This window comes from Streptomyces sp. V4I2, assembly GCF_030817655.1.
GTDB classification, from domain to species: domain Bacteria; phylum Actinomycetota; class Actinomycetes; order Streptomycetales; family Streptomycetaceae; genus Streptomyces; species Streptomyces plumbiresistens.
The window spans coordinates 10,375,651-10,488,393 of sequence record NZ_JAUSZM010000003.1 but is presented as its reverse complement, the minus strand read 5'-3'; the positions used below and the strand labels follow the sequence as shown (position 1 = coordinate 10,488,393).

Genomic DNA, 112,743 nt, shown 5'->3' with positions numbered 1-112,743 from the left:
GACGATCTTGTCCCGCCGTACGAAGTGACGGAGCAGGACAAGCAGAAGCGCAGGCTGCAGGACGGCGCAGCGCGGCAGAGTGCGGCAGTGACGTCCGGGCCGGACGGGGCTGCTTCGTGACATCACTGCCCGGCAGCGGGGGCATTTCCTCGATCTCCCGCTTCGCGCTTCCCGCTTTGGGGTTCGGGGTCGGTCTGCGGGCTCCGCATCACGGGTGGGTCCTGGATCACCTGGACGGCGGGCTGGGTGTGGACTGGCTGGAGGTGATCAGCGAGAACTACCTGGACTCCGGCGGCTTTCCGCGTCATGTGCTGGACGGGGTGGCTGAGCGGTACCCGGTGGTGCTGCACGGGGTGTCGATGTCCATCGGCAGTGTCGATCCACTGGATCTCGACTATCTGGCCCGGTTGCGGCGTCTGGCGAACGCTGTCGGTGCCGCGTGGGTGTCTGATCACATCTGCTGGACCGGGGTGGCCGGGGTCAACACCCACGACCTGCTGCCGGTCCCTTTCACCGAGGAGGCCCTGGCCCATATGGCCGAGCGGGTGCGGATGGTCCAGGACGTCCTGGAGCGCCCGCTGGTGCTGGAGAACCCCAGCTCGTATGTGGGCTTCACCGCCTCCACGATGCCGGAGGAGGAGTTCGTCGCACGGCTGGTCACCGAGGCGGACTGCGCGCTGCTGCTCGATGTGAACAACCTCTACGTCTCGGCGGTCAATCACGGCACCGACCCGCACGCCTACCTGGCGGCGCTGCCGCTGGACCGCGTGGTGCAGATCCACCTGGCCGGTCACACCGACGCCGGCACCCACCTGGTGGACACCCACGACGGGCCCGTCACGCCTCCCGTGTGGGACCTGTACGCCGCGGTGCTGGCGCGCAGCGGTCCGGTCTCCACCCTGCTGGAGTGGGACGACCGGCTGCCTTCCTTCCCTGACCTGGTGCGCCACCTCGGCCCGGCAAGGCAGCTGGCCGAGCGCGCAGAACCGGCTGCCAGGGCTGTGGTGGCGGCAGCAGCGGCGGGAGGGTGAATGCCCACCACCTCGCCCCTGGCCCCGCACCACAGTGCCGCCGATGCGGCAGGGCCCGCGGACCTGGCCGGTCTTCAACGCTGGTTCCAGACCGCGATCCTGCACCCGCACGCAGCGGAGGGCGAAGGCGCGGACCGGGTCGCAGCCGTCCTCACGAACTCCTCGCGGCAGGCCGCCCACGAGCGCCTGGCGGTCTACCAGCGCGGCTACCGGCTGCGTCTGCTGGGCAGCCTGCACTCCTGCTTCCCGGCGCTGCGCCACCTGCTGGGCCCCGAGGCGTTCGACGTCCTCGCCACGGAGTACCTTGACGCCCTCCCCCCGCGTGGCTACACCCTCGACCGCTACATGCAGGGCTTTCCCGCCCACTTGATCCAGGGCAGACCCGACGCGGGGCGACCTGCCGAGGAACGTGACCCGTGGGTCGACCTCGTCGTCGACCTGGCCCGCTTCGAGCGGGCCTTCGCCGAGGTGTACGACGCCTCTGAACCGAACCCCCACCGCTTGCTGGCCTGCCGGCATCCCGTGCACACCTACGCCACCGCCATCGCCCGCGGCCAAGACCCCGCGCTACCCCCGGCCCGTCCCGTCCTGCTGACACTGCGCCGCCGCGGCCACACCGTGGTCGTCACCGAGACAGCCCCGCAGGCCAGCAGCCGTGGCGCCATCCAGCCCCGCCACACCGCACAGGCGCATACGCCCGCGTGAGCAGTAAGCCCCCACCCCGTCCCTGTCCGGGTCGCCAGCGCCCGGAAACCAAACTGGAGCCATCATGACAACCCGCACCACTGCCGGCCTGCCCTTCACGATCGAGCCCCTGGTTCCCGTGAATCCGAATGAACCGATCCAGGACTACGAAACCCTGGTCAACCATCTCCACCAGGCAGCGCAGGTGGAGATGTCAACCATCCCGATGTACCTGTACGCGGCCTATTCCATCCAGACGAAGGGCCACAACCAGTGGCTGCCCGGCATCTCCGCCTTCCGCACCATCGTGGCGATCGCGATCGAGGAAATGCTGCACCTGTGCCTGGTCCGCAACCTCTTGGTCGCCCTCGGAGCGGGAGACCGGATCACCTTCAACGACAAGCACTTCATCCCCAGCTATCCCAGCAAGATGCTGCACCGGGTCCCCGACCTCGAACTGCACCTGCAACCGTGCTCACCCGAGCTGATGAAGGACGTCTTCCTGCCACTGGAGCTGCCCGCCGAGCACCATGCGCCGGCGCAGCCCGACCAGTACCAGACCCTCGGCCAGTTCTACCGGGCCATCGAGGACGGCCTGGTCCGCGTGGACCGCGCCGAGGGCAGCAGGCTGTGGCAGTACGCCAAGGACAGCACCGCCTGGCAGTACCAGCGCGCCTACTGGAACCGCGACGGCGGTGGCGAACCAATCCTCATCACCGACCTCACCACCGCCCGCGAAGCCCTGCAGATCGTCGTCGAACAAGGGGAGGGCGTCGACCCCGCCAAGGCCACCGTCCCCATCGACCCGGTCAACCCCACCCCCGGCTTGGACGAACTCTCCCACTACGCCCGCTTCCTGCGCATCCAGCAAGGCATCGAGCCCATCGGAAACGTGCGCAACGTTCCTGTCGACCCCAAAGTCCGCGACTTCGACGAGCCCGCCGCGAGCCTGGCCCAGCTCTTCAACGCCGCCTACTTCTACACCCTCGCCATGCTCGACAAGCTCTACAACCTGCCCGCGACCTTCGCGGCCGAGACGGCCAACCCCCGCTACCACCTCGAGCGGACCTTCGTCTCCGCCATGAGCGGCCTGCTTTACCCCATCGCCGACCTGCTCATGCAAACCCCCGCCACGAAACTGCACCCCGAGCCGGCGACCGTGCCCGTCTTCGCCGCCCCGACCTTCGAGTTCTACGACTTCCCCGCCGAGATCAAAAAGTCCGGCGGCACCCACACCATGAAGCAACACCTCATGGGGCTCTGCAACCAAGCCATCGCACACTTCCCTGAACTCGGCGGAGACAACAGCGTCCACTGGCTGATCGACAAAATGCCCGACATCGACCAGATCTCCTCGCAGCCCCCCGCCAGCCGCCCCCAACCGAAGTGACGCCACACCGCACCCGGGCCCCGATCCGCAGGTTCGACTCGCATGGGCGGCGAAGACGACCATGCTCGACGGACGCGTCCTGCGCTCGCGCAGCCTGCCCGGTATCGACCAGGAGATCTACGCCCTGCTCACCACCTACCAGGCCCTGAATCCACGCGGCCGCCGACACCGCCTGCAGCCGGCCGGGCCTGGACACGGACCGCATCAGCTTCACCATCCTGCTGGACGCCGCTGCAGACACGGTCGTCACCGCGACCGGAATCCTGCCCACGTCAGCGCCCGTCGATCTCGTCGGCAACATCGGCCGGGCGCCCCCGCATGCCCGGGGAGGATGTCGCACCGTGTAAGCGCCGTGTGGGCGGTGCGGGTCTGCCCCAGATCCAAGGTCGGGCGCGGGCGTTGAGCTGGGCTGTGGCCACTTCGGTGGCGTGGGTGATGTGGTCGCGGTCGCCGAAGGAGCGTCCGGCCAGGGCGGTCTTGCGGAAGATGCGCCACCAGCCCTCTTGGAGGTTCAGCCAGCAGGCGCCGACCGGGATGAACACGTGCCTGATGCGGGGGTGGTCCTCGAGCCAGGTTCGGGTGGACACGCTGTTGTGCGAGGACAGATTGTCGGTGATCACATAGATGTCCCCGACGGGGTTGGCGTCCTCGACCAGCTGAAGGAACTGCTGGTAGAAGGCGCTGTCGCGGGAGGTGGCGGTCATCGTGAGCTCCTGGCCGTCGCGGACGCGTAAGGCGCCGTAGACCCAGGTTTTCTCCGGTCCGCGGGAGTAGTCGATCTCGTTCTTGATGCGGTGTCCGTCCGGTGACCAGCCCGGTGCCGGCGGGAAGGCGCGTGGGATCACCGGGCCGAGCTCGTCGGCGCAGACGACCGTCGCACCGGCGGGCGGGCTGGTGTAGAGCTCGACGATCCGCGTCCTTTTCCCTCGAAGTCTGCATCTCTCGGGCGCGTCCACGAGCGTGTGCGCCGCCAGCGCACGCCCTCGGCCAGCAGGATGCGGCGCACCTGGGAGCGGCTTACCTCGATTCCCAGGTCCCGGGCCGCGGCAGCCAGTGCGTCCAAGGTCCATTCCGAGGGTCCCGACTCGTCCGCGGCCCACATCTCGTTCGACGGCTGCACCTCAAGCCGACCGGGCGGGGTCTGCTTGACCATCGCGATGATCCGGGAGCGTTCGGCCTCGGTGATCCTTCGCTTGCGGCCCTGCCCGCCCAGATCTTCCAGGCCCTCAAGCCCCAAGCGGTTGAACCGGTGCAGCCAGCGGCGCACCGTCTTCTGACTGCACCTCAGCTCGTCGGCGATCTGCGGGACCAGCCAGCCGTCCCAGCTCAGCTCCACCATCCGGCACCGCTCCACCAGAACCTTCGGCGCCTTCCTGGCAGCCGCCAGGCGGTGGACCACCGCTTGCTCGCCCTCGTCACGGCCCGGCCGTACCCGTAACACCATCGTCCAGCACCCGCCCCCGAGTACCCGCAACCACCCCGATACCAGCAGCTATACCCACTGAAAGCGGAATTCAGCAGTAGGAGTTCTTAGCCCGCCCGGGCGGCGGCGAGGTGGGCGTCCACGGCGACGACACCGTCGACGCCCTGGCAGAGGCCCACGACCACCGGAACGAGGCGTGGTTCCGGGACGTGACCCCGAAGGGTGACGACCCCGTCCCGGACCTCGACCGCGACGGTGCCCTCGTCCAGGCCGAGGATGCGCCCCAGGACGTCCTGCTCGACCTCGCCGCGGATCTCGACATCGGAGCGGATGAACGCGTCGAGCAGGTCACTGCGGGTAACGATGCCGGTGAGCAGCCCGTCGTCGCCGACCACCGGCAGCTGCTTAACGTGCCGCCTGCGGAGTTCCCGTGCGGCCCGGGGGATCGTCCAGTCGGCGCGGGCGGTGAAGACGGGGCTGCTCATGAGCGCGCCCGCGGTCCGGGCCCGGGCCTTGCCCCAGGCACGCTCGTCGTTCCCGTCCTGACTCTGCGGCTCGGGCATGCCGGCCTCGTGCCGCAGCACGTCGGACGCGGACACGACACCGACGGGAGCACCGTCGTCGTCGACGACCGGGGCCGCGACGATGTCGTTCGCGTCCAGCAGGGCGGCGACCTCCTGGAACGGTGTGCTGGGGCGGACGGTGACGACATCCTCGGTCATCACGTCACCGACCGTGCGGCGGTACAGCATGGCATCGGCCTCCTCCGCTGTGCGACGGGGCGGCCGCGATCGGTCCGCCCGGGCGGACCACGCGCGGCGCGCCAGCCTCCGCGCCCCTGCCGGCTCGCCCACGCCGTCTTCCCTACCCATGACAACACCGCGCCGCTCCGGCGGCCAGTGACGTTCGGCCTGGCGGGGAGGGCCGGCGGTCCCACGGCCAGGAGTGCGACCGAGTGCGCGGTAGACGCTGGGCGCCCTTGCGCTTGTCGATGGGGACGATCAGGTCACCCCCCTGACCGCTCACTCAGCGTCAACTGCTCGTCGCCACGGCGATGGTCTGTCCGGAGGGCGAGAAGCCGGCTGTGCGGAATGTGGAGTAATCCGAGTGGAAGATGTGCCACCACTGATCTCCGTGCGGACCCGCGTGGGGCAACCCACCGTCGCAAGCAGGACACGCTCGTTCGGCCAGGCCGGGGTGACGACCTCCAGGGTCCAGCCGTCCGTGGTGGTGGTGTGCAGCCCTCCGCCGAAGAGCCCCGCGATGCGCACGCGGCTTCCGGTGATCGGCCCCAGTCCGGGGCAGGAGAGGTCGGCAACCGCGTCGGGGGTGCTGTCCTCGGGGGCGGGGTCGCGGTCCCTGGCGATCTTCTCGCCGGTGACGGCATCGAAGAGACCGTGACCGTCGTGGGAGACGACCATCACCAGATCGTGGCCGCTGGCGGGATGCGTCGCGAAGCCGATTCCGAGCAGTCCGCCGACAGGAACGCCGTATGCGTACTCGAAGACGGGCTGCCAGGGTTCAGGAGCGGGCACCACGGGGGCCGCGAGAAGCCGGTTCCGCATCGCCCGCTGGTACGCCGAGAGCTCGGGCTCACGCTCCGACTGCTCGACAGGAGCCGCCTTCTTCGTCCACTTCATCACGGCTCCATGATCCACATTCCGGCAGGCTCGCCCAACGGAGTTGATGCAGCCCAGCGCTCAAGCACGTGCCCTTGCCGCAAGAACGACCAACTCGCGGCCGTGACCAGCACCGTCAGCAGCAGGCCGAGGGTGTCGACGACGATGCTCCGCTTGCGGCCCACGATCTTCTTGCCCGCGTCGACACCCTGGCCGGCTGCGGGGACGTTGGCGGAGGTCTTGATGCTCTGTGAGTCGATGACGCAGGCACTGGGTTCGGCCTCTCGGCCTTCCTGCCTGCGGACTTGTCGGCGCAGGAGGCTGTTGAGCTGGTCGAAGACGCCTTCCTCCTGCCAGCGGGCGAAGTAGGCGTAGACGGTGTTCCAGTGCGGGTAGTCGTGTGGGAGGTAGCGCCAGGGGATCCCGGTGCGGTTCACGTAGAGGACCGCGTCGAGCAGGCTGCGCAGGTCGTGGTTCGGTGGACGGCCGATGTCCAGTCCGCGGCCGCGGCGTTGCCCGCCAGGCGGTCAGGACCGGCTCGACCAACTCCCAGCGGGCATCGGACAGATCGCTCGGATAACGACGGCGTTCAGGCACGATCCCGGACTACCCGCAGAGCCCAGGCGCGCGTGCCAGCGCTCGAAGCGCACGGCGCGTAATCCGGCGCCCTGGGATGAAACAGGAGCAGCCAGACCAAGACGCCCTCTTAATCAACCCTCCCGCAACGCAGATCGCATCAACCCCATCGCCTCCACCAGATCAGGCACGGATATCTATCTAAAGCACCTTAATGATGACTAAAACGCCCTCTCAGGAACTGCCAGGCCCGCGGTCGTCGGTGACTCACCCAAGGCGCTGGGTGATGCGTGACCACACACTGGGCGAGCCGGAGGGCATGGGGGCGGGCCGACGGTCGCGGAGCTGCTTCCACGTCGGCTTCGGGCAGCGTCCCTTGGGCCGGGCACCGGTGAACTTCTCGTAGGGCACCCGGCGCGGGAGAAGACCGATCTCGACCCAGTGGGCCTTACCGGAGGTGAAGTCCCAGCCGTCGTTGGGGATGCGGATGTGGTCCGCGCGGTCGTCCTTGTTCCGGCTGGTGATCTGGAGCACCTCGACGTGGCGGAGGCGGGGTCTCATGACCACGCAGTAGTGGGGCAGTTCGCCGTCCGAAGCCCGGAAGGGGACCAGAGCGTGCCAGATCTCGCCCGCGGCCGGGCGGCGCCGGCCGCCGTTGAGGCCGCCGTCCTCCCACCAGCGCGCCGCGCGGTGGCCGAGGAGAGCGGCGAGGCCGGCCGCCCCGCTCTGGGCCAGGGAGCGCGAGCTCCAGTCGGGTGAGTCGAACCAGGCCCCGGCCCAGGCGACGGCCGCCTGACTCAGGGCGACAACGGCCGCCGTCCGGGCAAGGAAGACCCACGGTGGGCAGGGGCGGGTCCGGCACGTGAACGCCGTCACGGCCGTGGCGGCCACGACGGGAATCCCGTACAGGACGGCGTACTGGTCGAGGCCGTGCACCTCCTGCGGAGGCTTCTGAGCGGCCATCAGGTCGGGCACAGTGGCCGGAAGCGCCAGGGCGTAGCCGACCAGAACCCACAGGTTCAGCTGCAGGTAGACCTTGACGGCGATGCCCAGGCAGGACGAGTTCGTACGACGGGACACGGATTCCTTCCGCTTCGTTCCCCGGCGGCCGGGTCAGGGCGCCTTCCAGAGGGTCAGTTCCGTGACGTAGTCGCGTGCCTTGTAGCCCGCGTCGTCCTTCTGGACGACGACGTCCTTGATGTTGAGCATCGCGAGGTTGTCCTCGTCGGTGACGGTGCACAGCACCGTGCCCGGGGTCAGCAGTTCGCCCTGGGCGTCGCCGTCGAGCTCGGAGGGCAGCGCGTTGGCCGCCGCGCCCTCGGCACACTCCTCGGGGGTGGTGCCCGCGCTCTTTCCCATGGTCGTCAGAAAGCGCAGGGTGTAGCTGCCGCCGAACTCCTCGTACTGCAGCTCGTTTCCCTTCCCCTCGCTGAGGGCGTTCGTGTCGATCTTCGGCGCGTCCAGGTCGACGGTGGTGTACGAGAAGCGGGTGTCGGTGAACTGGGCGCGCAGGGTGAGCGGCTTGTTCTTGAAGATCTCCGTGTAGTCGTTCGACGCCGCGTTCGCTGTGGGCGACGCGTCGGTGCTCGGCGTGGCGGTGGCGGTGGCCTGGGATCCGTCGGACGCCGACGAGGCCGCCCCGCCGCCGCTGCCCTTGGCGTCCTTGTCGGTGTCGTTGTCCTGGGTGAAGATCCAGGCGCCCGCCGCGACCACCACCACGGCCAGCGCGACCGCGCCGACGCTCAGCGGGGTCCGGCTGCGGGCTGGTGCCGGCACCGTTGGCGGGCCGGAGGGGTGCGGTGCTCCCTGCGGGGGCGGGGCGGCGGATCTGGTGGGCGGCACCGGGGGCGCCGGGGCATGGTGCGGCTGCTCGCCGGGCCGGGAAGCAGCTGTGGGTGTGTACCCGCCGGACGCCGCAACACCCGGCGGTGCAGTATCGGCCGCCGCCACGAAACCGGGAGGCGCGGTCGCGGCCGCCGCCACGGAACCGGGAGCCATGGTCGCGGCCCCCGCCGCGTCCTCGGAGTCCGGTCCGGGCTCCGTCTCGGTCTGCTGCCGGGCGAGTCTCTCCCGGTGGGCGATGTCCGCCGCGACGGGCGCGGGCAGCCAGCCGGTGAAGTCCCGCAGTGGCCGTCCACTCAACTTCTGGCAGAGTTCGGCCAGTTCGGCGGGCGTGGGCCGGGCGGCCGGGTCGGCGGCCAGCGCGCGTTCCAGGACGGTACGCAGCGGCTCGGGATACGCCGTCAGATCCGGCGGGCGGAACTCGGTGTTGGCGATCTTGGTGGCCAGGGTGATGGCCCCGGAGTCGCCGTAGGGGTGGCGGCCGGTCGCGGCGACGGCGGCGATCAGGCCGAGCGAGAAGACGTCGGTCGCCGGGGTGAGATCATCGCCGTTGGCGTGTTCCGGTGACATGAACTGGGGCGTGCCGATGAGCCCGCCGCTGCGGGTGAGCTGGGTGGCGTCGGCGGCCCGGGCGATGCCGAAGTCGATGATCCAGGGGCCTTCGGAGCCGATGAGGATGTTGCTCGGCTTCATGTCGCGGTGGATCACGCCCGCCTTGTGCACGGCGTGCAGCGCCTCCGCCGCGCAGCCGGTCAGCTGCAGCACCGCGGGCAGCGGGAGCGTTCCGTGCCCGGTGAGGATCTGGTCCAGGGCGAGGCCGGGGACATAGGTGGTGGCCAGCCAGGGCTGAGGGCCAGTGGTGTCGTGGTCGACGACGGGGACGATGTGGTAGCCCTGCACCCGGCGGGCGGAGGTCGCCTCCTGCTCGAAGCGGCGGCGGAACTCCTCGTCCTGGGCGTATTCCCGGCGGATCACCTTCAGGGCGACCGGCTGTTTGCCGCGCGTACGAGAGAGGTAGACGGATCCCATGCCGCCCTCGCCGATCCGGGCGAGCAGGCGGTAACCGGCCACCTCGCGCGGGTCGTCGGGGCCCAGCGGGCTCAACCGACCACCGATTTCAGCACTGTTCAAGGATTCAACCTTCCCGTCGCAGGCGTGATCATAGTGGCGCGACGCCGCCAGCGGTACACATCTGTGGAGATCAAGGAAAAACAGACAAGATCAAAGGGAATCAGTGAGGTTGGCGGGATTCATCCTGATGGCGGGGTGCCGACGGGCGGCCGTACAGTGACACCCTCTGCCATCGGACAGCGAGGCGTTCATGGAACATCACCTGGCCACGTCGGCGGAGCGAGCCGACTATCTGGTGGAGCTCTCCAACGTCGCCCGCGATACCTCCATCGGCCCACGCGGGCCGCGCTCCCTGCGCCGCCTCGGGCTGGTCCTGCGGGCCCTTATGGAGCTCACCAGGGATCCCGACGTCTCCGTCTACTTGGTCGCCGACAACAGCCTTCTGGGCGGGCACCGGGAGTTCGGCGACCAGGCCGAGGTCCGGCGGCTGCGGGGCTGGGTGGCCGACGGGCTGGTCGAGGAGGTCGACGACGCCGACGAACGCGTCCTCGAACTGGCCCGCATGACCGCGACCCCGGTCATCACCGGCGACCAGTACGTCGACCACCGCGCCGGACACCCGTGGATCCAGGGCAACACCTGGCAGTTCCTCAGACCCGAAGCCCGCCCCGACGGATCCGTCACCCTCGTCGCAATGGACATGGGCGTGCGCTCGGCGGCCGAGATCTCCCGCAAAATGGAACTGTCCGCGCTGAAGAAACAGGGCCTCCTCGGGCCCTCCAGGACCCCGCTGACCGACGTGATCATGCAGAGCTGGCGCTGCCCGGAGCCCCGCTGCTCCCTCTACGACATCCGCCGCGGCAACCGGATCCTGCTGCCCCGCATGCGGCGCGGCGTCCCCACCTGCGAGCTCCACGGCACGCCCTTGGAGAACGATGGCCCGCGCCTGGGCACCACCCAGCTCAAAGCCGTCATCGACGGCACCTGCGTGGCCCGCTACACCCTCGACGAGGGCTCCGAAGCATACGTCGGCCGACTGCCGGGTCCGGCGGGCATCGCCCTGCACAGCCTGCTGTCCCCACAGGTCGCCCAGCAGGTCAGCCGCAGGCATCTGGCAGTCTCCGCCCGGAACGGAACGGTCCTGATCCGCGACATCAGCACCTACGGCACCCGGATGCGCCGCACCGGCAAGCGCGGCGGGTTCGGCCCCTGGGAGGCGCTGCCCCCGCAGACCGACCGTCCCTTCCGCCCCGGCGACGAGGTCGAACTCGCACCCGGCGTCGTCCTCACGCGCAGCGGCCGACGCTTCCCCGCCGAACTCGCCGACGCCTGGCGCACCCAAGCCGCCCACACCCCGATGACGACCATCGCGGCAGCGCCCACCCGCCGGGCCTGACCACCGCGATCGACTGATGGGTGATCCGCCGAGGAGCGAAACGGCCGCGGAGGCAGGGGTGTTCACGCCTCCTCGGTGATGAGCAGCTGGGCCCGTTCCACAACCACCTCGGCGAGGACCACCCGCACTCCAGGAATGTCCCGGTGAGCGGGCCGCGGAGCGAGGAGTGCGGTAAGGGCTCGGCACAGGCCGTCCTCGTCGCCCTTGAACGGGTTGGTGAGCGGCGACTACTCGTTGCTGACTGCAGATGAGAAGCTGCGCGAGGTCCAGAAGCTGTCCCACCGGCTGAACTTCCCTCTCCGGGGTGGATTAGCGGGCGTCGGCGAACTGCGGCCTGCGGGCCGGTCGTCGGGCTGGGCATGGAACCCATCGACGAACAGCACATGGTGCAACCCGGCCTGGTAATCCTCGATATCACCGCCGCCGACGAAGCAACCGCGCTCGCCGCGGTTGCCGAGCTGGACCGGCTGTGGGCGACCTCCGGCATCGGGGTGGTGCGGCGGGTACCCGGTGGACTGGGGGTGAAGGCGCGGCTGTACGCGCATTTACGGCGGTGTCCCGCGGCGCCGCCGCGTGGTGATGACGCTGTACCGTACGCGGCCCTGCTCGGGGCTTACTGGCTCGAGCAGGGCCGGGAGGACCCAGACGTCGCCATGCGGGAAGGCGGGTAGAGCCCAGATGGTGATGGTCGTGCGCGCGGCGGTGACCGTTTCCTCGTCACACTCTTCGCCGCAAGGGCGCGGGCCGGGCGGACAGTGGCCGCCGCCGCAGACACCAGGCGTGCACCGGCCGGCCGGAACCGCCCGACGTGTCCTGCAGTCCGCCGGCCCCGGACACCGCCACTCCCCCGCCATCGCGCACCCGCGTACGCCGGACGGCGCGCCCGGCCCGTGAAAGGGCCGGGCGCGCCGCCGCGTCACAGTGTGCGGGCGCCGTCCTCAGCAGTCGCCGGCACGTGGGCTTGAGCGTCAGTGCTGGCGGCGCTCACCGCGGTCACCCCAGTCACCGCGGTCCCGCGGTCACCGCGGTCACCGCGGTCACCGCGGTCACTGCGGTCGCCGCGGTCACTGCGGTCGTTGCGGTCGTTGCCCCAGGAGGCCTCGTCGACGAAACGGTCGCGGTCGTTGCGCAGGGTGGCGGTGTCGGAGCGGTTGTCCCACACGTAGTTGCGGCGGTCCTGGAAGAGGTCGGTGCGGGTGTCGCGGCCTTCGCCGGTGTGGATACGGACGGTCGCGCGGCCGGCCAGGCGGTAGGAGTCGAAGGTGTAGGTGTGGCCGTCCTCGTCCGACAGCGTCCATCCGTCCAGGTTCACGCTGCGGCGGGCGGTGTTGGTGACCTCCACCCACTCCCTGTTCAAGGAGCGGTTGGAGCGGTCGTCACGGCCCGGGGAGTCGTACTGCACGTCGCTGATCTGGACACGCGGCTGGTACATGCGTGCGTCGGCAGCGGACGCCGGCAGCGCCACCGCCCCGACGACAGCGGCGGCCACGAGCGCGGCGGAGGCCAGACGGCGGGTGGTTACCTTCACGGAAACGGACACAGAGTCCCCCTCATGTGCGGGCACGTCCCGCACACAGACGAAAGGGCTGTGCGCGGGGGTAGTGCGGGTGCGGGCGGCGGCCGGCTGGCCGCACACCCACACCTTGACCACCAGGCCGGGCCAAGTGAACGCGACGTGAACCGTGTTACAGATCGTCCATATTCCTGTGACTCTCACCTGCAACATCCATCTATGCCCCACAAGCGCCCAATTGACGCTTCGTCGGGCCGGGCGCCGTTGCGGCGACCGGCCCGTAGCCTGCGTCCGCCACGATGCGCCACCCGGCACCACCCACGCCATCACCCGAAAGTGAGTAACAACCACCTCATTCCGGGAGAAAGCGAATCCTGGAAACGGTCGGAACGGTCACGGCCTCGCCGCTCGGCGGGTTGCCGAACATCGGGAAGTGGCCGGGCCGGCCAAACCGCCAAGGGAAGTCACCACTCTGGGTACGTAAAGCGCCCTGCCGCCCTACCCGTAGCGGCATGCCTCCGCCGGCAACGCCTGACCTTCGTGTGGTTCGCACCGGCTGGCTGGTACCTGCCATCCCGCTGTTTACGGACCACACCCCGTTCCGGCGCAGCGTCCGGTTTCCCCTCCGCTCGGGTCCCCTACTACGCCGTACGAGTGACTGTCCCCGCGCGGCGCCGTCTTTCGGCCGCGTTGGTCGGGAAAACGGATGAGCCGCCGATGACGCCGTCGGCGTGACGTCTCCTCGCAGCCGCAACCAAGCCGGGCCATGCGCGGCTCTCCTCCCGCATACCCATCCGCTGCCGGTGAGGAGACCGACATGACCGTCACCCTTGGACATCACACGCCGCAGACCTTCGCAGACCCCTACGCCGCCGATCCGGCCGAGACCGCCTGGCCCGCCCCGGCCGCACACGGGCAGGACATGGACTACCTGCTGCCGCCGCCCAACCCCGCGGAACGTCTCAGCGTCCTTATCGACCCGCGCGACCAGCGCCGCCTCGATCTGCACGCCGTTCTGACCGCGGCCGGCATCCCGCCCCGTCCCGGAGACCGCGAAGCCATCGACCAGCTCAGCGCCCTGCCCGCAAGCATCAACACCACCCTGCAGCGCTGGCTGCACCACACGACATGAGGCATCCAACAGCGCGAGGGCCCGTCCACGCTGTGCACCGGCGATCAACGAAGCACAGGTGGCAGTACCAGAGCTGGCCGTGGTGGACGTCGCAGCCGCCGATGACGCATCCACGTTCGCGGTCCAGGAGCTGCTCGCCGCACGGTGGGCCACCGCGCCGGCGGACCGTACGACCCGGGAGGCCGGCGAGCCCGGCGTGCGACGTCGCTGCTTCCTGGACCTGCGCCAGGAGCCCGATTCGTAGGATCGGAGAAGCAGCTGCCCAGCGGCCGTGGACCAGGTGAACGTTCCTCGATCCGGGCCACAAGACGGCCGCCGTGGTCAGGCACTGCGCGATCGGCGTCCCGACGTCTTCTTCGCCACCGTCTTCCTGGTGGTCTTCTTCGCGGCGGCCTTCTTGGCCGGCTGCTTCTTCGTGGTCTCCTTCGCCGGCAGGTCGTGCACTGCGGCTTCCGCGCCTTCGCCGCGGGAGGCCTTGACCTGCTGCACGGACTGGGTCAGGGCGGCCATGAGGTCCAATACCTTGCCCGGCTCCCCGGGCTCCGGCGCCTCGGGCAGCTCACGGTCCTCCCGCTTCGCTTCGATGATCTTCGCCATGGCGTCGGTGTATTCGTCCTGGAACTCCGGCCCGTCGAGATCCTCACGGCTCATGCTCTCCATCAGAGCGAGCGCGCCCTCGATCTCGTCCTCCGTCAGCTCCACGGGCGGCGGCAGCAGCTCAAAAGGGTGTGCTCGGCGCGGGGCTGCTCATGCCCTCGATCAACGGCGTCGGCCTGCGTTCACTCAAGGCGCCAGGCACGGCGTACGACGATGAAGTACTCGGCAAGGATCCGCAACCGGACCACATGCGGGACTACGTCCACACCGAGCGCGACAACGGCGGCGTCCACATCAGTGACTCCACCCACGACTGAAGTCGCGGGCTTCCTGCGTCGGTGGCTAAGCACCGTCGCAGAGGACCAGCCCGGCCCTGTAGAGCACGTTCAGTGCGCCCACGCGGTCGGCGTTCTCCACCAGGCCGCACTTGACGCACTCGAACTTCGCTTGGGTGACGCGGTTCTCCTTCGCCACGTGCCCGCATCCGCCGATCTCGGGTGGGCACGTGCGGGAGGTGTTGCGGGCGTTCACCGGGATCACGCGGCGAGCGGCACTCTCAGCCTTCTGCGCCAGGATTCCCAGGAAGATGCCCCAACCAGCGTCCAGGATACTGCGGTTGAGTCCGGCCTTCGCAGCGGCTCCGTTCGGGAGGAACGCGCCTTCCTGCTCGGGGTCGGGCTTGGGCGCCGGGGCCTTGGTCATCCCGGCTGTGTTCAGCCTCTCATGCCCGATCACGTCGTGTTCGCGGACCAGGGCGAGGGCTGTCTTGTGGTGGTGGTCGAGTCGTTGACGCCGGATCTTCGCGTGCAGCTTCGCGACCTTTCGCGCTGCGGCGCGGTGCTTCTTCGTCCGGCGCCGGGTGCGCTTGGGGAACGTCGAAAGGTGCTGCTGCGCGGCCGTCAGTTCTTCGGCCATCGCCTCCAGGAACTTCGGGTTCTCCTGGTGGACTCCGCCCGAGTCGGTGAAGAAGTGCACGGTGCCCATGTCGATGCCGACGATGCTGCCGGTTGCGGGCAGAGGCTCGGGCGGAACCTCGTCGCAGACCAGCACGACGTACCAGCGTTTACCTTCGCGCTTGATGCTGATCGTCTTGACCCGGCCGCGCACGGGCCGGTGCTGGTGCACGCGGACGTGACCGACTCCTTGGAGACGCACGCGGGTCTGCGGATCGTGCGGGGTGGAGTCCCAGCGGCAGCCGTCGCCGTCCTTCGCAAACGTGACGGTGTCGAAGTGGCCAACGCCCTTGAACCTGGGGTAGCCGGGTGTCAGACCGGCCTTCACGCGCCGGAAGAAGGCTTGGAACGCCTTGTCCAGGCGCCGCAAGGTTGCCTGCTGGCTGGAGAAGGACCAGCATCCATGACGCTCCGGATCGAACGCCCGGATCTCCTTGAGCTGCGCGGACTGGTCGCCGTACTTGACGCTCGTCTTCGAACTGTGCCGGTAGGCATCCCGGCGTTCCTGCAACGCACCGTTGTAGAGCGAGCAGTGATCACGAAGCATGTCCCGAAGGGCCGCTTCCTGCCCGACTGTCGGCCTGAGAAGGAACTTGTAGGCCCGCATCAAGAGCGGGCCTCCTTCTTCCAGGGGCGTTCCCACTGGGTGTTGATGTACTTCTCCACGGTGGCCGCGCTGACCGCGCCAACCGAGGCGGCGAAGTACGACGACGACCACAAAGTGGGCATCCGCGACTTCAGGTGCGGGAACTCCGCTCGCAGTACGCGGGAAGTGAAGCCCTTGAACTGGTTCGCAACGTACGAGGCGGACGATTTCGGGTCGTGCTTGACGAACAGGTGCACGTGGTCCGGCATCACCTCAAGGGCGATGATCTCCCACCCGCGCTCGTCTGCCTTGTCCCGGATCAGTTCGTCCAGACGTTCCGCGACCCGGCCGCCGAGGACCGGGCGGCGGTACTTCGGGCACCACACCACGTGGAGGCCGAGGTCGTACACGCCGCCGGAGAATCGGCGAACATTCCTGGTCACAGTCACACGATCACTATACACATGCCGCAGGTCTAGCGCGGCAGAAGGGCGGTACAGGTGAACAGTGCAGATCCGTGCACAGAGTTGAGGTCAGAGCAGCCCAGAGAAGCCATTCCCCACCCCGCTAAAGCGGGGCGTCCCCTGGCTAGATCCTGATGGCGGCATCCCAACCGAGCCTTCTACCTCGTTGCCGCAGCCCTGGGTGGCAAGGCATGGGAGCGTGCCGGCCGCATCTGGTGGGACGCGCTCATCTCCGGCGAGGTCGGGCAGACCCCCCTCTTCACTGACTGGGCCCACCTCACCGTCCAGACCGCCGTCGCCCGCTACGGCGAGGACAGCGAAGAACACGAGGCCGTCCTCACTGCGTGGGATGCCGTAGGCGTGTCCAACTGAAGTCCGGCCACGTCATGGACAGCAACCCGCCGCCTCTGGACGCCTGGCCCAATGCTCGTTGTTACGGTGCCCGTGGTTGCCCTCGCCGTGGCGTCGACTCCTTCGGCGCGGATTTCGCCAGCCGTCGAGTAATCCGTATGGCGGCGGTCGTGCGGCGGCGGTCGTGGGGCAGGAGGAGGATCGGTTGGCAGGGGGAGCCTCGCTGTGACACTTACGGAAAGGCGGAACCCATGCCGAAGTACCTCTTCAGGGCCAAGCTGACCGTGGACGGACTGAAAGGCCTGCGCGCGGAGGGTGCCATCGCTCGCCGCGAGGTCATCGAGCGGATGGTGCAAAGCGTGGGCGGCCGGCTGGAGTCGGTCTACTGGGCTTTCGGCGAGGACGATGTCTACGTCACGGCGGACCTGCCGGGCAACACCGCCGCCGCTGCCATTGGGATGGCCACAACGGCGGCGGGCGGGGTCCGCACGAGCACGGTGGTGCTTTTGACGGCCGATGAGGTCGATGAGGCCACCCGACAGCAGGTGGAGTACCGGGCGCTCGGCGCCTGATGGGCCAGCGCTTGCGTGGATGTGGAGGCGGCCGCCGCGCTTGCGAGGCTGGCCGGACTGGCGGCGTTGCGTGGAACGGCACCCGGCAAGACTCGAAACCAGGGGTATGTACTGGTAGGAGCCGTTGTTCGATTGGTCTGTATCCGTGCCACGCACTCTCGGATCCGTCACGGTCCGTAGCGGTCAAGCCGGTGGGAATGGAAAACCCAGTCGCTGTTGACACAAGGTTCCTGAAACCCTGACTGGCATGACTCCGGACCCCGTCGACCAGGCTCGACGTCTTGCGTGTGACCGTTTTCCCGATGCCCTCGTCGTGATCCTCGCCGGGTCGACGGCTGCGGGGCGGGCCACTGCGAGCAGTGACCTGGACATCGCGGTGCTCGTCGGGGACGGTGGCGAGACCTGCCGGGAGACGATCCGGTTCGAGGGACGTGTCGTGGAGCTCTTTATCCACACCCGTGCCGGTCTCGTGGACCTCTTCGCAGCGGACTTTGCCTCACGTCGTGCTGTCCTGCAGAGCATGTATGCCACCGGTCTCGTCCTGGTAGATGCGAATGGTGAGGCCGGGCGTGCCCGTGCCCTGGCCGATGCGGACCTCCGTGATGGTCCGCCGGCGCTGGAAGCGGAGACGGTCGAGACGAAGAGGTATGGACTGACGGATGCGCTGGATGATCTCGCCGACGCTGGCGACCAGATCGAGCGCCTTGCGGTGGCCGGGTTCGTTCTCAACACCGCGGCCGATCTACTCTGCGACTACCACCACGCATGGATCGGCGGCGGGAAGTGGCTGCCGCGGCGTCTTTTGGAGGCGGACGCAGAGCGTGGGACCGCCCTGCTCAAAGGGCACCTGCACCTGTGTAAGTCGGGAGACCCAGGACTCATGATCGACGCGGCTTCCGGGATCCTCGACCTGGTCGGCGGGCCTCTTCGCGAGGGCTATCGCAGGACCTGGCGCGGTGTTATCGAATCGGTTGCTGCTGTCTCCGGGCGTTGACGGGTTGAGGCCGGTGACGGCATCGGTGGCTATCGAGTGTGGTCACCGGGGGCGTACTTTTTCCAAGTGCCTCCGGCTTGGGCTGCGACGGCCTCGGCGTGAACGGTGTGGTAACCGAGCATCCCCGCGACGACCGACGGCGGTGCCTGAAGGACGAGTTGCCGCAGGGTGGCGGTCCGGCCGTTGAGGGTGGGGACGCCTGCGGCGGTGAGTCGCTTGCCGAGGGTGGCGGGGTCCACGGGCTGTCCAGCCCGGCGTCCGGGGAAGAGCCAGTCGCTGGCGGGAAGCGTGCCGCCTGGCCGGTTCGGGCGTCCGTCACGTATGTAGCCGAACAGTAGGTCGGCGAAGGGTTCGGGAACCGGTGTGGGTGGATCACCCAGGAGGAGTGCGACCTGGTCACCGTCGCGCTGGACGTCGTGGACGGTGAGCCGGACGAGCCGACGGACGGGCTGGGCATAGAGGAGGATCAGGGCAGCCGCGATCCGTTCCATGAGCGGGAGATCGTCGCTGGTCATGATCTTGCGGATCAGGGCGATGCGATGGTGCTGGCTGATCGGGGCCGGGTTCTCCGTGCGGATCGTGGGGGCCTTCAACCGGGGCATGACCTGGTGGTCCATGCTCCAGCGCAGGAACGCTTGGACGACGCGGCGGGCGGTGGCGTCCTTGGCGAACCAGGCGTCGAGGTCGGTCTGGGTGCACTCGCCGACGACGCGGTCCCGTTCGGCGAGCCAGACGAGGAAGGCGGCTGCCTGGATGAGCTGGGTGCGGGCGGTTTTGACGGCTCCGGGTCCGAGGAGCCGCTTGGCGGCGGTGGCCCGGAGCTTGCGCAGGAGGTGCCAGGTGGCGAAGCGGTTCAGGAGCTGGCGGTGTTCGGCGTCCTCGATGGTATTGAGCCATTCGGGCAGTCGGCGTTCGAACAGCAGGAGGTGCCGGTCGCGGTGCGGCAGGACGCCGGTGTGCATGAGCAGGTCACGGACGTGGGCGACCGACCGCCAGGGCGAGAGCGTGCTCAATCCCTCGTGGGTTAGGGGGACTTCGCCGTGGGCGAGGGCGCGCAGGATCTTCTGGACGTGTGGCTTGCCAACCCAGGTCAGACATCCCTTGGGACGGGGCGCGGACCTGACCTCGTCGAAGAACGGTACGAGTTCGGGCCGGACGCGGCCGGCGCCGTCGTCCAGGAGTTCTTCCAGCCGCTCGGCCAGGACGCAGTTTCCGCATACTCCGAGCAGGTAGCGGCGGGCCTCTCGGCCGCAGCATTCGCAGTGGAATTCGCCCAGGCCGCCCGCGCAATCGGTGCACCACCGGCCGCCGTGCGGTGCGATGCCCGGGGTGAGCCGGTCGACACCGCAGCCGACGCACTGCCCATAGGTCTCCAGCGCGTGGTCGTAGCAGGCGGAGCACAGGTAGCCCTCGGGCCAGTGGGCGGCTCCGAGACGGACGGTCCGGTGACAGCGCGCGCAGAACAGGTCTTCGGGCCGGACCCGAGTGCGGCTCATTTCTCCGGGCGGACGCGGGCCCGCTTGGGCCGGACCGTGGCCGCGAGGTCGACCACGTCGGCGCCGCCGGAGGCGGCGGTGCGGCGCGGGGCCGCGTTCTCCGCCTTGGTGGCGATCAACTCGGCGGGAGTGACGTCGAGGATGTCGCAGAGAGCGGCGAGGACGGGCAGGGACAGCCGCTCGGGTGTCTGGGTGACCAGCCGCCAGACCTGGACCGAGGACAGCTCGATGCCGCGGTCGGCCAGTAGCGGCGACAGGTCGGAGGCGACAAAGATGCCACGCGTGGCCATTACCTCGCGCAGCCGCCACTGGTAGCTGACCTGGCGCTTCATCAGGCTCTCCTTGCCGGCCGCAGCGCGGCCTCCATCGTCGCGTCCAACGCTCTGCGTAGGGTGCGGGTGCGGAAGTCGGAGGATACGCAGGTGTAGATCGCGGTCGTGGACGCGTAGTCGTGACCGACTTGCTCCTGGACGAACCGGGCGTCCCAGCCGTCCTCGATCAGGTGGGTCACGTACGACCTTCGAAAGGAGTGGAAGTCCAGTCCCTTGTCCAGGCCGAGCGCGTCCCGGTAGGCGGCGAAGCGGGTGTTCATCTGGGAGAAGCCGATGCGGGCCGAGCGTTCCGAGGGCCACAGAGCCCCGGCGTCGGAAGTGGCGAACAGTGGCCGGACCTCCTCGTTCCACTGCTGGAGGATCTCCGCCGACCAGTCCCAGACTGTCAGCACGCTGCGGCGCTTCGGGGGCGATCCCTTCTTCGCCTTGCCGTGGCGGATGTAGCAGACGCCGTAGTCGCCGAACTCCGAGCCCTCGGGGTTGCGGCCGAAGTCGACCGTATCCAGCATCCGGGTCTCGTTGCGGCGCAGGCCGAAGGCGTACGCGGTCTTGAAGAGCACTGCGTCACGGAACGCGGGCAGCCAGCCCTTGCGGCCCCGGCCGCGAACCTTGGTGACCTGGTCGTCGGCGTAGTCGAAGAACGCCTGCAACTCGTCCTGGGTGAAGGGCCTCTTCGCCGCGTCGGCTTCGGCGTCCTCCACGTGCACCGCGGCGTTCCACTCGTGCACGACCTGTATGGGATGGGTACCGAAACGGTCTTCGCAGGTCGCAGCCCAGCTGTAGGCGGGGTCGACGGCGAACTCGCAGAACGAGCGCACGGCGCCTTGATTGTTGCGCAGCGTGGAGCGCTTCAACCCGCGGACCGCCCGAAGATCGCCCATCCACTCGTCGAGCATCTGCGGCGACCAAGTCCATGGGAAGGCGTCGGCGTGCCGAGCGAAGGCCTGCACCGTCTTCTCCCGGCCCTCGATCGTGGAGAAAGCCAAGTTGCGCGCCAACTGCTGGTTGCGCCAGCCATCCAGCATCGCGGTGAAGACCTGCTCGTCGGGCCGCAGCAGCGGCAGATCGCTGACCAGATGCAGCCCCGCTGCCCCCGGTGCGAGGCTGTTCCTGCTCATCAAAAGCACTCTCCGTCACTTACATCAGACGAAGGGGTCTTTCATCAGATGTAAGTCGATCGCAAACGTGCAGGTAGGAAGCCTGTCCGTGGCGGCGTCAAGGGCTACGGGAGCGATCTGCCCGATTGAAGGGACCGCATAAACTGAGGCCCTGGCCTGCGTCGATGGTCGGCAGAACCTCCGATGTGCTGCCCGACTGCAGTGCTGCATCAGATGAAATTGCGGCCGCTTAAACTGGATACGTCAAAGGGACAATGAGTTGATCTCGAAGTCCTGAGTGGGCGTTCACATAGCGTTTTTTCGGTATGCGAGTTTTGCCCATGTCCTGCTTTGGGTGTATTCACCAGGTAGGAGCTATTCGCACTCTGCAGGGCCGAGCACGCGACTGTCCGTCTCCTGCGGCTTCATACCCGAAAACCCGTCTGATTTGAAAACACCACAGAATCGCCCGAGTTCCAGCGGAACCCACCCCTCCGCCGTACTCATGATCACGCTACGCCGTGAGCGAGCGCAAGCCGTACCCAGCGACCTGTCCGACGCCCGATGGGCCCTGATTGAGCCGACGTTGACGGCCTGGAGAAAGGCCCGCCTCGAACGCCGACGGGACAGCCGGCCAAAGTCGAACTGCGCGACGTATTCGACGCACTCCTCTACATCAACCGCACCGGAATCCCCTGGAAGTACCTCCCGCACGACTTCCCGGGCCACGGCACCGTCTACTTCTACTACGCCGCCTGGCGCGACGAGGGAATCCTCGCCCAGCTCAACTACGACCTGACCGGCCTGGCCCGCGTCAAGGACGGCCGCAAGCCCGAACCGACCGCCTCCGTGATCGACACCCAGAGCGTGAAGACCTCCACCAACGTACCCCTGACCAGCCAGGGAACCGACGCCGCCAAGAAGATCGTCAGCAGGAAACGCGGCATCCTCACCGACACCATCGGCCTCATCCTCGCCGTGACCGTCACCGCCGCCAGCCTCTCGGAAAACGCCCTGGGAATACGCCTCCTCGACCAGGCGAAGGAGAAGTACCCAACCATCTCCAAGAGTTGGGTCGGCACCGGCTTCAAAAATGCCGTCATCGAACACGGCGCCCGCCTCGGAATCGACGTCGAAGTAGTCAACAGAAACCCGGATAAGCGCGGATTTCACGTCGTGAAGAGACGCTGGGTAAGAGCTGTCCCGTAATGATCGTGCGGAACCGCACTGCAGACTCTGTCGATTGGTCCTGGAATCAGTCCAGGCCGGTCGCCCATGCCGTCAGCGCGGCGAAGTCGTTGTTGGCAAGGCCGGATCGGGGGTCGACCCGGTGCAGTAGCGCGGGACCGTCGTGGTGCTCGTTCACCCAGGCACGATCCGCCTCTGTGATCTCGTCGTCGATCCAAGCGAACGCCCGGCCTTTGGCCCACGCGACGATCTCCGGCGTCTTCCAGAACACACCGCCGCCGGGCTCGGCGCGCGGCGAGGACCAGGCGATGAAGGGCAGCTCGGGCAATCCCAGTACCGGTGCGACGAAGGCGTTGGCTTCTTCCTCCCACGTCGTCGCCCACACCAGGTCGAAGGGAAGCGCGTCCAACGCCGGGCCGTGATTCGGGTTGAGCCACACACGCAGCGGTTTCACCGGCTTGTTCGGCAGCCCCCACTCTGTCAGCCGACGCCGCTCGGCGGTCTCCCAGCGCGGCGTCAGCAGCCGGTGCGTCTCGTATCCCTCGGGACGTCGATGCGGCTTCGCGGCATACGGATTCAGCGGTCCGTCCACATCCACCAACAGCACTGGACGCACCAGCCCACCTCCTGATCCTGACCCGCACGGTACCGGCCGATGAGGAGACCGCCCAGCGAGATTCCGGCAGGCAGCGATCTCCAGTACGTCGGGGCTCCGGGCGGATGGGACGATCTTGCGGTGTCTGGTGTCATCACGGCGTCAAAGCCGTCCTGGATAGCCCCGTTCACCGGCCTGAGCCCGCGTCAGTTCGGCAAGCTGATCACCGCGCTCCGGCGCGAGGGGGCAGATCCGATACGCAGGGGCCGGCCGTGGAGCCTGCCGCTGGAGGACCGAGTGCTGCTGGTCGCCGCGTACTGGCGGACGAACCTGACCCTGCGCCAACTGGCGCCGCTGTTCGGGGTGTCCAAGTCCGCAGCCGACCGGATCATCGACCACCTCGGACCCGCGCTCGCCCTCCAGCAACGCAAGCGGTTCCGCAAGGACACCGTGCTGATCGTGGACGGCACCCTGGTCCCCACCCGCGACCATCAGGTCGCCGAGCAGTCGAAGAACTACCGATACTCCACCAACCACCAGGTCGTCATCGACGCCGACACCCGGCTGATCGTCACGGTCGGCCGCCCGCTGCCCGGCAACCGCAACGACTGCAAGGCGTGGGAGCTGTCCGGCGCCAAGGACGCAGTCGGCCGCACCACGGTCATCGCGGACGGTGGCTACCGCGGCACCGGACTGGTCATTCCGCACCGCCGCGAACCCGGCCAGGGCGAATTGCGGCCTGGAAAGAGGAGCACAACGCCTCCCACCGAAAGGTCCGCGCCCGCGTCGAGCACGTCTTCGCCCGCATGAAGACCTGGAAGATCCTCCGCGACTGCCGTCTCAAAGGCGACGGCGTCCACCACGCCATGCTCGGCATCGCACGGATGCACAACCTCGCACTTGCCGGGTGACACAGGAACAAGCAGGTCACCCAGCACACCAAAGATCATTTACGGGACAGCCCTTAGTAGAGCGAAGTATGGGTTGGATCATGATGCACCGCCGTCTCGCCCGCGACTACGAGACCCTCACTGCCAGTTCCGAAGCCATGATCCACATCGCCTCGATCGACAACCTCGCCAAACGCATAACGGACGAGACCACACCAACCTGGCGAGGAACCTACTAGGGCATACAGGGCAATGCGCCTAGATCAAATGCCCTCTCAAGGCCCCAGGAAGCCTGCGCCCAGCGGCGTTCGACTGCGGAGCATTGACGACATGCTGCCCACCGTGCTCTGCCGGGCGAACGGCGAATCGGTCGAGCAGATCCAGCCGACCTGACCATCTCCACCGGCAAGCGTGCCCCTTGGCCAAGGCGCGCGCCTCCGCGACAAAATCGGTGCTGACCGCTGACCGCGAGCGCCTGGTCGCCGCCCTCTTCGACGGCGACTCGACGGACGAGAGCACGCCTGTCGCCGCTGGCGCCGGTCCAGAGTGGTAACGGCTGTTACCATCCTGGTATGGCGAAGACACAGTTGGGCGCGCGCGTGGATGAAGACGTCGCAGAACTCGCGAAGAAACGCGCAGCCGACCTTGGACTGAGCATCGGCGACTACCTCGCCCGGCTCGTGCAGGATGACGCCAGCGGCCTGCACGCCCGCGCGGTCGACGCAGCCGCCCGCTTCCTGGCCGAACACCAGAGCGTCTTCGACGAAGCCGAGGACGCCCAGCAGGCACCGCGGGGAGGACGCGCGGCCTGATGGATCTGAACATCGATGTGCCCTGGATCCTGCAGGTCGCCGAGGCGGCCGGAGCGAACGATCCGGCACCTGACGACTACGGCGTTCCCATTTCGGCGGTGGCCCGCCACCGGGCCGAGCTGTTCGAGCAGGCCGTCTACGACGGCCCCTACGCCAAGGCCGCCGCCCTGGTGCACACGCTGGGCCGGTGCCGCTGGCTGGAGCGCTCCAACCTCGCCGTCGCCGCGGCCACCGGCGTGATGTACCTCGAGGCCGCCGGAATCACGGTCAAACCCGCCCGCGAGGACGCCATCGACCTCAAGGACCTGCTCCTGGACCCGGCCTGCACCGCCGGGAAGATCGCCGCCCTGTTGCGGGCCTGGCCCACCACCACCTGAAACGGCTCGGTGGCCCGCCCCACCTGGACGCTGTTGGTCATTTCCGCCCCCCAGGATCTGATCCGGCGGGGCGGAGTGCCGCGAAGGGCGAGACGCGGGTGCGGGCGAGCGGTCTGCCGGTGAGCCAGGCGTCGAGGCGGGCGAGGTTGACGGCTGCACCGGTGAGGTGGTGCTGCAGTCGGTCCTGGCGAGTCCGCGGTAACGGGATCTCCGTAGGCCGAAGGCCTGGACGCCCTGGGAGATGGTGCCTTGCTGGAAGGCGGCGTCGCCGGGGCGGGGAACGCGTGAGCGCCGACTTGAGCGGGTCGACCGCGCCCAGGCCCTGGTCGCGGCCCCGGGACTTCCCCCCATTGGCCGTTCCCCACCGCTCGGACGGGCGACTACGGTTCGGCCATGGACGAGCTGACCAAGATCTTCCATCACGCCGCCGAGCACGCCGCGGCCTACCGCCGCTCGCTGCCCGAGCGGCCGGTGGCACGCCCCGTCGACTACACAGCCCTGCGCGCCGCGTTCTCCCGCCCCTTGAACCGCTCGCCTGCCGACTCGCTTACGGTGGTCAACGAGTTGGTGGCCGCTGCCGAGACCGGACTCGTCGCCACCGCGGGGCCGAGGTTCTTCGGGTTCGTCGTCGGCGGGGCGCTGCCCGCGGCCACCGCCGCGGAGATCCTCGTCGCCGGGTGGGACCAGAACGCCTTCAACGCCGCGCTCTCGCCCGCCGCCCTCGCCGCGGAGGAGGCGGCGGGCGGCTGGCTCAAGGACCTGCTCGGCATCCCCGCCACGGCGTCCACCGGGTTCGTCACCGGCGGACAGGCAGCCAACACAGCAGGCCTTGCGGCAGCCCGGCAGCACCTACTCACCGAGGCCGGCTGGGACGTCGGACACAAAGGGCTGGGCGGCGCCCCACGCCTGCGGGTGGTCGCGGGCGCGGAGCGCCACGCCACTATCGACCGCTCGCTGCGGCTGCTCGGCCTCGGCACCGACTGTCTGGAGTCGGTCCGAACCGATGGACGCGGCGCCCTCGACACCGACGACTTGCGCCGTGTGCTGGCGTCCGACCCGGACACGCCGACGATCGTCTGCACCCAGGCGGGCAACGTGAACACCGGCGCCTGCGACGACCTCCGTACCGCCTGCGACCTCACCCACGCCCACGGCGGCTGGCTGCACGTCGACGGCGCCTTCGGCCTGTGGGCCGCCGCGAGCCCGGCGACCCGCCCCCTCGTCGACGGCGTCGAGTTGGCCGACTCCTGGGCCTGCGACGGCCACAAGTGGCTGAACGTGCCCTACGACTGCGGCTACGCCTTCTGCTCCCGACCCGCCGTCCACGCTGGCGCCCTGTCGTACACCGCCTCCTACCTCACCAGCGCCGACGGCACCCCGGCCGGCGGCGCCGACTACACCGCCGAGTCCTCCCGCCGCGCACGCGGATTCGCCACCTGGGCAGCGCTGCGCGAACTCGGCCGTGACGGCGTCGCCGAACTCGTTGACCGCTGCTGCTCTCTCGCCCGCCGCTTCGCCAGCGGCCTGTCCGATGCGGGCTTCGAGGTGGTCAACGACGTGACGCTCAACCAAGTCCTCGTCAGTTTCGGCGACGACGCCCGCACCGACCAGGTCGTGCAGGCAGCGCAGAATGACGGCACCTGCTGGGTGGGCGCCACCACCTGGCGCGGCCGGCGCCTGATGCGCATCTCAGTGTCCGGCCACGCCACGACGGAGGCCGACGTCGACCAGTCGATTGCGGCGATCGTGCGCCTGGCACGGGCGTCGTAATCTTGGCGGCACTCAGTAGGCCAAGGACGCACCACGCTTGAGTGGGACGCCATGACCCACCACGCCGCCGTCGTCGACCCCATCGGCCGGCACCTGGGCGACGCTCAGTTCCCGACCACGAGCGACGGCTACCGGGCCCTGCTGGCCTGGCTGCTCTCCTTCGGGACCGTACTCGCCGTCGGTGTCGAAGGCACCGGATCGTACGGCACCCAGCTCGCACGTGTCCTCGCCGCCGCCGGACTGCACGTCTTCGACATCAACCGGCCCGACCGGCGCATGCGCCGCCAGCTGGGCAAGTCCGATCCCATCGACGCCTATGCCGCCGCCGAGGCAGTCGCCTCCGGACGCGCCGGCGTCGTCCCCAAGACCCATGCCGGCGCCGCCGAGGGACTGCGCATCCTGCACAACGCCCGCACCTCGGCCATGAAGGCCCGCACCCAGGCCATCAACCAGATCCGCAGCCTCCTGGTCACCGCGCCCGACGCCGTGCGCAGCCAACTGCGCGGCCTGGCAGCAGCAGAACTGATCAGCGTGTGCGCCAGACTCCGGCCGACACCGGACCTGGCCGACCCCACCGCTGCGGCCAAGTTCGCCCTGCGCCGCCTTGCCCGCCGCTACCAGGCCCTGACAGGTGAAATCGATGACTACAACGTGGAGTTGACCGCGCTCGCGGCTCAGGCCGCGCCGATGCTGCTGGCCGTGAACGGCGTCGGCCCCGAGACCGCAGCGCGCCTTCTGGCCGCGGTCGGCGACAACTCCGAACGGCTGCGCTCCGAGGCGGCCTTCGCCCATCTGTGCGGCGTCGCGCCTCTACCTGCCTACTCCGGCCGCCGGGACCGCCACCGGTTGAACCGGGGGGCAACCGGTCAGCCAACGCGGCCCTCTACCGGATCGCGGTCGTCCGCATGCAGCACGACCACCGCACGCGTGAGTACGTAGCCCGACGCACCGCGCAAGGACTGCAGAAGAAGGACATCATCCGCTGCCTCAAACGCTACATAGCCCGCGAGGTCTTCAGGGCGTTGACCTGCACCAACACCGCAAAGGCCGACCTCACGCAGGCGGCTTGACAGGAGATAGGAGCTTCTCCGGTTGTTCAAGGCGACTTGCGAGGTCACCCCGTAAACCGGAGCTTCGTTGCGTACGTGACGCCCCTCCAGGAGATCACCAGCCCGCCGTGACCAGCGACGCCACATGATCAACCCGACTTTGAATCAGCCCTGGGCCGAGACCTGAGTCAGGGCAAGGGACACCGGTTGCACAATCAACAGATTGAGGCAGGTGCTCCCTTCGAGGCGCTGATGGATCTCTTGGACGCCTCGGCGTTGGCACCGTGCGCGCGGCCTCACACGGTCCCGGGCAACATGCGCCGTCTGTGCCAGGCCCGTTTGCGGCCGGAGAGCAGTACACCGCCGAGGCAAGGCGTTACCCGGTCGACACCCACCGTCCAACTCGCCCCGCACGGCGGGCAGCTCGCGACGACGCCGTTCTTCACCGCCTCGGTCCGCACCCGCGTACGCCGCATCCGCCGCCAGTGCCGCGAGCGGCACGACGAAGCATCCGCGAACCTGTGCGGTTACAGCACTGGCCGACACCGTATCCGCCTCGTTACCAACGGTGATCTCTGACGCCCTCGACGATGAGGGAGATGCCGATGCCCAGCGTCCAGACGTCCTTGGCCAGCGCGGTTCCCTGCTCAGTGGGTTGCAGGCTGCCCTCCTTGCGCATGCCCGGCGCGCGCAGGTACAGCCCGAGCGTGCCGGCAGAGAACGCGGTCAACGCGGCTCCGGCAACAGCGGCAGGGACCACCGGCAGAAGCAACGCGGCGGCAACGGCAATCTCCCCCGCAGAGAGCAACCGGACGAACTGCTGAGCATCGAGCTTGCCCAAGAAGGGGTAGGCGGTGGTGGTGAACTGCTGCAGTCCCTCAGCGGTGGCCTGGTCCGCGCCGCGTTTCGACAGCGCGGAGTTGAGGAAGAACGTGCCGACGGGGAGCCTGAGCGGCAACTGCCGCGCTGCGGATCGCCAGATGGAATCGGATGCCATGCCGAGCCTCCCAAAGTGGGCAGTTGGCCACTGGAGAAAGACCGTCGGCCTACGAAGCACCGACCGAGTCACAGAACGTCACAGTTCAAGGCGAAGCGACACCACTTCTCAGCGCGTCGCGCAGCACTGCGACAGCCTGGGCAACGGCCGCACGGGTGGCATGGGTGTCGCTGAGGGGGTTGAGCATCATGAAGTCGTGGGTGATGCCGTCGTAACGGACCGTGGTGATGTCGACGCCCGCGGCGCGGAGCTTGGCCGCGTATGCCTCGCCCTCGTCGCGTAGGACGTCTGCCTCGTCGACAAGGAGGAAGGCCGGTGGGAGATCGGCGAGCTGATCGAGGTCGGCCTTCAGGGGAGAGGCGGTGATCTCGCTGCGCTGCGCGCGGTCGGGCACGTAGGCGTTCCAGAACCATTCCATGGCCTTGGCGGTGAGGAAGTAGCCGGTGGCGAGATCGGCGTAGGACTTGGTGTTCATTTCGGCGTCAGTGACTGGGTAGTACATGGACTGATGCACGAAGCGGACGTCGCTGCGTTCCTTGGCCATCAGGGCGAGAGCAGCCGTCATGTTTCCGCCGACCGAGTCGCCCGCTACCGCCATGCGGTCCGGATCGAGGCCATGGGCAGCGCCTTCCCGGACGATCCACTGAGCGGTGGCGTAGCCCTGCTCGATCGCCACCGGGTAGTGCGCTTCGGGAGAGCGGGTGTACTCGACGAACACGACCGCAGCCTGCGCCCCGTCCGCGAGCTCGCGCACCAGTCGATCATGGGTGTCGGCGGTGCCCAGAATCCATCCACCGCCGTGCATGTAGAGAATCACGGGGAGGGGCGGAGCGGCGCTTCGCGGCCGGATGATGCGGACACGTACATCGCCGACATCGGCAGGAACGGTGATCCACTCTGAGTCGACCTCGAGCTTCGCGATCGGTTCCGCTTGAAGGTCGTCCAGCACCCTGCGGGCCTTCTCGGGCCCCATTTCGTACAAGAACGGCGGCTGGGAGGTGGCATCTGCGAACTGCTGGGCTGCGGGCTCCAGAACGATGGAGCCAGAGGGAGCGGTCATGACGAGCTCCGTGAGGTCTGGGGCTGCTGAGAGAGATGCTGAGGACTCCTGCACGGCCTGACTGCGGAGCGTCGATGCGCCCCGCCACTGGGCAGGCAGCGCAGCATTGCCACAAGCAACAGCGTTGCCCCTCCGACTCATGATCGCATCTGTGTAGTCGCACACCCCGGCCCGTACCGCCACCGCAGCGTTGCAGCCCGAGCCGGGGCCGAAGCAGGTGGAGGGCTGGCTGCGGCCCAGATCGGTCAGGTGCCTCGGTCGCGGTCTCGGTCAGATCATCGGATGTGAGTCTTCCGACCACCATTCGCCAGGGGCCCTTCCAGCGGATCTGCCTCCGTCACGGGCTCAGCCTGGGTACGCCCCGTGGTCGAAGTGACTGGTTTGCGACAACGGTCCAGGTCCACGTCGTGCGGCCCAGGAGCGGTTCCGTTTCGCCCTCGTCTGCCGCGGACCGAGCGACACGCAGCGTAACCGACCTTCGCGACGCTGGGCGTCCCGTCGTGCCGATGTGCGGACGGCCAGAAAGTCACGGAAGCGATCGGTGCCTCCCGGAGGGGGCGGCGGTGCAGAGCATGCGCCGGTGGGCCACCACTTCATTGCTGCGTTTGTGCGACCCCTGTTCGAGGTCGACGATTGTTATATCTCGCAATCGACAAAGGAGCATCATGAGCGAGCCGACGACCGATGCCCCGCCGATCGTGCTGATCCACGGGCTTTGGATGACCGCCAGGAGCTGGGATCGCTGGGCGCAGTACTACCGGGCGAAGGGCTACGAGGTGGTCGTGCCGACGTACCCAGGGTTCGAGATCGAAGTGGAAGCGCTGCGCGAAAAGCCCGAGATCATCGCCGCTGCATCCGTCCCCGAAACCCTCGACCATCTCAGCGACGTGGTCGGGGGCCTGGACCGTCCGCCGATCATCATGGGCCACTCCTTCGGCGGGACCTTCACCCAACTCCTGGTCAACCGAGGGTTGGGCGCCGCCGCCGTGACGATCGACTCGGCGCCACCCGAGGGTGTGCGGGTGAACCCGCCGTCCCAGATCAAATCCCTGTTCCCGATCCTCGCCAACCCGGCCAACCGGCACCGCGCGGTGGGCTTCACCAGGGAGCAGTTCCACTATGCGTTCGCCAACACGTGCAGCCGGGAGGAGTCCGACGCGGCGTACGACCTCCTCCACATCCCGGCGCCCGGCAGTTGGGTGTGGGCCTACGGCCTGATAGCCAACTGGAAGCCGGGCCACCAGGAGACCTGGGTCGACTACGACCTGGACGACCGGGCGCCGCTGCTGTTCATCATGGGCGGCAAGGACCACCTGATGCCGCCCTCGGTGATCCGCTCGAACGCGAAGAAGTACCGCAACTCCGAGGCACTGACCGAGACCTACGAGTTCCCGGACCGCTCACACTTCACCGGTGTCGAGCCCGGCTGGGAACAGGTGGCCGATTACGCGCTCGAATGGGCGACCAGCCACGCCCGAACCCCGCATGGCTGACAAACCGCCGACAGCGGCAACCCACGACGCCTCATCGCCGACCCGGTTGGCGCGCACCGATCTAACGGGATGGCTGCGCCACCCGCAGTGATCTATCTCCAATGTCCTCGTCGGCCTGCACCAGCCACCGAGTTGGTGCTACCCCGGCGCACGATCTGTTGCAGCCGCTGCCCCTCCTCGTCAGTCAGCCTGCGCACACCGATAGGCTCGGCCACCGCGTCTTCGGCTGTCGGATCGGACGTCGCCGCACATACCACCGCCACGACCACCAACCCGGCGAACCTGTGCGGTCACAGCACTAGTGTGACGCGCCGGAAATCCTGAGGGTTAGTTCTGCTCTGTTTTCTGGCCGGTGGTTCCGACCTTGGTGAGGTAGTCGGCGAGGGAGTTGAGGATCTCGTCGGCGGTCTTGGTCCAGGTGAAGGGCCGCGGGTTCTCGTTCCAGGTGTCGATCCATGCGGTGATGTCGTCCTCCAGCGCCTTCACGGAGGTGTGGACGCCGCGGCGGATGAGCTTGTCGGTGAGCAGGCCGAACCACCGCTCGACCTGGTTCATCCAGGAGGAGCCGGTGGGGGTGAAATGGACGTGGAAGCGTGGGTGCTTACCGAGCCACGTCCTGATCTCGGCGGTGTTGTGGGTGGCGTAGATGCCCCTATGTTTCGTCAAGTTGCGGGAGAGGGATTTGGGGTGACCGTCTTCGGCTGGATCTGGTGGTAGATCTCGCGGGCGACGTAGCGCTTGAGGCAGCGGATGATCTCACGCTTCGACATGCCCTGTTTGGTGCGTCGCTCCAGGTAGGAGCGGGTGCGCTCGTCCCAGCGGATGCGGGTCATGACAATGCGGTAGAGGGCGGCGTTGGCCTGCCGGTTGCCCCCGCGGTTTAGCCGTCGGCGCTGGGTCTTGCCGGAGGACTGTTCGACCGGGCTGACGCCGCACAGAGCGGCGAATGACGCCTCGGTGGCGATCCGGTCGGGGTTGTCGCCGGCGGCGACGAGGAGGGCTGCGGCGCTGTCCGGCCCGATGCCGACGATCTCCAGCAGCTGCGGGCGGTGTGCGCGGACGGCCCGGGTGACTCGGCGGGCGAGATCCTTAACCTCGCAGGTCAAGTGCTGGATGCGGCGGGCCAGGAGCCGGAGGGTGAAGGCGGCCGCGTCGTTGCTGTCGGCAAGGCCGTCCGCGCACCGCGCGATCAGCGCCGGGTTCCTGAGTCCGGACAAGGACTCGCGCAGTACGGGGTCGACGCCCAGGAGTACGGCTTTGAGCTGGTTCATCGCCTGGGTGCGGGCCTTGACGGCCGGTTCCTTGGCCAGTCTGAGGACGCGCAGGTCCGCGGCCGGGCCTTCACCCGTCTTCGGCGTGGTGGTGGCGCGTCCGGACAAAACGGCACGGGCAGCGGCGTCCGCGTCGACGGCGTCGGTCTTGCCCCGCTTGCGCCGGGTGGCACGATCAGGCTGGTTGACCTCGATGACCTGGATGTTCTCCTGCCGCAGGAAGCGCGCCAGGGCGGCTCCGTAGGATCCGGTGCACTCCACTCCGGCACGGTGCAGGATGCCGAAGGAGCGGGCCCAGGCGAGGAGTTGGCGGTATCCGGCAGCGGTGGTCGGGAACTCCTGGTGAGCCAGCAGTGCGCCGAGCACGGTGATCACTGCGGCGACGTGCACGTCCTTGTGGGTGTCGACCCCGAGGATCACGTCCTCCGCGGGCTGTGCTGCCCGCTGTGCGGGCAGGGTCGGCTGGGGCATGCTGGTGACGGTCACGCGGCTCCTTCATCGGCTGGGGCTGATGGCCGACGCCGGGCCGGGTGGGCGGTCAGAACTGTGATGGTGCCTTGTAGGGCAAGGCCCCTATCGGGACACGCCCGCCGGTCCGGCGGCAGCAAGCATCGCCGGGGGGCCGGAACCGACAGATCTACTCCAAGGCAGCTGAGGCCAGTTGTCGCACGGGTCAGGCTCCGGCCCCCGGCGGCACCCCACGAGTCTCACAGTTGTCGCAGACGAGGTGGACGTCGAGGCCGGCGGGCACCGCCTTGTCGATCCGGATCAGGAACTTCTTGAACTCGATCGCCCGGTGGCGGCGGTGCAGTGCCGATATGACGGTGCCGTCGGCGATGTTGAAGGCGGCGAACAGGCTGGTGATGCCGTGCCTCAGGTAGTCGTGGGTACGGCGTTCGGGCATGCCCGGCATCATCGGCAGGACCGGCTGTGAGCGGTCCAGCGCCTGGATCTGGCTCTTCTCGTCCACGCAGAGCACAACCGCCTTCTCGGGCGGGTGGTGGTACAGGCCGACCACGTCGACGACCTTGGCGACGAACTGCGGATCCGTGGACAGCTTGAAGGAGTCCTGCAGGTGGGGCTTGAGGCCGAACCGCTTCCAGATCCGCCCGATCGTCGACTTCGACAGGCCGGTGCGCTGGGCCATCGAGGCCCGTGACCAGTGCGTGTCCTGGCCCGGGACCGACTCCAGGGTGGCCACGACGACCTCCTCGACCTGGTCGAGGAGGATCGACGGCGGCCGGCCCGAGCGTGGCTCGTCCTGCAGACCATCGAGGCGTTTCGCGATGAACCGGGCCCGCCAGCGGTCCACGGTCGACCTGTCGATGCCGAGGTCGGCCGCGGCCTGCTGGTTCGTCCCGCCCTCCGCGCAGCGCAGCACGATCTTGGCCCGCAACGCGAGGAACTGAGCGGTCTTCGCCTGCCGCGCCCACTGCTGCAGCTGCCTGCGCTCAGCATCGTCGAGGATCAGGTCGGCCTTCGGCCGGCCGATCCAGCCGGCGTCCTCAAGCCCAGCCATCCGCTCTGCGGCGAAAGCCCGACGCCACTTGCCGACCGTCTTGGCCTGGACACCGACGAGCCGTGCGACACCCGCGTTTGACATGCCGTCAGCGCACGCCAGGATGATGCGGGCCTTCTCGGCCGAGCGCCGGTGCGGCATCAGCGTCCGGCGCACCAACTCGGCACGCTCGGCCTCGGACAACGTGATCTCTGCAGCAGAAGGCCCCGAATGCGACATGACGACAGGGTACTTACTAACCCTCAGGATTTCCGGCGCAGCACACTAGTGCTGTGACCGCACAGGTTCGCCGGGTTGGTGATCGTGTACCGGATATCGAGTTCTGTCCGATGTCGGGCTGTGGCACGATGCCGCGGTGATCGCCTCAGCCATACCGCCCGTCGTTCCTGCAGGCCACATGGCCAAGCAGGAACAACCCGTGCTCACCCTGTCCAGCGGTCTGAAGCTGCGCCCCTGGCGCGCCAGCGACGCCGGCACCTTGATAGCTGCTGGGCAGGATCCGGCAATTCGCCAGTGGAACCTACTGGTCGTGGCCTCGCCTGCGGAAGCAGGCAAGCGTATCGAGCCAATGCACGAGCGCTGGCAGAACGAGCAGAGCGCGATATGGGCCATCGCCCATCCCGACGGCGGCCAGGCCGTGGGCCTGATCGGCTTGGGTGATATCGATCTCGCTGGTGGCAGCGCCGAAGTCCTGTACTGGGTCCTGCCCGCAGGACGTGGTCGCGGCGTCATGGTCGAGGCCACGAAGCGCCTCAGCCAGTGGGCGTTTGACGACCTTGGCCTGCACCGACTCCGGCTGTGCCACTCGATGGCCAACCCGGCATCGTGCCGGGTAGCGACCAAGGCCGGCTTCTCTGTCGAAGGCACGATGCGCAGTGAGTGGTGTGCATCGTGAAGTTGCAGGTCATGGGTCTGGTGTGCGCGGGGTTCATGGTGCTCGTGCTGGTCGTGGGCGGACGACTTCGGTGAAGATCGTCGGTCACCGGGAGACTTCGCGGTTCGTCAGGACCAGCAGGGCCCTCACCAGAGCAGTCGCCCACTTCGGGTCGGTGCGGACCTCGCCGAGAACGCGTGTGTGCGCTGATGTTGAACCGGGTTCGTTGGATCTTCACGAACGAGTGACCCGCGACGGCGGAGCTGGGCGGGGAAGTCCCGGGACATTTCCCAGAGTTGACAGTGTTACGTTCATGGACATGCCGATGGGATACGTGGCGACGACCGCGCTCTTAACCTGGTGCACCTTCTTCGCCGTTGTCGCGCCACGTCGGCCTCGGCCACTGGGGACCCTGAGTTTCTGGTTCGGCCTGGGCCTCAACGAGGTGCCGTTCGTGGGCATCTATGTCCTGGTGGCCTCCACGGCACTGGCCGCCGCCCAGGGCGATCTGGATTCGGCGGGCGCCAGGGTGGCGGCCGCGGTGGCCGCCGTCGCCACCGTCGGCCTTGCTGTCTCCGCCTGGCGGGGCCTGCGGACGGATCAGGTGGTCGGGCGGGCTCTTGAGCAGGGCCTCGGGATCGGCTGGCGGGATCGTGTGCACGCACCGCTGCGCCGCCACCGGCCCTGGGCCCGCATCCTGCTGCTGCCGGGCCTGATGCGGCGGCGTGACGTGGAGCGGATCCCCAACATCCGCTACGGGGACGCCGGGCGCCGGAATCTCCTCGACATCTACCGCCGCCGCGACACACCGCGGAACGCGCCGGTCCTGGTCTACTTCCACGGCGGCGGCTACACCAGCGGAGCGAAGAACCGCGAGGCACGGCCCCTGCTCTACCGGCTTGCCGGTCAGGGGTGGGTATGCATCAGCGCCAACTACCGGCTGCGGCCCCAGACGACTTTCCCCGGCCACCAGATCGACGCCAAGAAGGTCATCGCCTGGGTCCGCGAGCATGCGCCCGAGTACGGCGCCGATCCGTCGAGGCTGTTCGTGGCGGGCAGCTCCGCCGGCTCCAACCTGGCGGCCGTGTGCGCGCTCACGCCGAACGCCCCGGTGTTCCAGCCCGGATTCGAGTCGGCCGACACGTCGGTCACCGCGGCGATCTGCCTCTATGGCTACTACGGCCACTTCTTCGGCGAGGAGCCCGACGCAACGCCGTCCCCGAACCAACCGTATGCGTACCTCAACCCCGGTGCGCCACCGTTCCTCATCGCCCACGGCACCAAGGACGCGCTGGCGACCGTCGAGGGCGCTCGGAACTTCGTCGACCGGCTGCGCCGTGTCTCGGACAGCACCGTGGTCTATGCCGAACTGCCCGGCGGACAGCACGCGTTCGACCTGTTCCACTCCCCGCGCTTCGAGGCAGTCGTGGACGGCGTCGAAGCCTTCGCCGCCTGGGTCCTGGCTGCTCCGCAGCGCACTCCTGACTCAGCCCGTTAGGTCGTTTCTGATGGCTCTTGCTGGGTGGTTGGATCAGGGTCGGGGCTGGGATGGGGGCCGTATGGTGCGGCGACGCGAACTGACGGATGCGCAGTAGCGGGAGATTGAAACCCGTGCATCGTGAAGTTCGCAGGTCGCGGGACTGGTGTGAGGTGCGGGCGGGATACTCGCGCTGATCGTCGGTCGGTGTCCACGGTGAAGATCGTCTGGCATGTCGGCCGGGGGCGTTGTCGGGTTCGGCTGCGGTGACCGTGCTGCCGCTTTTACGATCCGTCACCGGACCGGTACGTCGGGAGACTGTGGGAGGGCGTGGGGATGCGGGAGCTGGAGCGGATCACGGCTCGCCGGGGTGAACTGGACACACTCGCCGAGGAGTTGGCCAAGCAGCTGCAGGAGGTCCAGGCCGAGCGGGAGGAATTGATCGTCGCCGAGCGGGTTTTGAACCGGCTGGCCGAGCAGGACCGGGCCGCGGAACAGGACACCGCTGCCGTCGCCCCAACTCCCGCCCGGGTGGCTGGCCGGGCAGTCCTGTTGATTCCGCACCGCAGTGAGGCTGAGGACGAGGTCGCGCTGCCCGACGACTACCGCACGATCCTGGCGATCGTGCGGGACGCAGACGGCCCGGTGCAGGTCAGGGCGGTCGGTGAGCGGCTGAGCCTGGACACCTCGGCGCGCGGCAAGTTGGAGCCGCTGCGGGCGAAGATGACCAAGCTCGCCGACCGAGGCTGGCTGCACAAACGGGGCGACGGGCGATTCACCGCGCGGTTGTGATTGCGCGCGGCAGGGCGTAACTGGCGGGCCCCCGGCGGCAGTTGAGTTTGGTGTGAAGAAAGCCAACAGCACCGTCGGGGACCCTGACGGCCTTGTCTACACCGCCCGCCTGCCGCTGTCGAGCGCCACCCTGAATTGGCTCGCTGACCTGATCCGCGGCCATCTGAAAAAGATTGACTCCAGGTGGCGGTCCCTGCCCGCGGGGAAGATCGCGGGCATCGTGCTGGCGGTACTGCGCTGTGACCAGCGGCCGGGCGACCTGGCCGGCGGCAACGGGATACACCGCACCACCGTGACCCGGTGGGTGCGGGAGGTCGTCGGTCTGTTGGCTGCCCGCGCCCCGCGCCTGGACCGCGCCCTCAAAAAGATCGCCCACAAGGGTGGCGGGGTGGTGTTGCTGGACGGCACGCTGATCCGCACCCGGCGGCGCACCGGAACCGAGAACCGGAAGAACTACTCCGGCAAGAGCAAATGCCATGGCCTGCTCGTCATCGCGCTCACCGACGACCGCGGCCGACTGCTCTGGGTCTCGGCGGCCCGGCCCGGACGGACCTCGGAGATCACCGCCTGCCGACACGACCAGCTCACCGCCAAGCTGCGGGCGGCCGGTCTCGGCGCCATCGCCGACCTGGGCTTCGTCGGGCTCGACGACAGCGGTCCCGACGCCGACCCGGCGGTGATCACCGGCTACAAGGCCACCCGGAACCGGCCCCTGACCCGCGGCCAGAAGCTGTCGAACACCGCACTGGCAGCGGTCCGGGCACCGGTGGAGCACAGCTTCGCCCACCTCAAGAACTGGCGCGTGCTCGGCAAGGTCCGCACCGACCCGACGTGGGCGACCACCCTGGTCAGGTCCCTGCTCGTCCTCACGAACCGTGAAGTTTCCCGGTGACCGACGATCTTCACCGAAGTCATCCACCCACGACCAGCATGAGCATCCCGAACCCCGCGCACACCAGACCCATGACCAGCAACATCACGATGCACAATGCTCATTGGGTCTTTAGCCTCGCGCTTTTCACGTGGAGTGCTGTCCGGTGGGTGATCGCGCAAACAGAAAGTGCCTCTGACCACCAATGCCGGTTACTTAGCGTGTTACCGCAGGTGGCGGGGGTTGGGGAGCGAGTCTGTAAGGGCTCTAGCTCTGTGAACTCTGCCCCGATTTGGGTGGTTGTCCGGCGAAAGTCCCACGCGGCAACGGAGTTCCCCATACACAGGAGATCGACCAAGATCCTTCTGTCGCACGAGGAACTCCGTTGGATGCTCAGTGTCGCACCCTGCCCGCAACAACCAGGCAGCATGACCGGATACGGCGACGGACCGGCCGTAAGCGGTATCTGTCGGCTTCGAGGCGACGGGCCAGGGCGCCGGTGTCGGTGCTGTCCTCCCGGCGGTGGTGGAAGGGACGGCCGCGTCAGCGCCGCTGGAAGGCGCGGTTCAGGACGTCGAGGGTGACCGCCAGCCCGAGCCGGTGCCCGTGCTCGGAGGCGAAGCGGTAATGCACGCCGGCCCAGATTCGCGCCTCCAGGAGTTCGGCTGTCGCCGCCTGAAGACTGTCGTAGTGGCGGGTCGTGCCGGAGGCGGGGCTGTACGCGGCGAACGTGAGGTCGTCACGGCCGAAGAACGACCCCAGGGCCGTCATGACCGCCGTGGTGAAACAGGCGTGGCCCGACGGGTACTCCGGCGACGGGGCGGTGACCCGCAGCGGCGTCCAGTCCGGGTCGGGATCGGTGGCCGCGTTGCCGTCGGTGCCGGCGAGCGGAATGGCCGTCACTGGGCGCCAGAAGTTCCAGTGCGCCTTGGCCTTGTAGCAGGCGATCAGGGTGTCGGCGGAGGCCACGTACACCATGGCGAGCAGCCGGGCCGTCCTGAGGCTGCTGAGGCGGTGCGCGCCGGCGAGTTGCCGGGTGATCGACCATTCGACCATCCGGGGGTCGTCCCACCAGATCGCCGCCTCGGTCTGGTCCTCGGTGCGGACGGTGCTGGTGGCCGCGCCGAGGCTCTTGACCTCGTTCAGGTCGCGGGCCCAGGCGGCGCCGGTCAGGGCCGGCGGGGGCTTGACCCGGTAGGCGCCGGCGTCGGGGACGACGAACGGCTTCAGGTTCGGCACCCAGGCGCCGACGCCGACGTAGCCGGGCGGGGTGAGCCGGTATTCGCCCGGCTCGGTGCCGACGGTCCACGGCGCGGTGGGGTCGAAGCCGTCGTCACGGCGGCTCTCGGTCATCGCCGCGGCGGCGGCCCTGCCGACGGCCACCCCGCCGTCCTCGGCGCGGCCGTCGGGGATCGCGGCCAGCGCCTCGTCGTACCGGGCGTTCAGCGACTCGGCCTGCCCGGGGAAGAGCCACAGCAGCGTGTCGTGGGCGGCCGCGGCGACCGCCGCGGCGGTGGAGTCCCCGGGGCGGCTGCGGGGCGCGCTGACCAGGGGCTCGTACGGACGGCCGGCGACGGCGTTGACCGCGTCGTACACAGCGCCCTGCACGATGGCGTAGCTGCGGGTGCTGGTGGTGGGCGACTGCTTGGCGGTGTCGTAGATGGCGGTCTGGGCGTGAATGTTCCAGGCGATGACGGGATTGCCCGGGGCGGCCTCCACGCCGCTGTGTGCCTCGGCGGTGGTGGCCGTCAGTGGGACGGTCAGGGCGAGTACGGTGAGGACCGCGATACGGCGTAACCCTCTGAATGATCCGGCGAGCGGGCGTTGTGTCACGAGACCCCCCATGGGCTTGTCGGTGACAGATTGTCCGAGCCTATCGGCGGGGGTCAGTTTTGTCGTTACACCGACAATTATCGACAATCCGACGGGGTTCACACCCGGATGTCCGTCACCTCGGCGACGAATGCGCGGGCCCCGGCCGGGAGCACTCGGCCGGAGCGCCCTCCGGGCGGGCCGGTCGGCCGTGGTGGCGAGGTCGGTCGCCGGGACGGAGGGCACGGGCAGGAAGTCCGGGCGCCTCTGGGCGCGGTCGGCGCGAAGCGAAGGCGGAGAGCAGAGGGGTCCATGCGCAGACGCAGAACGGCTGACTCGGCGCCTGCCACGACGACGGACAGCACGTCGCTGCCGGCAGCATGCGCCAGGAAGGGGGCCAGGTTCCACCGATCCATCCAGCCGTCTCGTACGCCGCCCGGTCGGCGGTGTCGCAGCCGTCCGCTGCCAGCGTCGGAACAAGTCGTACACCCGGGACCAGGGCCCGTACCGCTCCGGCACGTCTCGCCACGGGACACCGGTGCGGGTGCGAAACCGTATGCCGTCGATCAGCTGCCGCCTGGTCCATATCGGCGGACGGCCCGGCTTCTTGCCCCGGGGCAACAACGGCTCCGTCGTCAGTGAGCCTGTGACTGAACGGCTTCGTACGCTTGTTGCAACCGCTCGGAAGCACTGAGGCTCTTCGGGTTTTCGCGAGTGACGCCGAGGTGACTCTCGCGCAGTTCGTCCATGAGCTCACCCACGAGGTCCGGGGATCCCTCCGCAAGGATGCGGGCACGCACCGCAAGCTCCGGGGTTGTGGGTCGATGCTGCAACCCCCACGCACCGAGGGCAACCATTACTGGCAGAGTCTGGATGCCAGCTTCGGTGAGAGTGTAGGTCGCTTTCTGGCCACGCGTGGCATCGTCGCGGCTGAGCAGGCCTGCCTCGACGAGCTTGCGTAGGCGGCTGGCGAGGATGTTGGACGCGATGCCCTCGTCGTTCTGGGTCAGCAGATCCCGGAAGTGACGACGTCCACCGAATATCACGTCACGAAGCACGATCAGAGTCCAGGAGTCTCCCAGTACCTCCACCGCGGCGTTGATCGCGCAACCCGAGCGCGGCTCCTTACGCAACGCGAACCTCCTGACTGATTGCGATATGCAACTCCTACATCGTAGGCTTTCATCATCCAGTTGCAGTTCGCAAGCACTTTTCGGAGGTGGATCGCATGGCCAAAGTCCGCGTGCACAACTTCTTTGTCTCCCTCGACGGCTACAGCGCAGGCGAGACGATCACACTCGACACGCCCATTGGGGGCGCGGAGAGGCTGTTCGCGCGCTTCGATGGGCGGGTCATCCACGGCGTGGACGCAGTGGATGACCCGATCACCCTCGATCGCGCTCTCACGAGCACCTGGGGTCAGGGCATCGGGGCCGAGATCATGGGCCGGGGCAAGTTTGGTCCGCAGACCGGCGAGTGGACCGACGACGACTGGCGGGGCTGGTGGGGCGACGCACCCCCCTTCCGCACGCCCGTGGTGGTGCTCACCCACCATCGACGTGCCCCCATCTCCTTCGACAACGGGACGAGCTTCCACTTTCTCAACGCCACACCCGAGGACGCCCTCGCATACGCCCAGGACCTTGCCAACGGCCGGGACGTTCGCATCGGTGGTGGCCCCTCCACCGTCCGGCAGTTTCTGACGGCCGACCTCATCGACTTCATGCACCTGGTCACCGTGCCCATCACCCTCGGCACCGGGGTATCGATGTGGGACGGGCTTGCCGAAGTCCAGGACCGCTACACCGTCGAGTCGGCGACCTCGGCAAGCGGCCTCACACACCACTTCTGGAATCGAACCAGCGCCAGCTAGGGCGCGTATCGAGTCGTGATCAATTTGCGGGATGTGCCTTCGTGACACGGTCCGGTCCGATAGACGGTCTTACGTGACGCGAGTGCAACTGACCGATCCGGATTGGGAGTTCATCGAGTCGTACCTGCCGATCGGCGAGTACGGCCCGTACCCCGAGCGACTGCGGCAGCAGTTCGAGGGCGTGATCTGGCGGTTCAAGACGGGCGGGCAGTGGCGGGAGATGCCGACGGAGTTCGGCGCCTGGTCGACCGTCCACAACCGCTTCCGGCAGTGGCGTGACGCCGGCGTCTTCGAGGCCCTGCTGGAGGGCCTGATCACGGAAGCCGCGAAGCGGGGTGAGGTGGACCTGTCCCTGGTCAGCATCGACTCCACCACCGCCCGAGCCCACCACGACGCGGCCGGGATGCACCTCGACGAGGACGTCGTCACCGCCTTGGAGAAAGCCGCGGCCGAGGAGGAGAAGGCCAGGTCAAAGGGGGCGACCTCGAAGAGCAAAACGGGCAAGAGACCGAAAGTGATCCCGCGCTGGAAGAACGACGACGCATCCGGCGTCGGCGGAAACTCCGGCTGAAGGCCGCCCTCCTCGGACGTTCCAGAGGCGGGCAGACCAGCAAGGTCCACCTCGCCGCCGACCGCAAGTGCCGCCCGCTGGCGTTCATCCTGACCACAGGCCAGGCAGCGGACAGCCCGCAGTTCATCCCCGTCCTGAAGAAGGTACGCGTACGCGGGCCCGTCGGCCGACCCCGCATCCGGCCGGACGCGGTCGCCGGGGACAAGGCGTACTCGTCCTGCGGAAACCCCGCCCACCTGCACAAACGCCGTATCAAGGCGGTCATCCCGGAGAAGAAGGACCAGGCCGCCAACCGGAAGAAGAAGGGCTCCAGAGGTGGCCGACCCGTCAGCCACGACGCCGATCTCTGCAAGGAGCGGAACACCGTCGAACGCCTGGTCAACAAGCTCAAAGCATGGCGAGGCATCGCCACCCGATACGACAAGACTCCCGACAGCTACCTCGCCGGTCTCCACCTGCGCGCCTCGATGATCTGGATCAAGGACCTCCCCAGGACCACCCGATGATCACGACTCGATATGCCCCTAGGTGACGCGCTGAGGTGCCGGACGCCAAGGGCGGGCAGGAGTTAGTCAACGGTCAACCAGCCGTGGACGCGGGCCTCACCCGTGGATTCCGCGTCGGTGTCGTCGGTGCCGACCGGGCCGCGGGGAAGCATCCAGTCTAGCCACTTCGGCAACCACCAGTTGGTCCGGCCGAGGAGTGTCATGGTCGCCGGTACCAGCACCATGCGTACGACCGTGGCGTCGATGAAGATCGCGGTGGCCAGGCCGAGCCCGAACATTTTGGTGGAGGGGTCCTCGGCGACGGCGAAGGACAGGAAGACCGCCACCATGATGAGGGCGGCCGAGGTGATGATCCGGGCGGTGCGCGAGACGCCCTCAACGATCGCCGTGCCGTTGTCGCCGGTGCGCAGGTACTCCTCGCGCACGCGGGAGAGGAGGAACACCTCGTAGTCCATCGACAGGCCGAACAGGATGGCGAAGAGGAACATCGGGATGAACGACACGATCGGAACCGTCGCTTCCAGCCCGATGAGTGCGCCTCCCCAGCCCCACTGGAAGACCGCGACCATGATGCCGTAGGCCGCGCCGATGCTCAGCAGATTCAGCAGTACCGCCTTGAGCGGTACGAGTATCGAGCGGAAGACCAGCATCAGCAGCAGGAACGACATCGCCAGCACGGCGGCGACGAACACCGGCAGGCGTTGGCTGGTGCGTTGGCCCACATCGGACAGGCTCGCGGCGGCGCCGCCGACGTGGGCCTTGGCCGGGCCGTGCCCGATCGCCGTGGGCAGCACGTCGGTGCGCAGCCGGGCGATGGTGTCGGCAGTGGCCTTGTCCTGAGGGCTGGTGGTCGGGAACACCACGAGGGTCGCGATGCCGGTGGCCCGATCGATGTGCGTCGGCGCGACGGATGCGATGCCCGGATCCGCCGCGACCGTTGCGACGAGTCGGTCCAGCACTCCCGGATCACCGGTGGGGTTCGCGGCGATGACGAGGGGACCGTTGGTGCCCGGGCCGAACCCCTCGGCGACGAGGTCGTAGGCCCGGCGCTCGGTACGGCTGTGGGGCAGTGAGCCGTCGTCGGGCAGGCCGACGCGCAGGCCGAGCACGGGCAGCGTCGCGGTCAGCAGCAGCCCCGCCGCGCCGACCGCGTACGGCACCGGGTGCTGGCTGACGTGCCCGATCCAGCGACGCCACCCGGCGGCGTGGGCGGCGCCTGCCGCCGGGTCCCGCCGCCGTGCGAGTCGGCCCAGCTTCCTGGTCTGCAGAGCCCGGCCGATCCGGCCGGCCCGGGCCAGGCGTGGGCCGGCGGCGCCGAGGAAGGCCGGCAGCAGCGTCACCGACGCGACCACCATGGTCAGAACGACGATCGAGACGGCGAGCCCGCCCACCGTCATGAACGGTACGTTCGCGACCGCCAGGCCGAGGATCGATACGACGACGGTGCCGCCGGCGAAGACCACGGGCCTCCCCGCCGTGGCCACCGCTCGCCCCGCCGCCTCGCGGGGATCGAGCCCGCGCGCGAGGTACTCCCGGTGCCTGGCGAGCACGAACAGTGCGTAGTCGATGCCCACTCCGAGCCCGACCATGCTGCCCAGGACAGGGGCGAAGGTCGGGACGTCCGTCACCCCCGCCAGTACCGTCATCGTGGCAACCCCGACGGTCAGCCCGAAGACCGCCATACCGATCGGCAGCGCGGCGGCGACGAGCGAACCGAACGCCAGGAACAGGATCGCGGCCGCGGCGAGGATGCCGATCAGCTCGCTTGCGCCGCCGTCGGGGTCGGAGAAGACGTAGAAGAGGTTCCCGCCCATCTCGATGCGCAGGGGCAGCTCGGCGCGCAGCCGGTCGCCGAGATCGACGAGGGCGTCGAGGTCTTTGGCCGACAGCCGGCTCTGGTCGGGGTACTGCACCCGGACGACCGCGATCCGCCCGTCGGCCGAGACAAGGCCGCCGCGCACGGTGGTGTCCCCGCCTGCGTCGAGTGCCCCCGCCGGGTCGCTCGTGCCGAGCACGTGCGGCAGCCGCTGCACCTCGGTCTGCAACCGCGTGAGAGCGGTGCGCGCGCTGCCGTGGTCGAAGAACGTCGCACCGCCGTCGAGGGGGGTGACGACCACTTGGGCGGTCATCCCCTCCTGGCCGGTGCCGGCCCGCTCGATCAGTTGCGCGGCCCGTTGGGAGTCCAGTCCCGGAGCGGTCATCGAGTCCGCGGTCCGCCCGCCGATGGCGATCGCGGCGAGGACGGCAAGCGTGGCGGCGATCAGCCATGCCGCGATCACCCGCCAGGGATGGCGGGCGGCGCTTGCGCCCAGGCGCAACAGGGCTTTCGAGAGCATCGGTTCCTCCAACCACCTCGTCGGCCGTCCTTGTACGGCCGCCGATGCCGAGGTTCGTCGCCACGGCGCTCTGCGGCATCGGCTCGCGGGCCGCGGATCCGTCGGCCCCAGGGCGGAGTGACGCCCCGTCCTTTCGGCCGATGCGCGGCACGGCGCGGTCCCTAGGCTGAGAACCGTGCTGCGAGACGACCTGCGAACCCTGTGGACCGAACCCCGGCCGCCCGACGCGCCCGCCCGGGTGTGGCGGGACTGGGCGCTGCTCGCCGCGGGCCTGGGCGGTGTGGTGCTGGAGGCCACCCTGCGCGAGAACGTCGTGTGGCGGCCGGTGGCGGTGGTGTTCGCCGTATGGCTGTGCCTGCTGCCCCTGTGGCGCCGGACCCGCCCGCTGGCGATGGTGACGCTGGCGTTCGGCTCGGTGATCCTGCTTCAGGTGGCCTCGCTCGTCGCCGCACCGCGCGAGCCCGTCGGCCTTGACACCGGCGCGGTCGTGCTCGTGCTGGTGTACGCGCTGCCCCGGTGGGGATCGGGACGCGAGATCGTGCTGGGCGGCACGGTGATCCTCGCGGCCAGCGCGCTGTGTTCCGTCACGGACGAGACCCCGGTCGTCGAAAATGTCGTGGGCTTCGTCTTCCTGCTGCTGCCCGGCGTGGTCGGGGCTGCCGTGCGGTTCCGGGTCACCGCTCGCGAGCGGCAGTTGGAGCAGGTGCGCTCCCGCGAGCGCGAGCAGCTCGCCCGGGAACTGCACGACACGGTGGCCCACCACGTGTCGGCCATGGTGATCATCGCCCAGGCGGGCCGGGTCCTCGCGGGCACCGACCCGTCCGCCGCCGTCGAGGCGCTGGAGGGGGTCGAGGAGGAAGGGGCGCGCACGCTGGAGGAAATGCGCGCCATGGTCGCCGCGCTGCGCGACCGCGGGGTCGGCGCCGAGCTGGCGCCCCCTGCCGGAGTCGCGGATCTGGAGCGCCTGGTGCGCACCCCGGGTGGTCGCCTCAGGGCCGACCTGGGGCTCGACGGCGAACTGGACGCGCTGCCCCCGGCCGTGGACGCGGCCGTCTACCGGATCGTGCAGGAGTCGGTGACCAACGCGCTGCGCCATGCGGTCGACGCGACCGAGCTCGTCGTTCGGGTCGCCGCGGAACGGCACACGGTACGGGTGAGCGTGCGCGACAACGGCCGGCGCACCGGCCGGGGTCGCGACGGATACGGACTTGCCGGACTGCGCGAGCGCGCTGCCCTGCTCGGCGGCAAACTACAAGCCGGCCCCGGCGCCGACCAGGGCTGGCATGTCGAAGCCGAGCTGCCGAGAGGGAGGACCGAGAGCGGTGCCCATCCGCGTCCTCGTCGCTGACGACCAGACCATCATCCGCACCGGGCTGCGGATCATGCTGAACGCCCAGCCCGGCATCGAGGTGGTCGGCGAGGCCGCCGACGGACAGGAAGCGGTACGTCTGGCCCGCGAACTGCGCCCCGACGTCTGCCTGTTCGACATCCGCATGCCCGTACTCGACGGGCTCGAGGCCACCCGGTTGATCGCCGGCCCGGGCGTCGCCGACCCGCTGGCCGTGGTCGTCATCACCACTTTCGACCTCGACGAGTACGTCTACGGCGCGCTGCGTGCCGGCGCCCGCGGATTCCTCCTCAAGGACACGGGACCAGACCTTCTGGCCCAGGCCGTACGGTCGGCGTCCGGCGGTGAGGCGCTCATTGCGCCCAGCGTCACCGTCCGTCTGCTCCAGGCATTCGCGGACCTGCCCGCCGGCCGGCCCGTGGCCCAGCCGGTCTCCCCCGTCACCGCCCGCGAGGAGCAGGTGCTCCTAGCCGTCGCTCGCGGGCTGACCAACACCGAGATCGCCGATGCACTGCACATCAGCCTCAGCACGGTGAAGACGCATCTGGCCAGCCTGATGGCCAAACTCGGCGCCCGCAACCGGGTCGAGATCGCGATGTGGGCCTACGAAACGCGCCGTATCCTCCCCGGAACCTGAGCCGCGTGCCGGGCCATGTCCGATGAGTCCCCGCCCGGACATCAGTGCACCGGTCGGCTCACGTCGGCTCCACGTGCCTCACCCGCCCCAGAGCGTGACGTACCAGGAGGCCGGAACTGGGACGGTGAGACACCCGATACGACAAGACTCCCGACAGCTACCTCGCCAGTCTCCACCTGCACGCCTCGATGATCTGGATCAAAAACCTCACCAGGACCACCCGATGATCACGACTCGATACGCGCCCTAGCATGGCGCGCCCGGCTCCGCGCGGTGAGGGCCAGGCGTGTGCATGACGCTGCTGGACGCGTCGGAGCGGGTCAGTCCTCAGCCGAAGACTTGGCGAGGATACGGCGAGCAACGGCTGGAATTACACGGCGCTGTGCTCCCACGTCACCTTGGAGGCGCGCCGCAGCATCCATTGGTAGAACTCGTAACCGTTGTCGACGTCGACGAAGTCCTTGACGTGCTCCACACCTTCTTGCCTCCACGTCACCCGGTAGATCGTCTTCTGCGCCGGGTACTGGGCAGCCTCCTCCTCGGCCTCGGCCTCGACTGCGGCGACTCGTGGCCGTGCGTTTACGGCCAGCTTCCCGACGGCGCCTACTGCGGCCAATCCCACGGCCCACACCAACTTGCCACGCATCCGTTCCCCCCTTGTGTTCGGTCCTGCGGCGACGGTATCGGGTGTCGTCGCCAGCTGGGATGAGTCCCTCGCGCGCGTCACCTCGCGCGCGTCAGGGATGACCTACGCGCCTGGCTTGACCCATGCCGCGAAGGCATTGTCGGCGTACTGCTCGCGGTCGCGTTCGGGCAGCGGTGTGTCCCTCGGCGGGATCAACGCCCGCGCAGGCTTCTCAGGCTGCGCCTGCACCACCTTGACCGACGGCGAGCGCCTCGGCTGCGGCCGGGGCGGCTGCACCAAGCTCGCCATGATGCGGGCTGCACGCTCGCGGGCCGCAGCCTTCCGGGCCCGCTTCGCTTGCGGCGTCTCCTTCGGCATGGCCACAGGTTACGCGCACGAACCGTGGTGCGGCAGGGATGAGACAACCCCCGGTCGGTTGGCGGCCCGGAGTTCTCAGCGGTCGGTCAGGCAGCGCCCGGCTCGTGTGCTGCTGGTGTCCTGCGCCAGTAATCCGTTGGTAGATCCGTCCCGTCCCGGCGTTTGGGTTCCGGTCGGCGACCAGGCGTGTTGACCGCCTGTGGCCCAGTACGAACTACCTAGGAACTTCCGGCGCAGGGCATAGTCCGCCGAGGTCAGTTATGGCGGCGGCGGACGTTGCGCAGCCACCGGCCTAGTGCTTCGTTCCTCAAAGGACGTACACATATCGGCGGCGTAAGCGCCGTGTGGGCGGTGCGGGTCTGCCCCAGATCCAGGGTCGGGCGCGGGCGTTGAGCTGGGCTGTGGCCACTTCGGTGGCGTGGGTGATGTGGTCGCGGTCGCCGAAGGAGCGTCCGGCCAGGGCGGTCTTGCGGAAGATGCGCCACCAGCCCTCTTGGAGGTTCAGCCAGCAGGCGCCGACCGGGATGAACACGTGCCTGATGCGGGGGTGGTCCTCGAGCCAGGTTCGGGTGGACACGCTGTTGTGCGAGGACAGATTGTCGGTGATCACATAGATGTCCCCGACGGGGTTGGCGTCCTCGACCAGCTGAAGGAACTGCTGGTAGAAGGCGCTGTTGCGGGAGGTGGCGGTCATCGTGAGCTCCTGGCCGTCGCGGACGCGTAAGGCGCCGTAGACCCAGGTTTTCTCCGGTCCGCGGGAGTAGTCGATCTCGTTCTTGATGCGGTGTCCGTCCGGTGACCAGCCCGGTGCCGGCGGGAAGGCGCGTGGGATCACCGGGCCGAGCTCGTCGGCGCAGACGACCGTCGCACCGGCGGGCGGGCTGGTGTAGAGCTCGACGATCCGCGTCCTTTTCCCTCGAAGTCTGCATCTCTCGGGCGCGTCCACGAGCGTGTGCGCCGCCAGCGCACGCCCTCGGCCAGCAGGATGCGGCGCACCTGGGAGCGGCTTACCTCGATTCCCAGGTCCCGGGCCGCGGCAGCCAGTGCGTCCAAGGTCCATTCCGAGGGTCCCGACTCGTCCGCGGCCCACATCTCGTTCGACGGCTGCACCTCAAGCCGACCGGGCGGGGTCTGCTTGACCATCGCGATGATCCGGGAGCGTTCGGCCTCGGTGATCCTTCGCTTGCGGCCCTGCCCGCCCAGATCTTCCAGGCCCTCAAGCCCCAAGCGGTTGAACCGGTGCAGCCAGCGGCGCACCGTCTTCTGACTGCACCTCAGCTCGTCGGCGATCTGCGGGACCAGCCAGCCGTCCCAGCTCAGCTCCACCATCCGGCACCGCTCCACCAGAACCTTCGGCGCCTTCCTGGCAGCCGCCAGACGGTGGACCACCGCTTGCTCGCCCTCGTCACGGCCCGGCCGTACCCGTAACACCATCGTCCAGCACCCGCCCCCGAGTACCCGCAACCACCCCGCTACCACCCCGCTACCACCCCGCTACCAGCAGCTATACCCACTGAAAGCGGAATTCAGCACTAGTAGCTGTCGTAGCTGGGCTTGCCGTTCGGCCGGTAGACGCCGACGATGGTGCCGCCCTTCGTCGTCGAGACGCTGACCGGCTCCAGTGCAGTGGGGATCGCTCCGTCGGCGAACAGCCGCTTGCCGGTCCCGATGATCACCGGGTGGATGGTCAGCCGGTACTCGTCGACGAGGCCGTGCCGCATGAGGATCTGGGCGAGGTCGCCGCTGCCGACGACGTTGATGTTGCCGCCGTCGGACGCCTTCAGCTGGCGTACGGCATCGGCGATGTCGCCCTCCAGCAGCGTGGAGTTCTGCCACTCGACGGACGTCAGGGTCGAAGACGCCACGTACTTGTGCATGCTGTTCATCCGTTCAGTGAACGGGTTGTCGGGATCGGCGGTCGGCCAGTACGACGCGAAGATCTCGTACGTCTTGCGGCCGAGCAGCATCGCGTCGGAGTGCTCGTACCAACCGGCGATGGCCGCGCCGACCTCGTCGTCGGACACCGGTTTCTGCCAGCCGCCGTGCTCGAAGCCGCTCTCAGCGTCCTCGTCCGGACCGCCCGGCGCCTGCATGACGCCGTCCAGTGTCAGGAACGTGCAAACAATGATCTTGCGCATGGTGCGCTCCCTTCGTCGACGGGTAGACGGCACAACCGCCGGAAACTCATCGGCGGAACTTCCGCGGCGCAGCTTGTGCAGCAGCGTGTCGCCCTCGCTGTCCAGGACCAGGCAATGGTGGTGGGTCTTGCCGCAGTCGGTCCCCGCCCATATCCGGCTCATTGTGCTCCAGTCGTCGTACTTGCCTTGCGTACCACGGACGACCTCGCCGGCATTGCTCTACACAGCGACTTGTTCGCACTTCCCAATCGGCGGCCGAGTCGTCGTGGGGAGCCGGGCGGCCAAGCACCTGAAGCCACGAACGGCAGCCACTTGTCAGCCACACCCAACTCCCCTGGGTGTCCCCACCCTACGAACGGGAGGACCAACCTGTTCAAGAAGGTAGAGCCACTTGTCCCCCAACTGGGGTTGCCGACGGCGCAGCGCGTTGGCGTAGGTCTGCCCGAACTTGCCGCACCAGCGGCGGATCGTCTCGTACGAGACGACGATCCCTCGCTCGAGCACGAGCTCCTCGACCTCGCGGAACGACAGCGGGAAGCGGTGGTACAGCCACACACAGTGGGAGATGACCTCGACCGGGTACCGGTGGCCCTTGTACGACAGCGACGCGCTCCCCACGGACGACCCTTCCCAGGTTGATCAACCCGAAGATCATCCCACCGGTCAGCCAACGTGACAGTGCCCAACCAACCGCGCCGCATCATCAGGGACTTCGAGACGGATCACCCTAACGAGCCGAAGTCAGTATCAACCCGGAGATCATCCCACCCGCTCAGCCAACGTGACAGCGCCCCTCCCACCGCAAAGTCCGCGCCCGTGTCGAGCACGCCTTCGCTCGCATGAAGACCTGGAAGATCCTGCGTGACTGCCGCCTCAAGGGCGACGGCGTCCATCACGCCATGCTCGGCATCGCCCGACCGCACAACCTCACCCTTGCCGGGTGACTGAGGTTCCCCCGGCGTGTGAGAGGTGCTGATCAGCGGGTCAGGGCGGGTTGACGGGGTTTCAGGTTCGTTCGTTCGGCCGTTGCCTGGTCGGCGTAGTGCTTTTCCTCGAACTCGACCGGGCTGAGGTAGCCGAGCCGTTTCTGGATGCGCCGGGAGTTATAGAAGCCGTCGATGTACTCGAACAGCGCGAGATTCGCCTCGGCCCGGGTGGCGAAGACGCGGCCGCGAATGCACTCCGTCTTGATGATCATCCACAGGTTCTCCGCGAGGGCGTTGTCGTAACTGTCCCCGACCGAACCCATGGATGCTTCAACTCCGGCTCGCAGAAGTCGCGTTGTGAGCTTCACGGATGTGTATTGACAGCCGTGGTCCGCGTGGTGGATCAGCTTGCCCGGTTCGACTTCCCGGCTCGCGAGCGCGTATTCGAGGGTGGTCAGGACCAGGTCGGCGTCCGCGCGGGCGGAGGTCTCCCAGGCGACCACCCGGCGGGAGAACGCGTCCCGGATCGCCGAGAGCCACAAGGGCCCCTCACCGGTGGTGATCATGGTGAGGTCGGTGACCCACAGCCGGTTCGGCGCGGGTGCGGTGAAGTCCCGCTCGACCAGGTCCGGGGCGAGTGCGGCCCCGGGGTCGCGGCGTGTGAAGCCGCCCCGGCGTGGGCTGATGCCCGCGATCTCGGCCTCGCGCATCAACCGCTCGACCCGTTTGCGGCCCACGTGGACGCCCTCGCGCTTGAGCACGGCGTGCACGCGCGGCGAGCCGTAGATCCCGCCCGAGTCGGCGTGGATCTCCTTGATCTGCTCGGTGAGTTCCACGTCCCGGCGTCGGCGTTCGCACGGCTCGCGCTCGGCACGACGCCAGCGGTAGTACGTCGAGGAGGCGATGGAAAGTTCCCGGAGTACGCACTCGACCCCCAGGTGCGGGTGCTCGTCAACGAGCGCCGTCACCTGGGCCGGGTCGGGTCGAGCTGCGCCGCGAAAAACGCCGAGGCCGTCCGCAGGACCTCGTTCGCCCGCTTGAGCTGGACGTTCTCCTTGCGCAGCGCGGCGAGCTCCGCTCGCTCGTCGGTGGTCAGCCGGTCATCCCGCTCGCCGGCGTCCGCCTCGGCCTGGCGGATCCAGCCGCGCAGGGCCTCCGGATGCACGCCGAGATCGACGGCGAGCTTCTTGATCTGCGGCTTCGGGTCCGAGACGCGGTACATCCGCACCGCACGCTCACGCAACTCCAGCGAGTACTTCCTGGGAGCAGCCATGGTCGATGTTCCTCTCATGAGTCCCATCTGACCCTCTGTCAACACACTCCGCATCTCGGGGGAACCTCAGACGGAGAAACAGGCAGGTCATTCAGCACGTCAAAGATCATTTACGGGACAACGCTTAGCCTCGCAAATGAGCGACGGCACTGTGGACGGCGGTGTGTGCCTCCACGTTCATAGGATGCGCTTCACTCATCAGCGTTCGGACCAATGCGCAACTATCCGGTGGTATTGTGCGCCGTCCGGAGTGAGAGCGACTATGTTCGCCGCGTTGAGCAGTGCGACATCCTTTTGCTCCTCCCCCCGTTCCAGCCGCAACATTCTTACCCCCAGGCGCAAATTCACGTGGTCGCCACTGGAGATTTGCACAGTCACCCGGCAGGAAATCCTGAATGGCTGCTTTTCGAGGAATGGAAACATTCGGTCGAGTAGTATTGGATCGGAATGGCGTCGGTAAATGTCGACCCACTCCGCGAGTGAGGTATCGAGCGGCGCGTCATAGAGGGCGAAAATGAAATGCCAGTCATAGGATTCGACTGTCTTCTCGAGGTGTACGTCCATGTCGACGTCCATGCCGCTGGTCTCGACGACGTTATGGAGTGGCAGGAATCCCTGCATGGGCTTTATGGCCGACCGGTGTTCCCCTCCGGGATGTCTATCCATGGCATCTCCCCACTCGCGAAGCCACGGTGTCAGGTTCGGCGCCGTTCGTTCTGCCATAGCCGAACCTGATACCTCCGTGGCGATGTCGAGCGCTAGTTCTGGATCAGATGGGCTCGAAGTCGACCGGGATGTCGTTGCCGTCCTCGTCGCGGCCGCCACCGGAGGCAGGGTTGACGACGGTGAAGTTCTTCTCCACGCCGGCCAACCGCAGCTTGATGGTTTCGAAGCCGACACGCAGGAACGTCACGCCCCCGAGGTCGCTCGCCCTCGCTCGGAACTTCATGTTGACGGTGAGGTCCGTCTCTTCCGTCCCAGAGAAGGTCTGCTTCAGCACACTCTGTGACTGATCCGCCTTGTACTTGAGTGCCCAGAGGCTCCAGCTGCTCGAGGACGGCAGGTTGTACACCTCGTAGAGCGCTGTGTAGCTGTAGCTCCGCACCCGACCAGTGATGGTGCCCTCGACATCGAAGCCCTTGGATTCGATCTTGAGGCCCTTGAATGTGCTGAACCCGTGAAATGCGGTGACCTTGGAGTCTGGTTCGACGGCCAGGAAGTCGAAATTCTTCGCGTACGTGGCAACGTCGGCGTCGGGCGCGATGAGAGCGAAGGGCTCCTCTACATCCAAGCGCTTCTGCGGCATGTTCATGCTATTCCCCTCTTGGAGCATCCCGGCGAGAACACCCGCTCTTCGCGGGCGGAGTGTCGGCCGCCGAGCCGTGTGGTTCTTTCATGGGCGAGGGCAGCAGCACCGTGTCGCCCGGGAGAAAATCGGCGTCACCACCTCGCTCGAATTCCGGAAGAAAAGATTCAGCAGATGTAGCCGAAGTGAAGGAAACAGGCTTCAGCTAGATGGGGGCCAGTTGGGCCGCGAAAAAATGTAGGAGCGGTTTGAAAACTGGTCGACCGCTGACAGTGGAGAATGATCAGCCGACGGGCTCCTGTGGTGTTGTTATCTTTAATATCAGCACCTTGGTGGACTGTAAACACCCTGCCCAGAGTTGGATGGGATCGCTCCGGATCCCTGATCTGAACCAACTAAAATGATGGCGAATGAATTCGGCCATCTTTGATTTAATGTGCGACTAAAATCTGTCCGTGCATGGGAGGTGACATCAATAACATCAGTAACGACTGCATATGGTTATCCCGCGTGAACGGTCGCCGAGTCTGATCGGATTTCAGAAGATCAAACCTTCGGACTGCTTCTTGGTGAGGTCGTAGGCGCCCTTGAAAAACAACGTTGCCACTGCGGTTCGGATCCGACGGAGCAACGGCGATGTCAGCGGCCCGACCACGCCGCACACCCGTGGTGACCTGGCCGGACTCCAGGACGCTGTAACGCCGGGCGGGGCCGCCGCGCCGGGGCCACCGACAGGGTGGTTGCAAGTTCCGGGGTAGCGCGGCTGGTCGGGTTGTGACCGGTTGGGGCGCATAGCAGAGCAGGCACGGGCTTCGTGATCATTGTGGTGTCTAAGCCAGATGATCATGAGGTGGCCCGTGCCTGCTGCTGCATCCTCTCCCATCCCTGCCGTGCTGGTGAAACTGGGTCCGCTGGACACCGGCCGGATCGCCGACCTGCGCCCCTACTTCGACTCGGTGCCCGACCCGCGCGCACACCAGGGCCGGTGGTACTCGCTGACAGCGGTCCTGCTGGTGTGTGCCTGCGCGGTCGTCTCGGGAGCGAAGGGCATCGATGAACTCGCCGAGTGGGGCCAGCGTGCCTCGAACGCGCTCCTGGCAGTGATCGGGATCTGCCGCCACCTGCTCATGGCGGCGCACTCCGTCACCGGCCACGATCGGCCGTGTGCTGGGGGCTGTTGACGGTGACGCCCTGGACCGTGCGGTGGGCGCCTACCTGGCCGACCGGCACCGCGCCGCCACCGAACCCGCCCAGGCGCCGTCACCCTCCGCGTCCGGGCCCCGCGCGATCGCTGTCGACGGCAAAGCACTCAAGGGATCAGCCCGTCCCACCGCGCCACGCCGGCATCTGCTCTCCGCGGTCACTCACGGCACCGTCGTGCCCCTCGCCCAAGTGGAAGTCGGCGCGAAGACGAACGAGACCACACACTTCCGTCCGCTGCTGGCATCACTGGACCTGACCGGAACCATCGTCACCTTCGACGCCCTGCACTCGGTCAAAGCGAACATCTCCTGGCTGGTCGAGACCAAGAAGGCCCACTACATCGCCGTGATCAAGACCAACCAGTGCGCCACGAGGCGCTTTGACACATCCCCGCTGAAGGCGGGACAGACTCGAAGGGAGGTCTGCTGGGTCCGATGGCTGACCGGATCCGAAAGGTGAAGGGGACCACAGCATGCCAGGAAACCGGCGGCCGGGCCCAGGTGCCTGGGGCGGTGCGCCGGGGGACCCGCGCGGTATGGCGAAAGCTTGACTGCCTGAACCCCAATCTCCAGCGGCAGCAATTTACTGCGACCGGAACGGCACCTGAAACCGGTGCCCGTCGTGACCGGGGACGTACTGGTTCGCCCTGGTCAACCTTCGCGGCGGGAGCGATGCCCAACGAGGGCATTGAAGGAGATGAATGGGGCGCCTGGGCCGCGCTGATCGTGTGTCAGAGACGAACGTGGGATCACCGTCCCAGTACGGCTGGCGGTGACGGAGTGCCCGTAGTAGTCGCCGGAGTCACGCCCGGCCGAGGAGAGCGGGAAAGCCGCTCGCAGGGCGAAGGGGCACAGGTGGTACAGACACCGGCGACACCGGGGAGGTATGCGAAATGCAGAGCGCTGACACAGTACTCGGTGTCCTGAGCGACAGGGGCAGACGCGGTCTGTCTCTGGAACGGTTGTATCGGCAGCTGTTCAGCGAACAGCTGTTCCTGATGGCCTACGGACGCATCTACGCCAACGGCGGAGCGATGACGCCCGGGGGTCGACGGGGCGACACCCGACGGGATGAGCCTGGGACGAATTCGGGAGATCATCGACCTTTTGAAGGCCGAGCGTTACCGGGTGTGAGTAGTTGGCGTGCAGGAAATCCCGGTGAGAAAGATCATGGTCGGCTAGCACACCGGTCGGAGCCTCTGCTGGGGTTCGCGCAAAGCTCGCTGGACGGGCGTCGGCGCTGGCTACGGTCCGCTTCGTGCCGGTGGAATTTCTGACTGATGAGCAGGCCGAGGCGTACGGGACGTTCACCGAGGTGCCCACGCGCCCGGAGCTGGAGCGGTTCTTCTTCCTCGACGATGACGACCGCGATCTGATCGCGCTGCGCCGTACGGACACGCACCGCCTTGGTGTGGCGGTACAGATCTGCACCGTTCGATATATCGGCCGCTTCCTCGGTGAGGACCCGCTCGCGGTGCCGTGGGAGGCCGTGGAGTACCTGGCCGGGCAGCTCGGCATCGCGGACGCCTCGTGTGTGAAGCGGTATCCGGAGCGCCGGTCGACGGTGTACGAGCACGCGGCGGAGATCCAGGAGCGGTTCGCGTACCGGGACTTCACTGACCGGCGATGGGGACGGGAGTTCCGCGGGTTCCTGTACGGGCGGGCGTGGACGCACGCCGAGGGGCCGGTGGCCCTCTTCAACCACGCGGTGACGTGGCTGTGCAAGAACCGGGTGCTGCTGCCGGGCGCGTCGGTGCTGGCCCGGCAGGTGTCGGAGGCCCGCACCGTGGCCGAGCGGCGCCTGTACGAGGCAGTGGCCCGCGCCGCGCACCGGGCCGATCCCGCGCTCGCGCCGACGCTGGCTGAGCTGCTGGTGGTGCCGGAGGGCAAGCGGGTCTCGGAGCTGGAGCGGCTGCGGACGCCGCCGACGAAGTCGACAGGCACCGCGATGGTGCGGGCCATGGAGCGGGTGGAGGAGATCTCCGCGTTCGCGCTGGGCCGGGTGAACCTCTCGCGGGTGCCGGTGAACAGGCTGTCCACGCTCGCCCGGTACGGACAGTTGAGCAAGGCGCAGACGATTCTGCGGGCACCGGAGCCGGGGCGGACCGCGCTGCTGACGGCGGTGGTGCGCCAGCTGGAGGCACAGGCGGTCGACGACGCTCTCGACCTCTTCGCGGTGCTGATGGCGAACCGGCTGATCAGCCCCGCGCGCAGGGCATCGGAGCGGGAGCGGTTGGGGATGCTTCCGCAACTGGAGAAGGCCGCCCGCATCCTGGCGAAGGCGTCGAAGATCCTCACCGAGGAACTGGACCTGGTCGCCGAGCACGACGCGGACCTGGACGTCGCCGCGCTGTGGGCGGCGGTGGAGGAGGCCGTGCCACGTACGGCGGTGGCCGGGGCGGTCGCGACCGTCGAGGCCCTGGTGCCCGAGGACGACGGGTCGGCCGAGGCGGCGATGCGGGAGAAGCTGGCCCTGCGCTACAACACGGTGCGTCCCTTCCTGTCCCTGCTGGGCGAGTCGGACGCGCTGGACGCCGCCCCGGCCGGGCGGCGCCTGCTGAAGGCGGTGCGCCGCCTGCCCGCGCTCTCCCGCCGGAGGGTCAAGGACCGGCCGCTGCTGCCCCGCGAGGCCGACGCCGAACTGGTGCCCGCCATGTGGAAGCGGGCGGTGTTCTCCAACCCCAAGCTGCCCCAGGGGGCGGTCGACCGGGACGCGTACGTGGTGTGCGTGCTGGAGCAGCTGCACCGCGCGCTGAACCGACGCGACGTGTTCGCCGCCCCCTCGAACCGGTGGACCGACCCGCGCGCCCGGTTGCTGGACGGGGCACGGTGGGAAGCGATGCGCGCGGACGTCCTGGCGGGCCTGTCCCTGACCGAGGACGCCGACCAGCACCTGGCCCAGCTCACGCGGGGCCTGGATGCGGCGTGGCGGCAGATGGCCGACCGGCTGGAGGAGGCCGGTGACGATGCGAAGGTGGAGGTCGTCGTCCCTGAGGGCGGGGGACGTGCCCGCCTGTTGGTGGACAAGCTCGGTGCGGTGGGCGAGCCGGAGTCCCTGACCTGGCTGAAGACCACCACGGAGGCCATGCTCCCGAGGATCGACCTGCCGGACCTGCTGTTCGAGGTCCACTCCTGGACCGGGTTCCTCGACTCCTTCGGCCACGTCTCCGACCGCCGCACCCGCATGGAGGGCCTGCTCGTCTCCCTGGTCGCCCTGCTGGTCTCCCAGAGCTGCAACATCGGCCTGACCCCGGTGATCGACCCGAACAACAAGGCGCTGACGCGCTCGCGCCTCTCGCACGTCGACCAGACCTACGTGCGCGCCGACACCATCGCCGGGGCGAACACCGCGCTGATCGGCGCCCAGTCCCGCATCGAGCTGGCCCAGATGTGGGGCGGCGGCCTGCTCGCCTCCGTCGACGGCCTGCGCTTCGTCGTCCCCGTCAAGAGCATCAACACCGGGCCCTCGCCCAAGTACTACGGCTAGAAACGCGGCGTGACCTGGCTCAACGCCGTCAACGACCAGGTCGCCGGGATCGGCGCGATGGTCGTGCGCGGCACCCCGCGCGACAGCCTCTACACCCTGGACACCCTGCTGAACCTCGACGGCGGCGTGCGCCCGGAGATGGTGGCGACCGACAACGCCTCTTACTCCGACATGGCCTTCGGCTTGTACAAGATGCTCGGCTTCCGCTTCGCCCCCCCGCTTCCGCGACCTGGCCGACCAGCGGTTCTGGCGGGCCGACTTGCCCAACGGCGAGGGGCCGGCCGACGGGTATGGGCCGCTGGAGGCCGTGTCCTGCAACAAGGTCAACCTGAAGAAGATCGCCACGCACTGGCCGGACATGCTCCGGGTGGCCGGGTCGCTCATCACCAACCAGGTCCCAGCCTACGATCTGCTGCGGATGTGCGGCCGCGAAGGGCACCCGACCCCGCTGGGGGCCGCGTTCGCCGAGTACGGGCGCATCGACAAGACCATGCACCTGCTCGCCCTGGTCGATAACACCTACCGGCGCCTGATGAACCGGCAGCTCACCGTGCAGGAATCCCGCCATCGCCTCGCCCGCGCGATCTGCCACGGCGGCCGCGGCCAGATCCGCCAGGCGTACCGGGAGGGCCAGGAGGACCAGCTTGCCGCTCTCGGCCTGGTCCTCAACGCCGTGGTCCTGTGGAACACCCGCTACCTGGACGCCGCCGTTGCCCGGCTCCGTGCCGAGGGTCACGACATCAAGGACGAAGACGTCGCCCGCCTCTCCCCACTCAAGGACCGGCACATCAACTGCCTGGGCCGCTACCTGTTCAACATCAAAGCCAGCGGTCCCGGCCAGGGCCTGCGCCCCTTCCGGGACCCGGACGCCGTTGAGGACGACGAGGATTGACGGCCAGCACCACCGACCGCCCCAGCCACTCGTTGCGCCCCGCGGGGGGCCTGAAACCCGACTTGTTGTGACGCCTTCGCGGCAGGCGTCACAACAAGTCGGGTGCACTCTCCAGGGCGGGGTCCTTGGATGCCGGGTGATCCGGACCGCCGGCCGGGGCGGCGGCACGCAGCGCCGCTTCGACCCGGCGGTTGCTGGTCATGGATGCCGTGACGGCCGTCATCGCCAGGAGGAGGCCGGCGGCGGCGTAGAGCGGGGTGCGGATGTTGTAGGTGGTGGCCAGCCAGCCGCCGAGGAAGGCCCCAATGGGGGCGGCGCACATGGCCAGCATGCGGGAGGTGGAGGCGACCCGGCCCATCAGGTGGGCGGGGACGATCGCCTGTCGGAGGGAGGGCGCGAGCACCATCGTGGCGCCCATGCCGGCCCCGCAGATGGCGAGCGCCAGCCCGGCGACGTACGGGTTCGGGGCAGCGGCCAGGCCCAGGATGGCAAGCCCTTCGACGGCGGCTGTGCAGGTCAGTGCGGTGCCGATGCCGAGTCGTCGACCAAGGTAGGAGGCAATGCCTGCACCGAGCAGGCCGCCGGTGGCCTCCGCGGTGAGGAGCAGGCCGAAGCCGTAGGTGTCGATGCCAGGCGGTCGTGCGCGAAGAGGGCGAGGACGGTCTCCGCAGCGAGGAAGGCGACGTTCCCGACCGCCGGGCGGAGCGCCAGCCCGAGCAGCACCCGGTCCCGGAAGGCGTACGAGGCCCCGGCCCGCGCCTGCCGAAGCAGCGACTCGCGAACCTCCGTCACGGGCCGGGGCGTGGCGGGCAGCGTACGTACGAGCAGTGCGGAGAGCATGAACGACACCGCGTCGGCGAGCAGCGGAACCGCCCGCCCGAGCGCGAGCAGCGCACTGCCCGCAGGCGGCCCCGCGAAGCCGGACATGGCGGTCTGGGCTCCGCGCAAGCGGGAGTTGGCGCGCTCCAGGAGTGCGGGGTCGCGGCCGAGCAGATCCGGCAGATAGGCCGTGGCGGCCGTGTCGAAGAACAGCCCGCCGAGGCCGAGCAGGAAGGCGACGGCCGCGAGCAGCGGAATGCTCAGCACGTCGAGCGCGGCCGCTGCCGCCGGTATCGCGAGCAACACCGCACGCGCCGCGTCCGCGACCCACATCGTGCGCCGACGGTCCCAGCGATCCACCAGCGCACCGCCGAGCACCCCGAAGAGCAGCCACGGCAGCGTCCCGGCGGCCGTGACGACGGCGAGCGCCATAGGATCCCGCGTCAACGTCAACGCGAGCAGCGGCAGTGCGGCATGCGACACCCCGTCACCAAGCGAGGACACCGTCTGCGCGGTCCACAGCCGTCCGAACCCGGTCGGCAACTTCCGAACGTCTGAGGTCACTTGGCGCCCCCCTCGGCCTGCTCGCGCGGTGCCGGGCGGAACAGTGCGAAGACGAGTGACGCGTCCGGCAGCGACGGATCGGACAGCTCCCGGTACTCGTCCGCCAGTGCCTGCAGCCGCGCCCCCAGCTGCGCGAACTGCTCCTCGGTGAGCCGTAGATGCGCCATCCTTACGTGCCGCTCATCCACCGGCGACGCCTCCAGGTCCGCCACCGCATGGCGCATCAGCACATCCGGCCCTCCCTCGCCCGGATCCGGCAGCGCGATCGCCCGCGCGGCCATCGCGTAGTACCGCTCGGTGACACCCCGCACCTTCCGCGTCCGTACCACCTTCACCAGGCCGGCCCGCTCCAGCAGCCGCACGTGATAGCTGGAACTCCCCTTCGCAAGGCCAACCCGCTCGGCGATCTGCGTGATCGTCGCGGGCTCGAAGCGGAGCACGGCCATGATCCGGTGACGCGTGAGATTGGAGACGGCGCGCAGCTGCTCGTCCGTGGTGACGTGAAACGCCTCGGGAAGATCATCGGTAGGCATGCGGGCAATGGTCAACGATTCTTGACCATTGAGCAAGGGGATTTCGCGCGGACCTCCAGAATCTGCAGCCCGGCGCGCGAGACCTTCTGTCAAAGCCCCCCACCCCACTGTCGATCCGGGGAGTTGTCAAAAAACCTTCGTTTTCTGAAGATCTCTCCCGATGGGTCGCCCAGCCCCCTCGGAGCCTTCAAAAAGCCCTTCAAAAACCTCGGGCGTTCAAGAACTCCGGACCGCCGTTTTCTGACATGATCCGGGGCCATGACGACCACTCAGGAGCCAGCGCACGACGCGGACGCGCTCGTCGCCGAGCCGCTCGTGCGCACCGAGATCAAAATCGGGTACGCCCGGGTGTCGACCGGCGGGCAGAAACTGGAGCGGCAGCTCGACGCGCTCACCGCCGCCGGGTGCCGGAAGATCTTCGCGGACAAGAAGTCTGGGAAGGACGCGCTCCGTCCCGAGTTGAAGGCGTGCCACGCGTTCCTCGACGCGGGCGACACGCTTGTCGTCCCCTCGCTCGACCGCTACGGCCGCAGCCTCCAAGACCTCATCAACATGGTCGCCGAGCTGCGCGAGCGCGGCATCGGCTTCACCTCGCTGCACGAGAACCTGGACACCACCACCCCCGGCGGCCGGCTCGTCTTCCACGTCTTCGCCGCGCTCGCGGAGTTCATTCGCGAACTCATCGTCATCGGCACCAAGGAGGGCCTCGCCGCCGCCCGCGCCCGCGGCCGGGTCGGCGGACGCCCCAGCGTCGCCACCGAGGAGATCATCCGGGCCGCCCGTGACCTGCTGCCCAACCCGGGCCGCTCGATCACCTCGATCGCCAAGCTGCTCGGCGTCTCGCCGGGCACGCTCTACAACCACATCCCGGACCTGCGCGAGCTGCGCGCCAGCGCAGTGCCCCGCCAGCTCGAAGCCCCCACACAGTAGGCAGATCAGACCAAGATCAATCTCAGCGGCACTTTCTGTACCTCAACTACTCACACCCGGTGCACCTTCCGCTGCGCGTGGCCACCGCCGCGCTGTCGCTCGAATCGGCGTGGGCGCGGTGCACGACTGAGGTTTCCCCAGCGGGCGGGAGGCGCGGATCAGCTGGTCAGCTGGTCAGAAGGGTGTCAGCCCATAGGGGCAAATCGGTTCTTCAGGTGAACTTACCACTTTTCACTGGGATATCCGCTAGACATCCTCTTATCCTCTTCTCGACTAGAGCAGACCGGACACGGTGTGCCTGCCCTCTTTGGGCTTGATGACTGTCGGGGGTTGCGTGAGGCTGGGCAAGGCCGGCTGGTGGGGCTGGTTGCGCGCCGTTCGTATCGGCTGGCGATCGGCGGTCTGTGGGCGGGGCAGGACATTGTGGCTGGGATGTGTGCTTGCCGCCGCTGTGAGTGCGGGCGCGGCAGCGGCGCTGTTCGTCCCGGCCGTTGCGGGAGTGCCGGCTGCGTATGGTCTGGCCGTCCTGTCCCTGCTTGGGCGTGCCAGGGCCGCCGCCGGACGGGTGCGTCTTCGCCTCGTACTCTTTGCGGGTTCTGCGGCAGCGGGTGGCCTTCACCATCTCGTGGTCGGTCAGCTTTCTTCCTCTCGAGGGGAGCCCGTTGGGGCCGTGCACTTCGTCCTCCGGCTGCTGGCGGTTACCGGAATCGTCTTGTCTCTGGTGGTGGCGGTCGCCGGACTGGTGATCGCGGTTGTGGACCGCGGCACGACGCTGGTCTGGCTGCGGCGAGTCCTGGACGGATGGATGATCGCCGGCTCCCTGCTCACTCTGGGCTGGGTGCTGCTGCTGCATCGCGCCGACCGAAGCGGCGATGCGTTCGGTTCTTTGCAGGATCTGGCACGCGTGGTGACGGACATCGTGGTCTTCGGACTTCTGGTGGCACTGCGCTTCGCACTGAAGCGTCCTGAGCGCACATCGACAACGGTGGGTGCCCTGGCCCTCGTCGCTTTGTCCGCAGGCGACATGCTGCGCATCCTCATGCCGGGCCCCGGCACCTGGTACGGCATTCCTTGCGCGGCGGCCTGCTCGATCACCGGCCTGCTCCTCATCGCCGTGACTCCATGGCTGCCCGGAGGCACCAGCGTCGTGGACGTCGGCCAACACCTCATGCCCGTCGTCGCAGTCGTGGCCGCTTTCGTGCCCGTGGCCGTCTGCGCCCTGGCCCTGGCAGCCCACACCATGGTCGGCGGCCACACTGACATGACCCTCATGGTCCTGGCAGGCTCGCTGCTTGTCGCGCTTGGTATCCGGCAAGGCATCATCCACGCCGATCACCTTCATATCACCCGCGAAGCCACCACCCGGGAGGCGCTTTACCGCACCCTGGTCGACGGCACTCGCGACGTGATCACCATCGTCAGCCCGGACGGCCGCGTCCGCTACGTCAGTCCTGCCGCCCACCACGTCTTCGGCTACCAGCCCGAAGACCTGCTGGGTACCCGCCTGCCCCTGCACTGCCACCCCGACGACGTGACGCCGCTGATGCAAGCAGTCGAGGCGCTGGGGCAGGAAGCCGCATCAGGCATCCGCGGCCCGGGCCGCCGCGTGTCCTGCCGGGTCCGCCACGCCGACGGACGCTGGCGCCACGTCGAATCGACAGTCAGCCACCACACCGAAGGAATGATCTTCAGCAGTCGCGATGTGACCGAACGGCTCGCCCTGCAGGAACAACTCGAGCACCTGGCCTTCCACGACGCGCTCACCGGACTGCCCAACCGGGCCCTCTTCGCCGACCGAGTCGCGCACGCCCTGCAGAAACGGACCACTCGCACAGCCCCACCCACAGTGCTCTTCGTGGACCTGGACGGCTTCAAGGCCGTCAACGACTCGGCCGGACACGCGGTCGGCGACGCTCTCCTGGTCCACGCCGCCCGTCGGCTCCAGGCATCCGTACGGGCCGAAGACACCGTAGCCCGCCTCGGCGGTGACGAGTTCGCCGCCCTTTTGGAGGGAGAGGCCGGGACACACCCCTCCCGTGCCAGAGACGTCGCCGAGCGAATCCTGTCCGCCCTGACACAGCCCTACCAGATCGCCGGCAACGAGGCGCTCATCTCGGCCTCCATCGGCATGACAGTAGCCCTCCCCGGCGTCACACCGGACGAACTCCTCCACCAAGCCGACAAAGCCATGTACGAGGCCAAAAGAGCAGGCAAAGCACGCATCCGCATGCACATCCCCCAACCCCGCCAAAACGACCACAGTCCGTCACCCGAGGCCCACCACGCGGCCATTCCTCTCCAGGCGTCAGAGGAACCGGCTGCGCAAGACCCGCCGCCGGCCCATCAGGGCGACCGTCAGGACCGATCAGCGGCGCGCCCCTGCGTGCCTGCCGCCGGATCGGCCATGGGTAACCAATACAACGGCCAGAGCCAGACGCAAGCGCTGCAGCACGCCACAACCGGTGATCACCCTACCGAGCACCCCCAGTGCGGCGGCACGGCGGTCCCACAGCAGCAAGACGGCTGATCGCAAGGCGAATCGGCTGTCGTCCACACCGTCGCCGCGGGCCACCTCATTGCGCTCGGCGTACGCCGTCCTGAGCGGGCATACGTATGCCACCGATCGACAACGGTCAGTGTCCGAGGTGGAGTGGTATTTCCGGCTCCAGTGAATCTGCACATCGAATGTGCAACTGCGGCACGGTGCGCGATGTATCTACATACGGGCCTGCCACATAACGCTCTGTTGGTGCGGAGTGTCCCGTGCGAAAGCGTGGACGCAATACAAGTCGGGTCCCAGTGCCGCGCGGCATGTGGAGAAACTGCCCTCACGTCGTGCGCGCGCCTGCACGGATGTGCAGCCGTTTCGTTCAACTTCCTGAGTTTGCATTCCGGTTGATTGGATAGCCGGTGCGCTCCGTGCTTTGATCTCTGCGCTGCGGGGCCCGCGCGAAAGTCTCCGGAAACGGGTGTCGCACGCCTGCGGCCGAGGCCCGCCATGTCCCCGGCGGGGCCACCCCCCTTGTGGATCATCCATACGAAGGGAAGTTTCCTCATGAACTCCGCTCCCCAGGTTGAGACCGTTGAGATCTCCGACGCCGAACTCGACAACGTCTCCGGCGGCCTGAACCCGCACGCCAGCCTCGTCGTCGGCCCCACGGCAGTCAGCGACGCGGATGCCCTGGCCCAGATCGACGCCGTCAAGAACGAGGTCCTGGGCACCGCCGACCAGTACAACCACGCCAGCGTCAGCGCCTCCCTCTGAACGGCAGCCTGAATGCCGGTCGGTGAGCCTGTCCAACCTGACGGAGCGGTTGGGCTGTTCGCGGATTCAGGCTGTATGGAAAGGTAAAGCTCCTGGCGGCAACGGGTTCTTGACCGAGGTCACCCGTCGCCGCCAGGAGCTTCGCGTGCTTGTTCACCCAGGGTCGAGCGAACTGTTCAGCCCGCCCCACGGCAAGCGGCGAGAGTACGGAGTCTGGGCAGGCCCCCCTGCCGGACGGCGTCGAGCCAGCCCGGCAGACGCTCGCGCTGGCGGCCGGTGAGCATGCTCGCGAAGGACCGGACGTGGCGGGTGAGGGCGTCGAGTTCGGGGAGCGTGTCCGAACGGCCTAGCTGTATCTCCTCCGATTCGGTGAGGGTGTCCGGGTGCCGGAGGATCCATCCGGCGACGGCCCACGGCGAGGGCGGACGGGCGGTCACCGGCCGTGGCGAGGTGCGTTTGTCGTACAGGTAGGCGCGGACGCGCTGGTAGCTGCCCTTGTAGCCGAGCGGCACGATCTCCTCCCACAGCTTCCACGCGTTGGTCCAGCCCTCGTTCCAGCGGTCGTCCAGGTAGACATCTCACGATGCCAAGTCGTCAAGCTGCTGCGGCCAGTTCGGAGGGGAAGGCGATGTGTTCGGAGGCGATCACCGCCGTCGGCCTGCGGACGCAGGCCGACGGCGCACCCGAGTCTTCAGGGCCGGGTGCGCCGCCGCCTCACACGAGCGTGCTGCGGGTGCCGTGTTCCATCGTCACCGGCACGCGGGCCTGAGCGTCAGCGCTGGTGGCGCTCACCACGGTCGCCCCGGTCGCCCCGGTCACCGCGGTCGTCCTGGTCGTCGCCCCAGGAAACCTAGTCGACGAAACGGTCGCGGTCGTTGCGCAGGGTGGCGGTGTCGGAGTTGTTGTCCCACAGGTAGTTGCGGCGGTCCTGGAACAGATCGGTGCTGGTGTCGCGGCCTTCGCCGGTGTGAATACGGACGGTCGCGCGGCCGTCCAGGCGGTAGGCGTCGAAGGTGTAGGTGTGGCCGTCCTCGTCCTCCAGGGTCCAGCCGTCGAGGTTGACCGCCCGGCGCGTGGTGTTGGTGAGCTCCACCCACTCCTTGTTCAGCGAACGGCGGGAGCGGTCGTCACGGCCGGGCGAGTCGTACTGCACCGCGCTGATCTCCACCTTGGGGTGGTCCGGCCGGGCGTGGTCGGCCGCCGTCGCTGGCAGCGCCGCCGCGCCGACGATGGCGGCGGCCGTGAGAGCGGCGGCGGAGATACGACGGGCGGTCACCGTGGAAGAAGACACAAAATCTCCTGGCTGTAAGCGCACCCGCCTGTCCTGTGGGCCTGGTAGCGGGCCGGGTGGGACAGGCTGGTGCGGTGTGCGGGTGGCGGCCGGTCGGCCGCGCCTCCAGACCATGGCCGTGCTGTGCAGGTTGTGACCGCGAGAGGCGCGCTCCGTTACTGTTCGCCCACATTGCTGTGACTCTCGCCTGTTACGTCCATTTATGCGTCTAATGCATCAAGTTGACGCCTGTGCAGGCTGGCACCCCTTATGGGCACTGATCCGTCATCTCTGATCGTCAGGCCGCGCCGACCCGCTGCGTGCGAGACCGTCACCCAAAAGTGCGTAACAGGAACGCTTAGATTCGCCGTGCGGTGGGCGGCGCGAACGTCATACCGGTCAGGGCTGTACCTGCCTGGCGTCCGCCCGTCTCTGGCCCGGCCGCTGAGTCGGCCTCACCGGCCGGCAGCGGGGCCAGCTGCTGGATACAGCGCCGCCGCCGGAGGTCACCTTGAGGAAGCAGGCCGCTCTCGGTCGCGGCGGCCACGACAGCCAGCCGCTGCCAGCGGCCCGGACACGGGCGGGCCGCAGCCGACTCGAGGACTGGACCGCGGCCGCCGCGCTGTCGGAACTCGGGGAGCACACCGCGCCCCAGCAGCGGTGTCCGGCTTCCCCGCCGCGGCAGCCGCATACCGCGCCGCACGAGTGGCCCTTCACGCCGGCGATCCCGGCTTCCCGTTGGTCGGACCAGAGGATCATCCGCCGATGACGCCACCGGCGTGATATCCGGCCGCGGCCGCAACCGCGCCCAGCCCGGTGATGCTCTGTTCCACCAGATCCGCATGCCGCTGTTAAGGAGATCAACGTGACCACCAGCGCCTTCACACACCACTCACCGCACGGCTTCGTCGACCCCTACGCCGTCGACACCACCGAAGCCGCCTGGCAGCCCGCCCCGGCCACACTTGAGCAGAACGCGGACTACCTGCTGCCGCCGCCCAACCCCGCCCACCGCCTCGGCTACACCCTCAACCCCCGTGACCAGCGACGCCTCGCCCTGCACGCCGCCCTCACCACGGCCGGCATCCCCCCACGGCCCGAAGACCGCGACGCCATCGACCAACTCAGCGCCCTTCCCAACAGCATCAACACCACCCTGCAACGCTGGCTGCACCACACCACCTGACACAGGCGATCGCCACCGTGCAGGCCTCCGGGGGAGCGCACTCCTGGCGCTGCGGCAGGCCCCGGGCGATCAGCCAGCCCACCGGGTCCGTGATCGGCCCGTGCAGCCGCACCTGGTCCTCCAGACGCCGGACGAGACGGGCGGCGAGGATCTTCGGTGCGTCGGCCCGGCCCGCATACCCCTCCACCCGGGCGAGTTCGGTGCGGGTCGTGGCCTCCACCAGCTTGCGGGCGCCCTGTCGGCCCAGGCGCGCCCAGACCAGCTGGACCGGGGCCAGGACAGCCCGCAGATTTTCGGCGACAGGGGCACCCTCCCCCCGCTACGGCTGTCCTGACCGGCACCTGACAACCACCACACGGCAGCTCACACACCACCCCGCACACCAACTACCTCCGGCCGCAGCGACACCAGGCCGCGCGAGCCGCGTACCGCGTGGACGCGGGTGGACAGGGCGCCGGCGGCGAGGCGGGCCTGCTCGTGCGGGGTGCAGTCGTCCAACCCGATGCAATAGGCGTTCCGGCTCGCCCCGAGTGCCCGGGTGTCGGCGATCCGTCGCATCTCAGTCCGGGCAGGTAGGCGGCCGGGCAGCCCCCATGGCGCGGGCCACTGCGAGCGGCAGGAATCCGAGGAGGCCGACTGGTCGACCATGACGAGGACGCGCGCCTTCAGATGTCCCCCGGTGAAAACGCGACAAAGTACATAGGAGGTGCACATATCCCCCATCTGACAGATGACGTTTTGAGGCACAACATCCCAGGGAACACCATGCGCGCCCGTTCAACCGCTGCGGTCCTCGCCGCCGCCACTCTGCTTACGCTCACAGGCTGTGAGAGCGCCGATACAGCCAGCAGCGCCACGAAGCCCAGCACCAGCCAAAGCGCCGACGACAAGGCGCCCACCAGCAGTAACCCCGCAAAGGCCGAGACGGCTACCCTGCCCCACATGGTAGGCAAAGGGCTCCAGTCCGCCCAAGACCAAGCCCAGGCCGCCGGGTTCTACAACCTGACTTCGCACGACGACCTCGGCCGCAGCCGTATGCAGGTCCTCGACCGCAACTGGAAGGTGTGCAGTCAGACACCGAAGGCGGGTGAGCAACCGACGGACGTCAAGGTCGACTTCGGTGCGGTCAAGCTCGAAGAGGACTGCCCGGCCAAGGACGAGGGCGCCGTGCAGGATCCTGGCTCGACGATGCCCAACTCGACGTCCCCACCGAGCGTGGTCGTGCTCCGCGTCATCGACGGCGACACCCTCGAGATGCGGGGCGACGGCCGGGTCCTGCCGAAAAATACCGTGGCCCGGGTGCGGCTCCTGGAGATCGATACTCCGGAGCGCGGTGCCTGTTTCGCTGACAACGCCACCGCCCGCACCGCCACACTCCTGCCGCCGGGCAGCCGCGTCCGCGCCGAACGCGATGTCGAACTCACCGACCGCTATGACCGGTACCTGCTGTACGTGTGGAACGAACAGGGCACCTTCGTCAACGAGTCCCTCGTCCGCAGCGGTCACGCCGAGGCGGTCCTCTACCCACCCAACGACAAGTACTGGCCCAGGATCTCTGACGCCGAGGACGCCGCCCAGCAGGCCGGAGCCGGCCTGTGGACCGCCTGCCACCAGCAGCCGGAGACCTCCATCACTCCCCCGGACTCGTCGGCCCCGGACACCCCGGCACGCCCGGATCTCCCGGACGGGCCTCCCGCTGGTGCCCCCGATGTGGACTGCTCGGACCTGTCAGGCCCCGTCTGGGTCGGCCCCGACGACCCGCACCGCCTTGACCGGGACGGTGACGGCATCGGCTGCGAGGCCAACTGATCCGCTGACAGACCACGGTGCGAATAGCGCACGCTGCGAATACTGCCTATCCACCAGTTAGATGGCGGAGTGGAAGCGGCGGAGTACCGGGTGTGGGTGCGCGCCCCGACCACGTACGGCCGGTCGACGGCGTCGACTACGACCAGGTCGTCACCGAGAAGCTGGAGCGGTCGCCGCGGTCGGTGGTCCGCGAGGTCCTCGGGGAGCGCCGGCCTTCAGGGTGGGTGCTGCAGGAGGTGAGCGGCGGGCGCGGTCCCGCCCGGGCGGTCCTGCACGCCCGGGACTGTAAGGAAGCGCCGAACCACGCGCCGCTGCTCGACCTGGACCGCGCCCTGGACGTCGCGGAGAACCCGGCGACACGGCTGTGCACGCCGCCGCGTCAACGTTCTCTGGGCCCTCCTGCGGGACGGACGGTGCTACGAGCTCACGCCGTCGGCGCCCCTGGCCGCTTGACAAACGACATTAGGAATCGGTGAGAATCGCTCAGCTTTCGCTGCGACGGGTCAAGAGCCCCCCGCAGAGACCGGAAGCCTACGCCGCGTGGCGTGGCGTGAGCCCGGCGCGCAGGCGGGTGATATCCCGGACGGGTGGCAGTCCGTAGAAGGCCCGGCATTCGCGGCTGAACTGGGTCGTGCTGGTGTATCCCACGGTGTGGGCGATCTGGGCGGCGGTGGCGTCGCCGGCCAGCAGTTGGCGCCTGGCCGACAGCAGCCGCAAGTGTTTCTGATAGCGCAGCGGGCTCATACCGGTCGCAGCCTTGAAATGGCGGTGCAGGGTCGCCGGGCTCATGCCGGCCTCGGCGGCGATCTGGTCGATGCTCACCGGTTCGGCAAAGCGGTCGACGAGCCAGGTGATGACGCTGCGGATCCGAGTGCTCGGGGCTGCCGCGGCCTGGCGTAGCGCCGGACCGAGCGGGCCGGTCAGCAGCCGGTAGATGATCTCGCTTTCGACGCGTGGTGCCAGGCCGGGATGTCGTTGGGGGCATCCAGCAGGCGCACCAGGCGGGTCACGGCGTCGATCAGTTCAGCGGGCATACCGGCCGTGGCCCGCCAGGCGGGCTCGGCAGCCGGGGGCGGTGCGGCGGGGCCGAGTTCCAGCAGCAGTTCGGTAATGATCTGCTTGTCCAGGGCCAGTACCGCCGAGCGGTAGGGCACCTGTTCAAAGATGGCGGTGACCGGCAGTTGCACGGTATTCAGCAGCATCTGGCCGCCGGGCACGCTCCAGCTCTGCGAGCCGGCGACGGTGTGCTTGGCGCCGGCGGCGATGAAGCTCACCATCGGCTCGTAGAGCAGACGGCTGGGCGGCAGCAACTTGTCGGTCGCGACCAGCGACAGCCGGGGCACTGCGGTGGTGGCCCACGGGCCGTCGCGGTGGTCGGTGATCGCCTGAGCGAGACGGTCCAGCATACGGTTCCCTCGACTGCTCAGCCCGCGCTCCACACGCCGGTCAGGGTGAGACGATCAGGCAATCATACGCGAGTGTTGCCCAATGACCTGCGGATACGTGGACCCCTAGCGTCAGGAGAATGAACGCACAGCACGATACAGAGCACGCCATGCCGCTCCGCTTGCTCGGCTCGCAGGGCTTGACCTCTTCAGCGCTGGGCCTGGGCACGATGGGTATGACCATGGGATACGGCCCGGCCGATGTCGAAGGCGGGATCGCCGCCATCCGCCGCGCTTTCGAGCTCGGCGTCACCCACTTCGACACCGCCGAACTGTACGGGCTGGGCAGCGGCATGAGCGAGCAACTGCTCGGGCGGGCGGTCAAGGACTTCCGCGACGAGGTGGTCCTGGCCACCAAGTTCGGCTACGACCTGACCGATATGAGCCGCTTCGGCCGCGCCTTCGACAGCCGGCCTGAGCACATCCGCGCGGTCGTAGAGGCAAGCCTGCGCCACCTGGGCACCGACCACATCGATGTCCTCTACCAACACCGCGTCGACCCGAACGTGCCGGTCGAGGACGTCGCCGGCACCGTCGGCGAGCTCGTGGCCGAAGGCAAGGTGCGCTTCTTCGGCCTGTCCGAAGCCGGCCCGGACGCCATCCGCCGCGCCCACGCTGTCCACCCGGTCTCGGTCTTGCAGAGCGAGTACTCGCTGTTCGAACGTTCCGTCGAGGCCGAGGTGCTGCCGACAGTCCGCGAGCTGGGCATCGGCTTCGTCGCCTGCTCCCCACTCGGCCGCGGCTTCCTGACGGGGACAGCCACGCCTGCCGCCGGCTGCCCGCCGAACGACCTGCGCGCCCACGACGCGCGCTGGCAGCCCGGCAACTACGAAACCAACCAGACACTGGTCCGTGACCTGGGCGCGATCGCCGAGTGGAAGGGCTGCACAGTGGCGCAGGTGGCGCTCGGCTGGCTGCTGGCCCAAGGCCAGGACATCGTGCCGATCCCTGGCACCCGCAGCGCACGGCGCGTGGCCGAGAACGTCGCCGCCGCGCAACTCAGCTTCACCCCCGAAGGGCTGGATCTGATCGGCTCGCTCCTGCCGAACGGCGCGGCCGGGGACCGCTACCCCGGGCCGATGATGCCCGCCTGGTAGGCCCCGATGTCCCAGCTCAGGCACCAGGGGGCAACTACTGAGATTCCGGGCGTGATGTCGCGTGGCGACGGTGCCCTGAGCTGGGAGTCTCATCGAGCGTCCGGCGACATGATGCCGAGACCATCAGTAACGCGCCCATCGTGCGCAGTTTCTCCACTGAGCTTCCAGGCGATCAGAGCGCCGTCTACATGGCGCGGGTGTGGACGCGAACTGTCGTCACCGCACTGTGCTGGAACTGCTCTATTCTCCGAGCCACCGAAGCCATCAGCCGCCTCGTGGACAACGGTATCCGGCATGGCTTGCCCGAAGACTGGCCCAGCCCAAACCGCGGCTCTCCGTCCGCGCTGCCATCACCGAGGCCGATGAGCTCCTCGTCGACGTGACCGACCTCAATCCGTCATTCCCAGACGCCGGTGCCGCCATACGAGGAGAGAAGGGCCGCGGCCTCTAGCTGCTCGCAAGGCAGGGCTGCAAAGTCGTCTGGTTCCTGCACCACGAAGGACCCGGCAAGACCGTACGCGCCGTGCTCTCCCCCGGACCGGTGGACCCTTGAGCCGGAAACAGCCCGGCCGGCTGTCTCCTCCCGCGCCGGTCCGCAACCGTGGGGTGGGGCCGCAAGTCCCGGCCCCGCGGTATCGCACGACGACCCTTCTTCTCCTGGAGCACATCCGTGGCAACACACCGCCTGACCGAGATGCCCGCCGACGCGCTGAAGGCGATCGACACGGTCGCCGGGCCGTGCGCGACGTTGAGATGATGTCGGCCGGCTACAACAGCGAGATTTCCGCTCGCCTGCACCTCGACAACGGCACGGTCTTCGTCAAAGGGCTGCGCCAGGACCACCCGCGGGTGTGGACACAGCAACGCGAGGCCGACATCAACCCGTACACGAGAGGTCTTGCCCCTGCCCTCCGCTGGCAGATCAGAAAGGGGCGATGGGACCTCCTGGGCTTCGAAGACCTCGGTGGACGGCACGCCGACTACTCTCCCGGCTCTCCTGACGTCGAACTCGTCCTTCAGGCCATGTGGTGCCTCGCCTCTGCTACGCCGCCCTCCGGAGTCGAGTTGAAGACGATGCCTCAACGCTTGAGCGCTCACCTGACGGACCCGGCAGATCTGCGGTTCTTCGAGGGCACCGCGCTGCTGCATACCGACTGGAAACCCGACAACGTCCTCATCGTGGACGGACACGCCTCGTCGACTGGGCGTGGGCTTCCAGGGGCGCAGCCTGGGCTGACGCTGCCCTGTGGGTGATCTGGCTCATCGCTTCAGGCCACAGTGCTGCCCAAGCCGAGAGTCTGGGTGCACTGCATCCCGCCTGGGACGTCACACCGGTAAGGCACCTCGACGCATTCGCGCGCGCCCAGCAACGGTTGTGGGAGTCGATCGCACGCGCTGACCAGCCCGACGAGTGGACGCACAAGCTGCACGTCGCGGCACAGACCTGGGCGGAGCACCGTGGGCAGTGACGCCGCCTTGAAGGTCGACGCGCCGAGAATCCGGCGAGCGTGTCAGCGTGTGTTGCGGGAAATGCCGCCGCCTCAACGTGACGAGTTGACGGCGCTCATGCAGGAACTCGAAGGGCACGCCCGGCAGTCGGTTGGCGAGACGACGAAGCACGTGCCGGACATGAACGACCTCCACGCCGGAGACCATGGCGCCGTCAGGGCGGTGAGCTGCCGACCGAGCCGGGCCACAGCGTGCACCAGGGCGAACCCCTCGGACGGTGGGTGCGCGCCCAGCGCCTGGGCTGGGACAAACTCACCACCGTCGAGCAATGGATGTGTGAGCACATCCCTCGGCATCGAGCCCGCCACCGAGGACGAGAAACCCAAGCCGCGAACCTCGCAGGCCGACAATTGGGCACTCAACTACGCCGCCGCCCAGCAGTTCTACGAACGCGAGGGAAGAGGCGCTGAATATCAAGCTGGGGGCCTGGATCGGCAACCAGCGCAGCAGGGCCGCGACCCTCTCCCCCGAACGCGTTGAACAGCTCTCCAACATCGGCATGCGCTGGACATAGGCGCACGGACTGCGACTCAACGGAGGCAGGATCTCTCCTCCGTCACAGAGCAGGCAGCGTCCGTGGGCATGCGTCGTTGACGAGCCCAAGCAGCTCGCACCGGCTGCGCAAGGGGCACCCGTGGTGTGTCCAGCCGCTGCGCACGGCGGACCGTCCCTCGTCACCCGGCAGGACCCAGCCCCAGCTCATCGGCATAACTGCCTGGCCGGGGCCTGCCGAATCCCATCCAGCCGCCGTTTGGGACTCAGCCGCCGCTCTTGCGTCGGAACGACCGCTGGTTCGCAGCCGGGCCGTGCGCGCCGCGGATCTTTGACGCGTCGGTGTTCGCGGCGATGTCGGCGGCGGCCGCCTGCATACCGCGCTTGCGCGCCAAGGCCTCCCGGAACTTGCGCTTCAGGTCGTCCTGGCCGTCATCGTCGGGCGAGAGGACAGGGCTCTCGACGTCAGCTGACTCCGAACCTTCTTGCGACGGAGACTCTGCGGTCATGGTGACCTCCTGGGTTCGGGCAGTGCCAAGCACAGCTTGTCATGCCAGGCACCGCATGAGACATCGGCGGCCGGCATCAGCCAGCGGCCGTCGCTCGCAGCTGTCACGCAGGCCTTGGCCGCGGGCGGCGTGGGCGGGCGCAGCCTGGCCGTCTGCGCCACGCGCAGCAGGAGGGCACGGTTGCCTGGCGTAGCTGTGACTGAGCGCTCCGCACGCCGAGGTGCGCCGCGCAGCAGCAGCCAACCAGGCGACGCCCCCACCCCTGCTGGCGGCACTGCTCACCAGCGAGGGCCTGCCCCCGGCGCTGCGATGCCTGGTCTGCGACCGCGAAGAGACGCCGTTCGTGCACGACCCGCAATGCCCGCGAAACGACTGCGATCTGCTGCCGGGCGACTCCTGTGACGGCACCCACGAGTCCACCGTGCACGAGACACAGAGAATGGCACTGCAGAACCCGGCCACACCCACCCATGCCGTCGTCCGCTTCGTCAATCACCCTTCGCCGCTGCTTCGCTGGGCACTCGCCGCTCGCTGCGACCTGCTGTCGGAGGTGTACGGACAGCTCGCCATGGACCCCCACGCCGGTGTCCGAGCCGACCTCGCCGGAAATCCCTCGATCGAGGACGCTCTCATCCGAGCGCTGGCCGGCGACCGTGGCCACGATGTGCGGCGCAGGCTCGCCCACAATCCGCGCGTGCCGCTCGACGTGCTCATCCGCCTGGCCGGCACCACCAAGATCGGCGCAACCCTGCTGCCGCGGATTGCCGCCGCTTCTCCCGCCGAGATTGAGGAGCTGGCCCAGTCGCCGGAGCCGGCCACGCACGGATGCTCGTGGCTCAACGACGCGATCTACCGACCGGCATCCGAGACGCGCTGGCCACCGACCCCGACGCGAAAGTGGTCAAGTCCATCGCTTCACACCCAGGCCTTTCCGAACCGCAGGTGCGCGCCATGGTCGACCGGCACGGAGTCCGTGTCATCGCCAAGGTGGCGGCCAACCCGGACGCGACTCCGGCACTGCTGGAGGACTTGACCCGGCACGAACCCCCGGCACAGAAAGCGTTCCGCGAGATCGCCCGGCACCGCAACGCGACGGGCCCGGCGCTGCACAACTGCTTGGCAGACAGACAGGCGCGGCCCCTGGCCGCCAGCCATCCGGCCCTTCCGCCGCACGTCATCGCGGAGCTGCTCACCAACACCGACTGGCAGGTGGCAAAAGCCGCAGCCGCCAACCCGTCGCTGCCGCTCGCCGTGATGATGAATCTCGTGCCCCAGCTGTCATCGCTCTGCTCTCCGGATGAAACGCTCCGCGGGCTGCCGGCGCCCCGGTGTGGTGCCCGAGGCTGAGGTGGAGCTGGCCTGGGAACAGGCCGTGGACGCTGGCCCTGGCCGAGTTCAGGGGACGATCGCGGCGATCACAAGGCCGATCGGCAGGAACACGACGGCCGCGGACATGAGCCAGCCCACCTTCCATGAGGTCCTGTCGCCGACCTTGACGCACAGAACCGTCATGAGCATCAGGAGCGCCTTCGGATCACGCTCCCCTGCGATCAGCGCCTTGAGCATCCGGCGCCCGGAGACGCCGAGGAAGTCGGAGACCACCGAGGTCAGTTTGATCCCGCAGTCTTCCAGCAGGTTCTGCAGACGCTGGGCCTCCCGGGCACGCTCGCGCACCACATCGGTGCGGTACCGGGTCAGGTCACGCAGCTGCCGGATCGGCTGGGGCGGCACGAACGAGGGGCGGACCAGTCCGTGTTCGACCAGCTTGGCGATCCACTCCGAGTCCTTCACATCGGTCTTGCGGCCCGGGACCGCCTTCATGTGGCGGGCGTTGAGCAGCCAGCACTCCATGTCGTTCTCCAGCAGGTAGAACACGGGCTTCCAGTACGAGCCCGTGGCTTCCATCCCCACCACCGTGACGCCCTCGGTCAGCAGCCAGTCCCGCATCGCCAGCAGCCCCGACGTCATCGCCGGGAATGTCCTCACCTCCCCGCGGCGCCGGGTCCCCTTCCCGCGTCCCGGGACCCGGATACACACCTTCACGTCCGCCTTGCTGATGTCGATCCCGGCGCAGCGTTCATAGACCACGTCCACCGCCGGCTCCCTCCCTCTCATTCCTGTTGGGCACGGCCGCCCGGCGGGGGCCCAGGAGGCGAAAGAGTCTGATACGCGTGCTCGAAGCAACACTTCCGAGCGCCTGACGAGCGGGTCCCCGGCATCCTGCTGATTGACGGGCTCGGACACGCCAAGTGGCCACGACGTCAGCCGGACAGCCGTACCCGATTTCCCGCCCTCGGGGATCCTGCTGGCCAATATCGTGTCCTGGGGTGTGGGGATGCTGTTGGCAGCGTGGTGGCCGGTCTTGTCGTTCCCGGCCGCTGGGGTGGGAGTCATGTCGTTGCGGCCGGAGGAGTGGCCCGAGATCCCTGACGCGACGGCGCGGGTTGCACGGGCAGCGGCAGGACGCGGGGCACCGCCGTTATCGATGCGGGTGCGGGACGAGCTGGGCGGGCTGTTCGCGGATGCGGAGTTCGCCGAGGCGTTCGGCCGCCGGGGCCGGCGTGGATGGTCGCCGGGACGGCTGGCGATGGTGACCGTACTGCAGATGGCGGAGAACCTGACCGACCGCGCCGCCGTTCAGCGGGTCCGCTTTGATCTGTCGTGGAAGTACTGCCTGGGTCTGGACCTGGAGGATGTCGGCTTCGACGCCTCGGTGCTCTCCGAGTTCCGCACCCGGGTGGTCGACCACGGTCTGGAGGAGCGGGTGCTGGATCTGCTGCTGTCGGCGCTGAAGGAGAAGGGTCTGGTCAAGGCCGGAGGCAAGCAGCGTACCGATTCCACGCATGTGCTGGCGGCGGTGCGGGAGTTGAACCGGCTGGAGCTGGCCGGGGAGACGGTGCGGGCCGCGTTGGAGGCCCTGTCCGCCGCGGCCCCCAACTGGGTGGCGCAGGTGCTGGAGGTCGGCGAATGGAACCGGCGTTACGGGCGACGGATCGACGCGTACTGGCGCCCGCCCGGCTCCCAGACTCAGCGGGACCAACTTGCCCTGGACTACGGGCGCGACGCAGTGGCCTTGCTGCGGGCGGTCTACCATCCGGCCACGCTGGTCTGGCTGCGCGAACTGCCCGCGGTCCAGACGTTGCGGCGGATCACCGTGCAGAACTACCTGATCACCACCGTGGGCGGGCGGGAGGTGGTCAAGCGGCGGGAGGCGGACAAGGACGGTCTCCCGCCCGGCAGAATCCGCCTCACCTCGCCCTACGACCTCGATGCCCGCTACGGCACCAAAGAGGATCTGCACTGGACCGGATACAAGCTCCACATCAGCGAGGTCTGCCAACTGCCCGGGCCCGATGACGAGGTTCCGCGGCCAGGCCGGCGGGCACGTCCCACCGTCCCGAACATGATCACGCATGTCGCGACGACGGATGCGCCCGTGCCCGACGTGAAGCTGGTCGAGCCCGTCCATCAGGCTCGCGCCGACCGCGGCCTGCTGCCCGCCGAGCACTATCTGGACTCCGGCTATGCGAGCGCCGAACTCATCGTCGGTGCCCAGGCCGCCCTCGGCATCACGCTGGTCACGCCGCTGCTGACGGGCACGTCCCGCCAGTACCGGGAGAACGCCGGCTACCAGCGCGAAGCCTTCGCCATCGACTGGGACGCCCGCCGGGCCACCTGCCCCCAGGGCGCCACCAGCCGGTTCTGGAGCCCGGCCAAACAGAAAGGCCGCGACGTGATCGTGGTCCGCTTCGACCAGGCCGCCTGCGGGCCCTGCCCTGTCAGAGCAGAATGCACCAACGCCACCCGCTGGGGCCGTCAACTCACCCTGCGGCCACGGCCGCTGCACGAACTCATCCACGCGAACCACAGAGCCCAGGAAGACCAGGATTGGCGGGCGAAGTACGCCCTGCGGGCCGGCGTCGAGGGCACCATCCGCCAGGCCATGGCGGTCACCGGCACCCGCCGGGCCCGTTATCGCGGACTTGGAAAGACCCGTCTTGAGCACGTCTACTCCGCCGTCGCGCTCAACCTGATCCGCCTCGATGCCTGGTGGAACGGCCAGCCCCTCGACCACACCCGCACCAGCCACCTCGCCCGCCTCGACCTCACCCTCGCCGCATAACCCCATATTTGGCCAGCAGGATCCTCGGGGCGACGCCGACAGTCATCCGGCTTGCCAATTGGGAGACGCGACGCGATCGCTTTGTCTCCTCCGAAATTGACAAGGCGCGCCCGGTGCGGCGTCATCGGCAGGTTGAGTCTCACTGCGAACTCCTCATAGCGACGAATGCTGGTCGGGGTCCAGAGCTGGCAAGGTGCTCGGCTCGTGAAACTGGTACTGACTGAGCCGGTGATACGCACCGCCGGCTCGCAGTAGCTGCGTGTGCGTTCCCTTCTCCACGATCCGACCGTCCTGCAGTACGACGATGACGTCGGCGTCGCGGATGGTGGAGAGCCGATGAGCGATCACCAGGCATGTGCGGCCATGACGCAGCCGCGAGGTCGCCCGTTGCAGGAGGAGCTCGGTGCGGGCATCAACCGCACTGGTGGCCTCATCGAGGATCAGCACGGCTGGGTCAGCGATGAACGCGCGCGCGATGCAAATCAGCTGTCGCTCGCCCTCGCTCAGGCGTCCGTCCGCACTGTCGACCACCGTGTCGTAGCCTTGTGGAAGAGCGTTCACGATGTGGCTGACACCACAGACCTGAGCGGCCTGCTCGACCTGCTCAAGTGTGGCATCCGGCCGCCCGTAGGCGATGTTGTCGCGAATGGTTCCGCCGAACAGCCACGGCTCTTGAGGAACGAGCCCGATCTCGGAGCGCAACGCGTCCCGTGACACCGAGGTGATGTCTGTGCCGTCGACGAGGATGTGTCCACTGCCAACGTCGTAGAACCGCATCAGCAGGTCCATCAGGGTCGTCTTCCCGGCGCCCGACGCGCCGACGATCGCCGCGGTCCGCCCCGGCTCGACGACCAGGTCGAGGTCCTTGATGGTCAGCTCGCGGTCGTAGCCGAACGATACGTGCTCGAACGTGATCCGGCGCGGCCGAACGGCCGACAGCCGTCCCTGGCTACCAGGGTCCTCCTCCGGCTCGTCGAGAAGGGCGAACACGCGGGCAGCCGACGCGATACCCGACTGGAACAGGTTGGACATCGAGGCGAGCATTCCGAGTGGCTGTGAGTACTGTCTCGAGTACTGGACGAACGCAACGACTCCGCCCAGGGTCAGCTGCCCGCTGATCACCCTGAAGGCACCGACGACGCAGAGCAGGACGTAACTCAAGTTTCCGATGAACAGCACCAGCGGGGCGATCAGGCCGGACACGAACTGCGCGAGATGGCTCGCCTTCTTCACCTCGTCGTTCCTGTTCGCGAACGTCTCGCGGAACGCGCCTCCGCGGTCAAACACGGTGACGAGTTCGTGGCCGGAGTAGGACTCCTCGATATGCGCGTTGAGTTCTCCGGTCAGTCGCCACTGGTCGCCGAACAGCCGTTGGCTTCGCTTCGCCATCACGGCCCCGATAGCGAAGGTCAGCGGTATCGAGATCAACGCAAGCAGTGTCAGCAGGGGTGAGATGCTCAGCATCATGGCCAGTGCGCCGACGACCGTGAGCAGACCGAAGAGCAACTGGGTCAGCGTCTGGCTGAGCGAGGTCGCGATGTTATCGATGTCGTTGGTCATCCGTGACAGCAACTCGCCGCGTGAAGAGCCGTTGAGGTAGCGGACCGGAAGCCGATTGAGCTTCGCCTCAACGTCGTTACGCAGAGTTTGCATGATGCGAGCGATCGCGCTGTTCTGGATATACTGCTGGCCGAATCCCGCCAGGGTGCCGAGGCTATATAGGCTGGCGGCTATCAGCAGTAGATGTCCTACATAACCGAAGTCGATGCCGGACCCGGGCGTGACGTTCAGCCTCTCGATAATGTCCGCGAAGCTGTTTCGGCCGCTGTCGCGCAGCGCCTGCGCGGCAGCCTCTTTGGTTTGTCCTGTGGGCAAACCGGCGCCCAGGGTGCCGGCCAACACCGCATCGATCGCACGGCCCCAGATCCGCGGGCCGACCAGGTAGGCCAGTACGCCGAACACAGCCAGAGCGAGCGAACCGATCACCGACATCCGGACTTGCCGGAACAGGCCTGCCAGTCGGCGCGACGTTGCGGCGAAGCTCGCGCCGTCTTCGAGCTGACCACGCTCCCGGCGGCTCATGTCGATGCCCCGATCGCGTCCTGCGAAGCCACGAGCTCCTGGTACGTCTGACAGCTGTCCATCAGTGATTGATGTGTCCCGTCGCCGACGATGCTGCCCTCGTGGAGCACCACGATCCGTTCGGCACTGCGGATACCGGCAGTCCGCTGCGTCACCAGCAGGACTGTCGCGTCGGCCGTGGCTGTGCGCAGCGCTGCCAGTAGCCGTGCGGATGTTTCGGAATCGAGCGCCGAGACCGGATCGTCAAGGAGGAAGACCCGCGGGGCGGCAACGAGTGCGCGGGCAATGCACAACCGTTGCCGCTGGCCGCCGGAGACGTTCGTTCCACCCTGGACGATCGGTGACTCGAGTCCGTCGTCCAACGCGGCGACGAACTCGCGAGCCTGCGCGACCTCCAGCGCCTCCCAGAGTTCGGCGTCAGTGGCGTCCGGCCTGGCCAGCCGCAGATTGCTTGCGACCGTACCTCTGAAAAGCAGCGACCGCTGCGGAACGATCGCGAGCTGACCGCGCAGCACAGTGAGATCGATGGTGCGCAGATCAACGCCGTCCAGCCGGACGGATCCGGATGTCGCGTCCTGAAGTCTCGCGACGATCGACAGCAGGGTGGTCTTGCCGGCACCCATCGATCCGACGATCGCCACCGTGCCGCCGGGCTCAACCCGTAGGTCGATGCCGGACAGGACGTCAGCATCGGCGCCCGGGTACCGCAGCGCAACGCCGCGCAGCTCCAACTCACCGCGAATCGGGACCGACCTGGCGGGTACGCCCGATGGCCGGAGCATAGGGGTGGAGTTGAGCACCGCCTGAATACGTTCCGCCGCGACCATCACTCTTGGCAACATCATCACCGCCGAGGCGGCCATCATGGCTGCCCCGAGGATCAGGCCCAAGTAGGTGACGTAGGCTGTCAGACCGCCGATCAGCAGATGTCCCGACTCGACCCGGTGGCCACCGAACCACACCACGGCCAAGATCGACAGATCGGTGATCAGCATGACGGCCGGAACGAACGTCCCGTTCAGCAGCCCCATTGACCGGGTTGCCACCGCCAGCTCGTTGTTCACCTGCCCGAACCGCTCGGCCTCGAAGCGCTCGCGGGTGAACGCGCGAATCACCGTGAGACCCATCAACTGCTCGCGCAAGACCCGGTTGATCGCATCCAGCCGGTCCTGCATCCGGCGCGACACCCGCGTCATCCAGCGAAGGATCACCGCCAACGCCACACCCAGTACGACGACTGCCACGACGATGAGAAGGGACAGGCCAGCATCCGCACGCAACGCCATATAGGCCCCACCCAGCATCGTGATCGGTGCGGCGGCCGCCACTGTGCCGAGGGTGAGCAGAAACGCTTGTACTTGCTGAACGTCGTCGGTGCTGCGAGTGATCAGCGTCGGCGTGCCGAAGTCCTGATGTTCCCGGCTGGAGAAAGTCGCGATCTTGTCGTAGACGTCTGACCGCAGGTCGTGCGCAGCGTTTGTGGCCGCGCGCGTTCCGGCATAGGACGAGATCGCCGCTGCCAGCAACTGGACGATACTGACGACCACCATCCACCCGCCGGCCGTCCAGATGTGCCCGACGTCCGTGCGCAGTAGGCCGTTGTCGATCAGATCCGCATTGATCGTCGGCAGATACAAGGTGGCGGTGACGCTGACCAACTGGAAGACGGTCAGGCCAGCGAACCACCATCGGTGCTTGGCGAACTGAGCAAGGACCAGCCGCATCGGTCAACCTTTCGTGGGAGGTGCTCAGGCGATGACGAAGCTGGGGTGCAACAGTCCGGCGGGGTCGTACTTACGGGCAAGCTGCAGCAATCGGTCACGACGCTCGGCGTCGAACAGTTCTGCGGCGGCGCGTTGGTCGGGTCGTCCGAGAGTGAAGTTCGGCGAGCTGCCTACGGCGGTCCCGGACCAGCCGGCCAACAGTTCATCCTGCAGCGCCCGCGCACTTGCCGCGTTCGACTTGGTTGTCGGGGCTACCACACCTACGACACACAGCAGGTACATCGCCTCGCGGTGGCTGACTGCGTTCGGCACCCTCGGCGGAGTGGACAGCGCCCCACCGAGATGACGAACCGAAATGATGGAGGGAACCGACCGGCCTGGCGCCGACGCGGCGATGGCGTCGCGGAGGCGTTCCTGGTCGATCGCCCGCAACAAGACATTGTCGGCGACATACGCATGCGGCTGATCCGGTTCACTGAAGACGGTGTCGGACCGCCGGTACGGGATCTCCCGCAAACCGTCGTATGCAGGCTTCAACGCCCGCAACGGGGCCACCAACTCGTCTGCCTCCGCAGCCGAACCCAGGTAGGCGATCTGGACATGGGCCATGTGCCGCTTGGAAACCTCAAGCGTGGTCGTCGCCGAGGTCATCTCCGGGGGCATTGTCGCCGTCCAATGCAACCAGGTTGAGACCACCTCCGGCGTCTCGCCCAGGTCGAACATCAAACCGCCCCCGACCAGCCTGGCGACCGGCATCAAGGCCATCTCCAGCGCGGTCACAATGCCGAAGCTCCCGCCACCGCCGCGGAGCGCCCAGAACAGGTCCGGCTCCTCGTGTTCCGAAACTGTCAGCAGGGAGCCGTCGGCGGTGACCAGTTCCAAGCGCGTGACATGGTCCGCGGCGAAGCCGTAGCGACGAGCCATGAGCCCGATGCCGCCGCCGAGCGTGTAGGAGACAGCGCCGACACCGGGCATGCTCCCAGACAGCGGTGCCAGATCGTAGCGTGCGGCGGCCTCGATCACGTCGCGCCACCGCGCTCCAGCGCCCACCCGTGCGGTGCCGGCGCCGGGGTCGACATCGACGTTGTCCATCCTTCGCGTCGACACCAATACACCTTCACCGGCGAGCGGGTTGGCGAGTCCATGTCCTGTGGCCTGGACCGCGATCGGCATACTTGCCTCCGCGGCGTGCCGGACGGCCGCCACGACGTCGTCGGCGTCCCGTGCCGCCACCACGAGAGCTGGCTGATGTTGCTCCCGCAACTGGAAGCCGGCACGGTGCTCGTCGTATTCGGCAGACCCTGGGTGGTACGCCACCGGTGATTCGGCGTCGGTCGTGTTGGCACTCATCGCGAGCACCTTTCTGGATCGGCGGGTGGGTGCGCGCACCCACTCGGCGAACAGGCAGGTCGTAGGTGCGCAGCCACCAGCCTGACCGGAATATGCGCCGCATCGTGTCGCAATTCCTGTAAAGATCGGGTGTGTGACCCCAGATCGCTTCTTCACCCTGATGCTGCTCCTCACATCGAGGGACGCCGTGACCACGCAGGAACTTGCCTCGGCGCTCGGGGTGTCCCTTCGCACCATCACCCGGGATCTGAACTGGCTCCGCGACGCCGGTCTGCCGGTGACCGCACAGCGGGGCCGCCTCGGAGGCGTGACCATGCCGCCCGGATCCGGACTCGACCTCACGCGACTCACACCGGGCGAGCGTGATCAGCTGTCGCTCACCGGGCTGGACGAGAAGCAACGTGCGGAACTCGACGGATCCGTCGAGAGCCGGCGCGCGCTCGCCAAGATCGCCGCCGCACAGCCACGTCGAGTTCACGAACTCCTGCCGCTCACCGACGTGGTGCACGTGGACAGCCGCCCCTGGCTCCAGACACGAGCCTTCGGCACGACTCCGGCTTCGCTGATCGGCTCAGTGCGGCGAGGTCGCCGGATGCGGATCGAGTACGACAGCCCACGCGAGTCATGCCCGCGCGACCTGGTCGTGGATCCCTACGGGCTGTTGGCCAAGGCCGGCATCTGGTACCTCGTCGCCGACCGTGCCCAAGTGCCACGGATGTACCGACTCGAACGGATCACGACGTGGCAAGAAGTCGACCAGCCACGACGGATCCGCGAGAACCAGACCCTGGCCACCGTCGCTGCAGCGCTCATTGATCAGTGGGAACACAACCACGCGATAGAGATCAGCGCCACCATCGACCAAACCCAGATCGAGCGAGCCCGACGGATCTTCGGCCAACGACTCGTCTGGGACGACCATGAGGCATCCGCCACCGGCCACAAGGTAACGATCCGCTTCCTGCATCTGGAGGACGTGCGAGCACTACTGCCGTTCGGGAGCGCCATCACTGTGCACGGCCCCACCGAAGCCAGGGCTCACCTCAGCTACCTCGCCACCAACCTTGCCCACCACTATGCGCCGTCACCAACGTCCTGACCCGCAACACCAGATGATCGATTCCAACGGGTGCCTGCGGAGGGTGTGGGGGTGGGTGGTCAGGCGTCGGGGTCGACTTCGGGGTGCGTGAACCGCACGGGCTTGCCCAGCGACCGGGCGTAGGCGATTTCGGCTCGGGTGCTGTCTCCGATGTAGTCGCCGACTACGAGCACCTCATCAGCGAGCCGGATCTTCGCTCGGTGTAGATCGTCGAGTCGAACCTTCAGCGCCTCGGCCTCGACAGGATCGGACCAAAATTCGTGCGGCGACTTCATGTCGCAACCCGGCTTGACGACAATCTTTCCGGCTTTGGTCTCCCGCAGATCAGCCTCGGTCATCTCGGCCATGAAACGGGTGGAGCCGCAGATCACGACGATACGCGGGAGGCTCAGCTGCTTCTTCGCGTCGGCGAGTTTCTCCTCGGGTGTGAGCGGTTGCGGGTATGACACTGGTTCCTCCTGGGTGGGGTGGTCCAAGGGGTGCCTGCGGAGACGAGAATGAGCGTGTCCAAGATCGTCTTATGGCGTGAACACCCTCGCGGCCGAACTGGTCACCCTCGCCATGATGCGGACCGCCCGGCGACAGTACTCGGCGCACGGCCCCGCAGTGCCACCCGGGCTCCACAGCCTCGTCAACGAGATGGCCGCCCAACAGCCCCTTCAGGCGCCAGCACCACACCTGTCGCAGTGGCCAGACTCCCGATCAATGGCGCTGAGCTGACCAACGTGAACCACTCACTAACGCCACAGCCCAGAACCCCAGAGAATGGGCGGCTGCCGGATGCGACGGCGTTGGACGGGGTTATGTGACCTGTACGGGTGTCTCAGCCCCAAGGTGTCTCAGGCGGCGCAGCTCCCATGGACGAGGCGTGACGGGCGTCGTGGCCCCGTGCCGCAGCGGCCGCTCAGAGGTGGCCGTCCAGGAACTTCCGTACCTCGGCGATGGTCATAGGCCCCGTGCCGTGCGCCACCGCCTCTCCCTCCTTCAGCAGGACGTAGGACGGGGCTCCGGTGATCCCGTATCGCTCGGTTGCGGCCGGACAACGCGTGATGTCGGTGCGGACGGCCGTCAGGCGGCCCGTGTAGTCGTCGGCGATGCCACCCACGACGAGGTCCATCACCCGGCAGGACTCGATTGCTTTGGGCCATGTCCCGGTGAAGTATGCGAGGACCGGAACTCCGCTCATCCTGAGGATGAAATTGAACTCCGCGTCCTCACGGGGTCGGTGAACCCGCTTCGCCATGGAAGCTCCTGATCTCACGTTCCGTCATTCCATCCCTATCATCCCTCGCGCGGTGTGCCAGGCCGGCCCGGTCGGTCGTCCGGCTGTTCTGTCGGATGGGAGGCACGGGGCCGTCGCAGAACCACGGTGGTCCCCGGCGCGAGCGGCTCGGCCCTCCGCCCCTGGTTACCCGGCCTGGCCTCCCCGCCGGTCACCCAGCTGCAGCCCGCCGCGCGCGCCCGTGGGTCAGCTCGTGCCAGACAGCGCCCTCCACGACGCCATGAAAGCTGTTTTCCAGGGCACAGCGGCCCAGCTCACCGACCAGATGCTCGATGAGCGCGTCAACGAGCGGGCCGGTGCGCATCGTCCACCGGATCCAGTCGAGCCGTATCCGCCACCGCGCTTCTCAGAGACAGCGCCCCCGACGGGCTTCCCGAGGCCTTGTCTGGTCTCACATCAACCCCGGTCTCAGCTGGCTCGTACCGCTCTTCCCCGGGCCGCATGAGCCAGCTGATGGCACCGAGAACGAGCCACGATTCCTGGACCGCTCGCGGACGCGGTCGTGGACGGTCGAAGTACGCGTCAGCTGACCCGAAGACCGACCGCCAGCGTCAGTTCGAGGACCCGGTGTGGCGATGCGAGATCCGGAAACAGCTCCCGAAGCTGCGACATCCGGTACCGGACTGTCTGGGGATGGACGAACAACGCCGCCGCCACCTCGTCCCGCCTGCCCTGGTGCAGCAACCACGCCCGCAACGTCTCCTCCAGCCGCCGTGCGGTCGCGACAGGCAAGGTCCGCAACGGTGCGAGGGCTCGGGCACGCAGGTCTGCGAACGCGTCCACGTCGGCGCTCAGCACCAGCTCGGGCAGGTGGTCCTCGGTGTCGCGAATATCAGAGGAGAGGGAGCGCGCGCGTACGGCTCGTGCGTACGAGGCGGACGCACGAGTCCATGGCCGGGCCGGGCCGACCACGGCGGTGCGGTCGCTTAGCTGCCGCAAGAGATGTGATCGGTCGGCATCGGGGACGAGCAGCACACCGGTGGTATCCGGCAGATCGTCGAGGACGAGGGTGCTCGGGTCGAGCGTGCGGTAGGCAGGCCGGGCCTGGGCGGCGGGCAGCAGGACCGCGGTCAGTGAAACCGGAGGCTGCCACCCGGCCCGTTGAACAGAGGCCAGCAGCACGTCCGGGCTCGCGCCGGCGAGGAGGTCGCGGGCCAGGTGTTCCAGGTGGCGCTCCTGGTCCCTGCCCCGGGCGGCCAGTTCGTCGGCGTGGCCCGCGGCGCTCGCGGCGGAGAGCTCGTCGATGTAGGCGAAGGTCAGCTCGGCGAACTTGGCGACCTCGGCGGCGGGCAGTCCTGCGGGTACGGCACCCGCTGCCAGGCATCGCCAGGCCACGCGGGCGCCGACGCGGTAAGCGCTGAGCAGGGCGTCCATCGGACGGCCGTCGCGCACCTCGCCGCGGCCCAGCTCGTAGGCTGCGTCACCGGCGTCGCCGCCTGAGGCGTTCCCGCTCGCGAGGTCCAGGTAGTGCCCCAGGGCGGTGCGGACGGCTCGGCGGATGGTGCCGCCCATGCGGCCCGAAAGGGCGTTGGCGTAGGAAGGGACCTCGTCGATGATCGCCTGGACGACCTCGTCGGCGGTGCTCTTCAGCGCGGCCCGAAGTGCGGTGACCGTCGTCTCGTCCAGGGCCAGTTCGCTGGCCCTCCGGATTGCATGGCTCACGTTTCTATTCCCTGCGAACAATTCAGCCAGCCAGATTCACGTCCTGCGGTCAGGACTTTACGCCTTGAGGCGCAGCAAGCTGGAGTCATGACGAGTACAGCCCTCCGCAGCAGGGCGTGGAAACTGCTGGAGATGGTCACGACGCCGCTGCTGCCGTCGGACTACCTCGACCTGGTCAGCCCACTGCGTGCGGGCGCTGACCTGCGTGGGCGCATCGAGGCCGTGCACCCCGAGACGGGTGACGCCGCGACCATCGTGATCAGGCCGGGACGGGGCTGGCGCGGCCACACAGCCGGTCAGTACGTGCGGATCGGGGTCGACGTCGACGGGGTGCGCCTGTGGCGTGCCTACTCCCTCACCTCGCCGACCAACCGCCAGGACGGCCGCGTCACGATCACCGTGAAGGCGATCCCGGACGGCAAGGTCAGCAACCACCTGGTCCGCAGGGCGAAACCGGGCACGCTGATCCAGCTCGACCAGCCGACCGGTGACTTCGTGCTGCCGCAGGCCAAGCCCGCCAAGGTGCTCTACCTGACGGCCGGCAGCGGCATCACGCCCGTGATGGGCATGCTGCGCGACACCGAGTTCGACGACGTCGTCATGGTCCACTGCGCGCCACAGCCGCACGACGTGATCTTCCGCAACGAGCTGCGCGACCTGGTCGCGGACAAGAAGCTGCGGCTCACCGAGGTGCTCACCGACACAGACGGCATGCTCGACATCGCCCGTCTCGGCGAACTCGTGCCCGACTGGGCCGAGCGCGAGACCTGGGCCTGCGGGCCCGCGGGCCTGCTCGACGCCGCCGAAGAGCACTGGACCGAGCACGGCGTCCAGGAGCGCCTGCACACCGAACGCTTCCGCCCCAGCATCGTCGTCGCCGGCGACGGCGGCGAGGTCACGTTCAGCACCACCGGCAAGACCGTCGACGCGGACGGCGCCACGCCGTTGCTGGACATCGGCGAGGAGGCCGGCGTGCTCATGCCCTCCGGGTGCCGCATGGGCATCTGCTTCGGCTGCGTCACGCCGCTCAAGGCGGGCGCCGTACGCGACCTGCGCACCGGCGAGATCACCGAGGCCGAGCCGGGCGTCCTCATCCAGACCTGCGTGTCCGCCGCGGCGGGCCCCTGCGACATCGAACGGTAGGAGCACCTTGACCGCCATCGACCCCACCGCCCACCTGACCGCGGAGCAGATCGAGGAGCTGGGCCGCGAGCTGGACGCGATCCGCGACGAGGTGATCGCCGGCCGCGGCGAGAAAGACGCCGCCTACATCCGTAAGGTCATCTCGGCGCAGCGCAAGCTCGAGCTGGTCAGCAGGGGCGTGCTGCTGTTCTCGATCTTCCCGCCCGCGTGGCTGATCGGCACCGCCGGTCTGTCCGTGGCGAAGATCATGGACAACATGGAGATCGGCCACAACATCCTGCACGGCCAGTGGGACTGGATGCGCGACCCGAAGATCCACTCCACCACCTGGGAGTGGGATCACGTCTCGCCGTCCGAGCAGTGGAAGCACTCGCACAACGAGCTGCACCACACGTACACCAACGTGATCGGCAAGGACAACGACCTCGGCTACGGCATCATGCGCGTCGACGAGGACCAGAGGTGGCACCCGTTCCACCTCGGCCAGCCGCTGTGGAACTTCCTCAACGCCTGCTTCTTCGAGTACGGCATCGCAGCGTACGACCTGGAGCTCGGCAAGAACCTGAACAAGCGCCGCCGCAAGAACCCGGAGTTCCGCGAGCGGGCCAAGGCCGTGGGCCGCAAGATCCGCAAGCAGGTGCTCAAGGACTACGTGATCCACCCGCTGTTGTCGGGCCCGTCGTTCCTCCCCACGCTCGCCGCCACGTTCACCGCGAACCTGGTCCGCAACCTCTGGACCCACTCGGTGATCATGTGCGGGCACTTCCCCGAGGGCGTGCAGGTCTTCGAGCGCCGGTCGATCAAGGGCGAGACGCGCGGCCAGTGGTACCTGCGCCAGATGATGGGCTCGGCGAACATCAGCGGCAGCAAGGCCATGCACTTCATGACCGGCAACCTGTCGCACCAGATCGAGCACCACCTGTTCCCGGACCTGCCGAGCAACCGGTACGCCGAGGTCGCGGTGAAGGTGCGCGCCCTGTTCGAGAAGTACGAGCTGGAGTACGTCACCGGGCCGCTGCCCAAGCAGGTGTTCTCCGCGTGGCACAAGGTCTTCCGGCTCGCACTGCCGAACAAGATGCCCAAGGTCAAGACGCCGGACCGCGAGCAGGAACTCGTCGCGGCCTGATTCCCGGTATTGGTTCAGACCTTTCGGGTACCGGCGGCACCGCCGGGTTCGGTGAGATCCGCTGCGGACGGTGGGCGACCGCGACGTCAGACCGTACGACACGGGATCCGGGGCAGCCCGGGGACTCCACGAAACGGGGTGCAGCTCATCCCGCTTCGATCACCTCGTTGACGTCGAATCCGTCCACCATCCCGAAGCCGAGGCCTGGGCGCCTTCTCCCCGCTCAGAAACCACTCCCCGCTCCCGCCCGTCAGCCCCTGTGCGCTGCGACGCGCGTTCGACCAGACGGGGATCACACCACGCGAGATGTGGAGGGACCGGGTGCTGGATGAAGCCCGGCACACCGCCGATCCGGTCCACCTGGTGCACCTGTTCGGCATTCACCCCGGAACCGCCGTGCGTTACGTCCACGCCGCCCACCCTGACAAGGCCCTGCCTCCCATCCGCTGAGCCAGCACACACCATCAGCCCACGTAGGCGCCTGTTCCTGGTCCGCCCGCGGCATAAGCGGCCACTCACACACTCCCGCCACCCGTCCTCGGGCCTTGAGGTCCAGCCTCGGCTCGGGCTGGATACAGCATGCATCGTTCGTTATAGTGAACGTAGAGTTCGTCAATTTGAGCGAGGGTGTCATGCAGGTCCCCGCCTACTACGCGGATACACACGAGGAGCAGGCCCAGAGCCGAGTCGCTGCCATGGGGGAGCGCGACGGCACACCGTGGGTGGCGGTCGAGCACTGTCTGTTCCACCCCCAGGGCGGCGGTCAGCCGGCCGACCGCGGTTGGGTGGACGGTCACGAGATCGCCCCCGTGCGGGATCCCGACTCCGGCCTGGTCGTGGCCGTGGCCTGCGGCGAGACGGCGCTGCCGGTCTTTTCGGTCGGGCAGTCGGTCGAGGTCCGCATCGACCTCTCAGTGCGCCTCGCGCATGCCGCCCTGCACACCGCCGGTCACCTGATCGAGGCGGCCGGACGGGCACAGGGCTGGGTGCTGGCCGCCAACAACCACTTCCCCGGCCAGGCTCGGATCGAGTTCACCGCGCCGACGCCCGACGCTCGCCTGGACACCCCGGAGGGCCGGGAGGAGACCACTGAGGCCCTGCGGACGGAGGTCGCCAAGGCCATTGCCGAAGACCTGCCCGTGACCTGGGAGAACGACGCCGACGGTCGTCGCATCGTTCACCTTGCTCATCTGCACTCGGCTCCGTGCGGGGGAACCCACGTGCGCAGCCTCGGCGACCTCGCCGACGTCGTGCTGCCGACGCTGAAGGTCAAGAAGGGCCGCATCCGCGTTTCCTACAGCGCCAGCCACCGGGAGCGCTCATGACGCCGCCGCCAGAAGAGCGCCGGCCCGCCAGCAGCACTGCGATCGCGGTCGGAGCTCAGATCCGCCAGCGCCGCGAGCAGCGTGGCATGAGCAGCGCCGAGCTGGCCCGCAGGGCGGGCCTGGGCAAGGCGACGCTGTCGAAGCTGGAGGCCGGGCGGGGAAACCCGACGATCGAGACCCTCGACGCGCTCGCGATCGCCCTGCGCATCCCATTGACCGACCTCCTGGCCCGAGACACCGACCCGGGGCCGGTGTTCGTACCCGGCACCGATCTGGCCGACGGCGAGGTGGGACGCGAACTGCTGCGCCGTATCAGCAGCGGCAACAGCCTGGAGATCTGGCGGCTGCGCATGCCCCCCGGAACACACCTGGACGGCGTGCCGCACGCGACCGGCACCATCGAGCACCTGCTCGTCTCCTCCGGTCACCTCACTGCCGGGCCTGCCGACGCCCCCACCGACCTGCGCCCCGGAGACCTGCTCGCCTTCGCGGGAGATGCCCCGCACGTCTACCACACAGGCCCCGAGCCGGCCGATGTCACTGTCGTCATCGCCTCCCCCATCATCAGCTGAAAGACATCCCCGAACATGAGCATCGCCGCCCCCACCGCGCCCCAGCGGATATTCACCAGCGACAACACCGCCGGCGCCTCGCCCGAGATCGTCCAAGCCGTCACCGCCGCGGCCGCCGGCCAGGATCTGCCCTACGGCGCCGACCGGTTCACCGCCAGCGCTCGCGCCCGCTTCGCCGAGATCTTCGAACGCGACGTCGACGTCCTGCCCGTCTCCACCGGGTCCGCGGCCAACGCCCTGAGCCTGGCCGCCCTCACCCCGCCCTGGGGCAGCGTGCTGTGCCACCGCGACAGCCACATCAACACCGACGAATGCGGCGCACCGGAGTTCTCCACAGGCGGGGCCAAGCTCGTTTCCCTGTCCGGCGACGACGCACGGATCGACCCCGCCCAGCTGCACGCGGCCGCGACGCGGAAAGTCGGCGACGTGCACAGCGTGCAGCCCTCCGTGCTCAGCATCACCCAGGCCACCGAGACCGGCGCCCTCTACACCCCTGACGAGATCCGCGATCTGGCCCGCATCGCCAAGGACTCGGGTCTGCGCGTCCACATGGACGGAGCCCGCTTCGCCAACGCGGTCGCCGCCCTGGGCTGCACCCCGGCCGAGCTGACCTGGCAGGCCGGCATCGACGTCCTCTCCTTCGGAGCGACCAAAAACGGCGCCATGACCGCCGACGCCATCGTCGTCTTCGACCGTGCCCTGACCCCGGAACTGTCCTTCAGGGCCAAGCGCGCCGGCCAGCTCACCTCCAAGATGCGCTTCCAGTCCGCCCAGCTGGACGCCTACCTCACCGACGGCCTGTGGCTGCGCAACGCCGTCCACGCCAACACGATGGCCGAACGCCTGGGCACCGGGCTCAAGGCCATTCCCGGCACCGATCTCCTGCACGCCGTCGAGGCCAACATTCTCTTCTGCCGCCTCCCCCAGACGGTCATCGACCAGCTCCTGGCCGAGGGATTCACCTTCTACCACGACCGCTGGGAGCCGGGCGTTTGCCGCTTCGTCACCTCCTTCTCCACCACCGAACACGACGTCGACACTCTCCTTGAGGCCGTACGCCGCCTCGCCATCTGACGCTTGGCAGAGCGGAGGCGCCCTGGTGGTGGAAGTCTGCGCCGACGTCGCCCGGGACAGTGCCGGGCGCTGGCGCCACCCTGCGCGCGGGTACCGCGCCCGTCCCGACCTCTCTCCCAGCGGCGTCGCCCGCTTCGGGACTTGACCCGGCCGGGCCCGTAGCGTGCACACTCAGTGGTGTGGGCGGGTCGGGAAGCTCAGTGCCGCCCCACGGGCCGCCGCGCAGCGGTTGTGCACGGTGCTGGTCGAGAACCAGCTGGCCACCGAGGTCATCGCCAAGTACGGCCTCCCCGATGCCACTCACAGCTGGTACGGGTCGGTGAGGCCGGTCACCGGGACACCGGAACGCCGGGAGATCAGTCCGGCGAGCTCACGTACGCCGCTGTACGTGGTGTTGAACCTCCACACAGCTTCGCGGCCGGTCACCCGCGCCGTGGAACGCCACCTCGTAGGCGAAGGCGCTGCCCGCCGGAAGCGAGCCAATGGCGAACTGCGTCTTCTGGCCCTCGACCGACCGGATTTCCGACCACGCCACGACGACCACGTGCCTGCCAGCGGCGTCGACGAAACCCTCCGAGAACAGGTAGAGCCCACCACGTATGCGCTGAAACCAGACATAACCCCAGGCCCTGGCGGGCACCTCCATGGGCCCGGCCGCTCTCGGCGGCGTGATCCTGGCCGCCCCCGCTCGCCGCCACGTTCCCGGCCTCCTCCGCGCGCTGCGGCACGGCCTGGCCCGCCCGCTGCTGATCTGCGCCGCCGCCACCGGCGTCTACCAGGCGGCGTTCCTCTACTCGACCGCCCGCACCGGCGCCGCACTGGCCACCGTCGTCGCCCTGGGCACCGCCCCCGTCGCCACCGGCCTGATCGCCCGGCTCGCCTGCGGCGAGCACCTCACGCGGACCTGGCTGATCTGCACCGCCGCCGCCGTGACCGGCTGCGCCCTGCTGATGGCGCCCACCGGAACCGGCGTCGACGCCCTCGGGCTGCCGGCCGCCACGGCCTCGGGCGTCTGCTACGGCCTGTACACCGTGTACGCCAAGCAGTTGGCCACCGACCACCCAGGCGTCCACCTGCCGACGGTGTCCGCCCTCTCGCTGCTGCTCGGCGCCGTTTTGCTGGTGCCGTGACTCCTCCCCCGGCTGAAGCCGGGGGCTTCTCGTTACGCTGGGTTGGCGTCGCGACGGACCAGCCCGGCCCGTAGAACGTTGGTGGCTGCCACTGTGTCGGCGTGGGCGGTGTGGCCGCATGCGACGCAGTGGAACTTTTCCTGTGTGGGCCGGTTCTCCTTGGCGGTGTGCCCGCATTCGGGGCAGGTGCGGGAGGTGTTGCGGGGGTCCACGGCGATCACTTCCCGTCCGGCGCTTTCAGCCTTGGCGTGCAGGATCGTCAGGAACACCCCCCAACCGGCATCGTTGATCGACTTGTTGAGCCCGGCCTTCGCCGCTGCCCCGTTGGGCAGGAAGGCGCCCGGCTGGTCCGGGTCGGGTTTCGGCGTGGGGGCCTTGCTCATGTTGCGGATCTTGAGGTCTTCGTGCGCGATGAAATCGTGCGCGCGGACCAGGCCGAGGGCAATCTTGTGGGCGTGGTCGAGGCGCTGACGCCGTACCTTGCCGTGGAGCTGGGCGACCTTGTCCACGGCCCGCTGGTGGTTGGCGGTGCGGTCCTTGGCCTTGCGGCGCGGGAACCGGGACAGCGCCTGCTGCGCTGCCTGGAGCTTCTCGGCCGCACGGCGGCCGTGGCGTGGGCTGGGCACGAACTCGCCGCCCGAGTCGGCGAGGAAGTTCGCGATGCCCAGGTCGATCCCGACCACGCTGCCGGTCGCGGGCAGCGGTTCGGGCTGGTCCTGTCCGGCGGTGAGCACGACGAACCACTTACGGCCCTCGCGCTTGACCGACACGGTCTTGACCCGGCCGGCCACCGGGCGGTGCTGGTTGACCCTGACGTGGCCGACGCCCTGGAAGCGGACGCGGGTGAGGGGGTCGTGCGGGGTGGAGTCCCACCGGCAGCCGTCCCCGTCCTTGGGGAAGTCCACCGTGTCGAACCAGTTCACCCCGCGAAAGCGCGGGTAGCCGGGCGCCTCACCGGACGTGACCCGGCGGAAGAACGCGGCGAACGCCTTGTCGAGACGGCGCAGGGTGGCCTGCTGCGAGGAGAAAGACCAGCGGCCCTGGCACTCCGGGTCGCACGTCCGGATCTCCTTGAGCTGCGCGGACTGCATCCCGTATTTGACGGTGGTCTTCGAGCTGTGGCGCCAGGCGTCGCGGCGTTCCTGCAACGCACCGTTGTAGAGGGAACAGTGGTCCCGCAGCATCTCGCCGAGCGCCTGCTCCTGGCGGACGGTGGGCCGCAGGAGGAACTTGTACGCACGGATCAACTCAGCCCACCCCCCTCCGGTCGAGTCCGCTTGATCCTACTACACTTGGCGCATGTCACCACGCTGGGAACCAGATCCCGATATCAGACGGGGAAACCACGTCGTCTACAACCTCCACGCACATTTGGTGTTCGTCACGAAGTACCGGAGTGAGGTCTTCAACGGCGAGATGCTGACACGCTGCGAGGAGATCATGCGCGACGTGTGCGAGAGCTTCGGCGCCCAGCTGCGGGAGTTCAACGGCGAAGGCGATCACGTCCACCTGCTCGTGCACTACCCGCCGAAAATCGCCCTGTCCAAGCTCGTCAACTCCCTCAAGGGCGTCAGTTCGCGATACCTGCGGGCGGAGTACACCGGCCGGATCAACCGGATCGGGACAGGCTCGGTGTTCTGGTCCCCGTCCTACTTCGCCGCGTCCTGCGGCGGCGCACCCCTGAGCATCGTCAAGGACTACATCGAGAACCAGAAGCGCCCAGCCTGACCGTCACCACCCAGGCGCAGAGATCTCCGCCGCTTCGCGCCTCCGGGCCGAGGATCGCATTCCCGCCCGGCCTGAAGGACTCTGCTGAGGAATGCGTGATTCGAGCAGGGCTGGGTCGTTGGTCCTCCACGATTGTTGTGGTCGGGGGCGGGAGGGCCGAGAGAGATGTCGCTGGAACCACGGGCTGATCATGGGGTGCCGGAGCTTACGGCCCGGGTGGTGCGGGCAGCGTTCCCGAAGGGGACGATGGCGGTGCGGATCCGGGAGGCGTTGGGCCCGTTGTTTGAGGACGAGGCGTTCGCCGGGGCGTTTGCCGTCCGGGGACGTCCGGCTGTCTCGCCGGGGGCGTTGGCTTTGGTATCGGTGTTGCAGTACGCGGAGGGGCTGACTGATCGGCAGGCCGCTGACCAGGTGCGGGCCCGGATGGACTGGAAGTTTCTGCTCGGCCTGGAGCTGGATGATCCCGGGTTCGATGCCTGCGTGCTGAGCCTGTTCCGTTCCCGTCTCATTGAGCACGGGCTGGAACAGACGACGCTGGAGCTGGTGCTGGAACGTCTGCGCGGGCTGGGTCTGCTGAAGGCCGGTGGTAGGCAGCGGACCGATTCCACGCATGTGCTGGCGGCGGTGCGGACACTGAACAGGATGGAGTTCGTCGGCGAGACGCTGCGGGCCGCACTGGAGGCGCTGGCGGTCGCGGCCCCGGCATGGCTGTCCGGCCTGGTCACGGCCGAGTGGGCCGAGCGTTACGGGCCGCGCGTGGACGACTACCGCTTCCCCAAGGGCGAAGGGGTCCGTGAACAGTGGTTGGGGCAGGTCGGACGAGACGGGTTCTTGCTGCTGGAAGCGGTCTACGCCCCCGCGGCTCCGGGCTGGCTGCGCGAGATCGAGGCGGTGCAGGTCCTGCGGGTCTCCTGGGTCCAGCAGTACCACCGTGACGAGAGGGGGGTGCGCTGGCGGGAGGGCAAGAATCTCCCGCCGGTTCATCACCGGTTGTGCTCGCCCTATGAGACCGGTGCCCGTTACGGGATCAAGCGTGGCTCGGGCTGGACCGGTTACAAGGCGCATCTGACGGAGACCTGTGAGCCGGATGCGCCGCACGTGATCAGGCAGGTGGCCACCACCGATGCCGTGGTGGCCGACACGGAGATGACCGAACCGGTCCACCAGGCGCTTGCGGAAAGGGAGTTGCTGCCGGACGTGCATGTCGTGGATGCCGGTTACACGACTGCTGCCCTGTTCCTGTCCGCGACCGAGCAGGGTATGGAACTGCTCGGCCCGGCCCCGCACGACAGCAGCCGCCAGTCCCGAGAGGACCAGGGCTTCTCCCGCGCCGACTTCACCATCGACTGGGACAACGAGAGCGCCATCTGTCCAGGCGGGCACCGAAGTTTCGAGTGGTGGGAACAGAAACACCACCGCAACGGCACTACGGTCCTCAAGGTGTTCTTCTCCGCCGAGCACTGCCGCCCCTGCCCGAAGCAGACGTCGTGCACCAAGCCCCCGTCCGGCCGCCGGGGCAGGGGCATCACCTTCCTGCCGCGTGAGCGGTACGAGGCCCTCGAAGCCGTCCGCCAGGCCCAGGAGACCGACGAGTGGAAGGACCGCTACAAGGTCCGGGCCGGCGTCGAGGGCACAATCTCCCAGGCCGTGCGTGTCACCGGCCTGCGCCGCACCCGCTACCGCAACCTGCCCGCAGCCCGGCTCGGCCACGTCTTCGCTGCCACCGCACTCAACATCATCCGCATCGACCGCTGGCTGACCGGCACCCCACTCGGCGGCACCCGCACCTCCCGCCTCGAAGCCCTCATGCTCGCGGCCTGACAGCTCGAATCACGCCTTTCCCAGCAGAGTCCTGAAGGCCGGGATTCCCTGCGAAGATCAAGGGATGGATTGCCGCGGACACCGCCGCGCTCGGGCAACCCGCCACGCTGGGCCTCATCGCCTGGCTGGGACTGGCCACCACCGCCCTGGCGTACTGGCTGTTCTCCGCCGGCATCCCCTCCACCAGCGCGGCGGCCGTGGGCACCCTCAGCCTCGCCGAACCCCTCGCGGCGTCCTTCCTCGGCGTCTTCGTCCTGCACGAGCACCTCACCACGACCGCCGCCCTGGGCAGCCTGCTGATGCTGGCCGGACTGGCCGCGGCCTGCCTGCCCGCGCCCCGCGCACGATCCACCACGCCGCCGAGCGAACCGTCCGTCACCTCACCTGACAAGCCCCCACCGGCAGCAGGACAAACGTCGCCGGCACACCCCCACCCAGGACCACACCCCCATCCAGGACGACCAGCCGTGCCCGCAGCCGAACCGGCCACCGCTGACGTCCGCACCGGCCTGTCCACCCGGTAGGCGAAGCCCGAGTGAGTCACCGTCATGGGCACCGCCCTGCCCACCGGACGGCAGGCCTCCTCCGCAGTCCGGCCTTCCCCGTGACCGTCCGGCGCACGTCAATGGCCCGCATGTTCCATTGGGATGGCGCTGCCCCACAAGCATGGCGCGTGTTGATCTCCCTACGGTGAGGGTGAGAGAGCACCGGAGGTGACCACCCGCTTCGCGGCCCGGAGCCACGTCACGGTCACGGGCGTCTCGGGACCTCTCACCACAGCCTGAACGCAGAGCAGAGTGCGGCCGCCACCACGCACCGACACACCCCTACCCAGCGGCGACCACACAAGTTGACAACGTCGCACTGCTCACCGCCTCGACACCCGGTCCCCCGTCGGACAACGCGAAACACCGACGTGAAGGTGAGTGGCTCGCGCACGGCAGTCGCCGCGTCCTGGAACGCCGGACGCCGACTCGACGGGCGCCTGTCTCCTGCGGCGACCGAGGCGACGCGAGTTCGGAACACATGAATCCATTTCTCTGCACGGAGGGGCCGCCCGTGACCACGCCGGGCGACGAGACTGTCCATGACGTCGATCCCGAGGCCGTCGCCGCACACCTGCGCGCGGTGGGCACCACCCGGGTGCCGGCCCCACGCGAGAGCCGCGCTCGGCTGCCGGGGAGGCGACCGCGGCCGGGTGGCTGCCCGACACCCTCACCGACCGCGGCAACGCGAAACCCCTCGCCCGCCTGTACGCCGATGTCTACCGGCACGTGCCGGGTATCGGCTGGTATCGGTGGGACAACACCCGCTGGCAGTTCGCCGAGGACGACAGCGCGCTGTGGGCCGCGGGTGACCTCGCCGAGAGCATCGCCGACCACGACCCCCGCGGGGGGTTCCCGACACATGCCCTTCGACGCCACAGCCGCCGCTCCCTCTCGACGTCCGGCATCAACGCCATGCTCGCGCAGGCCAGATCCGCACCCGGCATCGTGCTCGACGCCTCCCTCCTGGACGCCGATCCGTACGCCCTGTGCACCCCCGCATCGTCGACCTGCGCACCGGCCTGGTGAGGCCCCCGGACCCGAACAAGGACCTCCACTCCCGCTCGACCTCCGTGGGCCCCCAGCACGTCAGCACCCCGGGCTGGGACTGCTTTTGACCGACACCTTCGGTGACGACGCCAAAGGCCGCGAGATGGAGGACCAGCTCGAAGAAGCCCAGCGCATCAACGCCCAATACCGCCGCGCCGCCGAATCAGCGAACCCGTCAGCCGCGGCCTGAGACGGCGAAGGCCGGCAACTACGAGTACCAATGTCGGTGGCGGCCGGGAACCTGGACGCCATCAACGTCGACGGGCAGCTGCGGAGCGGCCGTGTCTACGGCCCCGATCCCGACCTTGGACGTCACCGGCTGGTCTTCCGCCAAGGTCGGCGCGTGGAACTGAGCTTGGCGTCAGGCGCTCGAAAAGGGGCGGCTCGTTTCGCCGGTGCCCTCGGCGCGGGAGGTGATCAGCACCCGGCCAAGGCGAGGACCGTCCAGGCGATGCGGTAGTTGAAGCCGGCCGTGCGTGAGCCCGCGGGCCCGGCTTGCCGGCTACTGGGGTCGGCAGCGTCGGCCTGTGTGCCAGTTCGCGGTGGCGGTGGTGATGACGCTGTCAAGCCTGTCCCGGGCGCTCACCAGACCGCCGATCTGCCTGTTGATACGGTCCCGTTCGGCCGAAAGCCGGTCGAGCAACTCTGGCGTGGCTTCACCGTTCACGACGCACGGCAGCAATTCCGCGATCGACTTGCTCGACAGCCCAGCGGCGTACAACTGCTGGATCAGCTGGACACGGTCGACCGCGCTGTCCGGGTAGTGCCGCTGGCCGCTGGGGCTGCGTTCCGAGGCGAGCAGGTTCTGTTCCTCGTAGTACCGCAGCGCCCGAACGCTGACGCCTGCCCTGGTGGCGAGCTCGCCGATACGCATCGCGTCTCCCGATGTGTCCCCGACCACACTTCTTGCCTCTGACGTCAGCGTCAGCTCTTAGCGTATCCCGCGCAGGCCTCACCCTCTCCGCCACAGCGGGGAGAGGCCGTGACCAGCTTGTTCGACAGCTTCCCCCTCACACATGCGAAAGAAGATCTTCCCATGACCGCATCAGACACGGCGGCCACGGACGTGGCCATCATCGCTCCCACCCCTGTCGTCTCGGTGAAGCCGGTAGTGCTGGAAGCTCCGGGCCGTGGCGAGGACCTGGAGGTGAGGGTCTCCGCGCCGACGACCGGACGCGACCTGCCGGTCGTCGTCCTCTCGCACGGCTTCGGCTCGTCGCTCAACGGATACGGCCCTCTGGCCGACTACTGGGCTGCTCACGGCTTCGTGGTGATTCAGCCCACGCATCTCGACTCCAGGACGGTGGGCCTTCCCCAGGACGATCCCCGCACACCGCGGATCTGGCGTTTCCGCGTCGAGGACATGAAGCGCATCCTCGACCAGCTTGATCTGCTGGAAGCCGCCGTCCCCGGTCTCAGCGGTCGCCTCGACCGGCGCCGCATCGCCGCCGCCGGACACTCCTTCGGCGGTCAGACGGCGGGCAATCTGCTGGGGTTGCGCGTCCTCGATCCCGTGAGCCAGAAGGAAGAGGACCTGTCCGACTCACGGATCAAGGCAGGTGTGCTGCTCGCCACGGCCGGAAGGGGCGGAGCTGACCTGACACCGTTCGCAGCCGAGCACTTCCCGTTCATGAACCCGAGCTTCGCCGCCATGACCACGCCGGCCCTGGTGATCGTGGGGGACAAGGACGACTCCCCGCTGTCCGTGAGGGGACCGGAGTGGATGGCCGACCCGTACTTCCTGAGCCCGGGTGACAAGAGCCTGCTCACTGTCTTCGGGGCGGAACACTCCCTTGGCGGGATCGTCGGCTACGAAGTCCAGGAGACGACGGACGAAAGCCCCGAGCGCGTCGCCCTGATCCAGCGGGTCACGTGGGCCTACCTTCGCCACGCACTCGGCATGGAGGACACCAGCTGGGCGTCAGCGCAAAAGGCTCTGTCGGACAGCGCCGACCCCATGGGGCGGATCGAATCGAAGTGAGACTGCGAGAAGCGAGTTGGAGCCCGTGTAGACAGGCGGCGTGGAAGCCTCCGCAACGAGGTGGGCACAGGCACGGTGGGTGGGCGCACCGTGACCACAACCTCGCCGGGCGCGCGGGCGGACGGTGGGTGACACCTCGATCGAACGCCTGGCGGGGGCCGTGTCACTGCTCGGATACGAGGCGCGCCGGTGCCGGGTGAGGCGGCGATCAGTTTGGCCCCCATAGGTCCGCCGTCGCCGGGCACACCGCTGAGGGTGCGCAGCCACAGGCCGTCTCCGCGAGCCATCGTGCGGGCCGGGAAGCGGGATTCGTCGGGCGGTGGGGTGTAGGCGCTGCGCAGGGCCGCGATGGCGTCGGTCCAGTCGAAGGCGGCTCGGACGTCGGCGTCGGTGAGAAAGACGGTCATCTCGGGGCTCCGTGCGGGATGGAGGGACGGGGGGATCAGCAGGCGGCCGTGATGGCGTCGGTGTGCAGCGGCGCGCCGGTGCGGGCGTGGATGTCCTCGACGGTGACCCCGGGTGCGGTCTCGACGAGTGCGAGGCCGGTCGGCGTGACGTCCAGGACGCCGAGGTCGGTGATGATGCGGTGGACGCACCGCTCGCCGGTCAGCGGCAGGCTGCACTCCGCGACGATCTTGGGGGTGCCGTCCTTGGCGGTGTGGTCCATCAGGACGATGACGCGCCGGGCACCGTGGACGAGGTCCATGGCGCCGCCCATGCCCTTGACCATCTTTCCGGGAATCATCCAGTTGGCCAGGTCGCCCGCGGCCGACACCTGCATGGCGCCCAGGACGGCGGTGTCGATGTGGCCGCCGCGGATCATCCCGAAGGACAGCGCGGAGTCGAAGAAGCAGGCGCCGGGCAGCCCCGTGACGGTCTCCTTGCCGGCATTGATCAGGTCGGGGTCGACCTCGTCCTCGGTGGGATAGGGCCCGGTGCCGAGGATGCCGTTCTCGGAGTGCAGCACGACATGAACGGCGGCCGGCAGATGCCCGGGGATCAGGGTCGGCAGGCCGATGCCGAGGTTGACGTAGGAGCCGTCGGTGAGTTCTGCGGCGGCTCGGGCGGCCATCTGGTCGCGGGTCCAGGCCATCAGGTACGTACCGTCCTTTTCTCAAGCTGCTTGTCGGCTGCCTCTTCAGCGGTGAGGGCCACGACCCGTTGGACGAAGATGCCGGGCAGGTGCACCTCGTCGGGACGCAGCTCACCCGGCTCCACGAGCTCCTCCACCTCGGCGACGGTGATGCGGCCGGCCATCGCGGCGAGCGGGTTGAAGTTGGCGGCGGACTTACGGAAGACGAGGTTGCCTTGCCGGTCGCCGCGCCAGGCTCGTACGAGGGCGAAGTCGGTGGTGATGCCGTGCTCCAGGACATGCCTGCGGCCCGCGAACTCCCGGGTCTCCTTCGGTGGGGAGGCGAGTTCGACCGCGCCCTCGGCCGTGTACCGCCAGGGCAGTCCGCCCCGTTCCACCTGCGTGCCGACGCCGGCCGGGGTGTAGAAGGCGGGGATGCCCGCGCCGCCCGCGCGCAGTCGCTCGGCGAGCGTGCCCTGCGGGACCAGTTCCACCTCCAGCTCGCCGGCCAGGTACTGGCGGGCGAACTCCTTGTTCTCGCCGACGTAGGAGCCGGTCACCCGGGCGATGCGGCCCGCGGCCAGGAGAACGCCGAGACCGCGGCCGTCGACTCCGCAGTTGTTGGAGACGACCTTCAGACCGTCCGCACCGTGTGCGTACAGGGCCCGGAGGAGGACTTCGGGTACGCCGCTGAGGCCGAAGCCCCCGACGGCCAGCGAGGCGCCGTCCGGAATGTCGGCAACCGCCTCCGCGGCGCCGGTGCTGACCTTGTTCACTTGCGACGGTCCTTTCTGGTGGCGGCATGGCCCTGGGTGTCGGTCATGGCGTCTGAGGTCGCAGGGCGTCCGAGACGGACTTGGCTCCGCCGTGCGCGGTGAGGCCGCCGTCGACGGGGATCTCCGCGCCGGTGATGAACGACGACTCGTCCGACAGCAGGAAGACGATCAGCGGGGCGACCTCGTCGACGGTGCCGGTGCGGCCGAGCGGGGTCTCGCGGATGTTGGCCTCGCGGAAGGCGGGGGCGGCGGAGGCGGTCATCTCGGTCTCGATGTAGCCGGGGTGGATCGTGTTGACGCGGATTCCGCGCGGTCCGAGTTCCAGTGCGGCCGTCTTGGAGAGCCCGCGCAGGCCCCACTTGCTGACGGTGTACGCCACCGGGTAGTGGGCGGTGAGCGCGGCGGAGGAGCCGACGTTGACGATCGAGGCGCCGGACGGCATCAGCGGGGCGAGGTGCTGGATGCCGAGCAGCGGGCCGGTGACGTTGACGGCGTGGACGCGGTCGAAGTCCTCGGGGCGTACGTCGCCGAGCCGGGCCCGCCAGGTGATGCCCGCGTTGTTGACCAGGCCGTGCACCTGCCCGTACGCCGCTTCCAACTCGGCGGCGAGATCGGCCCAGTCCTGCTCGTCGGTCACGTCGAGACGGCGGCAGCCGGGTGTCTCGGTCACATCGGTGGCGATCACGCGGGCGCCCTCGCGGGTGAGTGCTGCGGCCTCGGCGGCACCCTGGCCGCGAGCCGCGCCGGTGACCACGACCACCTTGCCGAGCAGCCTCTTGGGGTACAGGTCCGTCATGGCCGCTCCCGGCTGCGGCGTCGGCCGGTAGGCAGGGGCACGGGATCGACGCCGGGGACGACGGTGTTGGTGAGCGTGCCGATGCCCTCGACGGTGAGCGAGACGGTGTCGCCGGGCCCCAGCGGCGGCGGAGTCCGCTCGCCCCGCAGCCCCCACAGCTCGGCGAGGCAGCCGCCGTTCCCGCAGGTGCCGGAGCCCAGGACGTCACCCGGCACGACCCGGGTGCCACGGGAGGCGTAGGCGACCATCTCCTCGAAGGTCCAGCTCATGTTGGACAGCAGGTCCTCGCCGACCACCTGCCCGTTGACCTCGGCGGTCAGGGCCAGCCGCAGAAAGCCCTCGGCGTCCCGGTGCGGCTCCAGTTCGTCGGCGGTGACCAGGTAGGGGCCGAGGGTGGTGGCGGTGTCCTTGCCCTTGCAGGGGCCGAGGCCGACCTTCATCTCGGCGGACTGGAGGTCGCGCGCGGACCAGTCGTTGAAGATCGTGTAGCCGACGATGTGCTCACGTGCCTGCTCGGGAGTGAGGTCGCGGCCCTCGCGGCCGATGACGGCGGCGACTTCGAGTTCGAAGTCCAGGACCTGGGACCCCGGGGGCATGGGAATGTCGTCGTGCGGCCCGAACACGGCGTGGGGGTTGGTGAAGTAGAAGGTCGGCGTCGCGTACCAGGCGTCCGGCACGCCACTGGCCCCGTCGACCGAGCGTCGTACGCCCTCGACGTGCTCCTCGAAGGTGACGAAGTCCCGTACGGAGGCCGGTCGCAGCGGCGGCAGCAGTCGCACCTGGGAGACGTGCGGTCCGGCCGGAGCGTCGAGGGCCGTGACCCCTGCCTCGGGCAGAGCGCCCGCTGTGATCAGTTCGGTGAGTGTGCGCTCGCCGGGGACCGGGTGGAGGCGGCCGTCCTCGCCGACGACGGCGAGCTGGCGCTGGTGTCGGTGCTCGTACGCGGCGAAACGCATGTGCGGCTCCAGGCTCTGTTGCTACGGGGTTCTCGGGGGCGGGAAGTTCCGGGGGCGCGGCGGGCAGTCAGGGCAGGACAGGACGTGCCGCGCCCCCGGAACCGAAGGGGGTCAGACCGGCGGCGCGACGAACACGCCGGGGTCGACGTCGTTGAACGACTCTTTGGCGACGAGTTCGTTCATCGGGTTGGCCGTGCCCCACTGGTCGGCGATCTCGGGCTGGGAGAAGTCGTAGACGTGCGGGTGCCAGGTGTCCTCGTCGACGACCTCCAGCTCGGTCGTGTACTCGACGGTGTTGCCGTGCGGGTCGAGGAAGTAGGTGAAGGTGTTGTCGCCCGCCGTGTGCCGGCCGGGGCCCCAGACCTTGTGGACTCCGGCCCGCAGCAGGCGTCCGGTGCCGCGCAGGTACTCGTCGACGCCTCGCATCTCGAAGGAGACGTGGTGCACGGAGGCGTGCGGGCCCTGCGCGACGGCCATCGAGTGGTGCTGGTTGGAGATCCGCATGAAGTGCATGACCTCGCCCATATGCGGCGAGCTGAGCGTGTCGGTCAGGCGGAAGCCGAGGTGGCGCTCGTACCACTCCCGGGTGCGGTTCAGATCCGGGGAGTTGAGGACGACGTGGGACAGCCTGACCGGGATCGACTCCTTCTCCTCGATCCTGCGGTGCTGCCGGGCCTCGACATCCGCCGAGACCTCGATGGTGCGGCCGTCGACGTCGAAGAAGCGGAAGCCGTAGCCGCCTCCGGGGGTGTCGACCTTGCCCGGCTGGGAGATCAACTGCACACCGCCCGCGAGGAGTTGCTCGGCGAGGGTGTCCACGTCGGCCGGGTTCGCGGCGCCGTAGGAGACGAGGTCGAGGCGCTTCTCCTCGGCCTTGCGCAGCCGGACGACGTACTGCTCCGGGCTGCCCTCGGCGGCCAGGAAGGAGATGCCGGAGTCCTCGGCGACCTTGGTCAGGCCCCAGACACCGGCATAGAAGTCGAGCTGCTTGTCGTAGTCGGGTACGGCGAGGTCGACATGACGGAGGTGGGTCAGCAGGCGTGCGCTCATGATGGGTTTCCTCCTGTGGGGGCAGGTGAGCGTGGGGTCAGGTGAGCCGCAGCAGCGCTGCCGCGTTGCCCCCGCGTACGGCGTGGAAGTCGGCTTCGGGCAGGTGGGCGGCGCGCAGTGCCCCGACGGGGTCCTCGGTGCCCATGTCGAAGGGGAAGTCGGAGCCGAGCAGGACCCGGTCCGCGCCCGCGGCGGCGATGAGCGCGCGCAGGACGTGGGGGTCGTGGACGAGGGAGTCGAAGTGGAGCCGCTTGAGGTAGCTGCTGGGCAGGTGGGCGCAGTCCGCGCCCGCGTCGGCGCGGACGGACCAGGCGTGGTCGGCGCGGCCGATGTGGGTGGGGAGGTAGCCGCCGCCGTGCGCCGCGATCAGTTTCAGTCCCGGATGGCGGTCCAGGACCCCGGAGAAGATGAGGTGGGACAGCGCGACGGCGTTCTCGGTGGGCTGGCCGACGGTGTTGGACAGGTACCACCGGTCGAGCCGCTCGTCGAGGGTGCAGCCGAACGGGTGCAGGAAGAGCACCGCGCCGGTTTCCTCGGCCCGCCGCCAGAAGGGCTCGTAGGCCGGGTCGGACAGCTCGCGGCCCGGGGCGTGGCTGGAGATCTCCACGCCCAACAGACCAAGTTCCAGGGCGTGTTCCAGTGCCGGGACGGCCAGCTCGGGATGGTGCAGCGGGACCAGGCCCAGCCCTTTCAACCGGTCCGGCGCGGCCGAGCAGTGCGCCGCCGTGCCCTCGTTGGCCAGTCGGCACACCTTGTCGGCGGTCGCCTCGTCCGTCCAGTGGTGGTAGTGCGACGGGGACGGGCTGACCAGCTGCACACCCACGCCCTGGGCATCCATCGCGGCCAGCCGCACACCGGCGTCGGTGAGCCGGGGGATCCGCTCGCGCACCATGGGCCCGTTGACGGCGAGCGCGGCCGGTCCGTTGCGGCGGGCGTCGAGCGCCCGCGCCTCGGCCAGGCCCGGCGAGCCGTCCACCAGCGCCTCGATCGCGGGCAGCAGGACGTGGGCGTGCACATCGACCGTTGGCCAGGGGTACGGGTCAGTGCTCGTCGTCGGCTGGTGGCCGGTTGGCGGGTGGGAGGTCACGGCAGGTCCCTGAGCATGGTCGACATGCGGTTGACCAGGCCGGGCACATCGGCGTCGTGCACCCCGTCGAGCTGCCACTGCCCGATCTGCATGGAGGCGTCCACCACCGGGCGCACCCGCGCGATACGGCGCTCGTAGTACGTCTGGAACAGCTGGTCGTCCCAGTCGGCGGTGCCGGTGAGCAGCTCGGCGAGGACCAGCGCGTCCTCCAGGGACATCGCGGCGCCCTGGGCCAGGGTGGGCGGGCAGCTGTGGGCCGCGTCACCGATCAGCACGATCCGTCCACGGTGCCAGGAGCCCTCCACCAGCAGGCGGTGGTACCACGTGTAGTTGACCTTCGCCGGATCGTCGATGTGCTTGACGATCTCGGTCCAGTGGCCGCCGTACGCCTGCACGAGGCTACGCATCTCGTCGGCGTAGCTCTCGGGGGGTATGGACGCGCGATCGCGGTTGGCCTCGACCGCGTAGGCGTAGATCGTGTCCCGGCTGGTGGGGCAGTAGCCGGCGATGTAGGCGGGGCCGCCGTAGGCGAGGTCGGTGCGCTCCAGGCCCTCGGGACGGGGAGCGGCGATGCGCCAGATGGCCATACCCGTCGGCACGGGACGGTCGGCGATGCCGATCGCGGCTCGTGTGCTCGATCCCATGCCGTCCGCGGCGATCACCAGGTCGTAGCGGCCTTCGCTGCCGTCGGTGAAACGCACCCGCACGCCGTCGGCGTCCTGGTCGAAGCTCTCGGCGCGGGTGCCGAGGCGCACCGAGGCGCCGCTCGCCCGGACGGCGTCGATGAGGATGCACTGCAACTGCGGGCGCTGCATGCCGACGGTGGCGGGCAGGTCGTCACCGCCGGTGCGGATGTCCTCGACGACGTGCAGGACGGTGCCGTCGGGGCCGGTGATGCCGAGCGATCCGAAGCCGAACCCGGAGGCCCGCACCTGCTCCCACACGCCCAGTTCGCGCAGGACCCGCAGGGCGTTGCCCTGGACGGTGATGCCGGAACCCGCGGTGGCGTTCCAGTCCTCGCTGGCCTCGATGAGGTCGACGGTCAGTCCGGCCCGGCGGAGCAGGATGGTGACGGCGTTGCCGGCCGATCCGCCGCCGACGACCAGGACGGTGCGGGGGTTTTTCATGCGGGGAACTCCTTCGTGCCTCTTGGCGCTCGATGCGAGGCGCTACTTGACGGCGATCGGGTTGACCGGGGAGCCGACGGCGCCGGTGATCGGGAGGGGAGCGGCGGTCAGCCAGAACTCGTACACGCCGTCGGCCGCGCAGTCCGCGGCGAGCGTGTCGAGGTCCCACATCTCGCCGATCAGCAGGCCCATGTTGGGGATGACGACCTGGTGCAGCGGCTGGAAGGCGCGCTCGAACTCGTTGGGCCGGACCTCGAAACCCCAGGTATCGGTGGCGATCGCGGCGATCTCCGTGCGATGCAGCCAGCCGGCCGTGGTGAACGACAGGCCGGGCGCCGCGCCACCCGCGTAGTCGCCCCAGCCCTCGCGGCGGACCCGGCTGAGCTGTCCGGTGCGTACGACGACGATGTCCCCGCGGCCGACCCGCACCCCGTGGGCGGCGGCGGCCTGGGTGAGGTGCTCCTCGGTGACGGCGAACCCGTCGGGCAACTCGCCGTCCTGCCCGTGGACTCGGCCGACGTCCAGCAGCACACCGCGCCCGGCGACGTGCGGCGCCATGTGCTCGATGCCGGTGACCAGGTCGCCGTCGGAGGTGACGACCTTCTCGGCCGCCCGGCCGTTCCACGCCTTGCCGTGGTCGAAGATGTGCCCCAGGCCGTCCCACTGGGTGGAGCACTGGAGCGGCATCGCGATCACGTCGTCGGCGCCGCCGATGCCGTGCGGGAAGCCCTGGTTGCCCAGGGCGGCATCGGTGCCGGTGTCGAGCATGGTGTGCACCGGATTGGTGCGGCGCCGCCAGCCCTTCTGCGGGCCGTCCATGTCGAACCGCTGCGACAGCGAGAAACTCGCGCCCCGCCGGACGAGGGCGGCGCCCTCCCGCCGCTTGCCCTCATCGAGGAAGTTGAGGGTGCCCAGGACATCGTCCTCGCCCCAGCGGCCCCAGTTGGAGTACTTCCTGGCGGCCTCCGCGATCGCGCCCTCGGGGTCGTTCCGGTTCATGAACCCGTCTCCTCGGACACGCATCGGGTGCGCTGCACGCTGAGACCGGTGATGGACCCCTCCATGACGTCGCCGTCGCGCAGCAGCCGCCCCCAATGGATGCCGTTGCCGGCCGGGCTGCCGGTCAACACGAGGTCACCGGGCAGGAGTCGGGAAGTCCGCGAGATGTACGACACCAGCCTGGCGACTCCGAAGAGCATGTCCTTGGTGGACTCGTCCTGCATGGTCTCGCCGTTGAGCCTGAGCGTGACCCGCAGATCGCCGGGATCGGCGATCGACTCGGCGGGCACGATCCACGGACCGAGCGGGGTGAAACCGGGGGCGTTCTTGCTGCGCAGCCAATCGGTGCCGATGGCGGGCATGTCCCGGCGGAAGACGGTGGCACGGTCGGTGAGGTCGTTGGCGATGGTGTAGCCGGCGACGTACTCCAGCGCCTCGTCCGTGGACACCCGGTAGGCGGGTTTACCGATGACGGCCGCCAACTCCAGTTCCCAGTCCGGCTTTTCGGCCCAGTCGGGAAGCTGTACGTCGTCGTACGGCCCGGTGATCGCGCTGGGCAGGCCGATGAAGACGTACGGCAGGTCCTCGGCCGCCCGCCGGTCCATGAGAGCGGCGATCTCCTCGCGAGCCTCCTCGGCCGTGCGGGGGTCGTCGGGTGCGCGGTGGGCGACCTCAAGGTCGATCACGTGCTGCCGGTAATTCGCACCCGACTGGAAGACCTGCCGGGGCTCCACCGGAGCGTGCACCCGCAGGCCCAGGAGGGGCTGCCAGGCGGCCTTGTCGTCCCTCGCGAGGACGTGCAGGCGGGGCCCGGCCTCGTCCCAGCGTTCCAGGAGCGTGCGGATCGTCAGTTCGTGCTCGCCGAGCGCGGCGCGCAGGTCGAGGACGCTGCCGTCCGGCGTGACGAGAGCGGGAAACGGGACGCCGTCAGGGGCGGAAAGGGTGCCGAGGGCAAAAGGTCCGGCGAAAGAGGCGGACCTGGCTGCGGGTTTCACGAACGTGTCCTCCTGATTGCGATGGGACTAATCTGGCCGCAGCCTTTGGGATAACGGAAATCGATTATTTGGATGACGACCATCCGTCAGAGTTATCGTGTCGCCGCTTTCGCACGCTGGAGTGCCGCCGTGAACCTCGCAAGCCTTGATCTCAATCTGGTCGTCGCTCTGCGCGCCCTGCTGGAGGAGCGCAACGTCACCAGGGCCGGCCGGCGCGTCGGTCTGAGCCAGCCCGCGATGAGCGGCGCGCTCGCCCGGCTGCGCCGGCACTTCGACGACGACCTGCTCGCCCGCGTCGGCGGGCACTACGAACTGACGGCCCTCGGCCAAGTCCTGCTCGACCGCACCTCCACCGTCTGCGACCAGCTGGAACGCCTCTTCACCAGCCAGGCCGACTTCGATCCGGCGACGGAGTCCCGCGAATTCACCCTCGCCGTCAGCGACTACTCGGTGGCCGTCTTCGGCGCCGAACTCACCCGGATCCTCGACCGTGAGGCGCCCCTCATCCGCGTGCGCTTCGTCCAGATCCCGGCCGGCATCACCGAGATGGCCGGTGCCGTGCTGAGCACCCTGGACGGCGTGGTCATGCCGCACGGCATCATCAGCGACTTCCCGGTCACCGAGCTGTACGAGGACGGCTGGGTCTTCCTCGTCGCCGAGGACAACCCCGAGGTGGGCGACCGTCTCTCCCGTGACGACCTGGCGCGGCTGCCGTGGGTGACGTACCAGCGCGCCTACGACAGCCCGGCGGTCCACCAGCTCGGCATGCTCGGCATCGAACCGCGGGTGAGCGTCTCCGTCGACAGCTTCACGGTGCTGCCCTTCCTGGTCGCCGGCACCCACCGGATCGCCCTCGTCCCGGCACTCCTCGCCGAACGCCTGCACGGCACCGCACCGGTACGGATCATGACGCCGCCCTACGCGACCGTCCCCCTGCGGCAGGCGCTGTGGTGGCACCCCGTCCACACCCACGACGCCGGGCACATCTGGCTGCGGGACACGGCCGCCCGCGTGGCGTCGGCCGTGCGGACAGTCGCCATCCACAGCACGGATGGCGAGGATCCGGCAGTGCGATCACGTGAGGGGTAGTCGCCGGGAACGGCCTGGCTCATAGTCGGGGCAGTCCCCGACGCCCGCTGTCCCGGGCGTGTCCCCTGGTGTGCCGGTGCCCCGCTGCGTGGCCACACCGCAGCGGTCCTGCGCCGCACCCCTGCCACCACCCGTGGAGTTCGGCATGTCCAGACCCATTTCCCCGCCCACGCCCGCCGACAGACTGCGCCCGAGTACCGAGAGCGCAGGGCCGCTGCGCGCCGTGCTCCTGATGGCGGGCAGCTGTCTGCCGGTGCTGGGCGCCGTCCTCCTCGCGCCGGTCCTGCCCAAGATGCAGGAGCACTTCGCGGCCGTGCCGGGAGTGAAGACCCTCGTCCCGGTAGTCCTGACCATCCCCGCGCTCGCGCTCGCGCTGCTTGCCCCCTTCGCGGGCGTGATCGTGGACCGCCTCGGCCGGGTACGGCTGCTGGTCGGGGCGACGATTCTGTACTCGCTGCTCGGTACCGCCCCGCTGTGGCTGGATTCACTCGGCGCCATCGTGATCAGCCGGGTGCTGGTCGGCATCGTCGAGGCGGCCATCATGACCTGCTGCACCACGTTGATCGGCGACTACTACAGCGGTCGGACGCGCGACCGCTACCTGGCCCTGCAGACCATGTGCGCCTCCGTCTCCGCCACCGCGTTCTTCGTCATCGGCGGCGCCCTCGGCTCGGCGGGCTGGCGCGCGCCCTTCTGGATCTATGCCGTGGGCCTGCTGCTGGCCCCCGCCATGGCGGTCATCCTGTCCAAGCCCAGGCCGGCCGGCGTCGAGGAAGCCGAAGAACCCGCGGGCGAGAAGCGGCCGTTCCCCATTCGCCGGATGGCGGGCATCTGCGCATTGACCGTGTTCGGCGCGATGGTCTTCTACACCGTGCCCGTCGAGATGTCCTACCTGCTCGACGACCTGGGCGTGAAGTCCACCGGCGTCATCGGCCTGGCCACCGCGGTCGCCAGCGCCGCCACCGTGGTCGGTTCCATCGCCTTCACCAGACTGTCCGGCGGCCCGGTCGGCAGGCTGCCCCTCGTCTTCGCCCTCTGCGCCGCCGGTTTCGTGGTGATCGCCCTGGCGAACAGCCCGGTGGTCGTG

At 68.5% G+C, this 112,743-nt stretch carries 103 protein-coding genes and 20 pseudogenes (2 of these 123 cut by a window edge); 61 read left to right on the top strand and 62 right to left on the bottom strand.

The window, feature by feature from the left end:
- The 4 genes from QFZ76_RS49205 to QFZ76_RS49190 all read left to right on the top strand — a co-directional run.
- A protein-coding gene (locus tag QFZ76_RS49205; RefSeq protein WP_307679764.1) for a hypothetical protein crosses the window boundary here: on the top strand, nt 1–120 show its final stretch. Its footprint begins 522 nt before the window's first position; the window shows 120 of its 642 coding nt (coding positions 523–642); its start codon lies off the left edge, out of view; it ends in the stop codon at nt 118–120.
- The gene (locus QFZ76_RS49200; protein ID WP_307679763.1) at nt 117–1,031 is read left to right on the top strand and encodes a DUF692 domain-containing protein; all 915 of its coding nucleotides are present in this window, start codon (nt 117–119) and stop codon (nt 1,029–1,031) included. The genes QFZ76_RS49205 and QFZ76_RS49200 overlap by 4 nt, the downstream gene beginning before the upstream one ends.
- Nucleotides 1,032–1,736 carry a DNA-binding domain-containing protein gene (locus QFZ76_RS49195; protein ID WP_307679762.1) on the top strand — a complete coding sequence of 235 codons (705 nt, stop codon included), beginning with the start codon at nt 1,032–1,034 and terminating at the stop codon, nt 1,734–1,736.
- 64 nt (nt 1,737–1,800) lie between these two features.
- The gene (locus QFZ76_RS49190; protein WP_307679761.1) at nt 1,801–3,105 is read left to right on the top strand and encodes a ferritin-like protein; all 1,305 of its coding nucleotides are present in this window, start codon (nt 1,801–1,803) and stop codon (nt 3,103–3,105) included.
- Between the two features lie 272 nt (nt 3,106–3,377).
- On the opposite strand, the gene QFZ76_RS49185 is transcribed toward QFZ76_RS49190, so the two are convergent.
- The 7 genes and pseudogenes from QFZ76_RS49185 to QFZ76_RS49155 form a co-directional block, all read right to left on the bottom strand.
- Nucleotides 3,378–3,950: a transposase gene (locus QFZ76_RS49185; protein ID WP_307679760.1), complete on the bottom strand. Its 573-nt coding sequence runs from the start codon at nt 3,948–3,950 to the stop codon at nt 3,378–3,380.
- Entirely contained in the window at nt 3,947–4,549 is a 603-nt protein-coding gene (locus QFZ76_RS49180; RefSeq protein ID WP_307672413.1) for a helix-turn-helix domain-containing protein, read from the bottom strand. Before QFZ76_RS49180 ends, QFZ76_RS49185 begins: the two co-directional genes overlap by 4 nt.
- A gap of 86 nt (nt 4,550–4,635) precedes the next feature.
- Nucleotides 4,636–5,280 carry a CBS domain-containing protein gene (locus tag QFZ76_RS49175; RefSeq protein WP_307679759.1) on the bottom strand — a complete coding sequence of 215 codons (645 nt, stop codon included), beginning with the start codon at nt 5,278–5,280 and terminating at the stop codon, nt 4,636–4,638.
- 280 nt (nt 5,281–5,560) lie between these two features.
- Nucleotides 5,561–6,168, bottom strand: a pseudogene (locus QFZ76_RS49170) (hypothetical protein).
- Between the two features lie 38 nt (nt 6,169–6,206).
- Nucleotides 6,207–6,744: pseudogene (locus QFZ76_RS49165) on the bottom strand (IS5 family transposase); the annotation flags it as partial.
- 246 nt (nt 6,745–6,990) lie between these two features.
- Entirely contained in the window at nt 6,991–7,803 is an 813-nt protein-coding gene (locus QFZ76_RS49160) for a hypothetical protein (protein ID WP_307679758.1), read from the bottom strand.
- Between the two features lie 33 nt (nt 7,804–7,836).
- Entirely contained in the window at nt 7,837–9,594 is a 1,758-nt protein-coding gene (locus QFZ76_RS49155) for a protein kinase (protein WP_373464581.1), read from the bottom strand.
- 292 nt (nt 9,595–9,886) lie between these two features.
- Between QFZ76_RS49155 and QFZ76_RS49150 the strand changes: the two genes are divergently transcribed.
- Nucleotides 9,887–11,032: an FHA domain-containing protein gene (locus tag QFZ76_RS49150; RefSeq protein ID WP_307679756.1), complete on the top strand. Its 1,146-nt coding sequence runs from the start codon at nt 9,887–9,889 to the stop codon at nt 11,030–11,032.
- Nucleotides 11,033–11,391: 359 nt separating this feature from the next.
- On the top strand, nt 11,392–11,703 hold the full coding sequence (locus QFZ76_RS49145; RefSeq protein ID WP_307679755.1) for a DUF6207 family protein: 312 nt from the start codon (nt 11,392–11,394) through the stop codon (nt 11,701–11,703).
- A gap of 245 nt (nt 11,704–11,948) precedes the next feature.
- Here the strand turns inward: QFZ76_RS49145 and QFZ76_RS49140 are convergent, their stop codons facing one another.
- Entirely contained in the window at nt 11,949–12,572 is a 624-nt protein-coding gene (locus QFZ76_RS49140; RefSeq protein WP_307679754.1) for a lamin tail domain-containing protein, read from the bottom strand.
- Between the two features lie 790 nt (nt 12,573–13,362).
- Between QFZ76_RS49140 and QFZ76_RS49135 the strand changes: the two genes are divergently transcribed.
- A complete protein-coding gene (locus tag QFZ76_RS49135; RefSeq protein WP_307679753.1) occupies nt 13,363–13,677 on the top strand; it encodes a hypothetical protein in 315 nt (104 codons plus the stop codon).
- A gap of 43 nt (nt 13,678–13,720) precedes the next feature.
- Nucleotides 13,721–13,921, top strand: coding sequence for a DUF6207 family protein (locus QFZ76_RS49130; RefSeq protein ID WP_307680366.1), 201 nt, complete (start codon nt 13,721–13,723; stop codon nt 13,919–13,921).
- 77 nt (nt 13,922–13,998) lie between these two features.
- Here the strand turns inward: QFZ76_RS49130 and QFZ76_RS49125 are convergent, their stop codons facing one another.
- Entirely contained in the window at nt 13,999–14,379 is a 381-nt protein-coding gene (locus tag QFZ76_RS49125) for a hypothetical protein (protein ID WP_307679752.1), read from the bottom strand.
- Nucleotides 14,380–14,408: 29 nt separating this feature from the next.
- Here QFZ76_RS49125 and QFZ76_RS49120 point away from each other — a divergent pair.
- Nucleotides 14,409–14,573, top strand: a pseudogene (locus QFZ76_RS49120) (M4 family metallopeptidase); the annotation flags it as partial.
- Between the two features lie 43 nt (nt 14,574–14,616).
- Here the strand turns inward: QFZ76_RS49120 and QFZ76_RS49115 are convergent.
- Together QFZ76_RS49115 and tnpA (QFZ76_RS49110) are read right to left on the bottom strand one after the other, a co-directional pair.
- Nucleotides 14,617–15,837, bottom strand: coding sequence for a transposase (locus QFZ76_RS49115; protein WP_307679401.1), 1,221 nt, complete (start codon nt 15,835–15,837; stop codon nt 14,617–14,619).
- Nucleotides 15,834–16,256 (bottom strand): IS200/IS605 family transposase, encoded by a 423-nt coding sequence (gene tnpA / locus QFZ76_RS49110; protein ID WP_307680337.1) that lies wholly within the window; start codon nt 16,254–16,256, stop codon nt 15,834–15,836. Before tnpA (QFZ76_RS49110) ends, QFZ76_RS49115 begins: the two co-directional genes overlap by 4 nt.
- A gap of 177 nt (nt 16,257–16,433) precedes the next feature.
- On the opposite strand from tnpA (QFZ76_RS49110), the pseudogene QFZ76_RS49105 reads away from it, so the two are divergent.
- The 3 genes and pseudogenes from QFZ76_RS49105 to QFZ76_RS49095 all read left to right on the top strand — a co-directional run.
- Nucleotides 16,434–16,649 (top strand): annotated as a pseudogene (locus QFZ76_RS49105) (M4 family metallopeptidase); the annotation flags it as partial.
- Nucleotides 16,650–16,879: 230 nt separating this feature from the next.
- On the top strand, nt 16,880–17,200 hold the full coding sequence (locus QFZ76_RS49100; RefSeq protein ID WP_307679751.1) for a GYD domain-containing protein: 321 nt from the start codon (nt 16,880–16,882) through the stop codon (nt 17,198–17,200).
- Between the two features lie 247 nt (nt 17,201–17,447).
- Nucleotides 17,448–18,194, top strand: coding sequence for a nucleotidyltransferase domain-containing protein (locus QFZ76_RS49095; protein WP_307679750.1), 747 nt, complete (start codon nt 17,448–17,450; stop codon nt 18,192–18,194).
- A gap of 29 nt (nt 18,195–18,223) precedes the next feature.
- Here the strand turns inward: QFZ76_RS49095 and QFZ76_RS49090 are convergent, their stop codons facing one another.
- The 3 genes from QFZ76_RS49090 to QFZ76_RS49080 are packed head-to-tail and all read right to left on the bottom strand — an operon-like array spanning nt 18,224 to nt 21,140.
- Complete coding sequence (locus QFZ76_RS49090; RefSeq protein WP_307679749.1) at nt 18,224–19,690, bottom strand: hypothetical protein; 1,467 nt, start codon at nt 19,688–19,690, stop codon at nt 18,224–18,226.
- Nucleotides 19,687–20,022, bottom strand: coding sequence for a helix-turn-helix transcriptional regulator (locus QFZ76_RS49085; RefSeq protein WP_307679748.1), 336 nt, complete (start codon nt 20,020–20,022; stop codon nt 19,687–19,689). Before QFZ76_RS49085 ends, QFZ76_RS49090 begins: the two co-directional genes overlap by 4 nt.
- Nucleotides 20,022–21,140, bottom strand: a complete 1,119-nt coding sequence (locus tag QFZ76_RS49080; protein WP_307679747.1) for a tyrosine-type recombinase/integrase — start codon at nt 21,138–21,140, stop codon at nt 20,022–20,024. Before QFZ76_RS49080 ends, QFZ76_RS49085 begins: the two co-directional genes overlap by 1 nt.
- A gap of 500 nt (nt 21,141–21,640) precedes the next feature.
- On the opposite strand from QFZ76_RS49080, the pseudogene QFZ76_RS49075 reads away from it, so the two are divergent.
- Nucleotides 21,641–22,313 (top strand): annotated as a pseudogene (locus tag QFZ76_RS49075) (IS5 family transposase); the annotation flags it as partial.
- Between the two features lie 61 nt (nt 22,314–22,374).
- Here the strand turns inward: QFZ76_RS49075 and QFZ76_RS49070 are convergent.
- Nucleotides 22,375–22,926 (bottom strand): HAD domain-containing protein, encoded by a 552-nt coding sequence (locus tag QFZ76_RS49070; protein ID WP_307680365.1) that lies wholly within the window; start codon nt 22,924–22,926, stop codon nt 22,375–22,377.
- Nucleotides 22,927–23,043: 117 nt separating this feature from the next.
- Between QFZ76_RS49070 and QFZ76_RS49065 the strand changes: the two are divergent.
- From QFZ76_RS49065 to QFZ76_RS49050, 4 genes and pseudogenes are all read left to right on the top strand, one after another.
- A pseudogene (locus tag QFZ76_RS49065) lies at nt 23,044–23,813 on the top strand (transposase).
- 53 nt (nt 23,814–23,866) lie between these two features.
- Nucleotides 23,867–24,031: pseudogene (locus QFZ76_RS49060) on the top strand (IS5/IS1182 family transposase); the annotation flags it as partial.
- A 333-nt stretch (nt 24,032–24,364) separates the two neighbouring features.
- Nucleotides 24,365–24,604, top strand: a complete 240-nt coding sequence (locus tag QFZ76_RS49055) for a hypothetical protein (protein ID WP_307679746.1) — start codon at nt 24,365–24,367, stop codon at nt 24,602–24,604.
- Complete coding sequence (locus QFZ76_RS49050; RefSeq protein ID WP_307679745.1) at nt 24,604–24,981, top strand: fic family toxin-antitoxin system, toxin component; 378 nt, start codon at nt 24,604–24,606, stop codon at nt 24,979–24,981. Before QFZ76_RS49055 ends, QFZ76_RS49050 begins: the two co-directional genes overlap by 1 nt.
- Before the next feature lie 37 nt (nt 24,982–25,018).
- Here QFZ76_RS49050 and QFZ76_RS49045 read toward each other — a convergent pair.
- Nucleotides 25,019–25,233, bottom strand: a pseudogene (locus QFZ76_RS49045) (transposase); the annotation flags it as partial.
- Between the two features lie 141 nt (nt 25,234–25,374).
- Here QFZ76_RS49045 and QFZ76_RS49040 point away from each other — a divergent pair.
- Nucleotides 25,375–26,751 carry a pyridoxal-dependent decarboxylase gene (locus QFZ76_RS49040; protein WP_307679744.1) on the top strand — a complete coding sequence of 459 codons (1,377 nt, stop codon included), beginning with the start codon at nt 25,375–25,377 and terminating at the stop codon, nt 26,749–26,751.
- A 51-nt stretch (nt 26,752–26,802) separates the two neighbouring features.
- Nucleotides 26,803–27,690, top strand: a complete 888-nt coding sequence (locus QFZ76_RS49035; protein ID WP_307679743.1) for an IS110 family transposase — start codon at nt 26,803–26,805, stop codon at nt 27,688–27,690.
- A 669-nt stretch (nt 27,691–28,359) separates the two neighbouring features.
- On the opposite strand, the gene QFZ76_RS49030 is transcribed toward QFZ76_RS49035, so the two are convergent.
- Together QFZ76_RS49030 and QFZ76_RS49025 are read right to left on the bottom strand one after the other, a co-directional pair.
- On the bottom strand, nt 28,360–28,797 hold the full coding sequence (locus QFZ76_RS49030; protein ID WP_307679742.1) for a hypothetical protein: 438 nt from the start codon (nt 28,795–28,797) through the stop codon (nt 28,360–28,362).
- A gap of 85 nt (nt 28,798–28,882) precedes the next feature.
- Nucleotides 28,883–29,857: an alpha/beta hydrolase gene (locus QFZ76_RS49025; RefSeq protein ID WP_307680364.1), complete on the bottom strand. Its 975-nt coding sequence runs from the start codon at nt 29,855–29,857 to the stop codon at nt 28,883–28,885.
- A gap of 665 nt (nt 29,858–30,522) precedes the next feature.
- Between QFZ76_RS49025 and QFZ76_RS49020 the strand changes: the two genes are divergently transcribed.
- Nucleotides 30,523–31,350 (top strand): alpha/beta hydrolase, encoded by an 828-nt coding sequence (locus QFZ76_RS49020; protein ID WP_307679741.1) that lies wholly within the window; start codon nt 30,523–30,525, stop codon nt 31,348–31,350.
- A 327-nt stretch (nt 31,351–31,677) separates the two neighbouring features.
- Here QFZ76_RS49020 and QFZ76_RS49015 read toward each other — a convergent pair.
- From QFZ76_RS49015 to QFZ76_RS49005, 3 genes and pseudogenes are all read right to left on the bottom strand, one after another.
- A pseudogene (locus QFZ76_RS49015) lies at nt 31,678–31,995 on the bottom strand (IS630 family transposase); the annotation flags it as partial.
- 17 nt (nt 31,996–32,012) lie between these two features.
- Nucleotides 32,013–33,107 carry an IS110 family transposase gene (locus QFZ76_RS49010; RefSeq protein WP_307679556.1) on the bottom strand — a complete coding sequence of 365 codons (1,095 nt, stop codon included), beginning with the start codon at nt 33,105–33,107 and terminating at the stop codon, nt 32,013–32,015.
- A 217-nt stretch (nt 33,108–33,324) separates the two neighbouring features.
- Nucleotides 33,325–34,359: pseudogene (locus QFZ76_RS49005) on the bottom strand (IS630 family transposase); the annotation flags it as partial.
- A gap of 178 nt (nt 34,360–34,537) precedes the next feature.
- On the opposite strand from QFZ76_RS49005, the gene QFZ76_RS49000 reads away from it, so the two are divergent.
- From QFZ76_RS49000 to QFZ76_RS48985, 4 genes are all read left to right on the top strand, one after another.
- On the top strand, nt 34,538–35,035 hold the full coding sequence (locus tag QFZ76_RS49000; RefSeq protein ID WP_307679740.1) for a GNAT family N-acetyltransferase: 498 nt from the start codon (nt 34,538–34,540) through the stop codon (nt 35,033–35,035).
- A gap of 298 nt (nt 35,036–35,333) precedes the next feature.
- On the top strand, nt 35,334–36,512 hold the full coding sequence (locus QFZ76_RS48995; RefSeq protein WP_307679739.1) for an alpha/beta hydrolase: 1,179 nt from the start codon (nt 35,334–35,336) through the stop codon (nt 36,510–36,512).
- A 315-nt stretch (nt 36,513–36,827) separates the two neighbouring features.
- Nucleotides 36,828–37,283 carry a hypothetical protein gene (locus QFZ76_RS48990; RefSeq protein ID WP_307679738.1) on the top strand — a complete coding sequence of 152 codons (456 nt, stop codon included), beginning with the start codon at nt 36,828–36,830 and terminating at the stop codon, nt 37,281–37,283.
- 52 nt (nt 37,284–37,335) lie between these two features.
- Complete coding sequence (locus tag QFZ76_RS48985; protein WP_307679737.1) at nt 37,336–38,175, top strand: transposase family protein; 840 nt, start codon at nt 37,336–37,338, stop codon at nt 38,173–38,175.
- Nucleotides 38,176–38,697: 522 nt separating this feature from the next.
- On the opposite strand, the gene QFZ76_RS48980 is transcribed toward QFZ76_RS48985, so the two are convergent.
- The 3 genes and pseudogenes from QFZ76_RS48980 to QFZ76_RS48970 all read right to left on the bottom strand — a co-directional run bounded on the left by QFZ76_RS48980 (nt 38,698) and on the right by QFZ76_RS48970 (nt 41,099).
- Nucleotides 38,698–39,987 carry a vanadium-dependent haloperoxidase gene (locus QFZ76_RS48980; protein WP_307680363.1) on the bottom strand — a complete coding sequence of 430 codons (1,290 nt, stop codon included), beginning with the start codon at nt 39,985–39,987 and terminating at the stop codon, nt 38,698–38,700.
- Nucleotides 39,988–40,482: 495 nt separating this feature from the next.
- Nucleotides 40,483–40,587, bottom strand: a pseudogene (locus QFZ76_RS52095) (transposase); the annotation flags it as partial.
- A 14-nt stretch (nt 40,588–40,601) separates the two neighbouring features.
- Nucleotides 40,602–41,099, bottom strand: a complete 498-nt coding sequence (locus QFZ76_RS48970; protein WP_307679736.1) for a helix-turn-helix domain-containing protein — start codon at nt 41,097–41,099, stop codon at nt 40,602–40,604.
- Between the two features lie 95 nt (nt 41,100–41,194).
- Here QFZ76_RS48970 and QFZ76_RS48965 point away from each other — a divergent pair, with 95 nt between their 5' ends.
- Together QFZ76_RS48965 and QFZ76_RS48960 are read left to right on the top strand one after the other, a co-directional pair.
- The gene (locus QFZ76_RS48965) at nt 41,195–41,839 is read left to right on the top strand and encodes a dihydrofolate reductase family protein (RefSeq protein WP_307679735.1); all 645 of its coding nucleotides are present in this window, start codon (nt 41,195–41,197) and stop codon (nt 41,837–41,839) included.
- 73 nt (nt 41,840–41,912) lie between these two features.
- Nucleotides 41,913–42,916, top strand: a pseudogene (locus tag QFZ76_RS48960) (IS5 family transposase).
- Nucleotides 42,917–42,978: 62 nt separating this feature from the next.
- Here QFZ76_RS48960 and QFZ76_RS48955 read toward each other — a convergent pair.
- Nucleotides 42,979–45,252, bottom strand: a complete 2,274-nt coding sequence (locus QFZ76_RS48955; protein ID WP_307679734.1) for an MMPL family transporter — start codon at nt 45,250–45,252, stop codon at nt 42,979–42,981.
- 175 nt (nt 45,253–45,427) lie between these two features.
- Here QFZ76_RS48955 and QFZ76_RS48950 point away from each other — a divergent pair, with 175 nt between their 5' ends.
- On the top strand, nt 45,428–46,600 hold the full coding sequence (locus tag QFZ76_RS48950) for a sensor histidine kinase (RefSeq protein ID WP_307679733.1): 1,173 nt from the start codon (nt 45,428–45,430) through the stop codon (nt 46,598–46,600).
- On the top strand, nt 46,575–47,237 hold the full coding sequence (locus QFZ76_RS48945; protein WP_307679732.1) for a response regulator transcription factor: 663 nt from the start codon (nt 46,575–46,577) through the stop codon (nt 47,235–47,237). Before QFZ76_RS48950 ends, QFZ76_RS48945 begins: the two co-directional genes overlap by 26 nt.
- A 370-nt stretch (nt 47,238–47,607) precedes the next feature.
- Here QFZ76_RS48945 and QFZ76_RS48940 read toward each other — a convergent pair whose 3' ends face one another.
- The 6 genes and pseudogenes from QFZ76_RS48940 to QFZ76_RS48915 all read right to left on the bottom strand — a co-directional run.
- Complete coding sequence (locus QFZ76_RS48940; protein WP_307679731.1) at nt 47,608–47,883, bottom strand: hypothetical protein; 276 nt, start codon at nt 47,881–47,883, stop codon at nt 47,608–47,610.
- 102 nt (nt 47,884–47,985) lie between these two features.
- A complete protein-coding gene (locus QFZ76_RS48935; protein ID WP_307679730.1) occupies nt 47,986–48,240 on the bottom strand; it encodes a hypothetical protein in 255 nt (84 codons plus the stop codon).
- A gap of 307 nt (nt 48,241–48,547) precedes the next feature.
- A complete protein-coding gene (locus QFZ76_RS48930) occupies nt 48,548–49,141 on the bottom strand; it encodes an IS630 family transposase (protein ID WP_307679892.1) in 594 nt (197 codons plus the stop codon).
- Complete coding sequence (locus QFZ76_RS48925) at nt 49,072–49,674, bottom strand: helix-turn-helix domain-containing protein (protein WP_307672413.1); 603 nt, start codon at nt 49,672–49,674, stop codon at nt 49,072–49,074. Before QFZ76_RS48925 ends, QFZ76_RS48930 begins: the two co-directional genes overlap by 70 nt.
- Nucleotides 49,675–49,772: 98 nt before the next feature.
- A complete protein-coding gene (locus QFZ76_RS48920) occupies nt 49,773–50,378 on the bottom strand; it encodes a dihydrofolate reductase family protein (RefSeq protein ID WP_307679729.1) in 606 nt (201 codons plus the stop codon).
- 387 nt (nt 50,379–50,765) lie between these two features.
- Nucleotides 50,766–50,996: pseudogene (locus QFZ76_RS48915) on the bottom strand (IS6 family transposase); the annotation flags it as partial.
- Nucleotides 50,997–51,172: 176 nt separating this feature from the next.
- On the opposite strand from QFZ76_RS48915, the pseudogene QFZ76_RS48910 reads away from it, so the two are divergent.
- Nucleotides 51,173–51,322: pseudogene (locus QFZ76_RS48910) on the top strand (transposase); the annotation flags it as partial.
- Nucleotides 51,323–51,354: 32 nt separating this feature from the next.
- Here QFZ76_RS48910 and QFZ76_RS48905 read toward each other — a convergent pair.
- The 4 genes from QFZ76_RS48905 to QFZ76_RS48890 all read right to left on the bottom strand — a co-directional run bounded on the left by QFZ76_RS48905 (nt 51,355) and on the right by QFZ76_RS48890 (nt 53,889).
- Nucleotides 51,355–52,272 carry an IS3 family transposase gene (locus QFZ76_RS48905; RefSeq protein WP_307679728.1) on the bottom strand — a complete coding sequence of 306 codons (918 nt, stop codon included), beginning with the start codon at nt 52,270–52,272 and terminating at the stop codon, nt 51,355–51,357.
- Nucleotides 52,269–52,577, bottom strand: a complete 309-nt coding sequence (locus tag QFZ76_RS48900; protein ID WP_307679727.1) for a transposase — start codon at nt 52,575–52,577, stop codon at nt 52,269–52,271. Before QFZ76_RS48900 ends, QFZ76_RS48905 begins: the two co-directional genes overlap by 4 nt.
- A 198-nt stretch (nt 52,578–52,775) precedes the next feature.
- Nucleotides 52,776–53,300: a hypothetical protein gene (locus QFZ76_RS48895; RefSeq protein WP_307679726.1), complete on the bottom strand. Its 525-nt coding sequence runs from the start codon at nt 53,298–53,300 to the stop codon at nt 52,776–52,778.
- A 46-nt stretch (nt 53,301–53,346) separates the two neighbouring features.
- The gene (locus QFZ76_RS48890; RefSeq protein WP_307679725.1) at nt 53,347–53,889 is read right to left on the bottom strand and encodes a hypothetical protein; all 543 of its coding nucleotides are present in this window, start codon (nt 53,887–53,889) and stop codon (nt 53,347–53,349) included.
- 884 nt (nt 53,890–54,773) lie between these two features.
- Between QFZ76_RS48890 and QFZ76_RS48885 the strand changes: the two genes are divergently transcribed.
- The 4 genes and pseudogenes from QFZ76_RS48885 (at nt 54,774) to QFZ76_RS48870 (ending at nt 59,464) form a co-directional block, all read left to right on the top strand.
- Nucleotides 54,774–55,064, top strand: coding sequence for a transposase family protein (locus QFZ76_RS48885; RefSeq protein ID WP_307679724.1), 291 nt, complete (start codon nt 54,774–54,776; stop codon nt 55,062–55,064).
- Nucleotides 55,048–55,545 carry a transposase gene (locus tag QFZ76_RS48880; protein ID WP_307679723.1) on the top strand — a complete coding sequence of 166 codons (498 nt, stop codon included), beginning with the start codon at nt 55,048–55,050 and terminating at the stop codon, nt 55,543–55,545. Before QFZ76_RS48885 ends, QFZ76_RS48880 begins: the two co-directional genes overlap by 17 nt.
- Before the next feature lie 433 nt (nt 55,546–55,978).
- Nucleotides 55,979–56,213 (top strand): annotated as a pseudogene (locus QFZ76_RS48875) (RNA-directed DNA polymerase); the annotation flags it as partial.
- Nucleotides 56,214–56,343: 130 nt separating this feature from the next.
- A pseudogene (locus QFZ76_RS48870) lies at nt 56,344–59,464 on the top strand (Tn3 family transposase).
- 88 nt (nt 59,465–59,552) lie between these two features.
- Here QFZ76_RS48870 and QFZ76_RS48865 read toward each other — a convergent pair.
- A pseudogene (locus QFZ76_RS48865) lies at nt 59,553–60,847 on the bottom strand (MFS transporter).
- Entirely contained in the window at nt 60,844–61,380 is a 537-nt protein-coding gene (locus QFZ76_RS48860; protein ID WP_307679722.1) for a transcriptional regulator, read from the bottom strand. The pseudogene QFZ76_RS48865 and the gene QFZ76_RS48860 overlap by 4 nt, the downstream one beginning before the upstream one ends.
- A 258-nt stretch (nt 61,381–61,638) precedes the next feature.
- On the opposite strand from QFZ76_RS48860, the gene QFZ76_RS48855 reads away from it, so the two are divergent.
- The 3 genes from QFZ76_RS48855 (at nt 61,639) to QFZ76_RS48845 (ending at nt 65,575) form a co-directional block, all read left to right on the top strand.
- The gene (locus QFZ76_RS48855) at nt 61,639–62,310 is read left to right on the top strand and encodes a recombinase family protein (protein WP_307679721.1); all 672 of its coding nucleotides are present in this window, start codon (nt 61,639–61,641) and stop codon (nt 62,308–62,310) included.
- A 670-nt stretch (nt 62,311–62,980) separates the two neighbouring features.
- Complete coding sequence (locus QFZ76_RS48850; protein ID WP_307679720.1) at nt 62,981–64,837, top strand: sensor domain-containing diguanylate cyclase; 1,857 nt, start codon at nt 62,981–62,983, stop codon at nt 64,835–64,837.
- A 528-nt stretch (nt 64,838–65,365) separates the two neighbouring features.
- Nucleotides 65,366–65,575, top strand: coding sequence for a hypothetical protein (locus QFZ76_RS48845; protein WP_307679719.1), 210 nt, complete (start codon nt 65,366–65,368; stop codon nt 65,573–65,575).
- A gap of 176 nt (nt 65,576–65,751) precedes the next feature.
- On the opposite strand, the gene QFZ76_RS48840 is transcribed toward QFZ76_RS48845, so the two are convergent.
- Together QFZ76_RS48840 and QFZ76_RS48835 are read right to left on the bottom strand one after the other, a co-directional pair.
- Nucleotides 65,752–66,087, bottom strand: a complete 336-nt coding sequence (locus QFZ76_RS48840) for a hypothetical protein (RefSeq protein ID WP_307679718.1) — start codon at nt 66,085–66,087, stop codon at nt 65,752–65,754.
- A 341-nt stretch (nt 66,088–66,428) separates the two neighbouring features.
- A pseudogene (locus QFZ76_RS48835) lies at nt 66,429–66,851 on the bottom strand (lamin tail domain-containing protein); the annotation flags it as partial.
- Between the two features lie 859 nt (nt 66,852–67,710).
- On the opposite strand from QFZ76_RS48835, the gene QFZ76_RS48830 reads away from it, so the two are divergent.
- Nucleotides 67,711–68,031, top strand: coding sequence for a hypothetical protein (locus QFZ76_RS48830; protein WP_307679717.1), 321 nt, complete (start codon nt 67,711–67,713; stop codon nt 68,029–68,031).
- A gap of 100 nt (nt 68,032–68,131) precedes the next feature.
- On the top strand, nt 68,132–68,365 hold the full coding sequence (locus tag QFZ76_RS48825; RefSeq protein ID WP_307679716.1) for a hypothetical protein: 234 nt from the start codon (nt 68,132–68,134) through the stop codon (nt 68,363–68,365).
- Nucleotides 68,366–68,394: 29 nt separating this feature from the next.
- Here the strand turns inward: QFZ76_RS48825 and QFZ76_RS48820 are convergent, their stop codons facing one another.
- Nucleotides 68,395–68,589 (bottom strand): hypothetical protein, encoded by a 195-nt coding sequence (locus QFZ76_RS48820; protein ID WP_307679715.1) that lies wholly within the window; start codon nt 68,587–68,589, stop codon nt 68,395–68,397.
- A 384-nt stretch (nt 68,590–68,973) separates the two neighbouring features.
- Here QFZ76_RS48820 and QFZ76_RS48815 point away from each other — a divergent pair, with 384 nt between their 5' ends.
- Entirely contained in the window at nt 68,974–69,840 is an 867-nt protein-coding gene (locus QFZ76_RS48815) for a thermonuclease family protein (RefSeq protein WP_307679714.1), read from the top strand.
- A gap of 60 nt (nt 69,841–69,900) precedes the next feature.
- Nucleotides 69,901–70,211 (top strand): annotated as a pseudogene (locus QFZ76_RS48810) (DUF6233 domain-containing protein); the annotation flags it as partial.
- A gap of 160 nt (nt 70,212–70,371) precedes the next feature.
- On the opposite strand, the gene QFZ76_RS48805 reads toward QFZ76_RS48810, so the two are convergent.
- Both QFZ76_RS48805 and QFZ76_RS48800 read right to left on the bottom strand, forming a co-directional pair.
- Nucleotides 70,372–70,662 (bottom strand): helix-turn-helix transcriptional regulator, encoded by a 291-nt coding sequence (locus QFZ76_RS48805; RefSeq protein WP_307679712.1) that lies wholly within the window; start codon nt 70,660–70,662, stop codon nt 70,372–70,374.
- A gap of 98 nt (nt 70,663–70,760) precedes the next feature.
- Entirely contained in the window at nt 70,761–71,246 is a 486-nt protein-coding gene (locus QFZ76_RS48800; RefSeq protein ID WP_307679711.1) for an AraC family transcriptional regulator, read from the bottom strand.
- Nucleotides 71,247–71,365: 119 nt separating this feature from the next.
- Here QFZ76_RS48800 and QFZ76_RS48795 point away from each other — a divergent pair, with 119 nt between their 5' ends.
- From QFZ76_RS48795 to QFZ76_RS52090, 3 genes are all read left to right on the top strand, one after another.
- Complete coding sequence (locus QFZ76_RS48795) at nt 71,366–72,382, top strand: aldo/keto reductase (protein ID WP_307679710.1); 1,017 nt, start codon at nt 71,366–71,368, stop codon at nt 72,380–72,382.
- A 738-nt stretch (nt 72,383–73,120) separates the two neighbouring features.
- A complete protein-coding gene (locus QFZ76_RS48790; protein ID WP_307679709.1) occupies nt 73,121–73,636 on the top strand; it encodes a hypothetical protein in 516 nt (171 codons plus the stop codon).
- 604 nt (nt 73,637–74,240) lie between these two features.
- Nucleotides 74,241–74,405, top strand: a complete 165-nt coding sequence (locus tag QFZ76_RS52090; RefSeq protein WP_373464580.1) for a helicase associated domain-containing protein — start codon at nt 74,241–74,243, stop codon at nt 74,403–74,405.
- Between the two features lie 244 nt (nt 74,406–74,649).
- Here QFZ76_RS52090 and QFZ76_RS48780 read toward each other — a convergent pair whose 3' ends face one another.
- Complete coding sequence (locus tag QFZ76_RS48780) at nt 74,650–74,892, bottom strand: DUF5302 domain-containing protein (RefSeq protein ID WP_307679708.1); 243 nt, start codon at nt 74,890–74,892, stop codon at nt 74,650–74,652.
- Between the two features lie 208 nt (nt 74,893–75,100).
- Here QFZ76_RS48780 and QFZ76_RS48775 point away from each other — a divergent pair.
- Nucleotides 75,101–76,239 (top strand): annotated as a pseudogene (locus QFZ76_RS48775) (hypothetical protein); the annotation flags it as partial.
- Between the two features lie 48 nt (nt 76,240–76,287).
- Here QFZ76_RS48775 and QFZ76_RS48770 read toward each other — a convergent pair.
- Nucleotides 76,288–76,986 carry an IS110 family transposase gene (locus QFZ76_RS48770; RefSeq protein ID WP_307679707.1) on the bottom strand — a complete coding sequence of 233 codons (699 nt, stop codon included), beginning with the start codon at nt 76,984–76,986 and terminating at the stop codon, nt 76,288–76,290.
- A 391-nt stretch (nt 76,987–77,377) separates the two neighbouring features.
- Here QFZ76_RS48770 and QFZ76_RS48765 point away from each other — a divergent pair, with 391 nt between their 5' ends.
- The gene (locus tag QFZ76_RS48765) at nt 77,378–79,015 is read left to right on the top strand and encodes an IS1182 family transposase (protein WP_307679706.1); all 1,638 of its coding nucleotides are present in this window, start codon (nt 77,378–77,380) and stop codon (nt 79,013–79,015) included.
- A 153-nt stretch (nt 79,016–79,168) separates the two neighbouring features.
- Here QFZ76_RS48765 and QFZ76_RS48760 read toward each other — a convergent pair whose 3' ends face one another.
- The 3 genes from QFZ76_RS48760 to QFZ76_RS48750 are packed head-to-tail and all read right to left on the bottom strand — an operon-like array spanning nt 79,169 to nt 84,171.
- Entirely contained in the window at nt 79,169–81,097 is a 1,929-nt protein-coding gene (locus QFZ76_RS48760) for an ABC transporter ATP-binding protein (RefSeq protein WP_307679705.1), read from the bottom strand.
- Nucleotides 81,094–82,821, bottom strand: coding sequence for an ABC transporter ATP-binding protein (locus QFZ76_RS48755; RefSeq protein ID WP_307679704.1), 1,728 nt, complete (start codon nt 82,819–82,821; stop codon nt 81,094–81,096). The genes QFZ76_RS48760 and QFZ76_RS48755 overlap by 4 nt, the downstream gene beginning before the upstream one ends.
- A gap of 24 nt (nt 82,822–82,845) precedes the next feature.
- Nucleotides 82,846–84,171, bottom strand: a complete 1,326-nt coding sequence (locus QFZ76_RS48750; RefSeq protein WP_307679703.1) for an FAD-binding oxidoreductase — start codon at nt 84,169–84,171, stop codon at nt 82,846–82,848.
- Nucleotides 84,172–84,304: 133 nt separating this feature from the next.
- Between QFZ76_RS48750 and QFZ76_RS48745 the strand changes: the two genes are divergently transcribed.
- Entirely contained in the window at nt 84,305–85,270 is a 966-nt protein-coding gene (locus QFZ76_RS48745; protein WP_307679702.1) for a YafY family protein, read from the top strand.
- A gap of 59 nt (nt 85,271–85,329) precedes the next feature.
- Here the strand turns inward: QFZ76_RS48745 and QFZ76_RS48740 are convergent, their stop codons facing one another.
- The 3 genes from QFZ76_RS48740 to QFZ76_RS48730 all read right to left on the bottom strand — a co-directional run bounded on the left by QFZ76_RS48740 (nt 85,330) and on the right by QFZ76_RS48730 (nt 88,214).
- The gene (locus QFZ76_RS48740) at nt 85,330–85,719 is read right to left on the bottom strand and encodes a hypothetical protein (protein ID WP_307530573.1); all 390 of its coding nucleotides are present in this window, start codon (nt 85,717–85,719) and stop codon (nt 85,330–85,332) included.
- 455 nt (nt 85,720–86,174) lie between these two features.
- Nucleotides 86,175–86,513, bottom strand: coding sequence for a co-chaperone YbbN (locus QFZ76_RS48735; protein WP_307679701.1), 339 nt, complete (start codon nt 86,511–86,513; stop codon nt 86,175–86,177).
- 561 nt (nt 86,514–87,074) lie between these two features.
- A complete protein-coding gene (locus QFZ76_RS48730) occupies nt 87,075–88,214 on the bottom strand; it encodes a CdaR family transcriptional regulator (protein ID WP_307679700.1) in 1,140 nt (379 codons plus the stop codon).
- 87 nt (nt 88,215–88,301) lie between these two features.
- Here QFZ76_RS48730 and QFZ76_RS48725 point away from each other — a divergent pair, with 87 nt between their 5' ends.
- The 6 genes from QFZ76_RS48725 to QFZ76_RS48700 all read left to right on the top strand — a co-directional run bounded on the left by QFZ76_RS48725 (nt 88,302) and on the right by QFZ76_RS48700 (nt 93,454).
- Nucleotides 88,302–89,357, top strand: a complete 1,056-nt coding sequence (locus QFZ76_RS48725) for a ferredoxin reductase (RefSeq protein WP_307679699.1) — start codon at nt 88,302–88,304, stop codon at nt 89,355–89,357.
- A 7-nt stretch (nt 89,358–89,364) separates the two neighbouring features.
- Nucleotides 89,365–90,483 (top strand): acyl-CoA desaturase, encoded by a 1,119-nt coding sequence (locus QFZ76_RS48720; protein WP_307679698.1) that lies wholly within the window; start codon nt 89,365–89,367, stop codon nt 90,481–90,483.
- A 321-nt stretch (nt 90,484–90,804) separates the two neighbouring features.
- Complete coding sequence (locus tag QFZ76_RS48715) at nt 90,805–90,933, top strand: hypothetical protein (protein WP_307679697.1); 129 nt, start codon at nt 90,805–90,807, stop codon at nt 90,931–90,933.
- 167 nt (nt 90,934–91,100) lie between these two features.
- A complete protein-coding gene (locus QFZ76_RS48710; protein WP_307679696.1) occupies nt 91,101–91,808 on the top strand; it encodes a metal-dependent hydrolase in 708 nt (235 codons plus the stop codon).
- Entirely contained in the window at nt 91,805–92,380 is a 576-nt protein-coding gene (locus QFZ76_RS48705; protein ID WP_307679695.1) for a helix-turn-helix domain-containing protein, read from the top strand. Before QFZ76_RS48710 ends, QFZ76_RS48705 begins: the two co-directional genes overlap by 4 nt.
- Nucleotides 92,381–92,395: 15 nt before the next feature.
- On the top strand, nt 92,396–93,454 hold the full coding sequence (locus QFZ76_RS48700) for a low specificity L-threonine aldolase (protein ID WP_307679694.1): 1,059 nt from the start codon (nt 92,396–92,398) through the stop codon (nt 93,452–93,454).
- 300 nt (nt 93,455–93,754) lie between these two features.
- Here the strand turns inward: QFZ76_RS48700 and QFZ76_RS48695 are convergent, their stop codons facing one another.
- The gene (locus QFZ76_RS48695; RefSeq protein ID WP_307679693.1) at nt 93,755–93,880 is read right to left on the bottom strand and encodes a hypothetical protein; all 126 of its coding nucleotides are present in this window, start codon (nt 93,878–93,880) and stop codon (nt 93,755–93,757) included.
- Nucleotides 93,881–94,098: 218 nt separating this feature from the next.
- On the opposite strand from QFZ76_RS48695, the gene QFZ76_RS48690 reads away from it, so the two are divergent.
- The gene (locus QFZ76_RS48690) at nt 94,099–94,584 is read left to right on the top strand and encodes an EamA family transporter (RefSeq protein WP_373464476.1); all 486 of its coding nucleotides are present in this window, start codon (nt 94,099–94,101) and stop codon (nt 94,582–94,584) included.
- 32 nt (nt 94,585–94,616) lie between these two features.
- Here the strand turns inward: QFZ76_RS48690 and QFZ76_RS48685 are convergent, their stop codons facing one another.
- Entirely contained in the window at nt 94,617–95,831 is a 1,215-nt protein-coding gene (locus QFZ76_RS48685; RefSeq protein WP_307679692.1) for a transposase, read from the bottom strand.
- Nucleotides 95,832–95,883: 52 nt separating this feature from the next.
- On the opposite strand from QFZ76_RS48685, the gene tnpA (QFZ76_RS48680) reads away from it, so the two are divergent.
- The 5 genes from tnpA (QFZ76_RS48680) (at nt 95,884) to QFZ76_RS48660 (ending at nt 99,918) form a co-directional block, all read left to right on the top strand.
- Nucleotides 95,884–96,312 carry an IS200/IS605 family transposase gene (gene tnpA, locus QFZ76_RS48680; protein ID WP_307679691.1) on the top strand — a complete coding sequence of 143 codons (429 nt, stop codon included), beginning with the start codon at nt 95,884–95,886 and terminating at the stop codon, nt 96,310–96,312.
- Between the two features lie 165 nt (nt 96,313–96,477).
- Nucleotides 96,478–98,133: an IS1182 family transposase gene (locus QFZ76_RS48675; RefSeq protein ID WP_307679690.1), complete on the top strand. Its 1,656-nt coding sequence runs from the start codon at nt 96,478–96,480 to the stop codon at nt 98,131–98,133.
- A gap of 56 nt (nt 98,134–98,189) precedes the next feature.
- Nucleotides 98,190–98,657 carry an EamA family transporter gene (locus QFZ76_RS48670; protein WP_307680360.1) on the top strand — a complete coding sequence of 156 codons (468 nt, stop codon included), beginning with the start codon at nt 98,190–98,192 and terminating at the stop codon, nt 98,655–98,657.
- A gap of 750 nt (nt 98,658–99,407) precedes the next feature.
- Nucleotides 99,408–99,707, top strand: coding sequence for a hypothetical protein (locus QFZ76_RS48665; RefSeq protein ID WP_307679689.1), 300 nt, complete (start codon nt 99,408–99,410; stop codon nt 99,705–99,707).
- 85 nt (nt 99,708–99,792) lie between these two features.
- Entirely contained in the window at nt 99,793–99,918 is a 126-nt protein-coding gene (locus tag QFZ76_RS48660; RefSeq protein WP_307679688.1) for a hypothetical protein, read from the top strand.
- Nucleotides 99,919–100,230: 312 nt separating this feature from the next.
- Here QFZ76_RS48660 and QFZ76_RS48655 read toward each other — a convergent pair whose 3' ends face one another.
- Entirely contained in the window at nt 100,231–100,602 is a 372-nt protein-coding gene (locus QFZ76_RS48655) for a MerR family transcriptional regulator (RefSeq protein ID WP_307679687.1), read from the bottom strand.
- A 162-nt stretch (nt 100,603–100,764) separates the two neighbouring features.
- Between QFZ76_RS48655 and QFZ76_RS48650 the strand changes: the two genes are divergently transcribed.
- A complete protein-coding gene (locus QFZ76_RS48650) occupies nt 100,765–101,709 on the top strand; it encodes an alpha/beta fold hydrolase (protein WP_307679686.1) in 945 nt (314 codons plus the stop codon).
- A 442-nt stretch (nt 101,710–102,151) separates the two neighbouring features.
- On the opposite strand, the gene QFZ76_RS48645 is transcribed toward QFZ76_RS48650, so the two are convergent.
- The 9 genes from QFZ76_RS48645 to QFZ76_RS48605 form a co-directional block, all read right to left on the bottom strand.
- Nucleotides 102,152–102,802, bottom strand: a complete 651-nt coding sequence (locus QFZ76_RS48645; RefSeq protein WP_307679685.1) for a CoA transferase subunit B — start codon at nt 102,800–102,802, stop codon at nt 102,152–102,154.
- A complete protein-coding gene (locus tag QFZ76_RS48640; protein ID WP_307679684.1) occupies nt 102,802–103,557 on the bottom strand; it encodes a CoA transferase subunit A in 756 nt (251 codons plus the stop codon). Before QFZ76_RS48640 ends, QFZ76_RS48645 begins: the two co-directional genes overlap by 1 nt.
- A 43-nt stretch (nt 103,558–103,600) precedes the next feature.
- Nucleotides 103,601–104,353 (bottom strand): SDR family NAD(P)-dependent oxidoreductase, encoded by a 753-nt coding sequence (locus QFZ76_RS48635; RefSeq protein WP_307679683.1) that lies wholly within the window; start codon nt 104,351–104,353, stop codon nt 103,601–103,603.
- A complete protein-coding gene (locus QFZ76_RS48630) occupies nt 104,350–105,309 on the bottom strand; it encodes a fumarylacetoacetate hydrolase family protein (RefSeq protein ID WP_307679682.1) in 960 nt (319 codons plus the stop codon). Before QFZ76_RS48630 ends, QFZ76_RS48635 begins: the two co-directional genes overlap by 4 nt.
- Nucleotides 105,310–105,420: 111 nt before the next feature.
- Nucleotides 105,421–106,359, bottom strand: coding sequence for a VOC family protein (locus QFZ76_RS48625; protein ID WP_307679681.1), 939 nt, complete (start codon nt 106,357–106,359; stop codon nt 105,421–105,423).
- A gap of 37 nt (nt 106,360–106,396) precedes the next feature.
- Nucleotides 106,397–107,446: an amidohydrolase family protein gene (locus QFZ76_RS48620; protein ID WP_307679680.1), complete on the bottom strand. Its 1,050-nt coding sequence runs from the start codon at nt 107,444–107,446 to the stop codon at nt 106,397–106,399.
- Complete coding sequence (locus QFZ76_RS48615; protein ID WP_307679679.1) at nt 107,443–108,573, bottom strand: FAD-dependent oxidoreductase; 1,131 nt, start codon at nt 108,571–108,573, stop codon at nt 107,443–107,445. Before QFZ76_RS48615 ends, QFZ76_RS48620 begins: the two co-directional genes overlap by 4 nt.
- Before the next feature lie 42 nt (nt 108,574–108,615).
- Nucleotides 108,616–109,572: a cyclase family protein gene (locus QFZ76_RS48610; RefSeq protein WP_307679678.1), complete on the bottom strand. Its 957-nt coding sequence runs from the start codon at nt 109,570–109,572 to the stop codon at nt 108,616–108,618.
- A complete protein-coding gene (locus QFZ76_RS48605; protein ID WP_307679677.1) occupies nt 109,569–110,567 on the bottom strand; it encodes a fumarylacetoacetate hydrolase family protein in 999 nt (332 codons plus the stop codon). The genes QFZ76_RS48610 and QFZ76_RS48605 overlap by 4 nt, the downstream gene beginning before the upstream one ends.
- 129 nt (nt 110,568–110,696) lie before the next feature.
- On the opposite strand from QFZ76_RS48605, the gene QFZ76_RS48600 reads away from it, so the two are divergent.
- Together QFZ76_RS48600 and QFZ76_RS48595 are read left to right on the top strand one after the other, a co-directional pair.
- The gene (locus QFZ76_RS48600; RefSeq protein WP_307679675.1) at nt 110,697–111,656 is read left to right on the top strand and encodes a LysR family transcriptional regulator; all 960 of its coding nucleotides are present in this window, start codon (nt 110,697–110,699) and stop codon (nt 111,654–111,656) included.
- 145 nt (nt 111,657–111,801) lie between these two features.
- A protein-coding gene (locus QFZ76_RS48595; RefSeq protein ID WP_307679674.1) for an MFS transporter crosses the window boundary here: on the top strand, nt 111,802–112,743 show its 5' portion. 264 nt of this gene lie beyond the right edge of the window; the window shows 942 of its 1,206 coding nt (coding positions 1–942); the start codon lies at nt 111,802–111,804; the stop codon falls past the right edge of the window.

Excerpts from the sequence above, each read along its gene's own strand:
- QFZ76_RS48625 (WP_307679681.1), bottom strand. The coding sequence starts at position 106,359 with ATGAGCGCACGCCTGCTGACCCACCTCCGTCATGTCGACCTCGCCGTA.
- QFZ76_RS49020 (WP_307679741.1), top strand. The coding sequence starts at position 30,523 with ATGAGCGAGCCGACGACCGATGCCCCGCCGATCGTGCTGATCCACGGG.
- QFZ76_RS49155 (WP_373464581.1), bottom strand. The coding sequence starts at position 9,594 with ATGGGATCCGTCTACCTCTCTCGTACGCGCGGCAAACAGCCGGTCGCC.
- QFZ76_RS48935 (WP_307679730.1), bottom strand. The coding sequence starts at position 48,240 with ATGCCGAAGGAGACGCCGCAAGCGAAGCGGGCCCGGAAGGCTGCGGCC.
- QFZ76_RS48750 (WP_307679703.1), bottom strand. The coding sequence starts at position 84,171 with ATGAGTGCCAACACGACCGACGCCGAATCACCGGTGGCGTACCACCCA.
- QFZ76_RS48635 (WP_307679683.1), bottom strand. The coding sequence starts at position 104,353 with ATGACGGACCTGTACCCCAAGAGGCTGCTCGGCAAGGTGGTCGTGGTC.
- tnpA (WP_307679691.1), top strand. The coding sequence starts at position 95,884 with ATGTCACCACGCTGGGAACCAGATCCCGATATCAGACGGGGAAACCAC.
- QFZ76_RS48755 (WP_307679704.1), bottom strand. The coding sequence starts at position 82,821 with ATGCGGCTGGTCCTTGCTCAGTTCGCCAAGCACCGATGGTGGTTCGCT.
- QFZ76_RS49135 (WP_307679753.1), top strand. The coding sequence starts at position 13,363 with ATGACCGTCACCCTTGGACATCACACGCCGCAGACCTTCGCAGACCCC.
- QFZ76_RS49025 (WP_307680364.1), bottom strand. The coding sequence starts at position 29,857 with ATGACCGCTCCCTCTGGCTCCATCGTTCTGGAGCCCGCAGCCCAGCAG.
- QFZ76_RS48760 (WP_307679705.1), bottom strand. The coding sequence starts at position 81,097 with ATGAGCCGCCGGGAGCGTGGTCAGCTCGAAGACGGCGCGAGCTTCGCC.
- QFZ76_RS49090 (WP_307679749.1), bottom strand. The coding sequence starts at position 19,690 with ATGAGCCGCACTCGGGTCCGGCCCGAAGACCTGTTCTGCGCGCGCTGT.
- QFZ76_RS49195 (WP_307679762.1), top strand. The coding sequence starts at position 1,032 with ATGCCCACCACCTCGCCCCTGGCCCCGCACCACAGTGCCGCCGATGCG.
- QFZ76_RS48860 (WP_307679722.1), bottom strand. The coding sequence starts at position 61,380 with ATGCCTACCGATGATCTTCCCGAGGCGTTTCACGTCACCACGGACGAG.
- QFZ76_RS48900 (WP_307679727.1), bottom strand. The coding sequence starts at position 52,577 with ATGGCTGCTCCCAGGAAGTACTCGCTGGAGTTGCGTGAGCGTGCGGTG.
- QFZ76_RS48815 (WP_307679714.1), top strand. The coding sequence starts at position 68,974 with ATGGTAGGCAAAGGGCTCCAGTCCGCCCAAGACCAAGCCCAGGCCGCC.
- QFZ76_RS49000 (WP_307679740.1), top strand. The coding sequence starts at position 34,538 with ATGGCCAAGCAGGAACAACCCGTGCTCACCCTGTCCAGCGGTCTGAAG.
- QFZ76_RS48725 (WP_307679699.1), top strand. The coding sequence starts at position 88,302 with ATGACGAGTACAGCCCTCCGCAGCAGGGCGTGGAAACTGCTGGAGATG.
- QFZ76_RS48940 (WP_307679731.1), bottom strand. The coding sequence starts at position 47,883 with ATGCGTGGCAAGTTGGTGTGGGCCGTGGGATTGGCCGCAGTAGGCGCC.
- QFZ76_RS49055 (WP_307679746.1), top strand. The coding sequence starts at position 24,365 with ATGGCGAAGACACAGTTGGGCGCGCGCGTGGATGAAGACGTCGCAGAA.
- QFZ76_RS48650 (WP_307679686.1), top strand. The coding sequence starts at position 100,765 with ATGACCGCATCAGACACGGCGGCCACGGACGTGGCCATCATCGCTCCC.
- QFZ76_RS49040 (WP_307679744.1), top strand. The coding sequence starts at position 25,375 with ATGGACGAGCTGACCAAGATCTTCCATCACGCCGCCGAGCACGCCGCG.
- QFZ76_RS48780 (WP_307679708.1), bottom strand. The coding sequence starts at position 74,892 with ATGACCGCAGAGTCTCCGTCGCAAGAAGGTTCGGAGTCAGCTGACGTC.
- QFZ76_RS49175 (WP_307679759.1), bottom strand. The coding sequence starts at position 5,280 with ATGCTGTACCGCCGCACGGTCGGTGACGTGATGACCGAGGATGTCGTC.
- QFZ76_RS49080 (WP_307679747.1), bottom strand. The coding sequence starts at position 21,140 with ATGAGCAGGAACAGCCTCGCACCGGGGGCAGCGGGGCTGCATCTGGTC.
- QFZ76_RS49030 (WP_307679742.1), bottom strand. The coding sequence starts at position 28,797 with ATGGCATCCGATTCCATCTGGCGATCCGCAGCGCGGCAGTTGCCGCTC.
- QFZ76_RS48645 (WP_307679685.1), bottom strand. The coding sequence starts at position 102,802 with ATGGCCTGGACCCGCGACCAGATGGCCGCCCGAGCCGCCGCAGAACTC.
- QFZ76_RS48690 (WP_373464476.1), top strand. The coding sequence starts at position 94,099 with ATGGGCCCGGCCGCTCTCGGCGGCGTGATCCTGGCCGCCCCCGCTCGC.
- QFZ76_RS48895 (WP_307679726.1), bottom strand. The coding sequence starts at position 53,300 with ATGGCAGAACGAACGGCGCCGAACCTGACACCGTGGCTTCGCGAGTGG.
- QFZ76_RS48735 (WP_307679701.1), bottom strand. The coding sequence starts at position 86,513 with ATGGCGAAGCGGGTTCACCGACCCCGTGAGGACGCGGAGTTCAATTTC.
- QFZ76_RS49100 (WP_307679751.1), top strand. The coding sequence starts at position 16,880 with ATGCCGAAGTACCTCTTCAGGGCCAAGCTGACCGTGGACGGACTGAAA.
- QFZ76_RS48655 (WP_307679687.1), bottom strand. The coding sequence starts at position 100,602 with ATGCGTATCGGCGAGCTCGCCACCAGGGCAGGCGTCAGCGTTCGGGCG.
- QFZ76_RS48700 (WP_307679694.1), top strand. The coding sequence starts at position 92,396 with ATGAGCATCGCCGCCCCCACCGCGCCCCAGCGGATATTCACCAGCGAC.
- QFZ76_RS48675 (WP_307679690.1), top strand. The coding sequence starts at position 96,478 with ATGTCGCTGGAACCACGGGCTGATCATGGGGTGCCGGAGCTTACGGCC.
- QFZ76_RS48920 (WP_307679729.1), bottom strand. The coding sequence starts at position 50,378 with ATGCGCAAGATCATTGTTTGCACGTTCCTGACACTGGACGGCGTCATG.
- QFZ76_RS49035 (WP_307679743.1), top strand. The coding sequence starts at position 26,803 with ATGACCCACCACGCCGCCGTCGTCGACCCCATCGGCCGGCACCTGGGC.
- QFZ76_RS48890 (WP_307679725.1), bottom strand. The coding sequence starts at position 53,889 with ATGAACATGCCGCAGAAGCGCTTGGATGTAGAGGAGCCCTTCGCTCTC.
- QFZ76_RS48995 (WP_307679739.1), top strand. The coding sequence starts at position 35,334 with ATGCCGATGGGATACGTGGCGACGACCGCGCTCTTAACCTGGTGCACC.
- QFZ76_RS48855 (WP_307679721.1), top strand. The coding sequence starts at position 61,639 with ATGACGACCACTCAGGAGCCAGCGCACGACGCGGACGCGCTCGTCGCC.
- QFZ76_RS49145 (WP_307679755.1), top strand. The coding sequence starts at position 11,392 with ATGGAACCCATCGACGAACAGCACATGGTGCAACCCGGCCTGGTAATC.
- QFZ76_RS48630 (WP_307679682.1), bottom strand. The coding sequence starts at position 105,309 with ATGCGTTTCGCCGCGTACGAGCACCGACACCAGCGCCAGCTCGCCGTC.
- QFZ76_RS49095 (WP_307679750.1), top strand. The coding sequence starts at position 17,448 with ATGACTCCGGACCCCGTCGACCAGGCTCGACGTCTTGCGTGTGACCGT.
- QFZ76_RS48925 (WP_307672413.1), bottom strand. The coding sequence starts at position 49,674 with ATGGTGTTACGGGTACGGCCGGGCCGTGACGAGGGCGAGCAAGCGGTG.
- QFZ76_RS49180 (WP_307672413.1), bottom strand. The coding sequence starts at position 4,549 with ATGGTGTTACGGGTACGGCCGGGCCGTGACGAGGGCGAGCAAGCGGTG.
- QFZ76_RS49050 (WP_307679745.1), top strand. The coding sequence starts at position 24,604 with ATGGATCTGAACATCGATGTGCCCTGGATCCTGCAGGTCGCCGAGGCG.
- QFZ76_RS48820 (WP_307679715.1), bottom strand. The coding sequence starts at position 68,589 with ATGCGACGGATCGCCGACACCCGGGCACTCGGGGCGAGCCGGAACGCC.
- QFZ76_RS49085 (WP_307679748.1), bottom strand. The coding sequence starts at position 20,022 with ATGAAGCGCCAGGTCAGCTACCAGTGGCGGCTGCGCGAGGTAATGGCC.
- QFZ76_RS48615 (WP_307679679.1), bottom strand. The coding sequence starts at position 108,573 with ATGAAAAACCCCCGCACCGTCCTGGTCGTCGGCGGCGGATCGGCCGGC.
- QFZ76_RS48705 (WP_307679695.1), top strand. The coding sequence starts at position 91,805 with ATGACGCCGCCGCCAGAAGAGCGCCGGCCCGCCAGCAGCACTGCGATC.
- QFZ76_RS49190 (WP_307679761.1), top strand. The coding sequence starts at position 1,801 with ATGACAACCCGCACCACTGCCGGCCTGCCCTTCACGATCGAGCCCCTG.
- QFZ76_RS48610 (WP_307679678.1), bottom strand. The coding sequence starts at position 109,572 with ATGAACCGGAACGACCCCGAGGGCGCGATCGCGGAGGCCGCCAGGAAG.
- QFZ76_RS48765 (WP_307679706.1), top strand. The coding sequence starts at position 77,378 with ATGCGGGTGCGGGACGAGCTGGGCGGGCTGTTCGCGGATGCGGAGTTC.
- QFZ76_RS48955 (WP_307679734.1), bottom strand. The coding sequence starts at position 45,252 with ATGCTCTCGAAAGCCCTGTTGCGCCTGGGCGCAAGCGCCGCCCGCCAT.
- QFZ76_RS49150 (WP_307679756.1), top strand. The coding sequence starts at position 9,887 with ATGGAACATCACCTGGCCACGTCGGCGGAGCGAGCCGACTATCTGGTG.
- QFZ76_RS48795 (WP_307679710.1), top strand. The coding sequence starts at position 71,366 with ATGAACGCACAGCACGATACAGAGCACGCCATGCCGCTCCGCTTGCTC.
- QFZ76_RS48845 (WP_307679719.1), top strand. The coding sequence starts at position 65,366 with ATGAACTCCGCTCCCCAGGTTGAGACCGTTGAGATCTCCGACGCCGAA.
- QFZ76_RS48800 (WP_307679711.1), bottom strand. The coding sequence starts at position 71,246 with ATGCTGGACCGTCTCGCTCAGGCGATCACCGACCACCGCGACGGCCCG.
- QFZ76_RS48965 (WP_307679735.1), top strand. The coding sequence starts at position 41,195 with ATGGCCAAAGTCCGCGTGCACAACTTCTTTGTCTCCCTCGACGGCTAC.
- QFZ76_RS48990 (WP_307679738.1), top strand. The coding sequence starts at position 36,828 with ATGCGGGAGCTGGAGCGGATCACGGCTCGCCGGGGTGAACTGGACACA.